General features: G+C 49.7%; 86 protein-coding genes and 2 tRNA genes. 79 read left to right on the forward strand and 9 right to left on the reverse strand.

From position 1 onward, the window contains the following. Positions 1-190: 190 nt before the first annotated feature. Positions 191-1,519, reverse strand: a complete 1,329-nt coding sequence (locus ACMP1L_RS11670) for an MATE family efflux transporter (RefSeq protein ID WP_418453109.1) — start codon at positions 1,517-1,519, stop codon at positions 191-193. A gap of 114 nt (positions 1,520-1,633) precedes the next feature. Further along, a complete protein-coding gene (locus ACMP1L_RS11675) occupies positions 1,634-2,863 on the reverse strand; it encodes an argininosuccinate synthase (RefSeq protein ID WP_118733714.1) in 1,230 nt (409 codons plus the stop codon). A gap of 295 nt (positions 2,864-3,158) precedes the next feature. On the opposite strand from ACMP1L_RS11675, the gene argC reads away from it, so the two are divergent. The 7 genes from argC to ACMP1L_RS11710 all read left to right on the forward strand — a co-directional run bounded on the left by argC (position 3,159) and on the right by ACMP1L_RS11710 (position 11,363). Continuing rightward, positions 3,159-4,199 (forward strand): N-acetyl-gamma-glutamyl-phosphate reductase, encoded by a 1,041-nt coding sequence (gene argC, locus ACMP1L_RS11680; RefSeq protein ID WP_118733715.1) that lies wholly within the window; start codon positions 3,159-3,161, stop codon positions 4,197-4,199. Positions 4,200-4,221: 22 nt separating this feature from the next. Further along, positions 4,222-4,686 carry a GNAT family N-acetyltransferase gene (locus ACMP1L_RS11685; RefSeq protein ID WP_118733716.1) on the forward strand — a complete coding sequence of 155 codons (465 nt, stop codon included), beginning with the start codon at positions 4,222-4,224 and terminating at the stop codon, positions 4,684-4,686. 13 nt (positions 4,687-4,699) lie between these two features. Beyond that, on the forward strand, positions 4,700-5,926 hold the full coding sequence (argJ, locus tag ACMP1L_RS11690) for a bifunctional glutamate N-acetyltransferase/amino-acid acetyltransferase ArgJ (protein ID WP_373242654.1): 1,227 nt from the start codon (positions 4,700-4,702) through the stop codon (positions 5,924-5,926). 91 nt (positions 5,927-6,017) lie between these two features. Further along, positions 6,018-6,923 carry an acetylglutamate kinase gene (argB, locus tag ACMP1L_RS11695; RefSeq protein ID WP_177304330.1) on the forward strand — a complete coding sequence of 302 codons (906 nt, stop codon included), beginning with the start codon at positions 6,018-6,020 and terminating at the stop codon, positions 6,921-6,923. A 79-nt stretch (positions 6,924-7,002) separates the two neighbouring features. Next, positions 7,003-8,202, forward strand: coding sequence for an aspartate aminotransferase family protein (locus tag ACMP1L_RS11700; RefSeq protein WP_418453110.1), 1,200 nt, complete (start codon positions 7,003-7,005; stop codon positions 8,200-8,202). Positions 8,203-8,418: 216 nt separating this feature from the next. Then, positions 8,419-9,402, forward strand: a complete 984-nt coding sequence (locus tag ACMP1L_RS11705; RefSeq protein ID WP_418453111.1) for a D-isomer specific 2-hydroxyacid dehydrogenase family protein — start codon at positions 8,419-8,421, stop codon at positions 9,400-9,402. A 44-nt stretch (positions 9,403-9,446) separates the two neighbouring features. Then, positions 9,447-11,363: an EAL domain-containing protein gene (locus ACMP1L_RS11710; protein ID WP_418453112.1), complete on the forward strand. Its 1,917-nt coding sequence runs from the start codon at positions 9,447-9,449 to the stop codon at positions 11,361-11,363. Between the two features lie 9 nt (positions 11,364-11,372). Here the strand turns inward: ACMP1L_RS11710 and mscL are convergent, their stop codons facing one another. Further along, a complete protein-coding gene (gene mscL, locus ACMP1L_RS11715; RefSeq protein WP_118733722.1) occupies positions 11,373-11,852 on the reverse strand; it encodes a large conductance mechanosensitive channel protein MscL in 480 nt (159 codons plus the stop codon). A gap of 148 nt (positions 11,853-12,000) precedes the next feature. Here mscL and ACMP1L_RS11720 point away from each other — a divergent pair, with 148 nt between their 5' ends. Next, positions 12,001-13,350, forward strand: coding sequence for an MATE family efflux transporter (locus ACMP1L_RS11720; protein ID WP_177304334.1), 1,350 nt, complete (start codon positions 12,001-12,003; stop codon positions 13,348-13,350). Between the two features lie 50 nt (positions 13,351-13,400). Here ACMP1L_RS11720 and ACMP1L_RS11725 read toward each other — a convergent pair whose 3' ends face one another. Continuing rightward, the gene (locus ACMP1L_RS11725) at positions 13,401-14,270 is read right to left on the reverse strand and encodes an ATP-binding protein (RefSeq protein WP_418453113.1); all 870 of its coding nucleotides are present in this window, start codon (positions 14,268-14,270) and stop codon (positions 13,401-13,403) included. 440 nt (positions 14,271-14,710) lie between these two features. Continuing rightward, positions 14,711-15,460, reverse strand: a complete 750-nt coding sequence (locus ACMP1L_RS11730; RefSeq protein WP_418453150.1) for a LytR/AlgR family response regulator transcription factor — start codon at positions 15,458-15,460, stop codon at positions 14,711-14,713. A gap of 214 nt (positions 15,461-15,674) precedes the next feature. Here ACMP1L_RS11730 and ACMP1L_RS11735 point away from each other — a divergent pair, with 214 nt between their 5' ends. The 3 genes from ACMP1L_RS11735 to ACMP1L_RS11745 all read left to right on the forward strand — a co-directional run bounded on the left by ACMP1L_RS11735 (position 15,675) and on the right by ACMP1L_RS11745 (position 18,529). Next, the gene (locus tag ACMP1L_RS11735; RefSeq protein WP_177304337.1) at positions 15,675-16,067 is read left to right on the forward strand and encodes a hypothetical protein; all 393 of its coding nucleotides are present in this window, start codon (positions 15,675-15,677) and stop codon (positions 16,065-16,067) included. 212 nt (positions 16,068-16,279) lie between these two features. Next, positions 16,280-17,155 (forward strand): hypothetical protein, encoded by an 876-nt coding sequence (locus ACMP1L_RS11740; protein ID WP_418453114.1) that lies wholly within the window; start codon positions 16,280-16,282, stop codon positions 17,153-17,155. 18 nt (positions 17,156-17,173) lie between these two features. Beyond that, a complete protein-coding gene (locus tag ACMP1L_RS11745) occupies positions 17,174-18,529 on the forward strand; it encodes a hypothetical protein (protein ID WP_418453115.1) in 1,356 nt (451 codons plus the stop codon). Positions 18,530-18,618: 89 nt separating this feature from the next. On the opposite strand, the gene ACMP1L_RS11750 is transcribed toward ACMP1L_RS11745, so the two are convergent. After that, the gene (locus ACMP1L_RS11750) at positions 18,619-19,548 is read right to left on the reverse strand and encodes a LysR family transcriptional regulator (RefSeq protein ID WP_177304339.1); all 930 of its coding nucleotides are present in this window, start codon (positions 19,546-19,548) and stop codon (positions 18,619-18,621) included. A 214-nt stretch (positions 19,549-19,762) separates the two neighbouring features. Here ACMP1L_RS11750 and ACMP1L_RS11755 point away from each other — a divergent pair, with 214 nt between their 5' ends. The 7 genes from ACMP1L_RS11755 to ACMP1L_RS11785 all read left to right on the forward strand — a co-directional run bounded on the left by ACMP1L_RS11755 (position 19,763) and on the right by ACMP1L_RS11785 (position 26,134). Then, positions 19,763-21,199, forward strand: a complete 1,437-nt coding sequence (locus ACMP1L_RS11755) for an aspartate ammonia-lyase (protein ID WP_373242670.1) — start codon at positions 19,763-19,765, stop codon at positions 21,197-21,199. 153 nt (positions 21,200-21,352) lie between these two features. After that, entirely contained in the window at positions 21,353-21,979 is a 627-nt protein-coding gene (locus ACMP1L_RS11760; RefSeq protein ID WP_418453116.1) for a cyclodeaminase/cyclohydrolase family protein, read from the forward strand. 17 nt (positions 21,980-21,996) lie between these two features. Then, complete coding sequence (locus tag ACMP1L_RS11765) at positions 21,997-22,830, forward strand: bifunctional 5,10-methylenetetrahydrofolate dehydrogenase/5,10-methenyltetrahydrofolate cyclohydrolase (RefSeq protein WP_118733730.1); 834 nt, start codon at positions 21,997-21,999, stop codon at positions 22,828-22,830. Between the two features lie 23 nt (positions 22,831-22,853). Next, positions 22,854-23,483, forward strand: a complete 630-nt coding sequence (locus tag ACMP1L_RS11770; RefSeq protein ID WP_418453117.1) for a flavodoxin family protein — start codon at positions 22,854-22,856, stop codon at positions 23,481-23,483. A gap of 91 nt (positions 23,484-23,574) precedes the next feature. After that, positions 23,575-24,063 carry a GNAT family N-acetyltransferase gene (locus tag ACMP1L_RS11775; RefSeq protein WP_418453118.1) on the forward strand — a complete coding sequence of 163 codons (489 nt, stop codon included), beginning with the start codon at positions 23,575-23,577 and terminating at the stop codon, positions 24,061-24,063. 90 nt (positions 24,064-24,153) lie between these two features. Then, on the forward strand, positions 24,154-24,753 hold the full coding sequence (locus tag ACMP1L_RS11780; protein ID WP_177304342.1) for a cytidylate kinase-like family protein: 600 nt from the start codon (positions 24,154-24,156) through the stop codon (positions 24,751-24,753). Between the two features lie 25 nt (positions 24,754-24,778). After that, positions 24,779-26,134 (forward strand): MATE family efflux transporter, encoded by a 1,356-nt coding sequence (locus tag ACMP1L_RS11785; RefSeq protein WP_475544547.1) that lies wholly within the window; start codon positions 24,779-24,781, stop codon positions 26,132-26,134. A 3-nt stretch (positions 26,135-26,137) separates the two neighbouring features. On the opposite strand, the gene ACMP1L_RS11790 is transcribed toward ACMP1L_RS11785, so the two are convergent. Then, on the reverse strand, positions 26,138-26,968 hold the full coding sequence (locus ACMP1L_RS11790; protein ID WP_118733733.1) for a deoxyribonuclease IV: 831 nt from the start codon (positions 26,966-26,968) through the stop codon (positions 26,138-26,140). A gap of 222 nt (positions 26,969-27,190) precedes the next feature. On the opposite strand from ACMP1L_RS11790, the gene ACMP1L_RS11795 reads away from it, so the two are divergent. The 15 genes from ACMP1L_RS11795 to ACMP1L_RS11865 all read left to right on the forward strand — a co-directional run bounded on the left by ACMP1L_RS11795 (position 27,191) and on the right by ACMP1L_RS11865 (position 40,214). Beyond that, positions 27,191-28,357: an aminotransferase class I/II-fold pyridoxal phosphate-dependent enzyme gene (locus ACMP1L_RS11795; protein ID WP_418453120.1), complete on the forward strand. Its 1,167-nt coding sequence runs from the start codon at positions 27,191-27,193 to the stop codon at positions 28,355-28,357. A 218-nt stretch (positions 28,358-28,575) separates the two neighbouring features. Further along, a complete protein-coding gene (gene truA, locus ACMP1L_RS11800) occupies positions 28,576-29,355 on the forward strand; it encodes a tRNA pseudouridine(38-40) synthase TruA (protein ID WP_418453121.1) in 780 nt (259 codons plus the stop codon). Between the two features lie 36 nt (positions 29,356-29,391). Beyond that, complete coding sequence (locus ACMP1L_RS11805; protein ID WP_475544548.1) at positions 29,392-30,579, forward strand: cation diffusion facilitator family transporter; 1,188 nt, start codon at positions 29,392-29,394, stop codon at positions 30,577-30,579. Positions 30,580-30,616: 37 nt separating this feature from the next. Then, positions 30,617-31,147 (forward strand): RNA polymerase sigma factor, encoded by a 531-nt coding sequence (locus ACMP1L_RS11810; protein ID WP_118733736.1) that lies wholly within the window; start codon positions 30,617-30,619, stop codon positions 31,145-31,147. An 85-nt stretch (positions 31,148-31,232) separates the two neighbouring features. Next, positions 31,233-31,304 (forward strand) — tRNA-Gln (locus ACMP1L_RS11815). Between the two features lie 29 nt (positions 31,305-31,333). Beyond that, positions 31,334-31,405 (forward strand) — tRNA-Gln (locus tag ACMP1L_RS11820). A gap of 205 nt (positions 31,406-31,610) precedes the next feature. Then, a complete protein-coding gene (locus ACMP1L_RS11825) occupies positions 31,611-32,327 on the forward strand; it encodes an acyl-[acyl-carrier-protein] thioesterase (RefSeq protein ID WP_418453123.1) in 717 nt (238 codons plus the stop codon). Between the two features lie 36 nt (positions 32,328-32,363). Next, a complete protein-coding gene (locus ACMP1L_RS11830) occupies positions 32,364-33,197 on the forward strand; it encodes a CvfB family protein (protein ID WP_118733738.1) in 834 nt (277 codons plus the stop codon). A 10-nt stretch (positions 33,198-33,207) separates the two neighbouring features. Next, positions 33,208-33,798 carry a class I SAM-dependent methyltransferase gene (locus ACMP1L_RS11835; protein ID WP_418453124.1) on the forward strand — a complete coding sequence of 197 codons (591 nt, stop codon included), beginning with the start codon at positions 33,208-33,210 and terminating at the stop codon, positions 33,796-33,798. A 78-nt stretch (positions 33,799-33,876) separates the two neighbouring features. Next, on the forward strand, positions 33,877-34,728 hold the full coding sequence (locus ACMP1L_RS11840) for a YitT family protein (protein WP_418453125.1): 852 nt from the start codon (positions 33,877-33,879) through the stop codon (positions 34,726-34,728). Between the two features lie 146 nt (positions 34,729-34,874). After that, complete coding sequence (locus tag ACMP1L_RS11845) at positions 34,875-35,963, forward strand: PucR family transcriptional regulator (protein WP_118733741.1); 1,089 nt, start codon at positions 34,875-34,877, stop codon at positions 35,961-35,963. Positions 35,964-35,965: 2 nt separating this feature from the next. Then, on the forward strand, positions 35,966-36,652 hold the full coding sequence (ftsE, locus tag ACMP1L_RS11850) for a cell division ATP-binding protein FtsE (protein WP_118733742.1): 687 nt from the start codon (positions 35,966-35,968) through the stop codon (positions 36,650-36,652). After that, positions 36,642-37,550 carry a permease-like cell division protein FtsX gene (gene ftsX, locus ACMP1L_RS11855; RefSeq protein WP_118733743.1) on the forward strand — a complete coding sequence of 303 codons (909 nt, stop codon included), beginning with the start codon at positions 36,642-36,644 and terminating at the stop codon, positions 37,548-37,550. Before ftsE ends, ftsX begins: the two co-directional genes overlap by 11 nt. A gap of 2 nt (positions 37,551-37,552) precedes the next feature. Continuing rightward, the gene (locus ACMP1L_RS11860) at positions 37,553-38,842 is read left to right on the forward strand and encodes a murein hydrolase activator EnvC family protein (RefSeq protein ID WP_418453126.1); all 1,290 of its coding nucleotides are present in this window, start codon (positions 37,553-37,555) and stop codon (positions 38,840-38,842) included. A 19-nt stretch (positions 38,843-38,861) separates the two neighbouring features. Beyond that, the gene (locus ACMP1L_RS11865; protein WP_475544546.1) at positions 38,862-40,214 is read left to right on the forward strand and encodes a S41 family peptidase; all 1,353 of its coding nucleotides are present in this window, start codon (positions 38,862-38,864) and stop codon (positions 40,212-40,214) included. 106 nt (positions 40,215-40,320) lie between these two features. On the opposite strand, the gene ACMP1L_RS11870 is transcribed toward ACMP1L_RS11865, so the two are convergent. Next, complete coding sequence (locus tag ACMP1L_RS11870; RefSeq protein ID WP_418453127.1) at positions 40,321-41,106, reverse strand: DUF134 domain-containing protein; 786 nt, start codon at positions 41,104-41,106, stop codon at positions 40,321-40,323. A 213-nt stretch (positions 41,107-41,319) separates the two neighbouring features. Here ACMP1L_RS11870 and ACMP1L_RS11875 point away from each other — a divergent pair, with 213 nt between their 5' ends. From ACMP1L_RS11875 to ACMP1L_RS11990, 24 genes are all read left to right on the forward strand, one after another. Further along, on the forward strand, positions 41,320-42,057 hold the full coding sequence (locus ACMP1L_RS11875; protein ID WP_418453128.1) for an ATP-binding cassette domain-containing protein: 738 nt from the start codon (positions 41,320-41,322) through the stop codon (positions 42,055-42,057). Further along, positions 42,057-42,980, forward strand: coding sequence for a SufB/SufD family protein (locus ACMP1L_RS11880; RefSeq protein ID WP_118530845.1), 924 nt, complete (start codon positions 42,057-42,059; stop codon positions 42,978-42,980). The genes ACMP1L_RS11875 and ACMP1L_RS11880 overlap by 1 nt, the downstream gene beginning before the upstream one ends. Positions 42,981-43,133: 153 nt before the next feature. After that, entirely contained in the window at positions 43,134-44,156 is a 1,023-nt protein-coding gene (locus tag ACMP1L_RS11885; protein WP_418453129.1) for a hypothetical protein, read from the forward strand. Between the two features lie 73 nt (positions 44,157-44,229). Next, on the forward strand, positions 44,230-45,087 hold the full coding sequence (metF, locus tag ACMP1L_RS11890; RefSeq protein WP_118733525.1) for a methylenetetrahydrofolate reductase [NAD(P)H]: 858 nt from the start codon (positions 44,230-44,232) through the stop codon (positions 45,085-45,087). A 62-nt stretch (positions 45,088-45,149) separates the two neighbouring features. Continuing rightward, positions 45,150-45,803 (forward strand): vitamin B12 dependent-methionine synthase activation domain-containing protein, encoded by a 654-nt coding sequence (locus tag ACMP1L_RS11895; RefSeq protein WP_418453130.1) that lies wholly within the window; start codon positions 45,150-45,152, stop codon positions 45,801-45,803. An 86-nt stretch (positions 45,804-45,889) separates the two neighbouring features. Then, positions 45,890-48,331, forward strand: coding sequence for a homocysteine S-methyltransferase family protein (locus ACMP1L_RS11900; protein WP_418453131.1), 2,442 nt, complete (start codon positions 45,890-45,892; stop codon positions 48,329-48,331). A gap of 100 nt (positions 48,332-48,431) precedes the next feature. Further along, entirely contained in the window at positions 48,432-49,415 is a 984-nt protein-coding gene (locus ACMP1L_RS11905) for a glycoside hydrolase family 25 protein (RefSeq protein WP_418453151.1), read from the forward strand. A 149-nt stretch (positions 49,416-49,564) separates the two neighbouring features. Continuing rightward, positions 49,565-50,317 carry a helix-hairpin-helix domain-containing protein gene (locus tag ACMP1L_RS11910; RefSeq protein WP_418453132.1) on the forward strand — a complete coding sequence of 251 codons (753 nt, stop codon included), beginning with the start codon at positions 49,565-49,567 and terminating at the stop codon, positions 50,315-50,317. Positions 50,318-50,332: 15 nt separating this feature from the next. Further along, positions 50,333-51,031, forward strand: a complete 699-nt coding sequence (locus tag ACMP1L_RS11915; RefSeq protein ID WP_118733494.1) for a response regulator transcription factor — start codon at positions 50,333-50,335, stop codon at positions 51,029-51,031. Positions 51,032-51,086: 55 nt separating this feature from the next. Next, complete coding sequence (locus ACMP1L_RS11920; protein WP_418453133.1) at positions 51,087-52,553, forward strand: hypothetical protein; 1,467 nt, start codon at positions 51,087-51,089, stop codon at positions 52,551-52,553. 69 nt (positions 52,554-52,622) lie between these two features. Continuing rightward, positions 52,623-53,609, forward strand: coding sequence for an alpha/beta hydrolase (locus ACMP1L_RS11925; RefSeq protein ID WP_418453134.1), 987 nt, complete (start codon positions 52,623-52,625; stop codon positions 53,607-53,609). Beyond that, positions 53,606-54,085, forward strand: coding sequence for a 23S rRNA (pseudouridine(1915)-N(3))-methyltransferase RlmH (rlmH, locus tag ACMP1L_RS11930; protein ID WP_418453135.1), 480 nt, complete (start codon positions 53,606-53,608; stop codon positions 54,083-54,085). Before ACMP1L_RS11925 ends, rlmH begins: the two co-directional genes overlap by 4 nt. 29 nt (positions 54,086-54,114) lie before the next feature. Beyond that, complete coding sequence (locus ACMP1L_RS11935) at positions 54,115-54,861, forward strand: hypothetical protein (RefSeq protein WP_418453136.1); 747 nt, start codon at positions 54,115-54,117, stop codon at positions 54,859-54,861. A gap of 75 nt (positions 54,862-54,936) precedes the next feature. Next, a complete protein-coding gene (gene spoIIIAA / locus ACMP1L_RS11940) occupies positions 54,937-55,902 on the forward strand; it encodes a stage III sporulation protein AA (protein WP_182432643.1) in 966 nt (321 codons plus the stop codon). Positions 55,903-55,904: 2 nt separating this feature from the next. Further along, positions 55,905-56,432, forward strand: coding sequence for a stage III sporulation protein AB (locus ACMP1L_RS11945; RefSeq protein WP_118733526.1), 528 nt, complete (start codon positions 55,905-55,907; stop codon positions 56,430-56,432). 12 nt (positions 56,433-56,444) lie between these two features. Continuing rightward, positions 56,445-56,639: a stage III sporulation protein AC gene (spoIIIAC, locus tag ACMP1L_RS11950; RefSeq protein WP_118530868.1), complete on the forward strand. Its 195-nt coding sequence runs from the start codon at positions 56,445-56,447 to the stop codon at positions 56,637-56,639. Between the two features lie 8 nt (positions 56,640-56,647). Continuing rightward, a complete protein-coding gene (locus ACMP1L_RS11955) occupies positions 56,648-57,034 on the forward strand; it encodes a stage III sporulation AC/AD family protein (RefSeq protein ID WP_118733499.1) in 387 nt (128 codons plus the stop codon). A 92-nt stretch (positions 57,035-57,126) separates the two neighbouring features. Further along, positions 57,127-58,218 (forward strand): stage III sporulation protein AE, encoded by a 1,092-nt coding sequence (locus ACMP1L_RS11960; protein WP_177304361.1) that lies wholly within the window; start codon positions 57,127-57,129, stop codon positions 58,216-58,218. 67 nt (positions 58,219-58,285) lie between these two features. Next, positions 58,286-58,879, forward strand: a complete 594-nt coding sequence (locus ACMP1L_RS11965) for a stage III sporulation protein AF (RefSeq protein WP_418453137.1) — start codon at positions 58,286-58,288, stop codon at positions 58,877-58,879. After that, positions 58,764-59,354: a stage III sporulation protein AG gene (locus ACMP1L_RS11970; protein WP_118733502.1), complete on the forward strand. Its 591-nt coding sequence runs from the start codon at positions 58,764-58,766 to the stop codon at positions 59,352-59,354. The genes ACMP1L_RS11965 and ACMP1L_RS11970 overlap by 116 nt, the downstream gene beginning before the upstream one ends. Positions 59,355-59,370: 16 nt before the next feature. Further along, the gene (locus ACMP1L_RS11975; protein WP_243025835.1) at positions 59,371-60,156 is read left to right on the forward strand and encodes a SpoIIIAH-like family protein; all 786 of its coding nucleotides are present in this window, start codon (positions 59,371-59,373) and stop codon (positions 60,154-60,156) included. A 152-nt stretch (positions 60,157-60,308) separates the two neighbouring features. Further along, complete coding sequence (locus ACMP1L_RS11980; protein WP_118531089.1) at positions 60,309-60,644, forward strand: Asp23/Gls24 family envelope stress response protein; 336 nt, start codon at positions 60,309-60,311, stop codon at positions 60,642-60,644. Between the two features lie 228 nt (positions 60,645-60,872). Continuing rightward, the gene (locus ACMP1L_RS11985; protein ID WP_418453138.1) at positions 60,873-62,213 is read left to right on the forward strand and encodes a sodium:proton antiporter; all 1,341 of its coding nucleotides are present in this window, start codon (positions 60,873-60,875) and stop codon (positions 62,211-62,213) included. A 15-nt stretch (positions 62,214-62,228) separates the two neighbouring features. Next, positions 62,229-63,266, forward strand: coding sequence for a cytidylate kinase-like family protein (locus ACMP1L_RS11990; protein WP_118733504.1), 1,038 nt, complete (start codon positions 62,229-62,231; stop codon positions 63,264-63,266). 1 nt (position 63,267) lies between these two features. On the opposite strand, the gene ACMP1L_RS11995 is transcribed toward ACMP1L_RS11990, so the two are convergent. Further along, entirely contained in the window at positions 63,268-63,696 is a 429-nt protein-coding gene (locus tag ACMP1L_RS11995; RefSeq protein WP_118733505.1) for a DMT family transporter, read from the reverse strand. Positions 63,697-63,891: 195 nt separating this feature from the next. Between ACMP1L_RS11995 and nusB the strand changes: the two genes are divergently transcribed. The 22 genes from nusB to ACMP1L_RS12105 all read left to right on the forward strand — a co-directional run bounded on the left by nusB (position 63,892) and on the right by ACMP1L_RS12105 (position 88,581). Next, positions 63,892-64,344, forward strand: coding sequence for a transcription antitermination factor NusB (gene nusB, locus ACMP1L_RS12000; protein ID WP_118733506.1), 453 nt, complete (start codon positions 63,892-63,894; stop codon positions 64,342-64,344). Between the two features lies 1 nt (position 64,345). Beyond that, positions 64,346-65,581 (forward strand): exodeoxyribonuclease VII large subunit, encoded by a 1,236-nt coding sequence (gene xseA, locus ACMP1L_RS12005; RefSeq protein ID WP_418453139.1) that lies wholly within the window; start codon positions 64,346-64,348, stop codon positions 65,579-65,581. A 54-nt stretch (positions 65,582-65,635) separates the two neighbouring features. Beyond that, the gene (gene xseB, locus ACMP1L_RS12010) at positions 65,636-65,839 is read left to right on the forward strand and encodes an exodeoxyribonuclease VII small subunit (protein ID WP_418453140.1); all 204 of its coding nucleotides are present in this window, start codon (positions 65,636-65,638) and stop codon (positions 65,837-65,839) included. After that, complete coding sequence (locus ACMP1L_RS12015; RefSeq protein ID WP_118733509.1) at positions 65,826-66,713, forward strand: polyprenyl synthetase family protein; 888 nt, start codon at positions 65,826-65,828, stop codon at positions 66,711-66,713. The genes xseB and ACMP1L_RS12015 overlap by 14 nt, the downstream gene beginning before the upstream one ends. A gap of 35 nt (positions 66,714-66,748) precedes the next feature. Next, complete coding sequence (dxs, locus tag ACMP1L_RS12020; RefSeq protein WP_418453141.1) at positions 66,749-68,677, forward strand: 1-deoxy-D-xylulose-5-phosphate synthase; 1,929 nt, start codon at positions 66,749-66,751, stop codon at positions 68,675-68,677. Further along, positions 68,674-69,483 carry a TlyA family RNA methyltransferase gene (locus ACMP1L_RS12025; RefSeq protein ID WP_118733511.1) on the forward strand — a complete coding sequence of 270 codons (810 nt, stop codon included), beginning with the start codon at positions 68,674-68,676 and terminating at the stop codon, positions 69,481-69,483. The genes dxs and ACMP1L_RS12025 overlap by 4 nt, the downstream gene beginning before the upstream one ends. An 11-nt stretch (positions 69,484-69,494) precedes the next feature. Further along, the gene (locus tag ACMP1L_RS12030; protein ID WP_373242737.1) at positions 69,495-70,322 is read left to right on the forward strand and encodes an NAD(+)/NADH kinase; all 828 of its coding nucleotides are present in this window, start codon (positions 69,495-69,497) and stop codon (positions 70,320-70,322) included. A 14-nt stretch (positions 70,323-70,336) separates the two neighbouring features. Further along, positions 70,337-70,789 (forward strand): arginine repressor, encoded by a 453-nt coding sequence (gene argR, locus ACMP1L_RS12035; RefSeq protein ID WP_373242738.1) that lies wholly within the window; start codon positions 70,337-70,339, stop codon positions 70,787-70,789. A gap of 18 nt (positions 70,790-70,807) precedes the next feature. Continuing rightward, complete coding sequence (gene recN / locus ACMP1L_RS12040; protein ID WP_418453142.1) at positions 70,808-72,472, forward strand: DNA repair protein RecN; 1,665 nt, start codon at positions 70,808-70,810, stop codon at positions 72,470-72,472. Between the two features lie 141 nt (positions 72,473-72,613). Beyond that, positions 72,614-73,903 carry a SpoIVB peptidase gene (gene spoIVB / locus ACMP1L_RS12045; RefSeq protein WP_418453143.1) on the forward strand — a complete coding sequence of 430 codons (1,290 nt, stop codon included), beginning with the start codon at positions 72,614-72,616 and terminating at the stop codon, positions 73,901-73,903. A 244-nt stretch (positions 73,904-74,147) separates the two neighbouring features. Next, a complete protein-coding gene (gene spo0A, locus ACMP1L_RS12050) occupies positions 74,148-74,960 on the forward strand; it encodes a sporulation transcription factor Spo0A (protein WP_418453144.1) in 813 nt (270 codons plus the stop codon). A 127-nt stretch (positions 74,961-75,087) separates the two neighbouring features. Beyond that, a complete protein-coding gene (glgA, locus tag ACMP1L_RS12055; protein ID WP_418453145.1) occupies positions 75,088-76,533 on the forward strand; it encodes a glycogen synthase GlgA in 1,446 nt (481 codons plus the stop codon). 25 nt (positions 76,534-76,558) lie between these two features. Next, entirely contained in the window at positions 76,559-77,017 is a 459-nt protein-coding gene (locus tag ACMP1L_RS12060; RefSeq protein ID WP_118733518.1) for a divergent PAP2 family protein, read from the forward strand. A 214-nt stretch (positions 77,018-77,231) separates the two neighbouring features. Continuing rightward, on the forward strand, positions 77,232-77,498 hold the full coding sequence (gene rpsO, locus ACMP1L_RS12065; protein WP_118530908.1) for a 30S ribosomal protein S15: 267 nt from the start codon (positions 77,232-77,234) through the stop codon (positions 77,496-77,498). 232 nt (positions 77,499-77,730) lie between these two features. Next, a complete protein-coding gene (locus tag ACMP1L_RS12070; protein WP_177304372.1) occupies positions 77,731-79,839 on the forward strand; it encodes a polyribonucleotide nucleotidyltransferase in 2,109 nt (702 codons plus the stop codon). 3 nt (positions 79,840-79,842) lie between these two features. Next, the gene (locus ACMP1L_RS12075) at positions 79,843-81,258 is read left to right on the forward strand and encodes a M14 family zinc carboxypeptidase (RefSeq protein WP_418453146.1); all 1,416 of its coding nucleotides are present in this window, start codon (positions 79,843-79,845) and stop codon (positions 81,256-81,258) included. A 190-nt stretch (positions 81,259-81,448) separates the two neighbouring features. Beyond that, positions 81,449-83,122: a Na/Pi cotransporter family protein gene (locus tag ACMP1L_RS12080; RefSeq protein WP_418453147.1), complete on the forward strand. Its 1,674-nt coding sequence runs from the start codon at positions 81,449-81,451 to the stop codon at positions 83,120-83,122. 246 nt (positions 83,123-83,368) lie between these two features. Further along, the gene (gap, locus tag ACMP1L_RS12085; protein WP_118733521.1) at positions 83,369-84,400 is read left to right on the forward strand and encodes a type I glyceraldehyde-3-phosphate dehydrogenase; all 1,032 of its coding nucleotides are present in this window, start codon (positions 83,369-83,371) and stop codon (positions 84,398-84,400) included. 99 nt (positions 84,401-84,499) lie between these two features. Beyond that, entirely contained in the window at positions 84,500-85,723 is a 1,224-nt protein-coding gene (locus tag ACMP1L_RS12090; RefSeq protein ID WP_418453148.1) for a phosphoglycerate kinase, read from the forward strand. A 143-nt stretch (positions 85,724-85,866) separates the two neighbouring features. Further along, positions 85,867-86,619, forward strand: coding sequence for a triose-phosphate isomerase (gene tpiA / locus ACMP1L_RS12095; protein ID WP_118733523.1), 753 nt, complete (start codon positions 85,867-85,869; stop codon positions 86,617-86,619). 200 nt (positions 86,620-86,819) lie between these two features. Beyond that, positions 86,820-87,896 carry an ATP-binding protein gene (locus ACMP1L_RS12100; protein ID WP_177304378.1) on the forward strand — a complete coding sequence of 359 codons (1,077 nt, stop codon included), beginning with the start codon at positions 86,820-86,822 and terminating at the stop codon, positions 87,894-87,896. Continuing rightward, on the forward strand, positions 87,886-88,581 hold the full coding sequence (locus tag ACMP1L_RS12105; protein WP_177304376.1) for a response regulator: 696 nt from the start codon (positions 87,886-87,888) through the stop codon (positions 88,579-88,581). The genes ACMP1L_RS12100 and ACMP1L_RS12105 overlap by 11 nt, the downstream gene beginning before the upstream one ends. Positions 88,582-88,716 lie beyond the last annotated feature (135 nt).

An 88,716-nucleotide genomic window follows, 5' to 3' on the forward strand; every position in this document is an offset into this window, starting at 1 on the left:
AGTGACGCGTTCGCAGATTCATGAGCGAGCATAGCGTTTCCCCGGAGAACCTTGTCTGAACGAGCGCAGCGAGTGAGTTTGGGTCGCAGGGGAAACAATAGGCGGCGGAGCGAATGAAGTACAAAATTCCACCGCATCTGCTTATTCTGTAGGCCCTCCCCGGAACTTCGGACCCTTTCGTGCTATTCCCTTAAATTGCAATTTTCTTCAGGCAGTACAGGCATGTCGGCGCAATGTAGCAGCAGGCGGCGATCCATGCTGTCTGGTCGGCAAAGCAGATCGCAGTGTAGCCGAAGGCTTCGACGAATCCCAGGCTGACAATGGTCCGGGCAATCATCTCCATAACGCCGGAGAAAAAGGCTCTGCCGGAGTGACCAAGCCCCTGGGTCACCATACGGGTTACATTTAAGATGCCCAGGCTCCAGTAGAAATATCCCATGCAGCGCAGATATTTGGCGGAGGCATCCAGAACTCCGGAGGCATCTTTGCTTACGAAAATCATGGAAAGCGGACGTCCTGCAAAGATCAGGATCAGGCCGGCAAAGAGCCCGTAGCCGACTCCCACGGCAATGCCCTGGCGCAGCCCCTTATGGATTCGGTCAATTTTTCCGGCTCCGTAGTTCTGGCTGCAGAAAACGGAAACGGAAGTGGCAATGGCGTCAAATGGGCACATGGTAAACTGTTTTAATTTGGCCCCGGCTGTAAAAGCTGAGACATAATCACCGCCGAGTCCGTTGTTTGCGGACTGCATGACCATGCTTCCGATGGCAGTGATGGAAAACTGAAGTCCGGTCGGAAGTCCCATCTGAAGCAATTCCGTAATGGAATCACCGCGTACAACGCGGTTTTCTTTGGACAGCCATAAAACCTCCATCCGTCGGATGATCACGATGAGACACAGGATTCCGCTGATCGCCTGAGCGGCAATGGTTGCAAATGCAGCACCCGCGCATCCCCAGTCTGCAACGAGAATGAAAAACAGATCCAGGAAAATATTCAGGACAGCGGAGAATGCCAGAAACAGGAAAGGAGTCCGGCTGTCTCCGACTGCCCGCAGGATGCTGGAGAGGTAGTTGTACAGCAGGGTGAACGGAAGCCCCAGGAAAATGATCATCAGGTAGGAGTAGGCATTGGCATAGATATCACTTTGCACCGATAAAACCTGAAGGATCCACGGACAGAGGAGGGTGCAGAGTACGGTGATAATCACTGCGATGACTGCGGTAAGAACTGCACCGTTGAAGATGATATTTTTCATATGTTTCAGATCGCCGGCACCGAAATATTTGGCGACTGGAATGCCAAAGCCGGTACAGCTTCCCATACAGAAGCCGAGGACCAGAAACTGGACACTGGTGCTGGCACCGACGCTGGCAAGTGCCTGGGCTCCAAGGCTTTGACCAACAATGGCAGCATCAATGATGTTATAGGTCTGTTGGAGCAGGTTTCCTATCAGAAGCGGAAAAGCGAACTGCAGCATGACCTTCAGGGGATTGCCCTGCGTCATGGAATTTGACATAAATAAACCTTCTTTCCAAATTAAAAATAAACAGGATTATATTAGCACTGCAACGAAAAAACCGCAATCAGCAAATCACACTGGTTGCGGTTTTTCATCGGAGTGATCCGTTATTTATTTGGTTTCATTTTTTTTCAGTTCAGCCATCTTCATTGCGCGAACCTTAAGCGGCAGACCGAACAGGGTGATGAAGCCGTCTGCATCATGGTGATCATAAAGGTCGCCGGTGGTGAAGGATGCCAGGGACTCGCTGTATAAGGAGTACGGAGAGGTGGTACCGGCCTTGATGATGTTGCCCTTGTACAGTTTGAATTTGACTTCACCGGTTACATACTCCTGGGTGGAGGTTACGAATGCACGGATTGCATCGCACAGCGGGGTGAACCATTTGCCCTCGTAAACAACCTGCGCCAGCTTGTCGCCCATTTCTTTCTTGACTTCCATGGTAGCACGGTCAAGAACCAGCTCCTCTAACTGCTTGTGAGCCTCCATCAGGATGGTTCCGCCAGGGGTCTCGTAAACGCCGCGGGACTTCATGCCGACCACACGGTTCTCTACGATATCCACGATACCGATGCCGTGCTTACCGCCAAGGGTGTTTAACTTGCGGATGATATCAGCAACTTTCATCTTCTCGCCGTTTACGCTGGTCGGAACACCCTTTTCGAAGGTCATGGTAACATATTCACCCTCATCCGGTGCCTTCTCCGGGCTTACACCGAGAACTAAAAGATGATCGTAGTTTGGTTCATTTGCCGGATCCTCTAACTCCAGGCCCTCATGGCTGATGTGCCATAAGTTGCGGTCGCGGCTGTAGCTGCTGTCTGCCGCAAACGGAAGATCAATGCCGTGCTGCTTGCAGTACTCAATCTCGTCTTCGCGGGACTGCATGGTCCATACATCCGTCATACGCCACGGAGCGATGATCTTGATGTCTGGAGCCAGAGCCTTGATGCCCAGCTCAAAGCGGATCTGGTCGTTGCCCTTACCGGTAGCGCCGTGGCAGATAGCAACTGCTCCTTCTTTTCTTGCAATTTCAACGAGGCGCTTTGCGATGGCCGGACGAGCCATGGAAGTACCTAACAGATACTTGTTTTCATAGGTAGCGTTTGCCTGTACGCACGGAACAATGTAATTCTCAGCGAAATCATCTACCAGATCTTCAATGTATAATTTGGATGCGCCGGAGAGTTTTGCTCTCTCCTGTAAGCCATCCAGCTCACTGCCCTGGCCACAGTCGATGCAGCAGCATACAACATCGTAATCGAAATGCTCCTTTAACCACGGAATGATCGCGGTGGTATCCAGACCGCCGGAATATGCAAGAACTACTTTCTCTTTCATCTCAAAATCCTCCTTGAGTATTCTATAAAAATGGTTTTTCAAATTCACGTTGTCATGTGAGACTTCATAAATATACAATAGTTTTTTAGAATATGCAAGAGGAAATTGCATATTTTTCAAAAAAACATTGCATAATATGCAAATGCGATGTATAATTATAAAATCCCGCGAAGCTGTGGATAACATTTTGTACATGGATTCCTGAGGGTATTTGGAAAAAGTTTTTTCCTGTAATGGAAAAGTACTTATAATGAAAATTAATCGTTAATATTATGAAACACAGGGAGGTACAGCCATGATTAAGGCCGGAATTATCGGTGCGACCGGTTACGCTGGAGCGGAACTGGCCCGTTTGTTACTTCAGAGAGATGATGTGGAAATCGTATGGTACGGTTCCAGAAGTTATGTAGGTGAGGATTTTGCTTCTATATATAGAAACACGGCACACGCAGTAAATGAGCCGTGCAAGGATGATGACATGGCAAAACTGGCAGAAATCGCGGACGTCATCTTTACCGCAACGCCGCAGGGCTTTTGTGCATCCCAGGTGACGGAGGATATCTTATCTAAGACAAAGATCATCGACTTAAGCGCTGACTTCCGTATCAAAGATGTGGACGTTTATGAGAAATGGTACAAGATCAAACATGCAACCCCGCAGTTTATCGGTGAAGCCGTTTACGGACTGCCGGAGATTAACCGCGAAAAGATCAAGGGCGCGAGACTCATCGCGAACCCGGGCTGTTATCCGACCTGCTCCTTCTTGAGTACCTATCCGCTGGTGAAGGAAGGCATCATCGATCCGGATACCATCATCATTGATGCCAAATCCGGCACCTCCGGTGCAGGCAGAAGCGCAAAGGTTTCCAGCCTGTTCTGCGAGGTTAATGAGAGCATGAAGGCTTACGGCGTTGCCGGACACCGCCATACACCGGAAATCGAGGAGCAGTTATCCTACGCGGCAGGAAAGCCGGTTACCATCAGCTTTACTCCGCATCTTGTCCCGATGAACCGCGGCATCTTGGTAACCGCGTACGCGTCCCTGGTAAAGGATGCGACCACGGAGGAAGTAAAGGCCATCTACGATAAATACTATCAGAATGAATATTTTGTCCGCGTTCTGGAGCCGGGACTTCCGCCGGAAACCCGCTGGGTAGAGGGCAGCAATTTCGCAGATGTATCCTTTAAGCTGGATCCGCGCACCAAACGCGTAGTCATGATGGGGGCGATCGATAATATGGTAAAAGGAGCAGCCGGACAGGCTATGCAGAACATGAACCTGCTGTTCGGACTGCCTGAGAATACAGGACTGAAGCAGGTGCCGGTATTCCCGTAGAGAGAAAGAAAGGAAGCAGCACATGGCAGGAACCATGAGTATTAATGTCCGTGAGATGACTCCGGATGATTATGATAAGGTATATGAGCTCTGGATGAGCATTCAGGGTTTTGGAATCCGTTCCATCGATGATTCCAGGGAAGGCGTGCAGCGCTTCTTAAAGCGCAATCCCACCACCAGCGTGGTAGCGGAGCAGAATGGCCGCATTGTAGGAGCCATCCTGTGCGGACATGACGGACGGACCGGATTTTTCTATCATGTGTGTGTGGCATCCGATTACCGTCAGCATGGCGTGGGACACCGCATGGTGCACTTTGCCATGAAGGCGCTCCAGGCTGAGGGCATCAACAAGGTGAGCCTCATTGCTTTTAAGTCCAATGAAGTCGGAAATGAGTTCTGGCATAATGTTGGATGGGTCGAACGAAGCGATGTAAACTATTATGATTTTGTCCTGAATGAGGAAAACATTACCAATTTTATTAAATAAAGAGGAAGACAGTATGTATACAGTAATCGAAGGCGGCGTGACCGCAGCAGCAGGATTTGAAACCGCATCTACGGCAGCAGGGATCAAATATAAAAACAGAAAAGACATGGCAATGATCTACAGTGAGAAGCCGTGTAGGGCAGCCGGTACCTTTACCACCAACATCGTAAAGGCAGCGCCGGTGAAATGGGACCAGAAGATTGTAAAAGAGTCTGAGTACGCACAGGCTGTTGTCATCAACGCCGGCATTGCAAATGCATGTACCGGCGCTGAGGGTATGGGCTACTGCGCAGAGACTGCACAGGCGGCTTCCGCGGCACTGAATGTTCCGGAGAGCGCAGTCCTGGTGGCATCCACCGGTGTTATCGGCATGCAGCTTCCGATGGATAAATTAAAAGCAGGCATCGAAGCTATGGCTCCGGAGCTTTCCGGCACCATCGAGAGTGGCACGGAAGCAGCCAAGTCCATTATGACCACCGATACCAAAAAGAAAGAGGTGGCTGTTCAGTTTGAGATCGGCGGCAAGACCGTAACCGTAGGCGGCATGTGCAAGGGCTCTGGCATGATCCATCCGAATATGTGCACCATGCTTTCCTTTGTCACCACCGACATAGCTATCTCCAAGGAGCTTCTGCAGGAAGCCCTGAGCGCAGATGTAAAGGATACCTACAACATGATCTCTGTGGATGGGGATACCTCCACCAACGATACCTGCCTGCTTCTGGCAAACGGCATGGCCGGAAACGCAGAGATCACCGAGAAGAACGCAGATTACGAGGAGTTCTGCAAGGCATTAAACTATGTTAATGAGACCCTGGCGAAGAAGATGGCAGGAGACGGCGAGGGCTGTACTGCTTTGTTTGAGGTAAAGGTCATCGGTGCAGAGAGCAAGGAGCAGGCTGTGACCCTTTCCAAGTCCATTATCACCTCCAGCCTGACCAAAGCAGCAATCTTCGGACACGATGCAAACTGGGGACGTATCCTCTGTGCCATGGGTTACTCCGGAGCACAGTTCGACCCGGAGAAGGTAGACCTGTTCTTTGAGAGCGCGGCAGGCAGCATGCAGATCATCAAGGATGGTGTGGCACTGGATTACAGTGAGGAGGAGGCAACGAAGATCCTCTCCGAGCCGGAGGTAACCGCCATTGCTGATGTGAAGATGGGCGATGCGTCCGCAACCGCATGGGGCTGCGATCTGACCTTTGATTACGTAAAGATTAATGCAGATTACCGTTCCTGATTACGGCAGATTCTGGCAGACAGGAACGAAACATACAGAGCAAGGTACGGACTGCGTCTGATTTTGCACAGCCCGGGGAGAGGAGACGATTATGAACAGTTCTGAGATTACAGAGTTACAGAAGGCGGAGGTCCTGATCGAGGCGCTTCCTTATATCCAGCGTTTTAACCGCAAGATCATTGTGGTCAAATACGGCGGCAGCGCCATGGTGGATGAGCATTTAAAACACCAGGTTATCCAGGATGTGGTACTGCTTAAGCTGGTTGGGTTCAAACCGATCATCGTGCATGGCGGAGGCAAGGAGATCAGTCGCTGGGTCAATAAAATAGGTATGGAGCCGCATTTTGTGAACGGCCTGCGCGTGACCGATGAGCCGACCATGGAGATTGCCGAGATGGTCCTGAACAAGGTCAATAAGAGCCTGGTACAGCTGGTCAATGAGCTGGGAGTAAAGGCTGTCGGCATCAGCGGCAAGGACGGCATGCTGCTGCGCTGTGAAAAAAAACTTTCCAAGGGCGAGGATATCGGCTTTGTAGGCGAGATTACCAAGGTGGATCCGCAGATCATTTATGATTTATTAGAGAAGGATTTTCTTCCGATCATCTGTCCGATCGGCTCTGATGAGCATTATGCAAGCTACAACATCAATGCGGACGATGCAGCCTGTGCCATTGCCCGTGCTGTCAATGCAGAGAAGCTGGCATTCCTCACAGATGTTGAGGGGGTTTACCGTGATTTTGAGGATAAGAGTTCCTTAATTTCCGAGATGACCGTAAAAGAGGCACAGAATTTTGTAAACAGCGGAAGCCTGGGCGGCGGCATGCTGCCGAAGCTGCAGAACTGCATCGACGCGATTGAAAATGGCGTATCCCGTGTCCATATTCTGGACGGACGCATTGCGCATTGCCTGCTTCTGGAGATCTTTACCAACCGTGGTATCGGTACTGCCATCTATAAGGATGGAGACGCGCGGTATTTCCACGAGGATGCAAAATAGAACCGGAGGCTGCGCAATGCAGCCGGAACAGGACAGCAATTTTGAATGGCGCATGAATGCCTGAAAAGAGGAGAAACAAATGGAAAAGCAGCAGTACATTGACCGTGCAGAGCACGCATTATATAAAGTTTACAATCGTTTTCCGGTGGTGTTTGACCACGGCGAGGGCGTAAAGCTGTATGATACAGACGGACAGGAATACCTGGATTTTGGTGCAGGTATTGCCGTGATGGGACTGGGCTACAGCTGTGACAAAGTGAAAAACGCAGTGAAGGAGCAGATGGAGAAGCTTCCGCACATCTCCAACCTGTTTTACAATGAGCCGGCCATTGCAGCAGGTGAGAAGCTTTTGGCGGTATCCCGGATGGAAAAGGTGTTCTTTACCAACAGCGGTACCGAAGCCATTGAGGGCGCGTTGAAGATCGCAAAGCGCTATGCCTACAATAAGGGCATGGCACCGGATTATGAGATCATTGCCATGAAGCATTCCTTTCACGGAAGAAGCCTGGGAGCCCTTTCCGTAACCGGAAATGACCACTATCAGGAGCCCTTTGCCCCGCTGATCCCGAATATCAGATTTGCGGAGTTTAACAATCTGGACAGTGTGAAAGCATTATTTTCCGATAAGACCTGCGCGGTCATCATGGAGACCATCCAGGGTGAGGGAGGTATTTATCCGGCAACCGAAGAGTTTATCAAAGGTGTACGTGCTCTCTGTGATGAGCATGATGCGCTTCTGATGCTGGATGAGATCCAGTGCGGCATGGGAAGAAGCGGTGCGATGTTCGCATGGCAGGACTACGGAGTGAAGCCGGATGTCATGACGACTGCAAAGGCTCTTGGCAATGGAACTCCGATCGGAGCTTTTCTGGCATGCGGCAAAGCGGCAACCGCCATGGTGCCGGGGGACCATGGCACGACCTACGGCGGGAACCCGCTGGTATGTGCGGCAGCCAATGCGGTACTGGATGTGTTCAAAGAGAAGAACATTGTCGGTCATGTGCAGGAGATCGGAGCTTATCTCTGGGAAAAGCTGGAAGAAATCGTGGCAGAGTATGACTGTGTCATCGCACACCGGGGAAAAGGTCTGATCCAGGGACTGGAATTTAATACCGTGGTCGGTCCGGTTGTCAGCAACGCACTGATGGAGCAGCATCTGGTACTCATCAGCGCCGGAGCAAACATCATCCGTTTCGTTCCTCCGCTTGTCATTGAGAAGGCAGATGTGGATGAGATGGTTGTGAGACTGAAGGCAGCGATCAAAGCGACAGTGAAATAGAAAATCAGAAACGAGGGATCGGAGTTTACGATCAGGGAACCAGTATTTTCGGGATAATACATGTGTGATAGACCGGTAATACTGGTTTTTTTCTGTTCATAGGCCAGAAAAGGATATCAGAAATCTGGAGTGGCTTTACCAATGTAAATTGACAGGGTGGTGTGATTACATATATAATTCAGACAGAGCACATAAGAGAAAAAGGGGGAGATTATTTTGAAGATTGCGGCGTTTGAAGTGCGTCCGGACGAAAAGGCATCTTTTGCCCGTTGGGCCAGGGAATATCATGCAGAGATTGCAGAATACAGCGAAGTTCCGTCTCTGGCGAATACGGATCTGGTGTACGGCTGTGAGGGAGTTACCATACTGGGGCAGGGAAAAATTGACCGGGAGCTTTTGACAGAATATAAAAAACTTGGCGTGAAATGTATTTCCACCAGGACCATCGGCAGTGACCATATCGACCTGAATGCAGCAAAGGAGCTTGGCTTTCATGTCTGCAACGCAAATTATGCTCCGGATGGCGTGGCAGATTTTACCATCATGATGATACTCATGTGTCTGCGTCAGTATAAGCAGGCATTCTGGCGTGGCTATGTCAATGATTTTTCCCTGGCAGGACTGCAGGGCAGAAATCTGTGTGCCATGACGGTAGGCGTTATGGGGACCGGCCGCATTGGACAGCAGGTCATCCGTGATTTAAGGGGCTTTGGCTGCCGCATTCTGGCATACGATGTTTATCAGAATGCGGAGGTGGCAGAGATGGCGGAGTATGTCGATCTGGACACGCTGTATCGGGAGAGTGATATCATCACGCTTCATATGCCGCTGCTTCCGACCACCCACCATGTGATCAACCATGAGAGCATTGCAAAAATGAAAAAAGGAGTGATCCTGGTGAATTGTGCCCGCGGAGGCCTGACCGATACCGAGGCATTGATCGATGGCATTGAATCTATGCAGATCGGCGCTCTGGGTATGGATACTGCGGAGGGCGAGGAAGGCATCATCCACTGTGACCGCAGAAGCGACATCATTGCAAACCGAAACTGGTTCTATCTTCATCAGTTCCGCAACGTCATCATGACCCAGCATATGGCATTCTATACTGAGCAGGCAGTAGACAGTATGGTACAGTGCGGCATTGAGGGAATTGTGAAAATGACAGAAGAGGGAGCGTATCCCACTATGCTGGCTTAATCGTCCATGCGATTGAAAGACAGAATAACTGATGGAGGATACCCATGGTTTACAATATGGATTTTCTGATTGCGGCAATGGTAATATTGCTGCTGATCCTGTGGGATTTTCTTGGGCAGAAAAGAGCAGATGATCTGAATAATCAGATATTTCTTTTCTTTGCAGTCCTTGGAATTCTGGATGTGGCAGCGGAACTGCTCAGCAATTATTATATTTCGTCGGGAGGTGGAGATTTCGGTCTGGCAGCGATGCTGACGACAACGGTCTTTTATCTGTTCCAGGCCCTGCTTCCCTTTACCCTGATCTGCTACATTGTGACGCTGCATGACAATAAGATGATTTCTGCAAAAAAAATGCTGCTGCCTGCTTTGCCCACATTTTTTCTGATCGGTCTTGTACTGCTCAACCCGTTTACGGAAAAGCTGTTTTATTTTGATCTGACAGAAGGATATGTGGAAGGCTCCTGGTATAAGCTGATGTATTACAGCGCCATCGGTCATATGGCAGCAGCCTTTATCCTCATCATTTCATGGAGCAGGAGGATGGGATACCGGAAGACCATGGTGCTCCTGGAAATTCTTGTGATAAGTGGAAGCGGTGTGGTGATCCAGTTTCTGGACCACTCACTGCTGATGACAGGATTCGGCTTAAGCCTTGGTATTCTCGCCCTGTTTATCACGATCAATAACCCAAATGTGAACACGGACAGTCTGACCGGTGTATACAATCATCTCTATCTGACCAGAAAATGCAAGGAACTGATCGCAACCGGAAAATCGTTTCATGTCATTACCGTATATCTTTACCAGTTAAAGCATATCAACAAGATCATCGGGATCCAGGGAGGCGACCGCTCGCTGCAGCTGATGGCGAACATGCTCGGTGAATTATGCGGGAAGAAGGCTTACCGCATTACCGGAAAGAGGTTTCTGGTGGTGGCCGGTTCCATGAAGGAGTATGAGTATTTTCTTACAAACCTGGAGCAGATGTTTGGTGCAGAGACGTCCATGAATGTGGACAGAAGAAAAATCAGCATGCCTGTGATCCTCAGTGGTATTACAGAGGCACAGAAACTCGGAGATTGCGGACTGATCCTGGAGTACGCAGAGTATCTGGAATCCCTGGCGGCCCAGAGCGGCCTCACTGAGGTGATCCAGAATGACAGGAAAAACCTGGATGGATTTTTATACCAGAAAAAGGTGGAGCAGTATCTTCACACAGCCATTTCGGAGGATAGATTTGAACTGTATTATCAGCCGGTTTATTCCATTGCGGAAAAAAGGTTTATCACGCTGGAGGCCCTGAGCCGCCTGTATCATCCGGAGCTTGGCTGGATCGCGCCGGATGTCTTTATCCAGATTGCGGAAAAGAATCATATGATCGAACAGATCACCGATCTGCAGTTCAGGCGCATCTGCAGGTTCATGAAGGAAAACTGCGCAGCACTCAGCAGGCTTTGGAATGTTAAGATGAATCTGTCTTCCCTGGATTTGATGAGGAGCGACTGCAGCAGTCATTTTATCCGTATTATGGATGAGTATGGAATCCCGCATGACTGGATCCAGTTTGAGATCACGGAAACCGTTGCGACAGAATATAACGGAAGCCTGAAAAAGGTTGCAGATGACTTTACGGCAGCCGGGATCCGTCTTTGCCTGGATGATTTCGGCTCCGGCTATGCGAACCTGAATACGGTTATGCGGCTTCCGTTCTCCTCGATCAAGCTTGACCGTTCTCTTCTTTTTGATATCTGCAGTGATGAAAAGCGGGCTCTGTTTTATCAGAGCGTGGTGGAAACCTTCCGGAGAATGAATTACAGGATTGTGGCAGAGGGCGTAGAAACGGAAGCGGAAATGAGACTGCTGAGCAGCTGGAATGTGGATATGATCCAGGGCTACTACTTCTCAAAACCGCTTCCGCAGAAAGAACTTCTGGAATTGTTAAAACAGAGTTATACTTAAGAATATTTGTTATTCTTTGAGTGCAGCAGCGGCTTCGCTCTGGATCTCGTCAGAAAGAATGGAGGTGCAGTGCGGGCAGCGGGTTGCTGTGATGGCAATCTTTGTTTTGCAGTACGGACATTCTTTTTCGGTCGGCTTTGCAGGCGGAGCCGGTTTCTTGTACAGCTTGTTTAACTGGCGGATGACAAGGAACACAACAAAGGCCATGATCAGGAAATTGATCAGCTGGGTGACGAACAGGCCGTAAGCGACAACGGAGGTCTGCTCCTTTGCGGCCTCCAGGGTTGCGTAGTGCTCGCCGTTTAAGGCAAAGAACATGTTGCTGAAGTCAATCTTTCCGGTGATCAGGCTTAGTGCCGGCATGACAACATTTTCAACCAGAGAGGTGATCAGGCTGTTGAACGCGCCGCCGATGATGACAGCGACTGCCATGTCGATCATGTTGCCTTTCAACGCGAAAGCCTTGAATTCTTCCAGAATCTTTTTCATAGGTACCCCCCCTTACGTTATTGATTAAAAACAGTATAGGATTTGCGGCAGAAAATGTCAAGATTGAGGAAACCTGGTTTCATATCTGCTTGACTCATATATGAAAATAATACTACAATAAGAGCAATGCTGTAAGGAGGAGAACGATGTGAAAACAAACACAGATTTATTTGAGAAGGCCCCGGTACCAAAAGCCGTGGCGACAATGGCAGTTCCGACGATGATTTCCATGCTTGTGGTGGTTATCTATAATATGGCGGATACTTTTTTTATCGGCCAGACAAAAGATCCGCTGCAGGTAGCTGCCGTTTCGCTGGCAACACCGGTATTTATGATTTTTATGGCCCTGGGCCATTTATTCGGAATTGGCGGCAGCTCCGCTATTTCAAGAGCACTGGGAGAACGAAGAAAAGACCGCGCCTGGCATATCAGTTCCTTCTGCTGTTATGGATCACTGGGACTTGGTGTCATGGTAGCCGTGATTTCCGTGCTTGGCATGGAACAGATCCTTCATCTGATCGGCGCCAGTGAGAATACCATAGGCTTTGCAAGACAGTATCTGACGATCATTTCCATCGGCGCGCCAACGATCATGTTTTCGACTGCGTTTGCGAATATTCTGCGCGGAGAGGGAGCATCCAGGGAATCCATGGTCGGAAACCTGCTGGGAACCATTGTGAATATCATTCTGGATCCGGTTATGATCCTTGGTCTTGGCTGGGGAGTGTCCGGAGCGGCACTTGCGACTATCATAGGAAATATTGCTGCCTGTTTCTTTTATATTTCCTATTATGTACGCGGAAAATCCATGCTGTCTATTCATGTGAAGGATTTCAGGATGGGAGAGGGAATCGCGGCTTCGGTAGCAGCGATCGGTATTCCGGCTTCCCTGAATAATATTCTGATGAGCTTTGCGAACATTATCCTGAATCAGGCCCTGGTTGGCTATGGAGACACACCGGTGGCGGCAATGGGTGTGGCGCTGAAATCCAATATGCTGGTGGTTCTGCTGCAGATTGGGCTTTGCGTGGGAATCCAGCCGTTGATCGGTTACAATTACGGTTCCGGCAATAAAAAACGCCTGATGCAGGTATTCAAATTTACCGGCGTGGTCTCTGTGATCATGGGAATGCTGCTGACTCTGTTTATGATCATTGCCAGAAAAACCATGATCCAGGTTTTCATCAATGACGCAGAGGTAGTTTCATACGGCATCCGCATGGTGGTTGCCCTGCAGCTTTCCGCACCGTTTATCGGGATCCTGTTTCTGTGTATTAATACGATCCAGGGTATGGGAAAGGCACTTCCTTCCCTAGTCCTTACCGTCTGTCGTCAGGGACTGATTTTTATTCCGCTGATCTTTATCCTGAATGCAATGCTTGGTCTGGATGGAGTGATCTATGCCCAGCCGGCAGCGGACTATCTGTCAATTCTGGTGGGCATCATGATCTGCATGCATTTATTCCGCTCTATGGAACACCGGGAACGTGAAAATTAAACAGGAAATTTTGAAAAAAGACTGGCCTTTGAGACCGGCCTTTTTTCATTTTATAGAAAGACAGAAGCAAAAAAGATATGATCTTGATAGTGAAATTCCGTCACGCCATGATAGCGCTGCGCAATGGAGCGGACCGAAGCGGTTCCGGTGCCGAAGCCTTCATGCTTGCTTGAGCGGAAACGGCCGTTTTCTTCCATGGGGGCGCGGCAGCAGGTATTGTCTACAGCCAGTGCAATATGCCCGCCTTCTTCCCGGGCACGAATGCGGATAAAAGGTGCGGTATCGGTACATTCCCTGCAGGCATCCAGTGCATTTTCCAGCAGATTTCCGAGAATGGAGCATAGCTCCGCTTCATTGATGGAAAGTTGCTTTGGCAGTTCAAGCCGGACGGAAAAGTCAATTCCGGCTTTGCGGGCTTCTTCCGCATAATAGCAGACAATGGTATTGACTGCATAATTTTCACACCAGGTCCGGGCAACATCCGGAGGCAATGTCATGCGGTACTGGCTGATATACGATTTCAGGTCTTCTGTTTTCCCGCTGCCCAGATAATGGTCGATCACATTTAAATGCTGGCGCAGGTCATGCCGTGCCTGCCGCACGGTCTCCATATGCCTGGAAAGCTGCTGATACTGTGTATGCTGGATAGCCAGAAGTGTTTCCTGCTGGTCAGCCCGTTCCCTGAGCATTGCCTGCTGCCGGATGATATCAAATGCTTCCAGAAGAATGGAATAGACCATGAACGTCATGACAAGCAGCCATATTCTTGTCAGAATAAAGCGTGGGGTGCGGACCACGTCAATGCTTAAGTCAAAATTGTAAACGCAGATAATAAAAGTACCTGAAAATGGGAGCAGCCAGGCTTTGTGCCAGAATGCCGGGCTCTCCACCTCAAAAATACGTTCCCTTGCATTTTCCATGAATCGGAGTCCGGGAGGAAGCGTGATCAGCAGAAATACAGAGGTAATCAGCATACTTTCATTGTGAAGCGAATAAAACGTGAGATCTGAACCGGAAAAAAACCAGCTTTCCAGGAAAAAACAGATTCCGCGCAGTGTAACTATATAATTGAAAATGAAAAAACACAGGAAAAGCAGTTTCCACGGATTGGCCTTTACGCATAGAAAGTAGAGACTTAGGCATACTATGGCAAAGAGGACATCTGTCATCCGGGTGGGTTTTGCGTGCTCAACCAGATATAAGTAACAGGATGACTGAAACAGCTGTCCGAGGAAAATCAGAAAAGTAATATTTTTCAAAGGAAAACGCAGCTGGTTGCGGAATGGAAACAGCGCCAGTATAAAAAAAGGGATGGAGTACAGCGTTTCACAGAGAAATGCTTTTCCGAATACAGGCCAGTTCATAAAGTTCCTCCTTTCCGCAGACAATCAAACAGATATGCGGCAAAAGCTTCTTTGGTTTCCCGTTTTTTTCGGCGGCTGCAGAAGATGCATGCACCGTTTTTCAGGTGAATGGTGCCATCCTCATGAAAGTCAGCAACCTGTGAAAAATTGAGAAGAAGTCCTCGCCCGCTCATATAGAAGCGTCCGCTTTTGGGAAGCAGGGACAAAAGCTCTGTGAATGACAGGCGTGCAGCGATATCTTCTTTTGACGTATGGATGAGCAGACGGTGATTCCGTGTCTCTGCATACAGAAAATCGTCCAGAAAAATCCGTTTCGCTGAGGCCTGCCCCTGACCGAGGGATTCCTGGATCTCGATATAAGCCGGCTCGGCAAGAAATGTGCGGATTTCATCAAGACACCAGGACAGGGAGGCCGCGTCGACAGGTTTCAGCAGGTAATCAAGCGGGTGGACACGGTAACCCTCCAGGGAGTAATCACGTTCCGAGGTGATAAAAATAAGAGGAATCCGTTTTGCGAAGCTGCGCAGCTTTTCAGCAGTTTCTATGCCGTTTAAACCGGTCCTGTCCAGCATGATATCCATAAAAACAGCATGATAAAGGCCGGGGCGGAAGTGTGCCAGAAAGTCTTCTCCGTTTTCAAAGCAGTCAAAATCCGCTGTTTCATGATATTTCTCTAAATTCTCCTGGATCAGCCGGATCAGATGTTTCTGATCCATGACCAGGTCTTCTACAATTGCAAAATGCATCAAAGCAGAATCCTCCTCTGTGATCTGTAAATACGGAAAAGGTCAATGACCAATTTGGTCGAGGATTGACCGTTAACGTCGATGTGGTTTTCAGAAGTGTTCCAATTTAGTATGATTATAATACAAAATCCTCCAAAGAAAAAGTTAATGATATGACAATGAATGACATAAAAAACAGCGGAGGAGCGAAATAACCCAAAAGGCAGGTGGAGTGATGGTAAGGGTAGTGATATATGGAGAACGTTCGGAAGAGACAGAAGGACTGGAAGTGATGCTGCGTACGATCTTAACGGAAAAGCAACAATGGCCGGTCATCCACACCTATATCGGTGATCTGGAAAGCTATCTGCATTTTGTCCGGGGGAATCCATATCTGATCATGCTGGTTTGTGCAATGGGAGAAAAAGGAGCACAGATTGTTCGGAAAATCCGGGCTAATAACCCTTCTGCTGCGCTGATCTGGCTGTCAGATAAAGAAAATATACTGGAGTTCTGGAAGCTTCATGCAAATGCATTTGGAATCTTTCCGCCAGGGAAGGAGCAGCTGGAGGAATGCCTGACAGACTGCCTTTCGAATTTTTTCACCAAAAACCTAACCTTTAGTTAATGGTTATCCCGCAGGATCCACCGTACAATAACAGTACGGTGGATTTTTTATATGATAGGAAATTGCGTCCTATCATACAAAAACGCTCCGCGAGGATGCGCACTCGGCGCAAAGGTAGATGGTTGCCGAAGCAACCGCGCCTCGGCGCGAGAATGTACCAAGGCACATTCTTTTTTATTAAACCAGCTTAGTGAATTAGGGAGGGATGACACATGAAGAAAAAAATGACGTATGTTCTGGCGGGAATGCTATTGACGGTCAGTCTGGTGTGCATGGCCTGCGGCAGTACACAGGAGACAACTGCATTACCGGATGATGCGGATGAAAGTCTCCAGGATGATGGAGATGAGAATCTGCAGAATGATCCGAACGACGGCCTGGGCGGAGATCTGAATGAGGACACAGTGAATGATTTCAGCGGCTTTGAGGGTATCTGGCTGGGAGAAGCGGACAACGACTACGATTATATGGAGTTTGACGGCGAGGGCAACTGGACGCTTTACCTTAGCGGAGAGGTCATGGATGAAGGGTATCTTCGTTATGAGCCGGAATGGGAGGCCATTTATGCCTACAGCAACCGGGATGACTCCGGCAGCCGGATCGCTATGGAAGAGGGGCAGCTTTACAGCGCAGCATATGGTTACTTTAACCCGGGCGAGGGGATGGAGTATCTCTGGTATCAAGATGGAGGACAGCTTACGGAAGATGATGAGCCGGTTTCCTATGTGGAGAACGGATCGGGTGGAAGTGGAAATCAGAACGCACATCCGGATTCCTACTGGAGCTGGGACTCAGACCTTTGTCAGCGGAATGTCTCTGAATTTGAGGGTGTCTGGTATTACGACGGCGACCTCTCGGCGGAGATGTATGTCGTGATCGATGGCAATGGAAACTGGAGTTATTACCAGCGCGCTCCGGGTGCTGAGGCTGCAGAAATGGATCATGGCATCTTCACATACTCCACGGATGAAACAAGTACCTATTATGCGGATTCTACCGTATATGATGGCGTGTCCTACAAGGTATTCGACTTTGACAGCGATATGCTCATATGGGGAGATGAAGGTGCTTATTACCGGATGGAGTGATGAATGAGAGGGGGGATTATGATGTACCGACAGACAAAGAGGATTTTCCTTACTGTGCCGGTGGTGATCGGTCTTGGTCTTGCGGCCTGTGGCGCTTCCGGTGACGTGGCGGGCGATGACTGGCGGACCAGCGGCGTTGTGGCCGGAAGCGGAACCATTACCCACGACGGAAAAAGCGTGGATGTGCTGGTTACCGTGAGTGAGACCAGCGCGGCGTTTTATTGGGACGAACCGGAGCAGGTGCTCTATGACAGTGTCTTGTTTCCCATGCATATTCCGGATGCGGAGCAGACTTTTAACGCAATCTCGTTTGATGATATGGATGGTGATGGGGAAAGTGATGTTCTGGTCAGTTTCATTGATGAATACGGAGACAATACGGAGTTGATCTGGATCTGGGATCCGGTGGAGCGTTATGTGTTCCGGGAAGATCTTTCTACCATTGCCATCGGTGAAAGTGACCAGGATACCGGTGGGGAAATAGATCCTGTCATGAATCTGGCAGACTATGTTGGACTCTGGGAATATCAGGGCGAGAACCGCTGGCTGCGCATTCACGAGGATTCTACATGGGAATTTGTAAATGACCAGGATGATGTGATTGAATCCGGTGTGCTTGTGGTGGAAGAAAACGGTGTGACGCTTCACTTTGATGGAAGCGGTGATACTCTGCAGCTTGAGCTTACGGTCAGCGGCGATCTGATGGACCTTACCAATGGAGGAAGTCTGTTTCCGGTAGAAGTAATCCAGTCCAGCGTACCGTATTTTACCAGAAATGGCCTGGAAATGAATGCGGAAGTGGAGCTTGGCACGTTTCTGCTGACGAATGGCGCAAGCAGCTATTCCGGGGAAGGCAATGGCTACCGTCGGAGTGACTGCTATTGGGAGATCACAAAAAAGGCAGACGATATCCATGATGGCATCCGTGATCTGCACTTTGACGCGATCTGCTATATCCCGGAAAGCGCAATTTCAACTGCTGCGAACGGAACGGTCGTTGTGTCCAGCGAACTGTACGATGCCTATACGGGCATGTGGCTGACAGCGGGCTCCACATTTAACAACAGCAGCCGCGGCGACAACTATTATCTTCATACCGTCAGCTGGAGAGGAAACAGCTATCTGATCGAATTTACCTATTCCACAGACTGGGATTTCCAGGTAGGTGACTGGGGGGCGGTCCTGACTAAAAGCTATTCGGTCTATCTGCCGGCCGATTACGATGGCCTTGTGTTTGCAGCCCAGGCGGAACCGGATACTTATGAGAAAAGTGCCAGAAAGATGCAGCTGGACAGCATTTCTCCGGAGGCATGTGTCCTGGATCTTGACACATTAGACCCCTACAGCAGTCTGTATTTCAGCCTTTGTGACTGAGAGAGGGCAGACCTATGCACATAGAGAGATGATGATATAGATAAATATCTATAATAGATATAGAAAAGGATATGCTTCTTGCCGGAGGCTCAGAGCATATCCAGAAAAGCACTGACTACTTTTGGCATGTACCGGTTTCGTTTGTAATAGAAATTCACTTCCCGGAACGCATCCTGATGGCTCAGCTTATAGTATACCAGATGCTCCTCGTCCGGCACATGGCGGATCAGGGTGTCGGAACTGAAGGAAATGCCCATGCCCTGGCGGGAAAGGTTATAAGCTGTGATCTGCTGATCCAGCTCCAGACGCACCTTTGGAAGGAAGTGGGCATTGTGGAAGATTCGGTCAGCGCGTTCCCTTGTGTCGTTTCCGCCTTTTAACAGCAGAAAATTTTCATCCTGGAAATGTTCCAGGGAAACCGGAGGGATGCGGGAGTTTAAATGACGTTCTTCCCGGATGTCAGAGGCAGTCAGTGCATAGTTTTTCATGGTCTCATTCACTGCAAAGCGGGCAGGAACCGTGAGAAGCAGATGTTCTTCACAGAAGAAGCGTTTGCTGTAAACAGCCGGATCCATGCTGCGGTTATCGATCAGAAAATCCAGGGAGCCTGAGAAGAGCCGCTCGGTCAGTTCCGAGGTGGTGGCTTCCATCAGATTCAGGTGAACCTGGGGGTATTGTTCATTAAAGCGGGAGATCAGGGGCGGCAGAACATAGGAGGTAAACAGGTTCGTGCCGCCAATGGAAAGGGATCCGCTTTTTAACTCCCGCATATCGTTGATATAATTCTGAAATCCGTTCTCTACGTCCATAATGATCTCAATGGAGCGGATATATTCCTTTCCCAGATCGGTCAGCTGGATGGGATTGGAGCTGCGGTCAAAGATGGGGAAGCCAATCTGGGCTTCCTCTTTTTTTACTGCGGCACTCAAAGATGGCTGGCTGATAAACAGGTTGCGGGCGGCTTTGGAAAAGCTCATTTCTTTGTAGACTTCGTAAACATATCGCATTCCCTGAAACATCGCATCCTCCTAATATAGATTATAGTCTATAAAATGTATGATTTTATAAGTATTTGAAAATAGTTTAGTGCTAAATTATACTAAAGTCAAGAACTGTTACGAACAAACAATATCTTCCTGCGAAAATGCGGGACCGAGGCAGCAGATGAATCGCTGGATGTGGAAGCGTGCCTGGCTGCAGGAATATGGATGGATACAGGGGAGGAAAACGAAGATGAAGGAAGATGGAAAGAAATATCGTCTGGAGCATGATTCCATCGGGGAAAAAGAAGTGCCGGAGGATGCTTATTACGGAGTGCAGACTCTTCGGGCTTATGAAAACTTTAATATTACCGGACTGAAAATGCATCCGGAACTGATCAACAGTGTGGCGCAGATCAAGAAGGCAGCAGCCATCACCAACTTTGAAGTGGGTGAACTGGATAAGAAAAGAGCGGCAGCTATCACCCAGGCCTGCGATGAGATCATTGCAGGAAAGCTGCATGACCAGTTTATTGTAGATCCGATTCAGGGTGGCGCGGGAACTTCCTTAAATATGAACGCAAATGAGGTCATTGCAAATCGGGCTATTGAAATTCTTGGCGGACAGAAGGGGGATTACAAGCTGGTGAATCCGAATGACCACGTTAACTTTGGCCAGTCCACCAATGATGTATTTCCGTCCTGCGGAAAGATGGCAGCGTTGAAGCTTTTGGGGAATGCCCAGGAGCAGTTAAAACGACTGGAAGAGGCGCTGATGGCAAAGGCACAGGAGTTTGATTCTGTCATTAAGATGGGACGTACCCAGCTGCAGGATGCCGTGCCGATCCGCCTGGGACAGGAGTTCCACGCCTATGCATCGGCCATCCGCCGCGATATCCGCCGTTTTGACAACGCCAAGGAAGAAATCCGCTGCCTGAATCTGGGCGGTACCGCTATCGGAACCGGACTGAACGCAGATGTACAGTATTTTCACCGGGTAGTAAAAAATATGTCTACGCTGACCGGAGAGGAGCTGGTGCAGTCTTATGACATGATCGATGCAACACAAAATCTGGACAGTTATGCTTCCGTCTCAGGTATTGTGAAAAACTGTGCTGTGAATCTATCAAAAATGTCCAATGACCTGCGGCTGATGTCTTCCGGACCGAGAACCGGTTTTGGTGAGATCAACCTTCCGGCAAGACAGAACGGTTCCTCCATCATGCCGGGCAAGATCAATCCGGTCATCCCGGAGGTTGTGAATCAGGTTGCTTTCAACATCATTGGCAACGATGTGACCATCACCATGGCAGCCGAGGCCGGACAGCTGGAGCTGAATGCCTTTGAACCGATCATCTTCTACAATCTGTTTGAGTCTATCGAAACACTGACTTATGCGGTGAAAACCTTGGTAGATAATTGTATCACAGGCATTACCGCAAACAAAGAGCACTGCCGCAGCCAGGTGGAGAACAGCATCGGTGTCATCACTGCGATCTGCCCGTATGTAGGTTATGAGACCGCGGCAAATATTGCAAAAGAAGCGCTTCGTACCGGACGCCAGGTCAGAGACCTGATTCTGGAGAAAGGCCTGATGGATGAAGAACAGTTGAATACTGTTCTGGACCCGTACACCATGACTGAGCCGGGAATCCTCGGAAAAGATCCGATGGAACAGCTGCGCGGCTAAAGAGAAAAAAGAAGAACGCCAGTCCCTTCAGCAGGACTGGCGTTCTTCTTTGTCCTGTGTTATAATCGGGAACGAGCGCAAGAGAGCCGGAAACGTGCTTGCACGGTTACGGCGAACGGCGAGGAAAACAAGTTGTGGAAGGATGATTCTCTGATGATAGAAAAAGAATTAATGGGTCTTTGGATGAATACGCTGGCTTCGAAATCACCCATACCGGGCGGCGGCGGCGCTTCGGCCATCGGCGGTGCCCTGGCGGCAGCTTTGGGACAGATGGTTGCGAACTTAACAGTGGGAAAGAAAAAATATGCAGCTGTCGAGGAAACGATGCAGGAAGTACTTGGAAAGCTTCAGACATGTCAGGCAGATTTTCTGGATCTGGTGGATCAGGATGCAAAGGTCTTCGCACCTCTTGCAGCAGCTTACGCCCTTCCGACCTCTACGGAGGAAGAAAAGCAGGAAAAAGCGCGTATTATGGAAGAAAGACTTCTGGCAGCAAGTCTGGTGCCACTTCACATGATGGAAAAGGCAGCGGAAATGCTGGAATTTCTGGAAATCCTTGCGGAAAAGGGAAGCCGTATGGCGGTATCCGATGTGGGAGTTGCCGTACAGTTTGCCCGTACCGCGTTGACAGGAGCGGTCATGAATGTTTATATCAATACCAAATCCATGAAGAACCGGGAAAAGGCAGAAGAACTGAATACAAAAGCAAACGACCTGATGAAACAGGGAATCAGACGGGCAGATGAAATCTATACGAGAGTGCTGGAGCAGCTTGCCTGAAAAAAGGGAGGAAATCCATGAGAGTATTAAAGGGCGCAGAGGTTTCTGTGAAAATGAAAGAAGAAGTGCAGGCGGCGCTTGCAAAATGCAAGGGGGAGTCTCCAAAGCTGGCGATTATCCGTGTGGGCGAGAATCCGGATGATATGTCCTATGAGCGCGGTGCTACCAAAAAAATGGAGAGCTTTGGCCTTCGGGTGCAGTCCTATGTATATCCGGAAGATATCACGGATTCGGATTTCAAGGCAGAGTTCACAAGGATTAACGAGGATCCGGACGTGACCGGAATCCTGATGCTGCGTCCGCTGCCAAAGCAGATCTGCGAGAAGGATATTGAGGGAATGATCGATCCTGAGAAGGATCTGGACGGCATCTCCCCGGTCAACATCGCAAAGGTATTTGCGGGCGATGACAGCGGATTTGCCCCGTGTACGGCAGAGGCAGTTGTGGAAGTGCTGAAAGCGGCAGAAATCCCGATGACCGGAAAACGTGTGACCATTGTAGGCCGCAGCATGGTTGTGGGTAAACCGCTTTCTATGTTAATGGTGAAGGAAAATGCGACCGTTACCATCTGCCACACCAGAACCAAAGACCTGGCAGGCACCTGCCGCAATGCGGAAATCCTTGTGGCTGCAGCCGGACGGGCAAAAATGCTGAATGGCGACTATGTAGGCCAGGACGCAGTGGTGATTGATGTGGGCATCAATGTGGATGAAAACGGAAAACTCTGCGGAGATGTGGATTACGATACCATTCAGGACAAAGCTCAGGCGGCAACTCCGGTGCCGGGTGGTGTCGGTGCGGTGACTACGGCGGTGCTGGCGAAGCATCTGGTAAGAGCTGCGGGACTGTAGGACAAATAGAAGGAGATATTCACATGGCAAAAGTATTACTGATTAACGGAAGTGGAAATGAGCATGGCTGTACCTTCACTGCATTGAGTGAGGTAGCAAAGGCATTAAATGAGGAAGGCGTGGAGACTGAGATCATCCAGCTTGGAAAAGATGCTATCCGTGACTGCATCGGCTGTGGTTCCTGCGGAAAGTTGGGCCGCTGTGTATTTGATGATGATCAGGTCAATCTTGTGGCTGCAAAAGCAAAAGAGGCAGATGGCTTTATTTTCGGAAGCCCGGTTTACTATGCGCATCCGAGCGGACGTGTACTGTCCTTCCTGGACCGCCTGTTTTATTCGGCAGGCAGTGCTTTTGCTTACAAGCCGGGGGCGGCAGTGCTTTCGGCAAGACGCGGCGGAACTACGGCATCCTTTGATGTGTTAAATAAATATTTTGGCATCAGCAATATGATGACGGTTGGTTCCCAGTACTGGAATATGGTGCATGGCAATAAGCCGGAGGAGGTTTTACAGGATCTGGAGGGCCTGCAGATCATGCGCACTCTGGGCCGCAACATGGCCTGGATAATCAAGTGTATTGAGGCAGGAAAGGCAGCAGGCATTACCCCGCCGGCCGGAAGAGAAGAGCGGGCCAGAACCAATTTTATCCGATAGGCTGCAGATACCACTGATCCGGATCACAGCCGTGGAAAGCGGGGATGACAGAAAGCATGTTGGAATACAGGACGGGAAAGGACAGGAGCAGATGAAGATCAGAAATGCAGGACTGGAGGATCTGCCGGAGATTTTAAAACTTTATGAGGAAGCCAGGGCCTTTATGCAGGAGACCGGAAATGAAACCCAGTGGGGCACATCATATCCGCCGGTAGAGCGGGTAGAAGCTGATATCCGCGAAGGAAAAAGCTATGTCTGTGAGGCAGGTGATGTGCTGGCCGGAGTGTTCTATTTTTCAGAGGGACCGGAGCCGGACTATGCAGAGATTTATGAGGGAAGCTGGATCGGGACCGGAGCCTACCATGTCATGCACCGGGTGGCAGCGCCGGGCCGTGTGAAAGGAGCCGGTTCCTTCTGTATCCGCTGGTGTGCGGAGCACAGTCAGGGTGACTTGCGGATCGATACCCACCGGAATAATCTTCCCATGCAGCATGTTCTGGGAAAGCTTGGCTTTGAAACATGCGGGATCATTCATCTGGCAGACGGAGATGAGCGGATCGCGTTTGAGGTTTGTACATAATTACAGATTTTTGTCGGAAACGGTAGCTTTCTGTGGACAAACATGCTAAGATGGAAACACGGCATTGATACCGGAGAGGAGGCAGCAATTATGAGCAGAGTCATTACCATCAGCCGTGAGTTTGGAAGCGGCGGTCGTGAAGTGGGGTTTCGTCTGGCAGAAAAACTGGGCATTCCATTTTACGATAAAGAAATCATTTCCATGGCAGCGGAGGATACCAACATTTCTGAAGAGGTGTTCCACAGTCATGATGAAGTAATCGGAAAGAAAGAACGGATCGATCATGATTATGTATCAGTAGATCCGTTTTCCTTATATGAAGTTCCGGTATCGGATCAGGTATTTATGGCACAGTCGCAGATCATCAAAAAGCTGGCTCAGGAAGGTCCGTGCGTGATCATTGGCCGCTGTTCGGATATTCTGGTAGAGGACGGATTTCATGTATTTATCTGTGCCGGCATGAAGAAGCGCGTGGAGCGTATGCTGGCTTTAGAGCCGCAGGAAACTGCAAAAAAGATGGAAAACCGTATGCGCCAGATCGATCAGAAACGCCGTGATTATTACCAGTATTACAGCGGAAATGAGTGGGGAAACCCGAGAAACTATCACTTAAGTTTGAACAGCGGAAAACTTGGGATAGAAAAGTGTGTTGATATGATCCTGGAGAGCTTGAAGCTGTATGAGCAGTAATCAGAATTTAAAAGAATATAAAAAAATGGATTCAAAGAAGAATCAGACATCTGCGGTCAGCATGACAGAAGGATCCTTGTGGAAGAATATTTTTCTGTTCAGCTGCCCGCTGATTTTTTCCCAGCTGCTGGAGGTTATGTTTAATTTAAGCGATGTGGCTGTTGTAGGGCGCTTTGCGGATTACCGTGCACTGGGATCGGTAGGCTCCACAAGTCTTCTGGTGACGCTGTTTACCGGATTCCTTATTGGCATGGGTGCCGGAGTGAATGTCCGCGTGGCCCATGGCCTGGGAGCCGGAAACCAGAAAGAGACAGAGGAGACGATCCACTCCTCTTTTCTGATCTGCCTTGTGACCGGACTTATCATCTGTGCGGTTGGTCTGACCAGCTCCAGAGCGTTCCTTGCTCTTCTGCATACGAAGGATGAGCTGATGGAGGGTGCGGTCAATTACCTTCAGATCTATTCTCTTGGTATGCCAGCCATGGGACTTTACAATTTCGGCAACGGCGTTATGAGTGCCAGAGGTGACACCAAACGGCCGCTGGTGTATCTGCTTATCGCAGGAGTCCTGAACGTGATCATGAACCTGATCTTTGTCATCGGGTTTCATATGGCAGCGGAAGGTGTAGCTATTGCCAGTGTCATGGCCCAGTATACATCGGCCGGTCTGGTTTTGCATCATCTGTGGAGACGGCGGGATGTCTGCAGACTGCAGCTTCGCAAGGTGTGTTTTCACAGAATGGCCGGTATGGCTGTTTTAATGCTGGGAATTCCCGGAGGACTGCAGCAGGCAATCTTCGCGATCGCCAACCTGTTTGTACAGGCGGGCGTCAATTCCTTTGACGCAGTTACGGTTTCGGGAAATGCGGCGGCAGCCAACACCGATCCGCTGGTTTACAATTCCATGTTTGCCTTTTACACGGCCTGCGCAAGCTTCATGAGCCGCAACCTGGGTGCAGGAAAAAAGGAACGGGTATTGAAAAGCTATTTTATCTGTCTGACATATGCTTTTTCGATCGGAGCAGTTCTGGGTGGATTTTTCTTCTTATTCGGTGATGAGTTTTTATCGCTGTTTGCGACAGAGCCTGCTGTGATCCATGCGGGCAAGGAACGGCTTTCCATCATGGCCTTTTCGTATGCGATCTCGGCATTTATGGACTGTTCTATCGCAGCCTCCCGCGGAATCGGAAAGAGTGTCGCACCCACAGTGATCGTCATTCTTGGTTCCTGCGTATTCCGTGTGATCTGGGTATTTACGATCTTTGCCCATTTCCACACGCTGACATCCCTGTATCTGCTTTATGCATTTTCGTGGATCATTACAGGAGCGGCAGAGGTGGCATACTTCTGGAGAAGCTACAGAAGGATTCCCAATTTGTAATGTTTATTCTGCATATTCCCGCATCAGAGCAATCTCCTTCGCATATCCATCCAGCTCATTTGGTGTTTCCAGATAGAACGGCAGATCCTTCAGCGCCGGGTGCTGCACCACGCGGATGAGAGCTTCCTGTCCGATATGGCCTTCTCCGATCCGGGCATGGCGGTCCTTGTGGGCACCCAGGGGATTGAGACTGTCGTTTAAGTGAATGGCGCGGAGGCGGTTCAAGCCGATCACGCGGTCAAATTCAGTGAGGACTTCATCCAGATGGTTCGCGATGTCATAGCCGCCGTCCCAGACATGGCAGGTGTCCAGGCAGACACCAAGGTGGCTGGAGAGCTCCACACGGTCAATGATCTCGCGCAGTTCTTCAAAGCGGCCGCCGACCTCGCTTCCTTTTCCGGCCATGGTTTCCAGAAGTACCGTAGTGGTCTGCTCTGGTTTTAAGATGGCATTCAGCATTTCTGAGATATAGGCAATGCCGGTCTCCATGCCCTGTTTTACATGGCTGCCCGGATGAAAATTGTAGCAGTTTCCCGGTGTATATTCCATGCGAAGCAGGTCATCGGCCATGGTGCGGCGGGCGAAGTCCCGGATTTTTTCGTCTGCGGAGCAGGCATTTAAGGTGTAGGGAGCATGGGCGAGAATACGGCTGATTCCGTGCTCTCTGGCGAAGGCAAGAAATGCGGCCACATCTTCCGGATCGATATCCTTTGCCTTTCCGCCCCGGGGATTGCGGGTGAAGAACTGGAATGTATTGGCGTTTATTTTTACAGCCTCTTTTCCCATGGCGAGGTAGCCGCGGGATGAGGAAAGATGGCATCCGATGGTAAGCATGATGAGGAGTCTCCTTTTTCTATGATATTGATGTAAGAGCGTTTCTGGCAACAACAGGCCGGATCCGTTCTTTTTTACTATAGAGGATAGTCGGGAAATTGTAAAGTTAGTCGAGACTTTTCAGGCAAACTGTGGTAGAATGATTCTGATTTTTTCATGGAGATAGCAGCACAGGCACATAGCAATTTGGAAGAGGTGCCAGAGTTACGGAGGAGAACAATTATGAAATTCGCAGAGAGAATGGACCGGTTTGGAGAGGGGATTTTCTCCAGGCTTGCAGAGCTTAAACGTCAGAAGCTGGAGGCAGGCGAGAATGTGGTGGATTTAAGCATCGGAGCGCCGAATATTCCGCCGGCACAGCACATTCTGGATGTGCTCTGTAAGGAAGCTGCTGATAAAAACAATTACATTTACGCTATCAATGACCAGAAGGACCTCTTGCAGGCTGTTTCTCAGTGGTATGAGCGCCGCTACGGCGTGAACCTGGACCCGGATACGGAGATTTGTTCTCTGCTCGGTTCCCAGGAGGGACTGGCCCACATTGCCATGTCCATTGTGGATGAGGGAGACCTGGTCCTGGTGCCGGATCCATGCTATCCGGTTTTTGCGGATGGTCCGCGTCTGGCAGGTGCAGAGCTTTACTATATGCCGCAGAAAAAAGAAAATGGTTACGTGATCCGTCTTTCTGATATTCCTGAGGAGGTGGCACAGCGGGCGAAATTCATGGTGGTTTCTTACCCGAACAACCCGACTGCGGTCATGGCACCGGATTCCTTCTATGAGGAACTGATTGTTTTTGCGAAGAAATACGATATCATTGTGCTCCATGACAATGCCTACAGCGAGCTGGTGTTTGACGGAAGGCACTGCGGAAGCTTTTTACGCTTTCCGGGCGCGAAAGAGGTCGGTGTGGAATTCAATTCCCTGTCTAAGACCTATGGCCTGGCAGGTGCAAGAATTGGCTTCTGTGTAGGAAATCCGGAGGTTGTGAAGCACTTGAAGCTGTTGAAATCCAATATGGATTACGGTATGTTCCTGCCGCTGCAGAAGGCAGCCATCGCAGCCATCACCGGAGACCAGGCCTGTGTGGAGACCACCCGTGCAGCTTATGAGAAACGCCGTAATGTGCTCTGCGACGGCCTGAATGCTATTGGCTGGAAGATTCCGAAGCCGGAGGCAACCATGTTTGTGTGGGCTCCGATCCCGGAAGCCTTTACGAGCTCTGAGGCGTTTGCTGTGGAACTGGTAAAACGCAGCGGCGTTCTGGTAACGCCGGGCAGCGCCTTTGGTCCGGCCGGAGAAGGCCATGTGCGCATGGCACTGGTGCAGGACGAGCCGGAACTGAAGCAGGGCATTGCAGCAATTGACGCATGCGGAATCCTGAGATGATCTGACCGGCCATATCCGTAAGATCAAGTGTTTAAACCGGAGTTTGCCTGAAATCAGGAAATAGAGATGAAAATTGCTTCATGACAGTACCAGGAGGGTAGCATCTGCTGCGGTCTGTGAATAAACAGCTGCGGTATGGGTACTGTCATGGAGCAATTGTTATAGTTCACAAAGTGCATGGCAGGCAGCAGGTAATTTTTTTAAGAGGAACAGAAATAATGAGTCAGAATTATAAAATAATCATACAATATGAAGGTACCCGATATGACGGATGGCAGAAGCAGGGCAATACTGAGAATACGATCCAGGGCAAGCTGGAAAAGGTGCTGGAGCGTATGGCTGGTTGTCCGGTGGAAGTGCATGGATCGGGCCGGACGGATGCAGGCGTTCATGCGGTGGGACAGGTGGCTAATTTCCATCTGCCGGATGGCTGGAAACCAGATGCAGCGGTGAAAAACGGAACTGTTTCTGAATGGATTCAGGCTTACCTGAACCAGTATCTTCCAGAGGACATCGCCGTAACCGAACTGACTCCGGTACCGGAGCGTTTTCACAGCCGCTTAAGCGCTGTGAGAAAGATTTACACATACCGGATTGAAACCGGGGCGAAGCGGAATGTATTTTCCCGCAGAACCTGCTACGGCCTGGGACAGCCCTTGAATGTGAAAGTCATGCAGACAGCAGCAAATCTCCTCTGCGGAACCCATGATTACAAAAGCTTCTGCGGCAATAAGAAAATGAAAAAGTCCACGGTGCGGACGATTTACCGCATTGCCGTGGAACAGGAAGCGGACAGCAGCCTGGTGAAGCTGGAGTTCGAGGGAACGGGCTTTTTACAGAATATGGTACGGATCCTGGCTGGTACGCTGATCGAGGTGGGGACCGGAAAGCGGGAGCCGGGCAGTATGCCGGAGATTCTTGCCGCATTGGACCGCCAGGCAGCAGGTTACACGGCACCGGCAGAAGGACTCTGTCTACAGCAGGTATTTTATGAATAAGCAGTTTTTCATGAGGAAGGTATGGCAAGCAATATGATGATGGATTTTCTGGTAAGACGGTTTATAAAAGATTATGAAAATGTGGAGAACGCGAAGGTACGGACAGCCTACGGCATGCTGGCAGGCATCACCGGAATCTGCTGCAATCTGTTACTGTTTGGAGGCAAGCTGTTTGCGGGACTTGTGGTAAACAGTATTTCTGTGATGGCAGATGCCTTTAACAATTTATCGGATGCTGCCTCCTCGATCATCGGTTTTGTCGGGGTGCGTATGGCAGAAAAGCCTGCAGATGAGGAACACCCATTCGGACATGGGCGAATGGAGTATATTGCGGCTTTTGTTGTGGCCTGTCTGGTCATTCAGGTGGGATTTTCTCTTTTAAAGACCGCGGTAGGAAAAATTCTGCACCCGGAGACTTTAAGCTTCAGCGCATACTCTGTTGGCATTCTGGTGTGTTCCGTGCTGGTCAAGCTGTGGATGGCTTCCTACAACCGGAAGCTTGGAAAGAAGATCAATTCCACGGTCATGATGGCAACCGCAGCTGATTCCCTGGGGGATGTCGGAGCAACTTCAGCAACCATTGTATCACTTCTGGTATTCCGTTTCCTCCATATCAATATAGATGGTGTGATTGGTCTGGTGGTTTCGGTGCTGGTGCTGATTGCCGGTGTGAACATCGCAAAGGATACGCTGGCTCCGCTTCTGGGGCAGGCCATTGAGCCGGAGGTTTACCATCGTATCTCGGAGTTTGTGGAGAGCTATGATGGCATTATTGGCAGTCATGACCTGATCGTGCACAATTATGGCCCGAGCCGCAGTATGGCATCGATCCATGCGGAAGTGCCGGCTAAAGTGGATATTGAAGATTCTCATACAGTAGTGGACCAGATTGAACGGGATGCGCTGGAAAAGCTTGGTATTTTTCTGGTCATCCATATGGATCCGGTAGAAACAGACAACGAGCAGGCAGCAATTTTAAAAGAAATGGTCATTGATGTGATCCTGCATCTGGATTCCCGTCTGACACTGCATGATTTCCGTATCGTGCAGAGCCAGGCCCACGTGAACCTGATCTTTGATCTGGTGGTGCCGCGGGAATACACAAAGCAGATGCGGGAGGAACTGACCCGGAAGGTGTGCGAGAAGGTGCGGGAGCGAGATAGCCGCTGCGCCTGCATAATCACGGTTGAAAACAGTTATCAGCAGGAAGAACATCAGAAATAGGCAGGATCTGCATCAACGATAAGGAAGGAAGCGCCGATTGAACCACGAAGAATTTTTGAAACAGGTAGCACTTGGTGACCGGGAAGCCTTTCACCAGCTTTATCTGGAGACGGGCAGGAGTGTTTACAGCTTTATTCTGTCTATCCTGAAAAATCCGCAGGATGCAGAAGAGGTTTTGCAGGAAACCTATCTGAAAATCTGGACCTCTGCCGGAAGCTATAAGCCACAGGGGAAACCCCTTGCCTGGATGTTTACCATTGCAAGGAATCTGTGTTATATGAAATTTCGGGATCAGAAACGCATGGCAGACGTGGGACTGGATGATCTTTCGGGGGGAGATGTTGGGGATCTTTGCCTTCCGCTGGAGCATATGACAGACAGCATGATGTTACAGACGGCGATGGAAATTTTGAAGGAAGATGAGCGGCAGATCGTGCTCCTGCATGTGTCTGCCGGGCTGAAGCACAGGGAAATTTCGGAAAACCTTGGGATTCCGCTGTCTACGGTGCTGTCAAAGTATAACCGTGCCATGAAAAAACTGCAGAACTATCTGCAGGGAGAGGCGTAAGCGTAAAATGAAAAAAAATAAATTTTTTAAAAAAAGTGCTTGACCAAAGAGAAACTATCGTATATAATAATCCTCGTTGCAGCAATGGGCTATCGCCAAATGGTAAGGCAACGGACTCTGACTCCGTCATTTCAAGGTTCGAATCCTTGTAGCCCAGTTTAAAAACTTCATATCCGATTTGATTATTGGGCTATCGCCAAATGGTAAGGCAACGGACTCTGACTCCGTCATTTCAAGGTTCGAATCCTTGTAGCCCAGCTGTTTAAAAGGCTTCCGAGATTCGGGAGCCTTTTTTGCATGATAGAAAATTGCATGGAACGGAAATCTGTTTTCCTGCATTCTTTTACGGAAAAACAGTTGTGAATCCTTACGGAATGTGAGATAATAAGAGGCGGTTTCTATTTTAAAGGGTTATTTATGATGGAACTGTAACAGGCGGTATGACCGAAAAGGAGGGCAAACCATGTATTCTTTTGACAGCAGAGTTCGTTACAGCGAGGTGGACGAAGACCGGAAGCTTTCCCTGACCGGAGTGATCAATTACATGCAGGACTGCTCCACGTTTCAGTCGGAGGACTTAAACATGGGAATTGATTATCTCGCAGAGAAGCACCGTGCATGGCTGTTATCTTCCTGGCAGATCGTTGTGGACCGTTATCCGAAGCTTGGAGAACGTATTGTGGTAAGCACCTGGCCCTATGATTTTAAGGGCATCTACGGATATCGTAATTTTACGATTCAGGATCCGGAGGGCAGTTATCTGGTGCGGGCCAACTCCAACTGGTTTTTCTTTGACACGGAGCACGGTGTTCCTGTGCGTGTTGGAGAAGAAGATATCCGGGGGTATGGCGTGGGACAGGAAATAAAGCTTTCCATGGACTATGCGCCGAGAAGAATTCCGCTTCCGGATGAGTATGAGGAATTTCCGGCCATTGCGGTGGCAGCACACCACATTGATACCAACCACCATGTGAACAATGCCCAGTATGTAGAAATCGCGCGTGAGGTATTGCCGGCAGGGCTGGTTATCCGGGAACTCCGGGTGGAATACAAAAAAGCAGCAATCCTCGGAGACCAGATCATTCCGCGTGTCAGCGCGGAGGCAGACTGCTATACAGTGGCTCTGTGTGATACAGAAGGAAGGCCTTATGCAGTTGTATGGCTGCGGACAGGCAGATAACCGGTTGTGAAGGAACGACCAGAAAGAGAGAACCAGATGATTGAATTAGGAAAGATACAGCTTCTTGTAGTTCAGAGAGAAAAAGAATTCGGAGTGTATCTTGGTGAGAAGAAAGAGGACAAAAACTCGGTACTTCTGCCGAAAAAACAGGTGCCGGAAGGCACAAAGGTAGGCGACAGCCTGGAAGTATTTGTATATAAGGATTCCCAGGACCGCCTCATTGCAACCACCAACCGTCCGAAGCTGCAGGTTGGGGAGACTGCTGTACTGACAGTCAAGGATGTGGCAAAAATCGGCGCTTTCCTGGATATGGGACTGGAAAAAGATCTGCTGCTTCCGTTTAAGGAGCAGAATCATAAGGTGCGTCAGGGAGAAAACTGCCTGGTGGCTCTTTATGTGGACAAGAGTCAGAGACTGGCTGCTACCATGAATGTGTATTCCTATATGAGCGCGGAGTCTCCTTACAAGAAGGATGACAAGGTGCAGGGAACCATTTACGAGATCAATGAGAACCTCGGCGCGTTTGTGGCTGTAGATAACCGCTATTACGGACTGATTCCCAAGAAGGAACTCTACGGAGATTTCCGTCTGGGTGATGTGATCGAGGCTCGTGTGGTAAAAGTGCGGGATGACGGCAAGCTGGATCTGAGTCCGCGCCAGAAAGCTTATATGCAGATGGACGATGACGCAGAACTGGTGTTAAAGGTCATTGACGAGTTTGACGGTGTGCTGCCGTTCAATGATAAGGCAAGACCGGAGACCATCATGCGCGAATTCAAGCTGAGCAAGAATGCATTTAAGCGCGCAGTCGGCAAATTATTGAAAGAAAATAAAGTCCGTATTACGGAGAAAACCATAGAGAGAATATAGGAGGATAGTTTTGGACACGATAGAATACTATAATAAGTATGCATCGCGAATTTTTGAGGATACAGTAGACCGGGATATGGAGCCGCAGCGGGAGGAGTTTTTAGAGAAACTCCGGGAAATCGACGGTGACACCATTCTGGATCTCGGATGCGGCTCCGGCCGCGACAGTCTGGCTTTTTACGAGCAGGGCTTTGATGTGACCCCGCTGGATGCATCGGAGGAGATGTGTAAGCTGGCAGAGATCCATACCGGGCTGGAGGTGCTGTGCATGGATTATGCGGACATGGAGTTTGATGATGCTTTTGACGGTATCTGGGGGAATGAAGCTCTCATCCATGTGCCGGAGGATGAACTGCCAGGTATCCTGGAAAAATTGACCGAGGCGCTGTGCCAGAACGGAATCTTATTCCTTTCCTTTCAGGAAGGGGACTTTGAGGGGCAGAGAAGCGGCCGATATTTCTGTGAGTATACACGGGAAGAGCTGGAGCGCATTCTGACCGAGACCGGACGTCTGGAAATCTTGAAACTCTGGACTACGGAGGATGAAGACAGGGAAGAAGGAGACAAGCTCCTGAATGTACTTGCGAAAAAGATTTCCTGACCGAACACATGCACATCCGGCAAAGCGGAGGCCGGTTGCCGAATCATCAGCGTTTTGCCGGTGTGATAAGGAGGTATTATGGGAGTCAGGGGAAGGTCACCGGTCCGGGATTATATTCTGATCCTGATCGGGGCATCAATTATGGGGTTTGCGATCAAAAACATTTATGATCCAATCGGTCTGGTTACGGGAGGTGTCTCCGGTGTGGCCATCATCTTAAAAAAACAGCTTGGTGTGCCGCTGTGGCTGACAAATACAGCGATCAACGTTCCGCTGTTTGCGGCGGCAGCAAGGTTAAAGGGCTGGAAGTTTATCAGGCGTACGCTGGTGGCAACCGTTGCGCTTTCTGTATCGCTGTATGTGATCCCGGAAATTCCGTTTCTGATGGATGATCTGCTTTTGACGGCGCTGTTCGGAGGGATCATCACCGGGGCCGGGGCCGGCATTGTATTTGCCTGTCAGGCAACGACGGGCGGAACGGATATGCTGGCGGCGCTGATCCGCCGCTGGATGCCGCATTACACCATTGCCCAGATCATGCAGGTGCTGGATGCCATTATTGTTCTGATCGGAGCAGGAGTTTTTGGCATCACCTATGCCCTTTATGCTTTGATCGCAATCTATTCGGTTTCTAAGGTGTCAGACGGGATCATTGAAGGTATGAAATATTCCAAGGTGGCCTATATCATCTCGGATAAGAGTAAAGAAATCGCAGCAGCTATTTTAAAAGAGATGGATCGTGGTGTGACAGCCCTGGATGCAAGGGGAATGTACTCCGGAAACCGGAAAGATGTCCTGTTTTGTGTTGTATCGAGAAAAGAAATTGCACAATTAAAGGAGCTTATAGTTGGTCATGATGCACAAGCTTTTGTCATCGTAAGTGACGCGCGGGAGGTTTTAGGAGAAGGTTTTATTGAATATAGACAATAAAACCTTAAAAAAGGCAGGCAAGTATTGGATACTTGCTTGCTTTTTTCTGCGAGGTGCATTAAAATATACGATAAAGGTCCTTTCAGGTTTGTGCGATTTTACAAAACGGGGCGGTATTACGAAATTAGGATTAAGGAGTGAATATTATGATTTCAAACCAGATTCTTCAGACAACCATTGACGGACTGAAGGGGATCACCAGAATTGATCTGTGTATCTGCGATACAGAAGGAAAGGTGCTGGCTTCTACATTTCCAGAGGCAGAAGAGTATGAGAATTCCATTCTTTCCTTTGTGGAGTCACCGGCAGACAGCCAGGTGATCCAGGGATATCAGTTTTTCAAGGTGTTCGATGAGCATCAGTTAGAGTATATCCTGCTTGCCAAGGGCAGCAGCGATGATGTTTACATGGTAGGAAAGCTGGCAGCGTTCCAGATCCAGAATCTTCTGGTGGCTTACAAGGAGCGTTTCGACAAGGATAACTTCATCAAGAACCTGCTTCTTGATAATCTTTTGCTGGTAGACATTTACAACCGCGCAAAGAAGCTGCATATTGAGACGAATGTGCGCAGGGTTGTATTCCTCATTGAGACCAAGCAGGAGAAAGATATCAATGCGCTTGAGACAGTCCGCAGTCTGTTTGCGACCAAGACGAAAGATTTCATTACCGCGGTAGATGAGAAAAACATCATCCTGGTAAAGGAAGTAAAGCCGAATGAGGACTACGCAGATCTGGAGAAGACCGCCAGTGTCATCCTTGACATGTTAAGCTCTGAGGCTATGACCAAGGTGCGCGTGGCTTACGGTACTGTGGTCAACGACATCAAGGAAGTGTCCCGCTCTTATAAGGAAGCAAAGATGGCCCTGGATGTCGGCAAGATCTTTTACAATGGCAAGAATGTGGTTGCATACGGAACTCTGGGAATCGGCCGCCTGATCTATCAGCTGCCGCTGCCGCTGTGCCGCATGTTTATCCGTGAGATCTTCGATGGCAAATCTCCGGATGAGTTTGACGAGGAAACCTTGACCACCATCAACAAGTTCTTTGAGAACAGCTTAAATGTATCCGAAACATCCCGTCAGCTCTACATCCACAGAAATACCCTGGTGTACCGTCTTGACAAGCTGCAGAAGAGCACAGGACTGGACCTTCGTGTTTTTGAGGATGCGATTACATTCAAGATCGCACTTATGGTTGTAAAGTACATGAAATACATGGAGAACCTGGACTATTAATCATGATTGAAATTCGTAATATAAGCAAAACGTATGATAACGGAAGCAAGGCACTGAAGGATATCGACATCCGTATCCAGGACGGAGAATTTGTCTTTATCATGGGACGGAGCGGATCAGGAAAATCAACCCTGATCCGCCTTCTGCTGAAAGAGGCAGAACCTACGTCTGGACGCATCGTTGTAAACGATATGGATCTTCAGAAGATGCCGCGCCGTTATATTCCCAAATACCGCCGCCGTCTGGGCGTGGTGTTTCAGGATTTCCGGCTTTTAAAAGACCGGACCGTATTTGAAAATGTAGCATTTGCCCAGCGCGTGGTAGGTGCCTCTCCGAGAAAAATCCGCGAAGAGGTTCCGCGCATGTTAAAACTGGTGGGACTTTCCTCCAAGTACAAGTCTTTCCCACACCAGCTTTCCGGCGGAGAGCAGCAGCGTGTAGCGATTGCCCGTGCGCTGATCAACCGTCCGGAGGTACTTCTGGCCGACGAGCCGACCGGAAATCTGGATCATGAGAATGCGGCAGAGATCATGAAGCTACTGGAACGGATCAACGCGCTTGGCACTACAGTTGTGGTCGTAACCCACAGTCAGGAAATGGTAGACCAGATGGGCAAACGTGTCATCACCCTGAACAAGGGACGTCTGGTAAGTGACGAGAGAAAGGGTGGATCGGACCGTGAAGATTAGTACATTCTGGTATTGCATAAAAGAGGGCATGAAGAATATATGCAGAAACATCTGGTTTTCGCTTGCTTCTGTGGCGACGATTTCTGCATGTATTTTTTTGTTTTGCCTGTTTTTTTCCATTATTGCCAATATCCGGTATATGGTGAAGCATGTGGAGAGCACGGTTGGAATTACAGTGCTGTTTGATGAAAATTTGACAGAGCAGGATATCCAGGGGCTTGGCGAGATCATCCACCAGCGGCCTGAAATCCGCGAGATGTATTATATTTCTGCGGAAGATGCCTGGAATTCTTTTAAGGAAGAGTATTTTGCAGGCCATGAGGAGCTGGCCGAGGGCTTTGCGGAAGACAATCCGCTGGCTGGTTCTGCTTCTTATGAGATCTTTTTAAACGATATTTCCCAACAGGATGAGCTGGTTGCGTATTTACAGGGGCTGGATGGCGTGCGCCAGGTGAACTATTCCAACTCGGCGGTCGCCGGTTTTTCAGGCTTCAACCGTGTGATCGGTGTCCTGTCTTCCCTGATCATTGGTGTGCTTCTGGCGGTATCCCTGTTTTTGATCAACAACACTATTTCCGTAGCAGCGGCATTCCGCAGACAGGAGTGCCAGATCATGCGCCTGATCGGTGCTACAAATTTCATGATCCGTGCACCGTTTATCGTTGAGGGCGTGATGATCGGCCTTATTGGCGCGCTGATCCCGTTGGCAGGAACCTATTTCCTCTATACAAAAGGAATTGTGTATCTGTCTGAGCGGTTTCATGTGCTCTCCAACCTGTTTTATTTTGTACCGGTTGGTGAAATCTATCCGCTGCTGATCGGGGCAGCACTGATCCTGGGTGTGGGAATCGGATTTTTTGGAAGCTTTTTCACCATTCGCAAGTATATGAAGGTGTAACGATGCATAAAAACAAATGGAAAAACATACAAAAACGTATGCTGGCAGCAATGCTGGGCACGATAATTGCCATGTCCTCATTCCAGACAGTTTACGCAACAAAGCAGGATGTGGAGGCGGCCAAAAAGAAGGTCAGCTCCATTGAAGAAGAAAAGAAAAAGGTACAGGCTACCATTAAAAATCTGGAAGGATTGAAAAATGATGCGGCCGCATACGTGAAGGAGCTGGATGGCAGTCTGACAAAACTGGAGGGAGAGCTGGATCAGCTTTCTGCCCAGATCGGGAGCAAGGAACAGGAGATCTCCGATACCGGCGTGGCGCTGGACCAGGCGAAGGCAACGGAAAATAAACAGTATGCGGATATGAAGCTGCGTATCAAATACATGTATGAGCAGGGCAATACCAGCTATATCGATATGTTGTTTCAGTCCGCAGATATGGTACAGCTCATGAACCGCGCTGAATATATTAACAAAATTTCAGATTATGACCGCAAAAAGATGGACGAGTACGAGGAAACCCGTCAGACGATCGCGGACGAGGAACAGAAATTAAAGACTGACCGGGAAGCGCTTCTGACAATGCAGGAGCAGACAAAGGCAAAGCAGGAGTCTGTCAGGACGCTGCGTGCCCAGAAGAATAAAGAGATGCAGAATTATGCGAGTCAGATCGATACTGCCCAGGGCCAGGTAGACCAGTACAATGCGGATCTGTCAGCCCAGGAGAACAAGATTAAGCAGATCGAGGTAGAGATCAGGCGCAAGGAAGAAGAGGAGCGCAAGAAGGCAGAAGCAGCCCGGAAGGCAGAAGAAGAAGCCAGAAAGAAAGCAGAGGCGGCCGGAAAGAAGGTTTCTGCCACTGATAAGGCGGCTTCGTATAATGTTGCCAGTCTTGGGAATATTAGCTTTAAGTGGCCGTGCCCATCCAGCAGCCGGATTTCTTCCGGTTTCGGAGGCAGAACTTCACCGACCAAGGGAGCATCCAGCAACCATCAGGGTATCGATATTCCTGCATCTACCGGTGCGGCGATCACGGCAGCGGCGTCCGGTACCGTTGTGGTGTCTACCTACAGCTATTCCGCGGGAAATTACATTATGATCAGTCATGGCGGTGGTGTATACACCGTATATATGCATTGTTCCCAGCTGCTGGCATCGGAAGGCCAGACGGTAAAACAGGGACAGACGATTGCAAAAGTCGGCTCTACCGGCTATTCTACCGGCTCACATCTGCATTTCGGTATCCGCTCCGGCGGACGCTATGTGAATCCGCAGTCTTACGTAAGCCCGTAAAGATTCAGAAACAGACGAGGTGACATCATTGGAGAAAGAAAATAAGGGCAAGTCAAAATTTTGGAAAGGCGTTTTAGCAGGTTCCCTTGTAACTGCTCTGGCAGGCTTTGGTATCGTAGGTGTGGCAACCGGCATATCCGTGATCGGGCGCACTGTGATCGAAAATCAGGCACAGAATACGACAGCAGCTGGCTCCGGCAGCGATGCCGTGCGTACCCAGGTGAATTTAAAGCAGGTTGATGCGAAAGTTTCCGTGTTGCAGCAGATCATCGATCGGTATTTTCTGTTTGATGAGGATGCGGAGCAGATGGAGACCGGCATCTATAAAGGCATGCTGGCCGGTCTGGGTGACCCGTACACGGTTTATTACACTCCGGATGAGTACAGCTCTTTAACGGAGGAAACCAGCGGCGTGTATTGTGGCATTGGTGTTCTGGTCAGCAAAAATGTGCAGACCGGAATTGTAACAGCACTCCGTGTCTTCCCGGGATCTCCGGCAGAGGAAGCGGGGATGCAGAAGGGGGATATCATTTATAAGGTAAAAGACATATCTGCGGCAGAAGCGGAGCTGGATATTCTGGTCCAGGAGTATATCCGTGGTGAGGAAGGCTCCTATGTGGATGTTACTGTTCTGCGGGGGAGCGAGGAAATACCGCTTCATATTCAGCGGCGTATGGTGGAGGTTGCTACCGTAGAGCACCAGATGCTGCCGGATAAGACCGGATATGTGGAAGTAACGCAGTTTGATACGGTGACTGCTGAGCAGTTTATTTCAGCAGTGTCTGATCTGGAAAAGCAGGGTATGGAGCGCCTGGTCATCGACCTGCGCGATAATCCGGGTGGCGTGGTAACCTCCTGTGTGGAGATGGCAGCTTATATTCTGCCGGAAAATCAGCATAACGGAACGATTCTTTCCACGGCCACCAAAACCGGTCAGGAGGAACGTTATTATTGTCAGGCTGGCGAGACCAGGCATGAGGTGCGCGGGACAGATACCAAAGACGGCGAGTTCCCGAAGACGGATGATCATGAACTGAATGTGCCGATCGCAGTGCTCATCAACGGCCAGTCTGCCAGTGCGGCAGAGGTTTTTGCAGGTGCCCTGCAGGATTACGGTGCAGCAACACTGGTGGGAACTACATCCTTCGGAAAAGGAATTGTACAGAGCCTGATTCCGTTAACGGACGGTTCAGCAGTCAAGATCACCACCGCCCACTACTATACCCCGGCCGGACATGATCTTCATAAAAAAGGTCTGACCCCGGATGTAACGGTGGAACAGAAGCTGGATGAGGATCTCATCGGGCAGTACGATGTTCCGCTGGAGCGGGATAATCAGGTGCAGGCAGCGATCGAAGTGCTGGAGAAGTAGAAGTCCATCTGGTAACCAAAAAAGAATATAATCTGATACTTGCCGCATGCATAGAACAAAATGCATGCGGCTTTTTTTCGTTCTGTCCTATAATTACAATGATCTTTTAGTGGCAGCTGTGCTCACCGCAGCTGTGTTCGCCGCAGGCATGTCCTTCACCTTCATGGTCATGATGGCTGCAATGTACGTTCGGGTTATAGCCGAGGGTTCCGGTTAACAGTGCATTTACGGCTTCGTCTGCGTTTCCGCTTACGCCGCCGTACAGCTGGATGCCGGCCTGGGCGAGTGCGTTCTGGGCACCGCCGCCGATGCCTCCGCAGATCAGAGTGTCGACGTTATGTTCCAGCAGAAAACCGGCAAGAGCTCCATGTCCGCTTCCGTTGGTATCAACAACTTCGACAGCAGTTATGGTTCCGTTCTCTATCGTGTAGAGCTTAAACTGTTCTGTGTGTCCAAAATGCTGAAAAATTTCTCCGTTCTCATAAGTAACTGCAATTTTCATAATACCTTCTCCTTTGTTGTGTTGTAGATGGAAAACAGGAAAACTGTGTTCTGCCGTGGCCATGTGGCACATGCATTGCCTGCAGCGGGGATATTCCCGCCCTTCGCAGATTCGGTAATTTCCGCCGGAAATGATGAGCCGTTTCCCGTTTACGATGCACTGTGCAAGCTTATAACGGGCACTTTCATAAATTTCCGTGACCGTTGTGCGGGAAACATCCATCTGCGCGGAGCATTGTTCATGGGTTTTCTTTTCCAGGTCAACCAGACGGATCACTTCATATTCATCCAGTGTAAGTGTGATCGTGTCATCGGTCTGGCTGTTTTCCGGATAAAATGAATCATACTGCGGTGTAAAGCAGATCCTCCTGCATTTTTGGGGTCTCGGCATCTGAAATCCTCCTTGTTTTCGACATATGTCGATTATAACTCATAAATAACAAAAGTCAATACGAAAACCACTATCAACCTGGGAACTTCGGGATATAAAGATTGACAGATCTGCCTGATTAGGGTACCATCCAATAGGAACGATACACTGTGTTCCGCTGGTTGCGGAAAATGCGGAACATAGCGGACATACTATAGAAGAGGTGAGAATCACATGTTAAAGGTAGACAACCTCACGTTTGAGGTGAATGAAGAGGGCAGAAAACGCTGTCTGGTCAATCATGTCAGTTTTCAGGTTGCGGATGGTGAAATGTTAGTGATTACCGGGCCGAATGGCGGCGGTAAGTCTACGCTGGCCAAGGTGCTGGCAGGCATTGAAAAAGCGGATGAGGGTCGGATTTTCCTGGATGAAGAGGATATTTCCGGTTACGATATCGATCATCGTGCCAATGCAGGAATCGGCTATGCATTCCAGCAGCCGCCGCGCTTTAAGGGCATGACTGTAGCTAGAATGCTGTCTCTTGTGGCTGGAAAGGATTTGACGGAGGCAGAAAGCTGTAAGCTGCTTTCTGCAGTAGGACTTTGTTCTGCTGACTATCTGAACCGACAGATGGACGGCACACTTTCCGGAGGCGAGATGAAGCGTCTGGAGATTGCAACGGTACTGGCGAAACCGCACAAGGTCAGCATTTTTGATGAGCCGGAGGCCGGTATTGATCTTTGGAGCTTTTCTATGCTGATCAAACGGTTTGAGGAGATCCACAAAGAGAAAAAGGAAAGCCTGATCCTGATTTCCCATCAGGAGCGGATCATCCGTATGGCAGACAAGATCATGGTGATCGAAGATGGTGAAGTGAAACAATACGGCAGCCGTGAGGAAGTCCTGCCAACTCTGTTTACACAGGAGGGCTGCGGCAAGTGTGCGAATGGACTGGAAGGAGGTGTCTGCTGATGGCACAGATCAATGAGACCACCCAGGGGGTTCTGGATCAGATCAGCGAAGGATTTGCGCAGAAAGGTGCTTATAATCTTCGCCAGAATGGCGTATCGATCTGTCATGGAGACAGCGAGCACATCAAGATCCGTAAGAAAGAAGATAAGCCGGGGATCGATATCCTGATTGACGGTGATACAAAGGGTGAAAAAGTGTTCATCCCGGTTGTAGTCAGTGTTTCCGGCATGACGGATCTGGTTTATAATGATTTCTATATCGCGGATGGTGCGGATGTGACCATCGTGGCAGGCTGCGGCATCCACAACAGCGGTTGCAATGAGAGCCGTCATGATGGTATTCATACCTTCCATGTAGGAAAGAATGCCAATGTCCGTTATGAAGAAAAGCATTACGGAGAGGGCAACGGAACCGGAAGCCGTATCTTAAATCCGGTGACGAACATTGAGGTAGGCGAGAATTCTGTTTTTACTCTGGATACCGTTCAGATCAAAGGTGTGGATTCCACAGTGCGCAGAACCAATGTTTCCATGGAGGCAGGCTCCAGGCTTTATGTGGTGGAGCGTATCATGACAGACGGAACACAGCATGCGGAGTCAGATATGGAGGTCTGCATGAATGGAAGCGGCTCCTCAGCCCAGATCGTTTCCCGTTCTGTAGGCAAGGGGGAGTCTTCCCAGGTATTCCATCCGAAAGCAGTCGGAAACACCAAATGTCATGCCCATATCCAGTGTGATTCTATCATCATGGATCATGCAAAAGTTGGTTCAATTCCGGAGATTCAGGCCAATCATGTGGATGCTGCGATCGTTCACGAGGCAGCCATCGGACGAATCAATGATGAGCAGCTGTTGAAGCTCAGAACCCTTGGCATGACCGAGGCAGAAGCTGAGAATGTGATCATTGAAAACTTTTTAAGTTAATATTCTGTGATAGGAACAGGAATGAAGGATCTGCAGCAGCGGATTTTTCATTCCTGTTTTGCTTGCCTGAAAAATAACATATTCCTTTCGTAGAAAATCCCTGAATCTTATGTTATACTTAAAGGCAAATCGTGTAAGGAGGTGTCTCTTTTTATGATGCAGCGAATCTGTCCGGTCTGTGACCAGGTTATGAAGCATGCCCACTACTGCAGCGCATGTCACTCCTGGGTGAAGGACCCGATGTATATGAATGTCACGTATTATCTGAATGAGCGCCACCCGAAAAACGAGGCGCACTGCAGTTACCATAATGCAGAAGAGGAGCATACGAATGCCGGAGCCGAAAGGCGGAAGGCAGTGCGATCGTCTTCCGGCAGAGAGCGAAGCGTGAAAACAGAGCGGGCGGTCCGAACCACAGAAAAAGGCGCGTCAGGGCAGTCGAAGACGGTTATCGAAAAGAAAAATCCGGTTCGAAAACTGATTCTTTTGTATATTTTCCTGATGGTTGTGATATGGCTGTTCAGGTTGCTGAGCGGTATGGCTGGTTCATTCTCTGATATTACCGGAAGCATATTTGACAGTATCAGCGGGTCTGATTTCCGGGAACTGACGGATGAAGAAGCAAGAGCTTACGGCGGTCCCTGCACGGATGAACCGCATTTTGCAGTCACGATTGAAGCTCTTAAGAGTCCGATCGGGGAGGTGCTTGATACCTGTCCGATTCCGCTGGCTGGAACAGATACCTATTCCCACAACACGGTATATTCCGATGAGACTACCTGGTTTTCTTCCACAGACACCTATTATATGGAAGAAGAGGACACATATGCCTGTGTGGATTTTGACTACGACACAGCTACAGGTCAGCTCCATCAGATTTATCTGTCTTTCCCGGAACGGGATTCCATTACGGTTCTGACGAAGCAGTTTCTGCTGATGTTATATGATGCGGATGCATGGGATATGGAACAGAAGCATCGTTCGGATGCGGCAGACCTGGATGAGTTGTATGCACAGATGATGGAGCCTGGTGTGACCCGGACAGAAGGGGTCTGGTGCGGAGCTGGTATCAATGCTGAATTTCCGGATGCGGAAGATGAAAACTGCAGTGTGTGGATCTATCCTGACAGAAGCAGCGATAGCTACAGTTATGGAGAATATACCGAGAGTCTGTAAATGCCAAAATGTATGATGTGCCTGGGAGGTACAAAACAATTATGAAATCATAAAAATGAGAGGAACAGTACGTATGAAAATCAGAGACATTCTTGCAAAAAACGAACCAACACTTTCCTTTGAGGTATTTCCGCCAAAGACAGAGGATAAATATGAGTCTGTAGAAATGGCTGCTTCCGAGATTGCGAAGCTGAATCCGGCATTCATGAGCGTGACCTACGGCGCAGGCGGCGGTACCAGCCAGTATACGGTTGATATCGCAGCATCCTTAAAGGCAAAGGGGGTTACTCCGTTAGCGCATCTGACCTGCGTTTCATCCACCAGAGAAAAGGTACATTCGGTTCTGGAGCAGTTAAAGGCAGAGGGGATTGAGAATGTACTGGCTCTGCGCGGTGACATTCCAAAGGACGGAAAAGTTGAGAACGACTATCGCTATGCATCGGAACTCATTGCAGAGATCAAGGCATCCGGCGATTTCTGCATTGGTGCAGCCTGCTATCCGGAGGGGCATGTGGAGTCTGTCAATAAGACGGAGGATATCCAGCATCTGAAAGAAAAGGTAGAGGCCGGCTGTGACTTCGTGACTACCCAGATGTTCTTTGACAACAACATCCTATACAATTATCTGTACCGCGTGCGTGAAAAGGGCATTACGGTTCCGGTGATCGCAGGCATCATGCCGGTGACCAATGTAGCCCAGATCAAGCGCATCTGCTCTATGTCCGGAACCTATCTTCCGGCGCGCTTTAAAGCCATTGTTGACCGTTTTGGTGATAATCCTGCGGCTATGAAGCAGGCCGGCATTGCCTATGCAACGGAACAGATCATTGACCTGATCGCGAATCATGTGAACGGCATTCATGTATATTCCATGAATAAGCCGGATGTGGCAGCACAGATTAAGGGCAGCCTTTCCGAAATCATCCGGTAGCAGAAAAGGCCCGGCGTACAAAGCCGGAAGGCCGGGGCAGAAAAACGGAGAGAACAGGATTCATGAAAGAGATATTTCACTGGAACGACAGGGAACTGCTGCGCTATCTGGGCTGCAAAAATGGAACGGTCCCGGATCAGAATCTTACGGATCTGATCGCACAGTGCAAACAGGAGCTGGAGCAGGCGGCTTCTCCCAGAGTGATATGGCGGGAGTATCCGCTCTGCATTCAGGATCACAGCATTGATATGACATGTCTGCAGACGCAGAGCAAAAGCCTGGAACGCAATTTGAAGGATTGCGAACGGGTACTTTTGTTTGCGGCAACGCTCGGAAGCCGGGTAGATGTGCTGCTTCACCGCTACAACATGATCCAGATGAGTAAGGCCGTGGTGATGCAGGCTGCCTCGGTGGCTATGCTGGAGACCTTCTGCGATGAACAGAATCAGAAGCTGAAAGAGGAATACGAAGAAAAGGGCTGGTATCTGCGCCCTCGCTTCAGTCCCGGATATGGAGATTTCCCCCTGGAGTGCCAGCGGCAGATAGCTCCGGCGCTGGAGCTGAATAAAAGGATCGGTGTAACGCTGACAGACAGCCTTCTCATGGCACCGTCCAAGTCGGTGACGGCAGTGATCGGTGTGAGCCGTCTGCCCAGAAACTGTACGGTGCAGGGCTGTGAGGTCTGCGCGAAGCGGGACTGCGCATACCGCAGATAAGGGAAAGGAAGAACGAAAAGCAGACAGAAACTGTGATGGACGCAGAAAAGCTGCGAGGAAAAACGCGAAGGAGATATTGGTTAAACATGGATATATTACAGGAATTACAGAACCGGATCTTATTCTGTGACGGAGGAATGGGAAGTCTTTTGCAGGAAGCAGGATTAAAGCCGGGCGAGCTTCCGGGAACCTGGAACATCACACATCCGGAGGAGCTTGTGAAGATCCACAGAGCATATCTGGAAGCCGGTGCAGATATTGTGACCACAAACACCTTCGGGGTAGACCGGTTAAAGTACAATGATAGCACGGAATTTCAGTTAGAGCCGGTTATCCGTGCAGCAGTGGCAAACGCGAAGGAAGCAATCCGCCAGAGCGGAAAGCAGGCATGGATTGGCCTGGATATGGGACCGACCGGAAAGCTGTTAAAGCCAATGGGGGATCTGGCCTTTGAGGACTGCTGTGCCATCTACCGGGAGGTGGTGGAGATCGGTGCGGATGCCGGCGCGGATTTCATCCTCATCGAGACCATGAGTGACAGCTATGAGACTAAGGCGGCAGTCCTGGCGGCCAAAGAGGGCTGCAGTCTTCCGGTCTTTGTTACGGTTACCTTTGATGAGCGGGGCAAGCTTTTAACCGGCGGCAGTCCGGCCTCCATTGTAGCAATGTTAGAGGGCCTGGGCGTGGATGTACTGGGTATGAACTGCGGACTCGGTCCGGTACAGATGAAAGAGATCTTGAAAGATATCCTGGAGGTTTCCTCCATTCCGGTCATGATCAATCCAAATGCAGGTCTGCCGAGAAGTGAGAATGGAAAGACGGTTTACGATATTGATGCGGCTCATTTTGCAAAGACCGAGGAAGAAATCGTGGATATGGGCGCCCGGATCGTGGGCGGCTGCTGCGGCACCACGCCGGAGCACATCCGCATGGTGGCAGAGCTCTGCAGGGATAAAAAGCCGGTGCCGGTGACAAAGAAAAACCGCACCGTGGTTTCCTCCTTTGCGCAGGCAGTTGAGATCGGAAGGGACCCGGTTATCATCGGTGAGCGCATCAACCCGACAGGTAAATCAAAGTTTAAGCAGGCTCTGCGGGATCACAATCTGGAATACATTTTAAGAGAGGGCGTGACCCAGCAGGATCACGGTGCCCATGTTCTGGATGTAAACGTAGGACTTCCGGAGATCGATGAGCCGGCCATGCTGGAGGAGGTAGTTCGGGAGCTGCAGAGCATCATTGACCTGCCGCTTCAGCTGGACACCACGGATCCGGTGGCTATGGAGCGGGCAATGCGTGTATACAACGGCAAGCCTCTCATCAACTCCGTAAACGGAAAGGAAGAGTCCATGCGCACGGTATTTCCGCTGGTACAGAAGTACGGAGGCGTTGTAGTGGCGCTGGCGCTGGATGAGGGCGGTATCCCGGAGACAGCTGAGGGCCGTATCCGGGTGGCGGAGAAGATTTATAAGACCGCGGCAGAGTACGGCATTGGGCCGGAAGACATCATCATCGATGCCCTGTGCCTGACGGTAAGCTCCGACAGCCGGGGCGCCATCACCACACTGGAAACTCTGCGGAGAGTGAGGGATGAGCTTCACGGAAAGACCATTCTTGGTGTGTCCAACATTTCCTTCGGACTGCCGCAGCGTGAAATCATTAATGCTGCGTTCTTTACCATGGCAATGCAGAACGGGTTAAGTGCAGCCATCATCAATCCGAATTCCGAAGCCATGATGCGTGCATACTACAGTTTCCGCGCACTGATGAATTTAGATCCGCAGTGCAGCGAGTATATTTCTGTTTACAGCGGTCAGGTGGCCAGCCTTGGACAGAGCGCAGTGACCGGAAATGGCGGTGCGTCTGCCGGCAGTGCATCCGGAGCAGCGGACGGACAGGGAACGTCAGACCTGCATGCCAGTATTGTAAAAGGACTGAAGGATCAGGCTGTGCATGCGGCAAAGGAATTGCTGACGGTTCAGGACGCACTGGATGTGATCAACAGCCAGATCATCCCGGCACTGGATGTGGTCGGAAAGGGCTTTGAGAAGGGAACCATGTTCCTGCCGCAGCTTCTGATGAGCGCAGAGGCAGCAAAGGGCGCCTTTGAGGTAATCAAAGAGAAGATGGATGCCAGCGGACAGAAGCAGGAGAAGAAGGGGACCATCATCCTGGCAACGGTAAAGGGAGATATTCATGATATCGGAAAGAATATCGTCAAGGTTCTTCTGGAAAACTACAGCTATGATGTGCTGGATCTTGGCAAGGATGTTCCGCCTGAGACCATCGTGGAGACGGCAGTGGAGAAACACATTCAGCTGGTAGGACTGTCTGCGCTGATGACCACCACCGTGCCGAGCATGGAAGAAACCATTGTGCAGCTTCGCAAGGCAGCGCCGTGGGCCAGGGTCATGGTAGGCGGCGCCGTGCTGACTCAGGAATATGCCGATACCATGGGGGCAGACCAGTACTGCCGTGATGCCATGGCCTCTGTAAATTACGCGGAGCAGGTGTTCGGCCTTACAAAATAGTAAGAAATTTTTAAAGGAATAGAAATTGAATCTCCACTCTGTCTGAATTACACTAAGATACATGGACTGAAGCAATCAGATAGAAGGGAGATTTTTTTTGATGTTATTTCATAAGAACAGTACAGGAAAACGTCTGGCGGCGCTCACACTCTGCGGGCTTTTTGTTCTGCAGACTCCGGCGGTACCGGCCATGGCGGCAGAAACGCTGACGGTGCAGGAACAGGGCTTTTACCGCAGTGACGGAACGAAGCTTGAGGGAGCTGTGGCCAAGGGCGTAACCATTTCCAAATATCAGAATCAGGCGGGAGCCATTGACTGGGATGCCGTGAAGGCAGACGGAGTAACCTTTGCCATGATCCGGATCGGATATCTGAATGATCCGGATCCTTATTTCCGGGAGAATATGGAAGGAGCCATCAGTCACGGAATCCGTGTGGGTGTCTTCCTTTACTCCATGGCACTAGATGAGGAAACAGCCCGGCAGGAGGCACAGTTTGTGCTGGAGCAGATCCGCGGATACAAGATTTCCTACCCGGTGGCCTATGATGTGGAATCCAAATATCTGCTGGATAACGGAAAGACTCCGCAGGAGCTGGCAAACCAGACCAATGTCTTCTGCAAGGCCATTGCAGCTGCCGGATACCGGCCGATGCTTTATGGCAACAATCAGTGGCTGACGAATTACGTGGATGTTTCCCAGGTGCCGTATGATATCTGGTATGCACGCTATGGAACAAACGGCGAGTTCCAGAACCGCAAGATCTGGCAGTTTACGGAGACCGGTTCTGTAGCCGGTATAACCGGAAATGTCTGCATTGAGGCTTCCTACTATGATTATCCGGAGCTGGCAGCAGGCAATACCGGAAACGCAACCTATACGGTTGGTTCTTATGTAAATGCAGGTCCGGGTGTAGGTGTTCCGGCTTCGTCAGCAACCCGGGAAACACCGGAAGCAGGAGCGTCGACCGATACCAGGCCAGGTCCGTCTGCACAGGAAGAACAGCAGCAAAAGAGCAGTGAATCTCCGGTTCAGACAGCCGGACAGGATGAAAGCCAGTTGACGAAATCTCCATCAGAGCAGTAAAAATGGTAAGATCCATAAAAGAAAAACGGCAGAACAGCGCAACAGCTCTCTGCCGTTTTTCTTGAAATACCGCTTGTATTTACGTAAGCCTTTCGGTAGAATAGAGCTAGGCTGAATCTGGGATTCTCTTTGGAAACGGAGAGATGAACATGAAGAATAAACAATCTGTAATTTTTAAATGGCTGATGCTGCTGTTTGGTCTGCTGGCAGCTGGAGCCTTTTACAGCTGCAGCAGTCGGGATACAGGGCAGAAAGCCGTTGCTGCACAGGAAAACAGGGCATTTCAGGCGGAGAGCACGCCGGATATGGCCGGAGACCGGACAGAAACATCAGCGTGCGCGGCAATGGCCGGAGAAGGTGAATCGGAACAAAACGCAGAGTCTGGGAATGATATGGAAACAGCTGCTTTGTCTGAGTCGGAAGTCTGCTATGTATATGTCTGCGGAGAGGTCTTTTCTCCGGGGGTATACATAGTCTCAGAGGGCGCGCGGATCTATGAGGCGGTCGATCTTGCAGGCGGTTTTACGCAGCAGGCCGCAGAATCATGGCTGAATCTGGCAGAGCCTGTCATAGATGGCATGAAGCTGGAGATCCCATCCAGAGCTCAGGTGAAGGACCCTTCCTGGCTGGCGCAGCATCCATATGGCAGCACTGCCGGGAGCGGGACAGTAAACGGAGCGGGAACCAGATCCGCTGCATCGCCGGAGACGGTCCTGGTTAATATCAATACGGCATCTCTGGAAGAGCTGATGATGTTAAAGGGAATTGGATCATCCAGGGCAGAGGACATCATCCGGTACCGGGAGGAGGCCGGCGGTTTTACGAAAATTGAAGATATCATGAAAGTGCCGGGAATCAAGAACACGGCCTTTCAGAAAATAAAAGAAAACATTACAGTATAGGGAATAGGTGAGAACATGGCAAAGATTCTGGTGGTTGATGATGAAAAACTGATCGTGAAAGGCATCCGTTTCAGTCTGGAACAGGACGGAATGGAAGTAGACTGCGCGTTTGACGGCGAAGAGGCGATCAATCTTGCAAAGCAGACGGAGTACGACGTAGTCCTTCTGGATGTCATGCTTCCAAAGCATGACGGATTTGAGGTCTGTCAGGCAATCCGGGAGTTTTCAGAGATGCCAATCATCATGCTGACTGCCAAGGGCGGAGACATGGACAAAATCCTGGGTCTGGAATACGGCGCGGACGATTATGTGACTAAGCCGTTTAATATTCTGGAGGTAAAGGCACGCATCAAGGCCATCATGCGCAGAAACTCGAAGAAATCTGCCAGGGCTAAAGAGGCAGAAAACAAGATGGTAACGGCCGGAGACTTAAAGCTTGACCGGGAGGGCCGCCGGGTCTTTATCGGAGAGAAGGAGATCAACCTGACGGCAAAAGAGTTCGACCTTCTTGAACTGCTGGTATGCAATCCGAATAAGGTCTACTCCAGAGAGAGCCTGCTGACCTTTGTTTGGGGCAATAAGGCATCGGAGTCCGGTGATGTCCGGACCGTGGACGTCCACGTAAGACGCCTTCGTGAAAAGATCGAGCCGAGCCCGAGCGATCCAAAATATGTACACACAAAATGGGGGGTCGGCTATTACTTCCGGGCATAAGACAGAAACGCTGTGGTTTTAAGAAAGTAAACTGCGGTATGAGAGGTGGAGCATCATGGGACAGAGCAGATGGAAGAACCGGTGGAGAAGGCTGGACAATACAGCCAAGATATTCCCGGTGATCGCAAATGAAAATGTAAGTCAGGTATTTCGGATTGCCGCAACTTTGAAAGAACCGGTAAATCCGGAACTCCTTAGTAGGGCGCTGGAGGAAATCCTGCCGGAGATCCGCAATTTCCGGGTGAAGCTGCGCAGGGGACTTTTCTGGTATTATTTTGAGGAAAATGACCGGATCCCGCAGGTAAAGCGTGAGAATACGTATCCATGCCGTTTTATCGATCCGCATGGAAATCAGCGCTTTTTGTTCCGGGTCACGTATTATGAGAAACGGATCAATCTGGAGGTATTCCATGCGCTGACAGACGGTCTCGGCGCGGTGAATTTTTTAAAGTGCCTGATCAGGCAGTACCTGCGGCTGGCAGCCGGTGTATCGGAAGGAATGACGCAGGACGATGAAAAAGCCAGAAACCAGGAGGTCTTCCATGTTCAGGACAGTTATCTGGAGCATGGTGAGGATGGAAAGCCGCGCAGCTACAGCTCGAAACCGGCATACCAGCTGGAGGGACATTATCTTCCGCTGGGAAGTGGTCAGGTCCTGCATGGTTATGTGCCGGTGAGCCGGCTGAAGACTGTTTGCAAACAGCATGGAGTCAGTATTACCAAGTATCTGGCAGCAGCACTGATCTGGGCAATCTGGCAGGAGTATCTGGGTGGAAGAAGCAGCAGGCGGGCCGTAGTCCTGAATCTGCCGATCAATCTGCGCGCCTTCTTCGGCTCTGATACGATGGCGAATTTCTTTGCGGTTACCATGATCGGCTGGCTGTTTCGTAATCCGGACATTCCGTTTGAGGTGCTGCTTAAGAAGGTGAGCAGTCAGATGGACAGCAAGATTGACAAGGATAAGCTGGCAGAAAGCATTGCCTACAATGTTTCCAATGAGAAAAAGTGGTATCTGCGGGCAATCCCGCTGTTCCTGAAAGTACCGGCGCTTTCTCTGGTGTTCCGCTTAAAGGACCGTGCCTATACCATGACACTATCCAATATCGGGCCGGTTCAGATGGAGCCGGAGTATGCGGACCTCATCGAGAGGTTCCACTTAATGATCGGTGTATCCAGGCGCCAGCCGGTGAAGTGTGCGGTTTGTGCGTACAAAGATGAGATGGTCATTACCTTTACTTCTGTCTTTGCGGACAGCCGTCTGCAAAAGCAGTTTTTCCGAAAATTAAAGGCGGACGGTGTGCCGGTGCGCTTCGAGGGAAATGAGCTTTCTGCTGCGGCAAAGCGGGATATCTATCCGCGTGTCCGTAAGGTACTGATCCGGCGCGGAGGCGCAGAGGAGAAGGCAACCCGCATGGCAAAGCAGGTAGGAAATACCGGTATGGGAGCCGCAAAGGAAATCCGCGATTATGTAAGCGGACGCAGAAGCTGGAGGGAAGAATTAAGACGGCGGCTGCATATCTGAAAAAATGAACAAACCGTTCATGCAAAGCATGAGCTGCAACAGACAGGACTTAAGACGGAGGATGATTACTTGAAGAACAAAGAAGTGAGTCTGCGGGGAAAACTGGTGCGGGATATGATGAAGAACATGATGGATTCTGCCATGGGTCACAAGATCCAGACCGGGGAATACCGGATGGACCCGAAAGAACCTGCATGGATCTGTCCGCCGGATTATGAATATGAGATCGTGGGGATGGAGCATTTTAAAATGGAATATCTGCGTCCGGCCGGAGTCTGTACAGGCCGTGTGATTCTCCAGCTTCACGGTGGCGGCTACATCGGCCCTATGAAAAATATTTACCGGGATTTTGCGATTCAGTACTGTCGCAGGAGCTTTGGCGGTGATGTGCTGACCGTCGATTATCGTGTGGCTCCGGAGCATCCGTATCCGGCAGCCCTGGAGGATGCAGTGGCAGCTTATCAGTGGCTGATCGGGGAAAAGCACTATGAAGCAGACAAGATCGTGATCGCAGGGGATTCCGCCGGCGGCGGCCTGGCTCTTGCCCTGGTCATGTATCTGCGGGATCATGGTATGGATCTGCCGGCAGGGGTACTGGTGATGTCTCCCTGGACGGATCTGACCAACAGCGGGAAATCTTATCAGACCAATTTTAACCGCGATCCGCAGTTTGGAGGTACTACAGACAATATGCTGTTTCACAGTACCTACATTGGAGATGCAGACCCGGAGAATCCGTATATTTCTCCTCTGTTTGGAAGCTTTGAACAGTTTCCGCCCATTTTATTTCAGGTAGGAAGCGAGGAAGTGCTGTTAGATGATACCTTAAGGGTGGCCGAGAAAGTCCGCAAAACTCACGGAAAGCTGCGGGTCACCGTATACGAGGGCATGTTCCATGTTTTTCAGATGGCGCTGCGTCTGATCCCGGAGAGCAGAGAGGCATGGGATGAGGTCAGCCATTTTCTGGAGATCATCTACTGCATTGAGCGAAAGAAAGAGGGAAAAACCGTAAAACGGGTAAAGTCCGGAAGGGAAAGAAGCAGGAGAGAGTCATGAAAATTACACTGGTGACGGTAGGAAAAATAAAAGAAAAGTTTTACACAGATGCCATTGCGGAATACGCGAAGCGTCTGAGCCGGTACTGCAAGCTGGAGATCATCCAGGTGGCAGATGAGAAAACACCGGATAAGGCCAGCGAAGCAGAAGAACTGCAGATCAAAGATAAGGAAGGAAAGCGGATCCTGGAGCAGATCAAGGACGGCGCGTTTGTGATTGTCCTGGCAATCAATGGAAATATGCTGGATTCAGTGGAACTGGCAGAACGGATTGACAAGCTTGGCATAGGCGGAGTCAGCCAGCTGGTCTTTGTGATCGGAGGCTCTCTGGGGCTTTCCGAGACCGTGCTGAGCCGTGCTGATTACAAACTGAGTTTTTCCAGAATGACATTTCCGCATCAGCTGATGCGAGTAATCCTGTTAGAACAGATTTATCGCAGCTACCGGATCATTCATAAAGAGCCGTATCACAAATAAAATAAATTCAGATAGGAGGGTGTTTTATTTTGAAGAACTGGAAAACGAAAATTGCACTGATTTTGACAGCTGGTCTTTTGTCTGCAGCAGGGGCGGTAACAGCTCTGGCAGCATCCAGGACCAGACTGGACACGGTATCCGATGTTTACTGGGGAGATGACGGTACCACTGCAAACTGGGATGCAGTAGATGACGCCTACCAGTATGAAATCCGGCTTTTCTGCAATGACAGCCAGATGGATACGGTGAAAACCAAAAAGGACTATTACGACATGGAAAAGAAAATGACAAAAGAGGGTGATTACACATTCAAGGTGCGCGCTCTTGCAAAGTCTGGTTCCAAGGAGTTCAGTGATGGCTACTGGTCGGAAGAGTCAGAGACAACCTATATTTCTGAGAGCTTTGCGGAGATGATCAGAAACGGCGGAAGTACTTCCGCGCTGAAAAACGGAGGTCCGGGAGCCGGAAACGGTTCTGAGGCAGAAACAGAAAAAGAAACCTCTGTCGTGATCCAGGCGAAATGGATCCGGGAAGAAAGCACGGGCCGCTGGTGGTACCGGAATTCAGATGGCAGCTATCCGAAGGGCGGCTGGTGGCAGGATCCGGCAAGCGGAATCTGGTATTTCTTTGATGAGCAGGGCTACATGCAGACTGGCTGGATCGACTGGAACGAAAAGCGCTACTACTGCACGGAGAGTGGTGCCATGGCGATAGGTGAGTACACTATTGAAGGCATGCAGTACCGGTTTGATGCTTCCGGCGCGTTGCAGCAGTGACGAAATGCAATTTTCTTTAAAATGAATAAAAAACACCCCTTCCCTCATATATATTATGCAGGGGAGGGGTGTTTTTTGGATAAGCGGGAAGAACTGATCAAGATTTTTTCTAAAGATATCCGTGAGATCTTAAAGCAGGTCACGGTAGATTTCGAACAGGTACAGGAGATACGGCTGCGGGTCCATGCCCCGCTTCTGATGATCTGCAGCAACCGTGAGTATTATATCACACGGGAAGGAAATCTGAGCATGCGCGCGGAAGAAGCATATCTGGTGACAAGGGATGCGTTAAAGGAAACGCTGGATTACATGAGCAGCTATTCCCTCTATGCCTTCGAGGAAGAAATCAGGCAGGGGTTTATTACGATCCAGGGTGGACACCGCATCGGCATCGCCGGAAAGATCATCACAGACGGTCACGGGATTCGCAGCATGAAGTTCATTTCCTTCATCAATGTTCGTCTGTCCCACCAGGTGAAAGGGTGTGCAGGGACGGTGCTTCCATATCTGTATGACCGGGACATGATCTTTCATACGCTCATCGTATCGCCGCCGCGATGTGGAAAAACCACACTTTTGCGGGATATTATCCGGCAGGTGTCAAATGGCAGCAGGGAGCATGCGGGGCTGACCATCGGGGTGATCGATGAGCGTTCGGAGATTGGAGCCTGTTACCAGGGGATTCCGCAGAATGAGCTGGGGATCCGGACGGATATTCTGGACTGCTGCCCCAAGGCTCAGGGAATGATGATGCTGATCCGGACTATGTCACCTCAGGTGATCGCGGTGGACGAGATTGGAAGCCGGGAAGATCTGGAGGCGATCGAGTATGTGATGAACTGCGGCTGCAAGCTGGTAGCCACGGTGCATGGAAATTCAATGGAGGACATCAGACAGAAACCGGTGCTGAGAAAGATGGTGCTGGAAAAGTGGTTTGAGCGGTATGTAATTTTAAATAACAGGGGAAAAGTGGGCAATATCGGGGAAATCTACGATTCCAGGGGATGCAGGCTTTACCCGGTGGGAGGTGAGTGCTTTTGAACATGCAGGGATGGATGAAGCTGTCTGGTGCAGTCTGTATTCTGTGTGGAGCGGCCGGAACCGGCATCTGGTTTGCCGGGCGGTACCGTCAGCGGATTCTGGAGCTGGAGCAGTTAAAGCAGATGGTATTTCTTTTAAAAGGACAGATTCTGTATGCCGGCGCACCTCTTCCGGAAGCTTTCGGGACGGTGGGCAAACGGGTGGCCGGAACTCTGGGAAACCTGTTTCAGGAAACGGCAGCTCTGCTGGAGGCACAGCCCGGAGAGCCATTTCCGACAGTATGGAGGAATGTGGTTTCCGGGATGGAGGGGAAGACGGCACTTTCAAAGTCGGACAGGCAGATGCTGGAGTCTCTGGGCGAGCATCTTGGCTTTTTAGATCGGGAGACCCAGGAGAGGACATTGCTCCTGTATCTGGAACAGGTGGATACAGAGCTTCTGGTTTTGCGGGAACACAAACAGGAACGCTGCAGGCTGTATACCAGTCTCGGTGTCATGGGCGGTCTGTTTCTTGCGGTGATCCTGGTCTGATGGAGGGTACATATGGGCGTGAATCTGATTTTTCGCATTGCCGCGGTGGGAATCCTGGTATCTGTGATCTGTCAGGTACTGCGGCATAGCGGACGGGAGGAACAGGCATTTCTGACCAGTCTGGCGGGGCTGGTGCTTGTTCTGTTCTGGCTTGTGCCATATATTTATGAGCTGTTTGAAACTATGAAAAATCTGTTTGCATTGTAGGGGACGGTATGACAGTAGTAACAGTGGGAATCATTGGGATCATGACAGTGCTGATGGCAGTCCAGCTAAAAAGCCTGAAAGGAGAGTATGGCCTGTATCTGGTGCTGGCAGCAGCCTGTGTCATTTTTTTTTATGGGACGCTACGGCTGAAAGGAATTCTGGATGGTCTGCAGAAAATCCAGGATATGATCCGTATCAATCCGGTTTATCTGAATACGCTGCTGAAAATGACAGGCATCACTTATATCGTGGAATTTGCTTCCGGAATTTGCAGGGATGCCGGGTACGCGGCATTGGGCACCCAGATTGAAATTTTTGGAAAGCTTTCTATTCTGGCAGTCAGTATTCCGGTTATTCTGGCACTGCTGGATACGCTGCAGGGATTTCTGGCATGAGGCGGGGGAGAAGATGGCTGGTCTCGTTTGCTGCCGGCTTTTTTTTATTCTGTATATTCTGCCGGTTCTGGCCCGAAGACAGAGTATGGGCCATGGATACAGCTGCGGTGGAGTCTGTACTTTCAGGGGACGGGCTTTCCGGCATTGGGGATATTGAGGATTATCTGAAACAGGAGCTGGGCAGCTCCGGCCATCGTATTTGTTTCGCGGATCTGATGCGGGCACTGGCGTCCGGAAATCTGAAGGAAGCGTCATCGCTGTGTCTGGAGGGACTTCGTCAGGCGGCTTTGGGAGAACTGCAGGGAAAAAACCGCATGGCGGGACGTCTTCTGGCGCTTGGTCTGTTTGGAGCTCTGTTTGCCGGATTTTCTGAAGTCTTTTCCGTGGGCCCTGTGGCGGAAACCGGATTTTTCCTGACCTATCTGATGATGTTCGCGATTTTGGCGGCTGTTTTCGGGGAAAGTGCGGGAGCCGCGGCACAGGTGCTGGAACGTCAGATCCAGTTTATGAAGGTACTGCTTCCCTCGTATTTTACCGCGGTGGTCTGGTCCGGCGCAGGATTTTCTTCCGCGGCGTGGTATGAAGCAGCCCTGTTTCTGATCGCAGGAGTACAGAAGCTTTATGCCGGGCTTCTGCTTTCACTCGTACGGATCTATTTTCTGGCAGTACTGGCAGGATCCATGGTGAAAGAGGATATGTTTTCACGGATGACGGAACTTTTAAGATCCGGGATCAGCTGGGGAAGCCGATCACTGATCGGGATCGTGTTGGGATTTCAGCTGATCCAGGGCATGGTGCTTCCATATGCAGATTCTGTGAAGAATGCCGGAATGCAGCGGCTTTTACAGGCAATTCCCGGAATCGGAGACGGGGCGGGAGCGGTGACAAAGCTGATGATGGGATCCGGCGTGCTCATTAAAAATACCATGGGCGCAGCGGCTGTTCTGCTGCTGTTTGTGCTTTCTATCCTGCCACTGGCAAGGATTCTGGTTCTGTATCTGCTTTACCGAGGGGTGGCAGCTGTGCTGCAGCCGGTAGCAGATAATCGTCTGACAGCCTGTCTGAGCGGTGCGGCCCAGGCTCAGGCAATGCTGCTGAGAGTGGCAGCGTCAGGATTTTTGCTGTTTGCAGTTACCATTGCACTGATCTGTCAGGGAACGAATGCGGCTTACCTGTCATCGTAGAGAAGAAGGCCTGGTATGCGGGAACGTGTGCCTGAACCAAAGTGTTGTGGAAAAGGGAGGTGGCTGTGTGACGGCGGTATACGAATGGATCCGAAACCTGGTGGCATTCTTCCTGTTTTTGTCGGTGATGGAAAATCTGCTTCCGGGGCAGAAATACGGAAAGTATATCCGGCTGTTTGCAGGTATGGTACTGATCCTTCTGGTGGCGGAGCCATTTACCTCCGGATTTGACCTGGAAGAAGTGCTGGCACGCAGTTACGAGAATCTGGTGCTCCGCTGGGAGGCCGGAGAACTGCAGGATGATCTGGGAGCGGAAGAGCAGGAATATCTGGGCCGGGTACTTTCCGAGTATGAGGAAGCGGTCAGCCAGGATATACAGGAACTGGCCAGGTCCTGCGGCCTGGATTTGTCAGAATGCAGCGTTCACATTGAGAACAATGAAAACAGTCCGCAATTTGGGACGGTGCAGAGCATTTTTGTGGTTTTGCCGCAACAGTCTGGAGAAACGGAAAAAGAGAAGCTGTCAAATAAGATTCAGGAATATTATGGTCTGGAGGAGCGGTATGTGGAAATTGAAATTGCCGGAGGGGAAGGACCGGTGGATTTTTCTTCTGACGGTGGGGGTGATCCTGTGTATTCTGGCATTCCCGGTGGGAAGTAAGAGCAGCAGAGGAACTCTGCCGCTATCCCGGATGGAAGCTGAAAACGTAACGGCTTCTGCGCCAGGCAGCCAGGATGCGGCGGCCTATGAGCAGAAGCTGGAAAAGCGGGTGCGGGAAATCCTGCGGGGTGTTTCCGGCGTGGGGGAAGTGGATGTGATGATCGTACTAAAATCCTCTGTGGAAAAGGTGATCCAGGTGGACAACAGCAGCTCGAAGTCAGTGACCACAGAAAAGGGGAGCGGAACAGACCGTTCTGTGGAAACGATGGATCAGGAGCACAATACGGTGCTGACAGGGAGCGGAAGCGGTCAGGAACCTGTGGTGGCAAAGGAGGTTTATCCGGAGATTGCCGGAATTATCATCAGCGCCTCAGGGGGAGGAAATGCATCGGTCCAGGCAGAGATTTCCGGGGCTATGGAGGCATTATTCGGACTTCCGGCGAATAAAATAAAAGTGTTAAAGCGGGTGGAGTGAAAGAAGGAGCGTCGGTATGAAGCTGAAACGGGAAGGAACACCAAAACAGGACATCAATATGAAAAAACTGTTTCGAAGGAACCAGATCATCATTACAACTCTGGCCATCATGATCGCGGCTGCCGGATATCTGAATTATGCCGGAAAAAGGGATCTGGCAGCCAGTACCGGAGAAGACATCTATCAGGCCGGAACCTTTGATATTTCGGAAGAGGATCTGCTGGCGGAAAACCAGAAAAAGGGACAGGAGGATACCGCCATGATCGAGGAAGCACAGCCACAGGCGGAAGGAACAAAGCTTCAGGCGGAAGCATCGCAGGATGGAAGCTTTCTGGCAGAGGCAGATGCGGGAACGGACCAGGCTGTGATTGACAGCTGGGACGGCGGTGAGGAAGCCGGCATGGAAAATCCGGGTGAAGCGGTACTGACCAGCGGGCTTACTGTATCAGATTACATAGCCGGCGTGCAGTTAAACCGGGAGCAGATCCGCGCAAGAAATAAGGAAACTTTAAATTCCATCATTAACAGCACGAACATTGATGAGGCTGCCAAGCAGGAGGCAATCCAGAACATGATCGCCATGACGGCGGTGGCAGAAAAGGAGAATGCTGCGGAGACGCTTTTGCAGGCCCGGGGCTTTGCAGATCCGGTGGTGAGCCTGACGGACGGCAAGGTAGACGTTGTGATTCATGCACCTTCCATCACGGACCAGCAGCGCGCACAGATCGAGGATATTGTAAAGCGGAAAACAGAAGTCGGGGCTGAAAACATCATTATCACACTCCTGAATCTTGAGGACTAAAGGAAAAAAGCCCCTTTGCAAATCAGGGCAGATTTGTTATACTATAGGAAACATGGATTTCTGGTGAAGGCTATGGAATCTGTCTGATCTGAGGAGGGAATACTGTGGCAGAGTTAGAAGGAAGAAATACACATAAATTATATGAAAAAGAGATGATGGGCGAGGTGCGTATTGCGGATGAAGTGGTAGCTATCATTGCGGGCCTGGCAGCAACAGAGGTAGATGGCGTGGATTCCATGGCCGGCAACATCACCAATGAACTGGTAGGAAAGCTGGGTATGAAGAATCTGTCTAAGGGTGTAAAAGTGGACGTAACCGAGGAGCATGTGTCTGTAGATCTGTCTTTAAACATCAAGTATGGCTACAACATCCCGGATGTGAGCGAACGTGTTCAGGACCGAGTGAAGTCTGCTATTGAGAACATGACCGGCCTTACTGTGCTGGATGTCAATATCCGCATTGCAGGCGTCAACATTAACGAGCAGTAAAACAGAATATAAAGCAGGAAAGCTGGCCGGGGAAAAGGGCCGGCTTTTTTGTTTCAGAGGAAAGTGCGTCCAGTGAAACTTCAATCTGCGGATGCCTTGCGAAAAATACGACAATAAAATATCGATAGTTACATTTTTGTGAGAATGGTGTTATAATCTATGCATGTTTTGCGAAAAGAACAATTTGGATCGCTGCCTGGGATTGGGAGAACAAAGGAGGAAATAGTGATGAATCTTGCATTTTGCATTCCATTTGCAGGACTGCTGCTTTGCATCGCGGTGCTTCCGCTCATCAAAGCAGAGTGGTGGGAGACACATCAGCCGCATGCGGTTATATTCTGGTCGCTGTTGTTTGTGCTGCCGTTTGCATTTGTGTACGGACCGGGACAGGCGTTTGAGAAGGTGCTTGAGTGTATCGTAGATGATTATCTGACCTTTATCATTCTGCTGTTCGGTCTGTTCTGCGTGTCTGGTAATATTACCCTGGAGGGGGATCTGGCCGGATCCCCGCGCATTAACGTGGGACTTCTTCTGATCGGCACCATGCTATCCAGCTGGATCGGTACGACGGGGGCCAGTATGCTGATGGTGCGCCCGGTCATTAAGATGAATGCCTGGAGAAAACGGAGAAGCCACATCATGGTGTTCTTCATTTTTCTGATCTCCAATATTGGCGGCTGCCTGACTCCGATCGGAGATCCGCCGCTGCTGATGGGATTTATGCGCGGCATTCCTTTTTTCTGGAGCCTGCATCTCTTGCCGGTTCTGCTGTTTAATGCAGTCATTCTGCTGACCATTTTTTATTTTCTGGACCGCAGGGCTTACCGCAGGGATATCGCGGATGGTTTAAAGCCGGATATCAGTAAACCAGGTACGGAGGTCCACATTCTGGGACTCCATAACCTGATCTTTCTGGTCATGATCGTGGCGGCTGTCATCTTAAGCGGAACTCTTCCTGGGATGGAAGCATTCCGGGATGCGGAGGGCGCAGTGCGCGGAATCCGGCTGTTTGGTGAAGTGACCTTAACCTATCCGGCCCTGATCGAGATCGTGATGATTCTTACGGCGGCCTTTCTGTCTTTTAAAACGACAAATGTGGAAATCCGCCGGAAGAACCACTTTACCTGGGGAGCTATCCACGAGGTTGCAGTACTTTTTATCGGCATCTTTATTACCATGCAGCCGGCACTCATGATTTTAAAGGCAAATGGCGCAAGTCTTGGTTTAAGCAAACCTTTTGAGATGTTCTGGGCTACGGGATGTCTGTCCAGCTTCCTCGATAACACGCCGACCTATCTGGTATTTCTGACCACAGCCGGGGCCCTTGGCTTTACCGAAGGTATGACGACCATTTTGGGAACGGTTCCGATCGCTATGCTTGAGGCTATTTCCTGTGGCGCTGTATTTATGGGAGCAAATACCTATATCGGCAATGCTCCGAACTTTATGGTCAAATCCATTTCTGACGAGAATGGTATCCGGATGCCTTCGTTTTTTGGCTATCTGCTCTGGTCTGTTACATTTTTGATTCCGGTATTTTTGCTGGACACGCTGGTATTCTTTTTATAAGGAGGAGAACAGACTATGGAATATACACAGGAAAGTCTCCGCGAGCTTGCGGAGCGGATCTACGACCTGGATGCAGAAGTTTATACCCGTCTTGGTTCTTCCCTGGGCCGTGTGTTCAACCGGGACCGGGAACGCTGCGTGACGGAGATCGTCCAGCTGATGATGCAGCGTGACAGCGGTCATCAGCTTCGAAGTGAGCTGGCCCTGATCAGCAATATGGCCCGCACCATCCCGGATAAGGAAAGCCGCTCTATGATCATGCGGGAATACACGGGTATTCTGCATGAGGTGATGGCATTGCCTACCAGTTTTGGAGATGGAGATGTACTGGATCAGAGGATGGCCAGCTTAAATGCACTGAATCTGGAAAACCGTTTCACCGGCAAGGACCATCTGATCATCTGCATCAGCCGTACCTATGCCTGTGGCGGCAATGAGATTGGATTTACCCTGGCAGACCGCCTGCGGATCAATTACTATGATGCGGAAATCTTCTCTGCGGTGTTAAAACGCCTGGAGGCAGAAAAAGACCATGTAAAGGATCTGAGCAGTTATCCGGGAAAAACTCTGGACATGGCAAATCAGGAAACTGCTTTCGCGAAGCCGCAGAAGATGACGCTGAAAACCTGGGCTGCCGAATTCAGCCGGTATCACGGTTTAAGTAAACGGGATGCAATCTTTTTTAACCAGAGTGACCTGATCTGCGAGATGGCGCGACATGAAGATTTTATTGTGATGGGCCGCTGTGCCGATGTGATCCTGACCAACAATCATATTCCGCACATCAGTATTTTTATTACGGCACCATTTGAGCAGCGTCTGCGTCGTGCTATGAAAATCCACCCGGATTTCAGTGAGAAGAAGACAAAGCACCTGCTCAGGAAGCTGGACCGGGATCATCAGAATTATTACCATTTCTTTACCGGAAGAAAATGGGGCAATGCTTCTAACTATGATCTGTGTTTAAATAGTGCTGCTTATGGAATTGATGGTTCTGTGGATTTTATTCTGCGTATGCTGGACCGGGAGGGAAGGCTGAATTTCCCACAGTAATTCAGCAGTGGAACAGAATGATCCCACCGATAGCGACCAGTGCCCCGATTACTTTTTGCCATTCAAATGATGCTTTTTCCACGCCGAAGCATCCGAACAGCTCGATCAGATAAGCCACAATGATCTGGGTCACTACAATAAAGAGCGTGGCTTTTGCGGGTCCGAGTCTATCCATACTGCGTATGACGGTCCAGGTGATGAAGGCACCCAGAACCCCGCCGATGGCCATGTACCGGGGCCGTACAGAGAGCAGGGAGGAAATAGGGGTCCGCTCGGAAAACAGCCAGAGAACCACACAGGTGAAAAAGGCGCTGATCTGGACCCAGCCTGCAGAAAGCCAGATGCCGGTCTGCCGGGTCAGTCCGGTGTTTAAGACACCCTGAATGCTCATGAGGGCACCAGATATCAGGGCAATCAGAAATCCAAACATAAAAATATCTCCTTTCATAAGAAAATAAAAACTTTGCCGCATAAGATGTTTTTTAGTGTGTCTTCTGCGGCAGTTTTTATACCAGGTGAAGGCGGCTGGACTTGTGAAACAGAAAAAAGTATGCTATGATAATGCGTAAGATTGAATAACTGTGCGGAAGACACTGAACAGTTACATCAGGAGGAAGAAAGACAGATGACCAGAAGAGAGATGCGTGAGCATTGTTTTAAGATCCTGTTTGGAGTGGAATTCTACCCGACAGAGGAAATAAAGACCCAGGTGGAGCAGTATTTTGACGCTCCGGAAGAGGATGACGTTGCAGAAAACGGAACAGAAGAGATTGTCCACAATGTGGAGATGAAAGAGGTTGACCGCACATTCCTGACTGACCGTGTGGAGGGAATTGTCGGAAAGATCCCGGAACTGGATGCCCGCATCGACGAAGTAGCTCAGGGTTGGAAGACCAGCCGCATGGGAAAGGTAGAGCTTACCATCCTGCGCCAGGCTGTTTATGAGATGCAGTATGACAGCGAGGTGCCTTCCAAGGTGGCCATCAATGAGGCGGTAAATCTTGCGAAGAAATTTGGCGGAAAGGATTCACCGGCATTTATCAACGGTGTTCTGGCGAAGTTAGTGACCGAGGAATAATATGGCAAGTGTGTATTCTGTTTCCCAGGTGAATTCCTATATTAAGAATATGTTTGCCCAGGACTTTGCCCTCAGCCGTATTACGGTGCGGGGCGAGGTATCAAACTGCAAGTACCATACATCAGGACATATATATTTTACGCTGAAGGACGGGACCGGAACTCTGGCGGCAGTCATGTTTGCCGGCCAGAGGAAAGGTCTCTCTTTTCAGTTACAGGAAGGACAGCAGGTAGTGGTGACCGGTTCGATCGATATCTACGAACGGGATGGAAAGTACCAGCTGTATGCCAGAAAGATCGAGCAGGAGGGCCGCGGCGATTTATACCAGCGTTTTATAAAGCTTCGGGATGAGCTGGAGGAGATGGGCATGTTTGCCCAGGAGTATAAACAGCCCATTCCACGGTACGCAAAGACGGTGGGTGTTGTGACGGCTTCTACCGGCGCGGCCATCCGCGATATTATGAACATCACGAACCGGAGAAATCCCTATGTTCAGCTGATCCTGTATCCGGCTCTGGTACAGGGGAACGGGGCAGCTGCTTCTATTGCAGCCGGAATCCGTACCCTGGACAAAATGGGACTGGATGTGCTGATCGTGGGGAGGGGCGGCGGTTCCATTGAAGATCTGTGGGCGTTCAATGAGGAAATTGTGGCGCGTGCGATCTTTGACTGCATAACCCCAGTGATTTCTGCTGTAGGGCATGAGACTGATGTGACTATTGCCGATTATGTGGCAGATCTTCGGGCACCGACTCCGTCTGCGGCGGCAGAGCTTGCTGTATTTGATTACCGTCAGTTTGAGGCGGCGCGTCTTTCTTATCAGGCGGCGTTTAACCAGGCAATGGAGCGAAAAACAGAGACAGCCCGTTCTCGTGCAGAGCAGTACCGGCTGCGGTTAAAGCTGCATGACCCACAGCGAAATCTGCGGGAACAGAGACAGCACCTTGCAGACATGGAAGAAAATTTAAAGCGTGCCATGGAGCAGAGGCTGACCGGAGCACGTCACCGGCTGGCACTTCTTGGCGGACGGCTGCATGGGGCCTCACCGCTGTCAAAAATCAGCAACGGTTATGGCTTTGTGACGGATGCAGAAGGAAAACGTCTGTCCAGTATTTCTCAGGCAGTACCGGGAGAAAAAATCAGCCTGCGTATTTCCGATGGAAGAATCCGGGCGCAGGTGATTGAAACGATACCGTATCAGAAAACGCTGGACTTCAGACAGGAAAGCAGTGATTGAGACAGAAGCAATGCTATGTTTCAGAAACAGGGCAGGTGAGCAGAAGGAGCAGATATGGAAAAATCAATAGAGCAGACCTTTGCGGAGCTGGAGGAACTCCTGGAAAAGCTGGAGTCTCCGGATACCACACTGGAGGAATCCTTTGCCTGTTACGAGGCAGGCATGAAGCTGGTAAAGGCCTGTAATGACAAGATCGATAAAGTAGAAAAGCAGATGAACATCCTGCAGGGAGGTGCAGAGGAAGATGGAGATGCGTGAAGAACTGAAGAAGCGGACCGGAGAGGTTGAGAGCATTGTAGACAGCTACCTTCCGGCTGAAGAAGGATATCAGAAGACAATTTTTGAGGCTATGAATTACAGTGTGCGGGCTGGCGGAAAACGCCTGCGCCCCATGCTCATGGAAGAAACTTATCATCTGTTTGGCGGTACGGAGAAAGCTGTGGAACCCTTCATGGCAGCCATGGAGATGATCCACACCTCATCGCTTATTCATGATGATCTCCCCTGCATGGACAATGACGAGCTTCGCCGCGGCCTTCCTACTACCTGGAAGAAATTCGGCTACGATATGGCAGTTCTGGCGGGCGATGCCCTCATGATCTATGCATTCGAGACAGCATCCCGGGCCTTTGCCATGACTAGGTACCCGGACCGGGCAGCAAGAGCCATTCAGGTGCTGGCAGAAAAGACCGGTATTTACGGCATGATCGGTGGTCAGGTCGTGGATGTGCAACTGACCGGAAAGCCGGTTCCGCAGGAAAAGCTGGATTTTATCTACCGGTTAAAGACAGGGGCGCTCTTAGAGGCTTCCATGATGATCGGAGCCATTTTGGGCGGCGCTTCGGCGGATGAAGTAAAGTGTGTGGAAGAAATCGCTTCCGCAGTCGGGCTGGCCTTCCAGATCCAGGATGATATTCTGGATGTGACCAGCACCAGTGAAGCACTGGGCAAACCGGTCTTAAGCGATGAAAAAAATCAGAAAACAACCTACGTGACACTGGTGGGACTGGAGCAGGCAAAGAAGAATGTAGAAGAGATATCTGCCCGTGCAGTCAGTCTGTTAAAGGAGCTTCCGGGGAATAATGCATTTCTGGAAAATCTGATCGCCATGCTGGTGGAACGTAAAAAATAGGAGAAAACCTTAGGAAATACGGGGGCTGCAAGAACATGATTCTGGAACACATAGAAGGTCCATGGGACGTGAAAAATTTAAGCCCGGAGGAATTAAAGACACTGGCTGCGGAGATCCGTCAGTTCCTGATCGAAAAGATCAGTGTGACCGGCGGGCATCTGGCTTCCAACCTGGGTGTTGTAGAGCTGACCATTGCCCTGTACCTGGCCTTTGATCTGCCGAGAGATAAGGTAATCTGGGATGTGGGACATCAGTCCTATACCCATAAGATATTAAGCGGACGCAGGGAAATGTTTGATGAACTGCGGCAATATGGCGGCATGAGCGGGTTTCCGAAACGCAAGGAAAGCCCTTACGATTCTTTTGACACAGGACACAGCTCCACTTCCATTTCAGCCGGGCTCGGCATTGCACAGGGCCGAGATCTTTTGGGAGAGGATTATGCAGTCATTTCTGTTATCGGGGACGGTGCACTGACCGGCGGAATGGCCTACGAGGCATTAAATAACGCAGCCCATCTGAAAAAGAATTTTATCATTATACTGAACGACAATAACATGTCTATTTCAGAAAATGTCGGCGGCATGTCCAAATATTTAAGCAGCCTGCGTTCCGGCGCAGGATATAATGAACTGAAACGCCGGGTATCAGAAACTCTGCTCAAAATTCCGGTAGTGGGCGCCGGACTGGTCGAGAAGATCAGCCGTACCAAGGACAGCATCAAGCAGCTGGTGATTCCGGGAATGCTTTTTGAAAATATGGGTGTGACATATCTGGGGCCGGTAGACGGACACGATATCAAAGCCATGGTCAAAACGTTAAAAGAAGCACGCCGGATGGATCATGCGGTGCTTGTCCATGTGCTGACCAAAAAGGGAAAGGGCTATGCTCCGGCAGAGAAGAACCCATCCCGGTTTCATGGGATTGATCCGTTTGATATTGCCACCGGCAAGTCATTAAAAGAAAAGATATATCCGACTTATACGGATGTGTTTTCCAAAGAAATCTGCAGGCTGGCAGAAACGGAAAATCGTCTGGTGGCTGTCACGGCGGCCATGCCGGACGGAACCGGATTAAAGGCCTTTTCCAGATATTTTCCGGACCGGTTCTTTGACGTGGGAATTGCGGAGCAGCATGCGGTAACTTCTGCGGCAGGGATGGCTGCGGCCGGCTTAAAGCCGGTGGTAGCGGTTTATTCGTCCTTCCTGCAGCGGGGATTTGATCAGGTACTTCACGATGTCTGCATTCAGAATCTGCCGGTAATCTTCGCACTGGACCGGGCCGGACTGGTGGGAAGTGACGGAGAAACCCATCAGGGTATTTTTGATCTGTCGTATTTAAGCTGCATTCCGAACATGAGCATCATGGCTCCGAAAAATCTGTGGGAGCTGAGACAGGAACTGGAATTTGCAGTATGCCATTATGACGGACCGATCGCTATTCGATATCCGCGGGGACAGGCATACCGTGGATTAAAGGAATTTGATGCACCCATCGAATATGGAAAGGGAGAGCTTCTTTATGAGGGAAGCCGCATCGCCCTGCTGGCGGTGGGAAGCATGGTGAGTACCGCAGAACATGTGCGGGAAAAATTAAAATCTGCAGGCTTTCATTGTACCCTGGCAAACGGCAGGTTTATTAAGCCGGTAGACTATGAACTGGCAGACCGGCTGGCACAGGCTCATGAGCTTATGGTGATTCTGGAGGAAAATGTGCTTCAGGGGGGATACGGTTTACAGGTTAAAGCATATGTGCAGGAGCATTATCCGCATGTGCAGGTGCTGACGATCGCGCTGCCGGACGCTTACGTGGAGCATGGCAATGTATCGGTGCTTCGACAGACACTTGGGATTGACAGTGATTCCGTGATCCGCACCATGCGGATGGCATGGGGGCCGCTGGATAAGAGCATGAATGCCATGGAAACAGCCGCAAACGAAGAACAGAAAGAGGAAAAAGCATGAAGGAAAGACTGGATATCCTGATCGTGAACAAGGGACTTGCCGCTTCCAGAGAGAAAGCAAAAGCCATCATCATGTCAGGAATCGTTTATGTAGACGGACAGAAGGAAGACAAGGCAGGTTCCATGTTCGAGGAGACAGCTAATATTGAAGTGCGCGGCGCAACCCTGAAATATGTCAGCCGCGGCGGTCTGAAATTAGAGAAGGCAATGACTCATTTTGGCGTCCAATTAAAAGATAAGATCTGTATGGATGTAGGTTCTTCTACCGGCGGATTTACCGACTGCATGCTGCAGAACGGCGCGGTGAAGGTATACGCGGTCGATGTCGGGCATGGACAGCTGGACTGGAAGCTTCGCAATGACCCCCGCGTGGTCTGTATGGAAAAGACCAATATCCGCTATGTAACTCCGGAGGATATCACCGATCGGATCAATTTTTCTTCCATTGATGTGTCCTTCATTTCGCTGACCAAAGTACTGGGACCGGTAAAGGCGCTTCTGGCCGATGACGGACAGATCGTCTGCCTGATCAAACCGCAGTTTGAGGCAGGACGGGAGAAGGTCGGCAAGAAAGGTGTGGTGCGTGAGAAGAGCACTCACCTGGAAGTGATCGAGAAGGTGATCGAGTTTGCGGTGAGTATCGGATTTGAAATCCTGAATCTGGAGTATTCCCCGATCAAGGGACCGGAGGGCAATATCGAATATCTCCTCTATCTCCAGAATCATGTTGATGGAAAGATTTATCCGGAGTACCAGGTGAATGCGAAAGCAATCGTGGATGCAGCTCATGGGGAACTGGATAAATAACAGGAGACTTTATGAAACATTTTTATCTGATCGCCAATCCTTCCAAGCCGGGGGCCCTGGGTATGGCGGAAAAACTTGAGGCAGAATTTTTACGGCGAGGGGCAGCCTGCATGCATACGCGGGGATATACCAGACCGGATCAGATTCCGACAGATACAGAGTGTATCATCACGCTTGGAGGAGACGGAACCCTGATCCAGGCATCAAGAGATCTGATCAGCCTGGAGCTTCCCATGATGGGCATCAACATGGGGCATCTGGGATATCTGACCCAGGTATCGGGGGAGGAATCCATGGATCCGGTGCTGGATGCGCTTTTAAATGATTCCTTTACGCTGGAAAAACGCATGATGCTGGAAGGCAGCGTGGTAGGAGCGCAGAAAACGGTAAAGGGCATTGCCTTAAATGAGATTGTCCTGACCAGGCAGGATGTGCTTCAGATGCTGCATTTCCAGGTTTACTTAAACGATACATTTTTCAACGAGTATATGGCAGATGGTATCATCGCGGCCACGCCAACCGGATCCACCGCATATAATTTATCGGCAGGTGGGCCGATCGTGGCTCCCGGAGCTCAGCTGATGCTGCTGACACCCATCTGTTCTCATTCCATAAGCGCGCGAAGTATTGTACTTTCACCGGAGGACCGCATCAGTATCCGTCTGGTGAAGTGGTCCGGCGGCAAATCCTACTCGGCTGTATTTGACGGGGATCAGGTATTCCCGCTTCACTATGGAGAAAAGCTTGAAATCTGCAGGGCGCCGAAATATACCACCCTCATTCAGCTGAAAAACGTATCATTTCTTGAAAATATCAGGCAGAAAATGAACCGTATTTAAAACGGAGGTAACCGATGAAACTGGAACGTCACAGCAAAATTGTAGAACTGATAGGTAAATATGAGATTGAGACCCAGGAGGAACTGGCAGAGCGTCTGAAGCAGGCTGGCTATAAGGTTACGCAGGCTACGGTTTCCCGGGATATCCGGGAACTGAAACTGACGAAGGTGCAGTCGGAAAACGGGCGCCAGCGTTACATGGTCATGCAGAACCAGACCGCCTTCAGTGATAAGTATATCCGTATTTTAAAGGACGGGTATGTATCTATGGATATGGCGCAGAATATCCTTGTGATCAAGACTGTGTCCGGTATGGCTATGGCTGTTGCCGCGGCACTGGACGAGATCCATTTTCATGAGATTGTAGGCTGTATTGCAGGAGATGATACCATCATGTGCGCAGTGCGCAGCGTGGATGATACGATTCTTCTGATGGATAAATTAAAAAAACTGATCTCTGCCAGATAGGAAAAAGGAGGTGCAGCAATGCTTTTAGAACTGCATGTGAAAAATCTGGCTCTGATCGAAACGGCGGATGTGGAGCTGGAGGACGGACTGAATATCCTTACCGGTGAGACCGGAGCCGGTAAATCTATCATGATCGGCTCGGTCAATCTGGCATTGGGGCAGAAAGCTTCCAAAGAGATGATCCGAAACGGAGCTGAGTATGCTTATGTAGAGCTGGTCTTCTCTGTGGATCCGGAAAAGGAGGATGCGCTGCGGGCTCTGGATGTGATGCCGGATGAAAACGGAACGCTGATCATCAGCCGCAAGATTATGCCATCCCGCAGTCTGAGCCGTATCAATGATGAGGCGGTTACCGCGGCCAGATTAAAACAGGTTACTTCTCTTTTGATCGATATTCATGGACAGCATGAGCATCAGTCATTGCTTCATGCTTCAAAACATTTGGAAATTCTGGATACCTATGCCAAATCCCGGGTACAGCAGTTGAAAATTCAGACAGCATCTCTTTATGCGGAGTATATCAGTCTGGAAAAGCAGTTAAGCCAGCTTGATACAGACAATGAGAGCCGAAGAAGAGAGGCAGACTTCCTGCGCTTTGAGATTGAAGAAATTGAAAACGTGCAGTTGAAAGCCGGAGAAGAAGACTGTCTGGCGGCCTGCTGCAGAAAATATGGAAATGCAAGGCGGATCATGGAAAATCTGTCCGCGGCCTATCGGGCAGTAGATACCGAAGCGGTGGGCAATGCTCTGCATCAGGTATGTGAGGTGGCAGAGTTTGATCCGGAATTAAAGGCTATCCAGGATCAGCTGTACGATGCGGAAGCAGTATTATCGGATGCTCATCATACCATTGGAGAATATCTCGGACAGCTTGACTTTGATGAACAGGCATACCGGGAAGCACAGGACCGGCTGGATCTGATCCGCGGACTAGAGGCCAAATACGGCGCAGGTGTGGAACAGATCGAAAAAGCCCTGGAAGAAAAGAAAAATCGTCTGGAACAGCTGGAGCATTTTGATGAGTACCGCATGCAGCTGGAACAGCAGTATCAAAAGGCAGAAAAAGCACTGGAGACTGTAAGTGCAGAGCTTTCTGCGGTCCGTCAGGAAGAAGCAAAAAAGCTGGCGGAGAAGATCCGGGCAGGTCTGATCGATTTGAATTTTCTGGATGTCCGGTTTTCTATGGAATTCCGGCGGCTGTCTCATTACACGGTCTCCGGTTTTGATGAGGCAGAGTTTGTCATTTCCACGAATCCGGGTGAGCCGGAGCGTTCCCTGGGCCAGGTGGCATCGGGTGGTGAGCTTTCCCGTATTATGCTGGCAATAAAAACCGTGCTGGCTGACAGTGATGACATTCCAACCCTGATCTTCGATGAGATCGACACCGGCATCAGTGGTCGCACAGCCCAGAGGGTGGCAGAAAAGCTGGCAGTGATCGCCCGGAATCATCAGGTTATCTGCATCACGCACCTGCCGCAGATTGCTTCCATGGCAGACTGCCATTTCGAAATTAAAAAATCCACAGACGGCGCCAGCACAAAAACCAGGATCACCCGTTTAAAAGAAGATGAGGCGGTCACAGAGCTTGCAAGACTTTTGGGAGGCGCACAGATTACGGATGCAGTGCTTCAGAATGCAAGGGAGATGAAAGAACTGGCCTGGCAGACAAAAACTCACAACTAAAAACTGACAGTGTGATTTTGATATTCCGCACACATACTAGAAAGGAGCTTGAAAAAGGCTCCTTTTTCATTGCTTGTATTTGACCGGAGAATGTGCCGCGCGGCGCGTCAGATGGTACTTTCAGAACAGGAGGAAAGCGGAATGAAAAAAACATGCAGGTCAGGAAAATATTTTTACCGGATCCTTGCGGTAATATTCTGGATGAGCCTGATCTTTACGGCAGGTTATGGCTGGTATTATGCAAAACACCAGATTCCGGAGCATTTCAGTGTTGCGGAGGGCGAGGAAACATCATTTTCTCTGGATCTGCCGCTTTACACCACGCTGTTGAGCGAAAGCGAGGAAGTGGTATTGAAAGGGGATTCCGGTATTCCACAGGATGAAATACGCATTCGGCCGGATCAGACATTTTCTCTGTATGCCAGAAAGAATGGCAGCTTTCGCCTGGGCCTGAAGCTGTTCGGTACCATTCCTTTTAAAGAAATCAGCGTGGATGTAGAGGATGTCTGCTATGCAGTTCCATGCGGTATGCCGGTGGGAATTTATTTAAAATCCAGGGGAGTCATGGTTATCGGGACCGGAAAGGTGACGGATGAAAACGGAAGTGAGGCGGAGCCCGCATATGGAATTTTGCAGTCCGGAGATTACATTGAGGCGATCAACGGCCAGCCTCTTTCCGATAAAGAATCGCTGATTACCGGCCTGAACAGCATGGGAAAGAGTGAAGCACTTTTACGGGTGAGACGGGCAGGAAAAGAACTGGAACTTTCTGTAGATACAGTAAAAACAGAGGACGGAAGCCGGAAGCTTGGCGCCTGGGTGCGGGATGATACGCAGGGAATCGGTACCATGACTTACGTAAAGCCGGATGGAGTTTTCGGAGCATTGGGGCATGGAATCAGTGACAGTGACACCGGACGCGTGGTGGAAATCGAAAACGGGGCTCTGTATGAAACAGAGATTTTTGGAATTGAGAAGGGAAGTGCCGGAAATCCGGGAGTAATGGCAGGGGTGATCTACTATGGTCCGGGTTCCCGCCTGGGCAGTGTGAAATCCAATACAGGATGCGGTGTTTTCGGTACGGTGGAGCAGGCTTTCTGGGATACGGTAAAGCATCCTGCCGCAGAGGTGGGGCACCGGCAGGATGTAAAGCGGGGCACAGCCTGGATCCGAAGTTATGTTTCCGGGAAAGCCTGTGATTATGAAATTGAAATCCAGCGGGTAGATTACAGTCCGTCACGGGAGAATAAAAGCCTGGTGTTTCAGGTAACAGATGAGCGCCTTTTAAGACTGACCGGAGGGATTGTACAGGGTATGAGCGGCAGTCCCATTCTGCAGAATGGAAAGCTTGTCGGCGCGGTGACACATGTGTTTGTACAGGATTCGACCCGCGGCTACGGGATTTTTGTGGAAGATATGATAAAAAAATAATTTTTTTCAAAATGACGTTATATTCACCATCTTTCATTCGTTATGAAAAAGTGAAAGCCTGAAATGCAGAGCGCTGGCAGGCTGCGCTGAGGCCCGCATAGTTTGTCGAATCGTGCGCAGTACGTCGAACAGTGCGGGAGATGCAGATTGATGCTCTGCAAAGACGGCGAGTATAATACAAATTATGTAACAGTCTGGCAGACGAAAAAAAGAATGTCGGATCTGGAAACAGGAGGAATGGATCATGGCTGAATTAAAAATTGTGATTGCAGAAGATAACCCGCTGATGATGGAACTGCTGAGCAGCATACTGGAAGAGGAAGATGGATTTGTTGTGGTAGGAAAGGCAGACAATGGGGAAGATGCTTATCAGATGATCATGGAGAAGGGTCCGGATCTTGTGCTTCTGGATGTGATTATGCCGAAACTGGACGGGATTTCCGTACTGGAGAAGGTTCGTGCCGCTCGCAGCGGCAAGAACATGCCGGCGGTAATTATCGTGAGTGCGGCCGGCAATGAGACAGTGGCATCGGCAGCCTTCCGGAATGGCGCAAGCTACTATATTTTAAAGCCGTTTGACCGGGAAATCCTGCTTGATAAGATTCATCTGGTGGCAGAAGAGAGAATCCGTACAAAAACGGTGTCTGTTGTGCGGGAAAAACCGGCAGAGACATATTTTGCCAAGGGAGATTACATACGCCAGAACCTGGAGGATGATGTTACGCAGCTTCTTCATGAGATCGGAATTCCGGCGCATATCAAGGGCTATCAGTATCTGCGGGATGCCATCATCATTTCGGTGGAAGAAAAGGAAATGCTGGTGTCGGTTACCAAGGTACTGTATCCGACCATTGCCAAGAAGCATGGCACCACCTCAAGCCGTGTGGAACGAGCCATCCGCCATGCGATCGAGGTGGCGTGGAGCCGCGGACAGCTGGAGATGATTCATGAGATTTTTGGATATACAGTAAACAGCGGCAAGGGAAAACCGACAAACTCGGAATTTATTGCGCTGATTACGGATAAGATCCGTCTGGATTATAAACGGGCACTCTGATATTCACAATCGTCTGCTTCAAAATCAAAGTTTCATAAAGATTTTACTTCCTAAAATGTCAGAAATCATGTATACTGATAATTAAGACAGTCAGCTTGGGGCAGACTGGTGCAGAGGAGGGGTTCGTATGAAGAACATTTTATTTGTCGCATCAGAAGCAGTTCCGTTTATCAAGACCGGAGGTCTTGCTGATGTGGTGGGTTCTTTGCCAAAGTGCTTTGACAAGGAGTATTTTGATGTCAGGGTTATGATACCGAAATATCTGTGCATCCCGGAAAAATGGCGCAATGAGATGACCTATATCGATCATTTCTACATGGATTATCTGGGACAAAGCCGTTATGTGGGAATCATGGAATATATCTACGATGGGATTACCTTTTATTTTATCGATAATGAATCCTATTTCAGTGGACCAAAACCATACGGAGACTGGCTGTATGATCTGGAAAAATTCTCTTTTTTCTGTAACGCAGCTTTATCTGCGCTTCCGGTCATCGGTTTTAAGCCGGATGTGGTACATTGCCATGACTGGCAGACAGGACTGATACCGGTTTATTTAAAAGACCGGTTCCGCGGCGGCGAGTTCTTCGCGAACATGAAGTCTGTTATGACCATACACAACCTGAAATTCCAGGGTGTCTGGGATGTGAAGACGATCCAGCGTTTTTCCATGCTGCCGGATTATTACTTTACGCCGGATAAGCTGGAAGCTTACAAAGATGGAAATATGTTAAAAGGAGGCATTGTTTTTGCAGATGCCATCACTACTGTTAGTCAGACATACGCAGAGGAAATCAAAATGCCGTTCTACGGGGAGGGACTTGATGGCCTGATGCGCGCACGTGCCGGAGATCTGCGAGGTATAGTCAATGGTATTGACTATGACGAGTTTAATCCGGAGACAGATAAGCTCATTGCGCAGCCGTACAATGCAAGGAATTTCCGTAAGGAAAAGGGAAAAAATAAAAAACAACTCCAGACACAGCTTGGCCTTCCGGTAGATGAAAAGAAATTCATGGTGGGAATCGTTTCCCGTCTGACCGACCAGAAGGGACTGGATCTGGTGCAGTGTGTTATGGACGAACTCTGCAGCGATGATATGCAGCTGGTAGTACTGGGAACCGGAGATGAGAAATATGAGAACATGTTCCGGCACTATGACTGGAAGTATCATGACCGGGTTTCCGCCCAGATCTATTATTCCAACGAGATGTCTCACAAGATCTATGCAGGCTGTGATGCATTCCTGATGCCTTCCCTTTTTGAGCCATGCGGCTTAAGCCAGCTGATGGCTCTGCGTTATGGCAGCGTGCCGATTGTGCGTGAGACCGGCGGACTGAAGGATACGGTTGAGCCTTATAACGAGTACGAGAGCCGCGGAACCGGCTTCTCTTTCTCCAATTATAATGCACATGAGATGCTGGATACCATTCGTTATGCCAAACATGTATACTATGACAGGAAACGTGAATGGAACAAGATCATTGACCGGGCTATGGCAGCAGATTTCTCCTGGCAGCAGTCTGCCGGCAAGTACCAGGAGCTTTATGACTGGCTGATCGGATATTAATTCCTAGAAAGCAGGATATTACAACATGGGATTTTGGGACAAGCTTCTGAGTAACGAAGTACTGGTCAGCGCCGTTGTGGGCTGGACAGTTGCTCAGGTTTTAAAAACACTCATCGATTTCGGTCTGAACAAGAGCTTTACACCGGAACGTCTTGTGGGCTCCGGCGGCATGCCAAGTTCTCACTCTGCTACGGTTTGCGGGCTTACCGTGGCATCGGGACTCTGTTACGGGGTAGATTCGTTTCAGTTTGCCATCAGCTTTATACTGGCAGCTGTAGTCATGTATGATGCCATCGGTGTCCGTCAGGAAACCGGAAAGCAGGCAAAACTCTTAAATCTGATTATGGAGCAGGACTGGTTTAACTTAAACAACCAGGAAATCCAGCAGAGGTTAAAAGAGTTTGTGGGACACACACCGCTTCAGGTGGCAGCAGGCGCTGCATTGGGAATCATACTTGCACTGATCGTACACCAGTGTTACTGATCATTCAGGCTGCGGACCTTGTCTTTGGACATTGACCAGAACGGGTCTGTGTGAGCAGTGCGATTCGGCAGTGTGATTCAAAAAACAGGTTGACATGGATAACCGGGTATGCTATCATATTCTGGTGTGAGTTAACGCCGGGACCCAGTCTTTTGGATACTCCAACCAAAGACCTGGTTTGCGGTGAGTATAAAAATTTAAGGAGGAAATCAACATGATTTCAAAGGAAAAGAAAGCAGCTATTATCGCTGAGTACGGCAGAAAAGCAGGAGATACCGGTTCACCGGAGGTTCAGATCGCAATCCTTACTGCAAGAATCGCAGAGCTGACTGAGCATTTAAAGAGCAATCAGAAGGATCATCATTCCAGACGTGGTCTGTTAAAGATGGTAGGTCAGAGACGTGGTCTTCTTGACTACTTAAAGAAAACTGACCTGGAAGGCTATCGTGCTCTGATTGAAAAGTTAGGCATCAGAAAGTAATTAGGACGTTAGGGTGGAGAGGTCATCTCCACCCTTTTGTTTTTTCCGTACTTTGCAAAAACCTGATATTTTCTGGAAGGCGTATCCCGAAGCCGCTGCTGTATACACAAAATGTGCGGGCGGATAAGACTGAGAATCATTTTCGGTCTCGCGTGATCTTTTGTGTACAGAGCAGTAGTTTCGGAGCCTTCTGTGAATATATAGAAAATAGATAGAGAAAAGGAGACAAACCATGTACAAAAGTTTTAGTATGGAACTTGCCGGAAGAACTCTGACTGTTGATGTAAACAGAGTGGCAAAGCAGGCAAACGGCGCAGCATTCATGCACTATGGCGACACCACCGTATTATCTACCGCTACCGCATCTGACAAACCGAGAGACGGTATCGATTTCTTCCCGTTAAGCGTGGAATATGAAGAAAAGTTATATTCCGTAGGAAAGATTCCGGGAGGCTTCAACAAGAGAGAGGGCAAGGCATCTGAGAATGCGATCCTTACTTCCCGTGTGATCGACCGTCCGATGCGTCCGCTGTTCCCGAAAGACTATCGTAACGATGTGACCTTAAATAACATGGTCATGAGTGTTGACCCGGAGTGCCGTCCGGAGTTAGTTGCGATGCTGGGCGCGGCAATCGCAACCTGCATTTCTGATATTCCGTTTGACGGTCCGTGTGCTATGACACAGGTTGGTATGATTGACGGCGAATTTATCATCAATCCGTCCCAGGCACAGTGGAAGCAGGGCGACTTAAACTTAACTGTAGCATCTACCCGTGAGAAAGTCATCATGATCGAGGCCGGAGCAAATGAGATTCCGGAGGCTAAGATGATCGAGGCGATCTATAAAGCTCACGAAGTGAACCAGGAGATTATCCGGTTTATCGATACCATTGTGGCAGAGTGCGGCAAGGAAAAACACGGCTACGAGAGCTGTGCGATTCCGGAGGAACTGTTTGCGGCCATCAGGGAGATCGTAACTCCGGAGCAGATGGAAGAGGCAGTATTCACGGATGACAAGCAGACCCGTGAGGAAAATATCCGTCAGATTACCGAGAAACTGGAAGAGGCTTTTGCAGATAATGAGGAGTGGCTGGCAGTTCTTGGTGAGGCTGTATACCAGTACCAGAAGAAGACCGTCCGCAAGATGATCTTAAAAGACCACAAGAGACCGGATGGCCGTGAGATTACCCAGATCCGTCCGCTGGCAGCAGAGATTGACCTGATCCCGCGTGTACATGGCTCTGCAATGTTCACCCGTGGACAGACTCAGATCTGCAATGTCTGCACTTTGGCTCCGCTGTCTGAGCAGCAGAAGTTAGATGGCCTGGATGAAAACGAGGTATCCAAGCGCTACATGCATCATTATAACTTCCCGTCCTACTCTGTAGGCGAGACCAAACCGTCCAGAGGACCGGGACGCCGTGAGATCGGTCACGGAGCACTGGCTGAGCGTGCACTGATTCCGGTACTGCCGTCGGAGGAAGAGTTCCCATATGCAATCCGTACGGTATCTGAGACCTTTGAGTCTAACGGTTCCACCTCCATGGCATCTACCTGTGCATCCTGTATGTCCTTAATGGCGGCAGGCGTTCCGATCAAGAAGATGGTTGCAGGTATTTCCTGCGGTCTGGTAACCGGTGATTCGGACGATGATTTCGTTCTGTTAACCGATATCCAGGGTCTGGAGGACTTCTTTGGTGATATGGATTTTAAGGTAACCGGTACTACCGATGGCATCACTGCAATCCAGATGGATATTAAGATCCATGGCCTGACCAGACCGATCGTTGAGGGTGCTATCGCAAGATGCCGTGAGGCAAGACTCTTCATTATGGATACCTGCATGAAACCGGCTATTTCTGAGCCGAGAAAAGAAGTTGGCCAGTACGCTCCGAAGATCGATCAGATCAGCATTGACCCGCAGAAGATTGGTGATGTGGTTGGCAAGCAGGGCTGCGTGATCAACAAGATCATCGAGGAAACCGGTGTGAAGATCGACATTTCTGAGGAAGGAAATGTAGCAATCTGCGGTACTGACAAAGAGATGATCGAGAAAGCAAAGAGCATCATCAAGAATATCGTAACCGACATTGAGCCGGGTCAGATCATTACAGGTAAGGTTGTCCGCATTATGCCGTTCGGTGCTTTCGTAGAGCTGAAACCGAAAAAGGATGGTATGATCCACATCTCCAGACTCTCCGACAAGCGTGTGGAGAAGGTTGAGGATGTTGTCAATATCGGAGATATGGTAACCGTAAAGGTTCTCGATGTAGATAAAATGGGCAAGATCAGCCTGAGCATGAAGCCGGGTGACCTTGCAAAAAAGGAAAGTGAAAACTAATTTATGAACTGTAAAAGATATTTTACAGGTGCTCTGGCTGCCTTTATGGTAGCCAGTAGTGCTTTTATGGCTTATGCGGACGGACCGGTGGCCAATGGAGCTGATCCGGCAGGACTTACATCAGCACCGGGAACAGAAAATGAGACGGCAGGTGTAGCAGCGGCAGAAACCACCGCGCCGGCACCTGCAGCAGAAACACAGGGCAGTGCATCCGGGATTGTAACAGTCGGAGAAAATACTTCTGCCGGAACAGTGGATGCCGGGGAAGGCAAAGTCTTGGCGGGAGGCAATACCATAACCGCAGGAGGACTGGCCGGACCATCTGCAGCCGGTGCTTCAGGGACCATCACTGTGGGAAGCGGCATGACCTCAGGTGCATTTTCCGGTCCCGGAGGTGTTTCTACCTCATCTGGCGTAACAATTCCGGCTGTCGTCGGAACGGGAAATATCTCTTTCGCCGGTCAGCTGACGGATCCGATCGTAAAAGTTACAGACAAATACAGCTATGACCAGATGAGCCGTGATATCAGCAGCCTGAAATCACGCTACGGCAGCCATTTGCAGGTGAAAACCATCGGGACCAGCCTGGATGGAAGAAGTCTTTATGAGATGATTATTGGCAATCCGAACGCATCCAAGCAGATCCTGATCCATGCAGGTATTCATGCACGGGAATATATGACACCTCTCCTCGTCATGAAACAGGCAGAGCATCTTCTGGCTTTTTATGACAGCGGAAGCTATCAGGGACGAAAGCTTTCGGATATCCTTGCGGGAGTAGCCATTCATATTGTGCCGATGGTCAATCCGGATGGGGTTACTATCAGCCAGTTTGGTGTGTCTGCCCTTCGTTCCGCTGATCTGCGCCAGATTGTCAACCAGTGTTATGCGCAGGACCAGGCAGACGGACGTACTACCCAGGACTTTGAGCGCTACCAGGCTTTGTGGAAGGCCAATGGACGAGGTGTGGATCTAAACCAGAATTTTCCGGCCCTGTGGGATTCCATTACCACCGGACCGTCTCATGCTTCCTATGCAAATTACAAGGGAACCGGCGCACTTTCTGAGCCGGAGAGTAAGGCCCTTGCCAATCTGGCTAATTCCAGAAACTGGACGATGACCATCAGCTATCACAGCATGGGCAATTTGGTGTACTGGGATTTTGCCGGAAATAAGGTTGCGGAACAGTCCAAAGCGATTGCTGAGCTGGTAACCGGCATTACCGGATACCGTACCAACGGAAGCAGCGGCAAAGGCGGATTCAAAGATTATGTCCAGATTAAGGACAGCCCGATCCCGAGCCTGACCATTGAGGTGGGAAGTGTGGCCTGCCCGATGCCGGCCAGTGAATTCGGCAATGTCTGGAACAGCAACCAGGCCATTCTGGCAGCACTTGCTGACTACGCAGCAGATCATTAACAAAAATTGAACAAAATTCGTCGAGAATGCCCGCCACGGTACTTGTGACGGGCGTTTTTACATACTATTTACCCAAAATTTGCCTAAATTTTAAAATCGGTTGAAAATGGAAGAAGTGGTATGGTATGATTAATTTGTTTGCGGACTGAAGAGAATAGAGAGAAAGAGTACGCGAGACGAGGAGGAGAGTATGTCAATCAGCGACATTTCAAACGGGTTTGGTTTCCTGGGCGGTCTTGGTATGTTCCTTTACGGCATGAATATCATGGCGGACGGCATGCAGAAGACGGCAGGAAGCAAGATGAGCAGTTTCCTTGGGATGCTTACCAACAACCGGTTCCTGGCGGTTGCATTGGGTGCATTGATCACAGCGATCATCCAGTCCAGTGGAGCTACAACGGTCATGGTAGTCGGTTTTGTAAGTGCAGGCGTATTGAACCTGTCCCAGGCGGTCGGCGTGATCATGGGTGCTAACATTGGTACCACCATCACCGCATGGATCGTATCCATGAGCCAGCTGGGTGATGCCTTTGAGGTTATGAAACCAGGTTTTTATGCACCGGCTATCATCGGTATTGGCGCACTGCTGCTGGTTTTTGCCAAGAGCCAGAAAAAGAAGACCATTGGTGAGATCCTGATCGGTCTGGGCCTTTTGTTTATTGGTCTTGATTTTATGTCAGGGTCGATCAATCCCTACACGGATGCACCGATTTTTGCGAAAGCCTTTGAAATATTAGGAGGTAATCCGCTTCTGGGCATGATCATCGGTGCGCTGGTTACCGCGCTTTTGCAGAGTTCCTCTGCTTCCGTTGGTATCCTGCAGACTTTGGCCATGAACGGCATTGTAACCACAAATGCGGCTATCTATATTACACTGGGCCAGAATATTGGTTCCTGTGTGACTGCCATGCTTTCCAGTATGGGCGGATCCCGCACGGCCAAGCGTGCGGCTGTCATGCATCTGACCTTTAACGTCATTGGTGCGATCGTGTTTGGATCGATTGGATTTATCTTTTTCAGCCTGCGTCCGGCATTTGCGGCCTCCAATATTAACGCAGTGCAGATTTCCATCTTCCACACGATCTTCAACCTGTCTATGACCACATTACTGTTCCCGTTTGCGGATGTGCTGGTTAAAATATCCGGCATGGTTGTGAAGAAAAAAACAGAGGAAGAACCGGTCATGGAGGATGCGGAAACCGCTGCTACGCTGAAACATCTGGACGAGCGTATCTTTGAGTCTCCGGCATTTGCGGTGGAGACAGCAGCCCTTGAGGTTGTCCATATGGGCCAGATCACCTACGAAAATGTGGTCCGTGCCATTGACTCGGTCCTGACTGTAAACTCCGATGAGGTGGAAACGGTATTCAAGACCGAACAGACCATCAATAATATGGAGAAGATGCTGACCGAGTACCTTATTAAGGTAGATAACCTTTCCCTGACCGAGAAACAAAAGAAGGTCGTAAACAACCTGTTCTACAGCGTCAGCGATATTGAGCGCATCGGTGACCACGCAGAAAACCTGGCGGAGCAGGCGCAGTACATGGTTGAGCACGGACTTCAGTTTTCCACTACCGGTATGGATGACTTAAAGTCCATCAGCGACAGTGTGTTAAAATCCTTCCAGTATGCCATCGATGCCAGACAGAACGGCAATATGGAGGCTGTGCGCAAGGTTAGCCAGTATGAGGATGATGTCGACAGCCAGGAAGAGGAACTTCGTGAGAAGCACATTGAGCGTCTTTCGGCAGGAGAGTGCAAGGCATCAGCCGGTGTGGTATTCCTGGATATCATCAGCAATCTGGAACGAGTATCCGACCATGCTTATAATCTGGCCGGTTATGTAAAGGATGAGATGTAAAAAATGACATCATTTATAAACAGAATGACAGATTTTGCATGGATTTTGTATGCAAAGCACAAAAGAAAGCCCTTCGGAGCATGCCTCCGGAGGGCTTCTTTGACAAAAACAAGACGATAATTCCTGAGTTCTTGTCATTATGGTAAAAAAAGGCTTGCTATTTTGTTGGTTATTAGGTACAATAAGAGCAAGGTTGATGAGTTTTTAACAATCATCACATTTTTAACAATCTAGGAGGAATGAATCATGGCAGTTAAAGTAGCAATCAATGGTTTTGGTCGTATCGGCCGTCTGGCATTCAGACAGATGTTTGGCGCAGAGGGTTATGAAGTAGTAGCAATCAACGATTTAACCGATCCGAAGATGTTAGCTCACTTATTAAAATATGATACCGCACAGGGCGGATACGCAGGCCATATTGGTGAGGGCAAGCACACTGTAGAGGCTGGCGAGGATTCCATCACTGTAGACGGAAAGAAGATCACCATCTACAAAGAGGCTAAGGCTGCTGACCTTCCGTGGGGAGAGATTGGCGTAGACGTAGTATTAGAGTGTACTGGTTTCTACACCTCCAAAGAGAAAGCACAGGCTCACATTGATGCAGGTGCAAAGAAGGTAGTTATCTCCGCTCCGGCAGGCAACGACTTAAAGACAATCGTGTACAGCGTAAACGAGAATACCCTGACTGCAGACGATACCATCATTTCCGCAGCATCCTGCACCACCAACTGCTTAGCACCTATGGCAAAGGCTCTGAATGACTACGCTCCGATCCAGTCCGGTATCATGAGCACCATTCACGCTTACACCGGCGACCAGATGATCCTGGACGGCCCGCACAGAAAAGGTGATTTAAGAAGAGCAAGAGCAGGCGCTGCAAACATCGTTCCGAACTCCACCGGTGCTGCAAAAGCAATCGGTCTTGTTATTCCGGAGTTAAACGGCAAACTCATTGGTTCCGCACAGCGTGTTCCGGTACCGACCGGTTCTACCACCATCTTAACCGCAGTTGTTAAGAAAGCCGGTGTTACCAAAGAGGACATCAATGCAGCTATGAAGGCAGCAGCTAGCGAGTCCTTCGGTTACAACGAGGATCCGATCGTTTCTTCCGATGTTATCGGCATGAGATATGGTTCTCTGTTTGATGCAACCCAGACCATGGTGGCTCAGATCGCAGATGATCTGTACGAGGTTCAGGTTGTTTCATGGTATGACAACGAGAACTCCTACACCAGCCAGATGGTTCGCACCATTAAGTACTTCGCAGAGCTGGCATAAGTGTAAAACTTACAAAAGACTCCATAAGGGTCCGGTCACGTGTGGACCGGGCCCTTTTCTGTACAATTATTATGTAAATGTGGAAAGGGGATAACCTCTATGTTAAACAAAAAAAGTGTTGATGATCTGAAAAATTTAAAAGGAAAAAGAGTTCTCGTTCGCTGTGATTTCAATGTACCGTTAAAAAACGGCGTCATCACCGATGAGACCCGTATCGTGGCTGCATTGCCGACCATTCAGAAGCTGATCAGTGAAGGTGCAAAAGTCATTCTTTGTTCCCATCTGGGCAAAGTGAAGAATGGCCCGAACGAGGGTGAGTCCCTGGCTCCGGTTGCAGTACGCCTGTCCGAGAAGCTGGGTAAGGATGTAGTATTTGTAGCAGATTACAATGTAACCGGTGAGGCAGCTACAAAGGCAGTTGAGGCTATGAAAGACGGTGATGTTGTTCTGCTTCAGAATACCCGTTTCCGCGGCGCAGAGGAGACCAAGAACGGAGAGCAGTTTAGTAAAGAGCTGGCTGAACTGGCAGATGACTATGTATGCGATGCATTCGGTTCTTCCCACAGAGCTCATGCTTCCGTTGAGGGCGTAACCAAATTCATCACTGCAAAGGGAGGCACCAACGCAGTTGGTTACCTGATGCAGAAAGAAATCGATTTCCTGGGCAACGCAGTAGAAAATCCGGTAAGACCGTTTGTAGCGATCCTGGGCGGAGCAAAGGTAGCAGACAAGTTAAACGTAATCTCCAATCTGCTTGAAAAATGTGACACCCTCATTATCGGCGGCGGCATGGCATTCACCTTCTTAAAAGCAGAGGGCAAAGAGATTGGTAAGTCCCTGGTAGACGATACCAAGTTAGATTACTGCAAGGAGATGCTTGAGAAGGCTGAGAAGCTTGGCAAGAAGTTACTGCTTCCGGTAGACGCAGCAGTAGCAGCATCCTTCCCGGACCCGATCGATGCACCAATCGAGGTTCAGAATGTAGCGGCAGACCAGATCCCGGCAGATCAGATGGGCCTGGATATCGGCACTGAGACCGCAAAACTGTATGCAGAGGCTGTTAAGAGTGCCAAAACGGTTGTATGGAACGGACCGATGGGCGTATTCGAGAACCCGACTCTGGCGGCAGGTACCATTGCGGTAGCAAAAGCACTGGCAGAGACCGACGCAACCACCATCATCGGCGGTGGTGATTCCGCAGCAGCAGTAAACCAGCTCGGCTTCGCTGATAAGATGAGTCACATTTCCACCGGCGGCGGCGCATCCCTGGAGTTCTTAGAGGGTAAATCTCTTCCGGGCGTAGCAGCAGCAGATGATAAGTAAGAACTTAGTGCGTGCGAGCCGTAGGCGAAGCACAAACTTAGTACGAACTTACTTCCCCACACTTAGCGAGAACAAGCCGCAGGCGCAGCTTCGAGCTTAGTAAGGGGAAGTTTCCATAAGTAAACATTGAGGAGGAACTCAAAATGTCCAGAAAAAAAATTATCGCAGGCAACTGGAAGATGAACATGACACCTTCTGAAGCAGTTGCCCTGATCAATACGTTAAAACCACTTGTACAGAACGATGAGGTTGATGTTCTGCTCTGCGTTCCGGCTATCGACATTATCCCGGCTATGGAAGCAGCAAAGGGAACCAACATCCAGATCGGTGCCGAGAATATGTACTTTGAGGAAAAAGGCGCCTACACCGGCGAAATCTCTCCGAATATGCTGGTGGATGCAGGTGTAAAATATGTGATCATTGGTCACTCTGAGAGAAGAGAGTATTTCGCAGAGACCAACGAAACTGTAAATAAGAAAGTTCTTAAAGCATTTGAGCACGGTATTACCCCGATCATCTGCTGTGGTGAAAGTCTGACTCAGAGAGAGCAGGGCATTACCATCGACTGGATCCGTCAGCAGATCAAGATTGCCTTCTTAAACGTAACCGCAGATCAGGCAAAGACCGCAGTCATCGCATATGAGCCGATCTGGGCAATCGGAACTGGAAAAGTAGCTACGACCGAGCAGGCACAGGAAGTATGTGCAGCCATCCGCGCATGCATTGGCGAGATCTACGATGAGGCAACCGCAGCAGCTATCCGTATCCAGTATGGCGGTTCTGTATCCGCTGCAAGCGCACCGGAGCTGTTTGCACAGGCAGATATCGATGGCGGCCTGGTTGGCGGTGCATCCCTGAAACCGGATTTCGGCGCAATTGTGAATTATAACAAATAGAATGCCGTAAAGGGATTGTTAAGGAATTTCATCCGGTATTTCAAAAACTATACATGCTAATCTTTTTAGTGTAAAATAAATGGGAACGGATTTTTTTTCGTTCCCATTTTTTGATCTTCGGGGGAAGTATCATGAGTGAAACAGTAAAACAGAAAAACAACAGAGAAAAGCAGAAAAAAACAGAAAAAGAACATTTAAATATGAAAACAGTCATTCTGCACAATGTGTCGGTGACTCTTCTGATCATGGGAATCTCTACTGTTATGGCACAGGCCTTTTTCCATTTCAGCAGGAACTCTACCAGTGTGGCAATTATCTATGTGCTGGCGGTCATGCTGGTGGCACGTTATACCACCGGTTACATTACCGGCATCATTACCTCATTGTTTGGCGTGTTTTTTGTAAACTATGTATTTACTTATCCATATATGAATTTTAATTTTTCCCTGGATGGATATCCGGTAACTTTTATTGGCATGATGCTGGTATCTTCGATTACCAGTACTACAACAACTCGTTTTAAGAAGCAGAGCAGGCTTCTTAATCAGCGGGAGAAAATGCTGGTGGAGGCTGAGAAGGAGACTATGCGGGCAAATCTGCTGCGGGCGGTATCTCATGATCTGAGAACTCCGTTAACCAGCATTATCGGTTTGGCAGACACAGCGCTGAGTGACAGCCCGAAACTGACGGAAGAAAAGCGCAGGGAGCTTTTAGCGGGAATCCGGGAGGATGCCAACTGGCTGTTAAATATGGTAGAAAACCTGTTATCTGTGACCAGGATCCGGGTGGAAGATACCCATGTGAATACTTCGCCGGAGCCTCTTGAGGAGGTGGTGGCAGAGGCTGTGCAGCGTTTCCGCAAGCGTCTTCCGCAGGGAAAGGTGGATGTAAGAGTTCCGGATGAATTTCTGATGGTACCGATGGATGCGACCCTGATTGAACAGGTGATCATCAATCTTCTGGAAAATGCAGTATATCATTCCGGAACGGATGAACCAATTGAGTTTTATGTAGAAAAGAGAAATGATTGTGTGGCCTTTCATATCCGGGACTACGGAAAAGGAATCGATCCGGAACGCCTGAAAACGATTTTTGACGGTGCGGGAATTGAACCAAACGCGAGTGGCGATTCCCATAAGGGAATGGGAATTGGCCTGACCATCTGCAAGACGATTATCAATGCCCATAACGGAACCATTGAGGCAGCAAACCGTTTAAAAGGTGCTGAATTTATTTTTACATTACCATTAGAAGAGGATGAAGAATATGACAAATAAACAGGTGATTCTGATCATTGAGGATGAGAAAAATATTGGAAATTACATTGAAACGATCGTGATATCAAATGGTTACAAGGCTCTGCGTGCCATGAATGGGATGTCCGGACTTTCTCTGTGTACTTCTCATCATCCGGATCTGATCCTTCTGGATCTGGGTCTGCCGGATATTGACGGAGGTGAGGTCCTTGAGCGTGTGAGAGGCTTTTCGGCAGTTCCGGTTATTGTGATTTCAGCCAGAACCCAGGAGGGAGAAAAAGTCCAGGCACTTGACAAGGGAGCAGATGATTACATAACAAAGCCGTTCGGATCTGAAGAACTTCTGGCCCGTATCCGTACTGCTCTGCGGCACAGTGCTCAGATTGCAAGTACCGGACCGCGCGAGACAGTTTATTCCCGGGATGGCTTGGTCATCGATTTTGACAAACGGGTGGTAATGTTAAATGGAGAAGATATCCATCTGACCCAGATTGAGTATAAGCTGGTATCCCTGCTTGCAAAGAATGCAGGAAAAGTACTGACCTATGATTTTATCCTGAAGGAAATCTGGGGACCGTATGCTGATACCGATAACCAGATTCTTCGCGTAAATATGGCCAATATCCGCCGAAAACTGGAAAGCAACCCGGCAGAGCCGCATTATATTTTCACAGAGATCGGAGTAGGATATCGGATGAAGGAATAAAAATTTGAGTTACAAAGCTGAATAAAGGTCCGGAAGTGAAAGAGACCGCCTTCCTCTATTTTCACATATCGTTGTTTGCTTGCTCTCGCTAACACGCGTTCGCCTGTGTCGGATTAACATCCGCCACATTCGGAC

Source organism: Ventrimonas sp., assembly GCF_048380235.1.
Lineage (GTDB): Bacteria > Bacillota > Clostridia > Lachnospirales > Lachnospiraceae > Brotaphodocola.

What these genes read in the sequence shown, in the direction of transcription:
- ACMP1L_RS11670 (WP_418453109.1), bottom strand. Translation starts at nt 1,519, where the DNA reads ATGTCAAATTCCATGACGCAGGGCAATCCCCTGAAGGTCATGCTGCAG.
- ACMP1L_RS11675 (WP_118733714.1), bottom strand. Translation starts at nt 2,863, where the DNA reads ATGAAAGAGAAAGTAGTTCTTGCATATTCCGGCGGTCTGGATACCACC.
- argC (WP_118733715.1), top strand. Translation starts at nt 3,159, where the DNA reads ATGATTAAGGCCGGAATTATCGGTGCGACCGGTTACGCTGGAGCGGAA.
- ACMP1L_RS11685 (WP_118733716.1), top strand. Translation starts at nt 4,222, where the DNA reads ATGGCAGGAACCATGAGTATTAATGTCCGTGAGATGACTCCGGATGAT.
- argJ (WP_373242654.1), top strand. Translation starts at nt 4,700, where the DNA reads ATGTATACAGTAATCGAAGGCGGCGTGACCGCAGCAGCAGGATTTGAA.
- argB (WP_177304330.1), top strand. Translation starts at nt 6,018, where the DNA reads ATGAACAGTTCTGAGATTACAGAGTTACAGAAGGCGGAGGTCCTGATC.
- ACMP1L_RS11700 (WP_418453110.1), top strand. Translation starts at nt 7,003, where the DNA reads ATGGAAAAGCAGCAGTACATTGACCGTGCAGAGCACGCATTATATAAA.
- ACMP1L_RS11710 (WP_418453112.1), top strand. Translation starts at nt 9,447, where the DNA reads ATGGTTTACAATATGGATTTTCTGATTGCGGCAATGGTAATATTGCTG.
- mscL (WP_118733722.1), bottom strand. Translation starts at nt 11,852, where the DNA reads ATGAAAAAGATTCTGGAAGAATTCAAGGCTTTCGCGTTGAAAGGCAAC.
- ACMP1L_RS11725 (WP_418453113.1), bottom strand. Translation starts at nt 14,270, where the DNA reads ATGGAAAATGCAAGGGAACGTATTTTTGAGGTGGAGAGCCCGGCATTC.
- ACMP1L_RS11730 (WP_418453150.1), bottom strand. Translation starts at nt 15,460, where the DNA reads ATGCATTTTGCAATTGTAGAAGACCTGGTCATGGATCAGAAACATCTG.
- ACMP1L_RS11735 (WP_177304337.1), top strand. Translation starts at nt 15,675, where the DNA reads ATGGTAAGGGTAGTGATATATGGAGAACGTTCGGAAGAGACAGAAGGA.
- ACMP1L_RS11740 (WP_418453114.1), top strand. Translation starts at nt 16,280, where the DNA reads ATGAAGAAAAAAATGACGTATGTTCTGGCGGGAATGCTATTGACGGTC.
- ACMP1L_RS11745 (WP_418453115.1), top strand. Translation starts at nt 17,174, where the DNA reads ATGATGTACCGACAGACAAAGAGGATTTTCCTTACTGTGCCGGTGGTG.
- ACMP1L_RS11750 (WP_177304339.1), bottom strand. Translation starts at nt 19,548, where the DNA reads ATGTTTCAGGGAATGCGATATGTTTACGAAGTCTACAAAGAAATGAGC.
- ACMP1L_RS11755 (WP_373242670.1), top strand. Translation starts at nt 19,763, where the DNA reads ATGAAGGAAGATGGAAAGAAATATCGTCTGGAGCATGATTCCATCGGG.
- ACMP1L_RS11760 (WP_418453116.1), top strand. Translation starts at nt 21,353, where the DNA reads ATGATAGAAAAAGAATTAATGGGTCTTTGGATGAATACGCTGGCTTCG.
- ACMP1L_RS11765 (WP_118733730.1), top strand. Translation starts at nt 21,997, where the DNA reads ATGAGAGTATTAAAGGGCGCAGAGGTTTCTGTGAAAATGAAAGAAGAA.
- ACMP1L_RS11770 (WP_418453117.1), top strand. Translation starts at nt 22,854, where the DNA reads ATGGCAAAAGTATTACTGATTAACGGAAGTGGAAATGAGCATGGCTGT.
- ACMP1L_RS11775 (WP_418453118.1), top strand. Translation starts at nt 23,575, where the DNA reads ATGAAGATCAGAAATGCAGGACTGGAGGATCTGCCGGAGATTTTAAAA.
- ACMP1L_RS11780 (WP_177304342.1), top strand. Translation starts at nt 24,154, where the DNA reads ATGAGCAGAGTCATTACCATCAGCCGTGAGTTTGGAAGCGGCGGTCGT.
- ACMP1L_RS11785 (WP_475544547.1), top strand. Translation starts at nt 24,779, where the DNA reads ATGGATTCAAAGAAGAATCAGACATCTGCGGTCAGCATGACAGAAGGA.
- ACMP1L_RS11790 (WP_118733733.1), bottom strand. Translation starts at nt 26,968, where the DNA reads ATGCTTACCATCGGATGCCATCTTTCCTCATCCCGCGGCTACCTCGCC.
- ACMP1L_RS11795 (WP_418453120.1), top strand. Translation starts at nt 27,191, where the DNA reads ATGAAATTCGCAGAGAGAATGGACCGGTTTGGAGAGGGGATTTTCTCC.
- truA (WP_418453121.1), top strand. Translation starts at nt 28,576, where the DNA reads ATGAGTCAGAATTATAAAATAATCATACAATATGAAGGTACCCGATAT.
- ACMP1L_RS11805 (WP_475544548.1), top strand. Translation starts at nt 29,392, where the DNA reads ATGATGGATTTTCTGGTAAGACGGTTTATAAAAGATTATGAAAATGTG.
- ACMP1L_RS11825 (WP_418453123.1), top strand. Translation starts at nt 31,611, where the DNA reads ATGTATTCTTTTGACAGCAGAGTTCGTTACAGCGAGGTGGACGAAGAC.
- ACMP1L_RS11830 (WP_118733738.1), top strand. Translation starts at nt 32,364, where the DNA reads ATGATTGAATTAGGAAAGATACAGCTTCTTGTAGTTCAGAGAGAAAAA.
- ACMP1L_RS11840 (WP_418453125.1), top strand. Translation starts at nt 33,877, where the DNA reads ATGGGAGTCAGGGGAAGGTCACCGGTCCGGGATTATATTCTGATCCTG.
- ACMP1L_RS11845 (WP_118733741.1), top strand. Translation starts at nt 34,875, where the DNA reads ATGATTTCAAACCAGATTCTTCAGACAACCATTGACGGACTGAAGGGG.
- ftsE (WP_118733742.1), top strand. Translation starts at nt 35,966, where the DNA reads ATGATTGAAATTCGTAATATAAGCAAAACGTATGATAACGGAAGCAAG.
- ACMP1L_RS11860 (WP_418453126.1), top strand. Translation starts at nt 37,553, where the DNA reads ATGCATAAAAACAAATGGAAAAACATACAAAAACGTATGCTGGCAGCA.
- ACMP1L_RS11870 (WP_418453127.1), bottom strand. Translation starts at nt 41,106, where the DNA reads ATGCCGAGACCCCAAAAATGCAGGAGGATCTGCTTTACACCGCAGTAT.
- ACMP1L_RS11875 (WP_418453128.1), top strand. Translation starts at nt 41,320, where the DNA reads ATGTTAAAGGTAGACAACCTCACGTTTGAGGTGAATGAAGAGGGCAGA.
- ACMP1L_RS11880 (WP_118530845.1), top strand. Translation starts at nt 42,057, where the DNA reads ATGGCACAGATCAATGAGACCACCCAGGGGGTTCTGGATCAGATCAGC.
- ACMP1L_RS11885 (WP_418453129.1), top strand. Translation starts at nt 43,134, where the DNA reads ATGATGCAGCGAATCTGTCCGGTCTGTGACCAGGTTATGAAGCATGCC.
- metF (WP_118733525.1), top strand. Translation starts at nt 44,230, where the DNA reads ATGAAAATCAGAGACATTCTTGCAAAAAACGAACCAACACTTTCCTTT.
- ACMP1L_RS11895 (WP_418453130.1), top strand. Translation starts at nt 45,150, where the DNA reads ATGAAAGAGATATTTCACTGGAACGACAGGGAACTGCTGCGCTATCTG.
- ACMP1L_RS11900 (WP_418453131.1), top strand. Translation starts at nt 45,890, where the DNA reads ATGGATATATTACAGGAATTACAGAACCGGATCTTATTCTGTGACGGA.
- ACMP1L_RS11905 (WP_418453151.1), top strand. Translation starts at nt 48,432, where the DNA reads ATGTTATTTCATAAGAACAGTACAGGAAAACGTCTGGCGGCGCTCACA.
- ACMP1L_RS11910 (WP_418453132.1), top strand. Translation starts at nt 49,565, where the DNA reads ATGAAGAATAAACAATCTGTAATTTTTAAATGGCTGATGCTGCTGTTT.
- ACMP1L_RS11915 (WP_118733494.1), top strand. Translation starts at nt 50,333, where the DNA reads ATGGCAAAGATTCTGGTGGTTGATGATGAAAAACTGATCGTGAAAGGC.
- ACMP1L_RS11920 (WP_418453133.1), top strand. Translation starts at nt 51,087, where the DNA reads ATGGGACAGAGCAGATGGAAGAACCGGTGGAGAAGGCTGGACAATACA.
- rlmH (WP_418453135.1), top strand. Translation starts at nt 53,606, where the DNA reads ATGAAAATTACACTGGTGACGGTAGGAAAAATAAAAGAAAAGTTTTAC.
- ACMP1L_RS11945 (WP_118733526.1), top strand. Translation starts at nt 55,905, where the DNA reads ATGCAGGGATGGATGAAGCTGTCTGGTGCAGTCTGTATTCTGTGTGGA.
- spoIIIAC (WP_118530868.1), top strand. Translation starts at nt 56,445, where the DNA reads ATGGGCGTGAATCTGATTTTTCGCATTGCCGCGGTGGGAATCCTGGTA.
- ACMP1L_RS11955 (WP_118733499.1), top strand. Translation starts at nt 56,648, where the DNA reads ATGACAGTAGTAACAGTGGGAATCATTGGGATCATGACAGTGCTGATG.
- ACMP1L_RS11960 (WP_177304361.1), top strand. Translation starts at nt 57,127, where the DNA reads ATGGATACAGCTGCGGTGGAGTCTGTACTTTCAGGGGACGGGCTTTCC.
- ACMP1L_RS11970 (WP_118733502.1), top strand. Translation starts at nt 58,764, where the DNA reads ATGGTCTGGAGGAGCGGTATGTGGAAATTGAAATTGCCGGAGGGGAAG.
- ACMP1L_RS11975 (WP_243025835.1), top strand. Translation starts at nt 59,371, where the DNA reads ATGAAGCTGAAACGGGAAGGAACACCAAAACAGGACATCAATATGAAA.
- ACMP1L_RS11980 (WP_118531089.1), top strand. Translation starts at nt 60,309, where the DNA reads ATGATGGGCGAGGTGCGTATTGCGGATGAAGTGGTAGCTATCATTGCG.
- ACMP1L_RS11985 (WP_418453138.1), top strand. Translation starts at nt 60,873, where the DNA reads ATGAATCTTGCATTTTGCATTCCATTTGCAGGACTGCTGCTTTGCATC.
- ACMP1L_RS11990 (WP_118733504.1), top strand. Translation starts at nt 62,229, where the DNA reads ATGGAATATACACAGGAAAGTCTCCGCGAGCTTGCGGAGCGGATCTAC.
- ACMP1L_RS11995 (WP_118733505.1), bottom strand. Translation starts at nt 63,696, where the DNA reads ATGTTTGGATTTCTGATTGCCCTGATATCTGGTGCCCTCATGAGCATT.
- nusB (WP_118733506.1), top strand. Translation starts at nt 63,892, where the DNA reads ATGACCAGAAGAGAGATGCGTGAGCATTGTTTTAAGATCCTGTTTGGA.
- xseA (WP_418453139.1), top strand. Translation starts at nt 64,346, where the DNA reads ATGGCAAGTGTGTATTCTGTTTCCCAGGTGAATTCCTATATTAAGAAT.
- xseB (WP_418453140.1), top strand. Translation starts at nt 65,636, where the DNA reads ATGGAAAAATCAATAGAGCAGACCTTTGCGGAGCTGGAGGAACTCCTG.
- ACMP1L_RS12015 (WP_118733509.1), top strand. Translation starts at nt 65,826, where the DNA reads ATGGAGATGCGTGAAGAACTGAAGAAGCGGACCGGAGAGGTTGAGAGC.
- dxs (WP_418453141.1), top strand. Translation starts at nt 66,749, where the DNA reads ATGATTCTGGAACACATAGAAGGTCCATGGGACGTGAAAAATTTAAGC.
- ACMP1L_RS12025 (WP_118733511.1), top strand. Translation starts at nt 68,674, where the DNA reads ATGAAGGAAAGACTGGATATCCTGATCGTGAACAAGGGACTTGCCGCT.
- ACMP1L_RS12030 (WP_373242737.1), top strand. Translation starts at nt 69,495, where the DNA reads ATGAAACATTTTTATCTGATCGCCAATCCTTCCAAGCCGGGGGCCCTG.
- argR (WP_373242738.1), top strand. Translation starts at nt 70,337, where the DNA reads ATGAAACTGGAACGTCACAGCAAAATTGTAGAACTGATAGGTAAATAT.
- recN (WP_418453142.1), top strand. Translation starts at nt 70,808, where the DNA reads ATGCTTTTAGAACTGCATGTGAAAAATCTGGCTCTGATCGAAACGGCG.
- spoIVB (WP_418453143.1), top strand. Translation starts at nt 72,614, where the DNA reads ATGAAAAAAACATGCAGGTCAGGAAAATATTTTTACCGGATCCTTGCG.
- spo0A (WP_418453144.1), top strand. Translation starts at nt 74,148, where the DNA reads ATGGCTGAATTAAAAATTGTGATTGCAGAAGATAACCCGCTGATGATG.
- glgA (WP_418453145.1), top strand. Translation starts at nt 75,088, where the DNA reads ATGAAGAACATTTTATTTGTCGCATCAGAAGCAGTTCCGTTTATCAAG.
- ACMP1L_RS12060 (WP_118733518.1), top strand. Translation starts at nt 76,559, where the DNA reads ATGGGATTTTGGGACAAGCTTCTGAGTAACGAAGTACTGGTCAGCGCC.
- rpsO (WP_118530908.1), top strand. Translation starts at nt 77,232, where the DNA reads ATGATTTCAAAGGAAAAGAAAGCAGCTATTATCGCTGAGTACGGCAGA.
- ACMP1L_RS12070 (WP_177304372.1), top strand. Translation starts at nt 77,731, where the DNA reads ATGTACAAAAGTTTTAGTATGGAACTTGCCGGAAGAACTCTGACTGTT.
- ACMP1L_RS12075 (WP_418453146.1), top strand. Translation starts at nt 79,843, where the DNA reads ATGAACTGTAAAAGATATTTTACAGGTGCTCTGGCTGCCTTTATGGTA.
- ACMP1L_RS12080 (WP_418453147.1), top strand. Translation starts at nt 81,449, where the DNA reads ATGTCAATCAGCGACATTTCAAACGGGTTTGGTTTCCTGGGCGGTCTT.
- gap (WP_118733521.1), top strand. Translation starts at nt 83,369, where the DNA reads ATGGCAGTTAAAGTAGCAATCAATGGTTTTGGTCGTATCGGCCGTCTG.
- ACMP1L_RS12090 (WP_418453148.1), top strand. Translation starts at nt 84,500, where the DNA reads ATGTTAAACAAAAAAAGTGTTGATGATCTGAAAAATTTAAAAGGAAAA.
- tpiA (WP_118733523.1), top strand. Translation starts at nt 85,867, where the DNA reads ATGTCCAGAAAAAAAATTATCGCAGGCAACTGGAAGATGAACATGACA.
- ACMP1L_RS12100 (WP_177304378.1), top strand. Translation starts at nt 86,820, where the DNA reads ATGAAAACAGTCATTCTGCACAATGTGTCGGTGACTCTTCTGATCATG.
- ACMP1L_RS12105 (WP_177304376.1), top strand. Translation starts at nt 87,886, where the DNA reads ATGACAAATAAACAGGTGATTCTGATCATTGAGGATGAGAAAAATATT.